At 54.5% G+C, this 107832-nt stretch carries 102 protein-coding genes, 1 pseudogene and 1 other annotated feature; of the genes and pseudogenes, 35 read left to right on the top strand and 68 right to left on the bottom strand.

Features of this window, described 5'->3' with window-relative positions; translation table 11 throughout:
• Nucleotides 1–582: carbohydrate porin (locus PGR09_RS21935; protein WP_430916515.1), on the top strand; the 582-nt coding region annotated here is incomplete at its 5' end.
• Between the two features lie 226 nt (nt 583–808).
• Here PGR09_RS21935 and phnV read toward each other — a convergent pair.
• The 5 genes from phnV to phnR form a co-directional block, all read right to left on the bottom strand.
• Nucleotides 809–1606 (bottom strand): 2-aminoethylphosphonate ABC transport system, membrane component PhnV, encoded by a 798-nt coding sequence (gene phnV, locus PGR09_RS21940; RefSeq protein WP_004145044.1) that lies wholly within the window; start codon nt 1604–1606, stop codon nt 809–811.
• A 2-nt stretch (nt 1607–1608) separates the two neighbouring features.
• A complete protein-coding gene (gene phnU, locus PGR09_RS21945; RefSeq protein ID WP_213293130.1) occupies nt 1609–2469 on the bottom strand; it encodes a 2-aminoethylphosphonate ABC transporter permease subunit in 861 nt (286 codons plus the stop codon).
• Complete coding sequence (phnT, locus tag PGR09_RS21950; protein ID WP_430916516.1) at nt 2469–3581, bottom strand: 2-aminoethylphosphonate ABC transport system ATP-binding subunit PhnT; 1113 nt, start codon at nt 3579–3581, stop codon at nt 2469–2471. Before phnT ends, phnU begins: the two co-directional genes overlap by 1 nt.
• Nucleotides 3582–3586: 5 nt before the next feature.
• Nucleotides 3587–4600 carry a 2-aminoethylphosphonate ABC transporter substrate-binding protein gene (gene phnS / locus PGR09_RS21955; RefSeq protein ID WP_430916517.1) on the bottom strand — a complete coding sequence of 338 codons (1014 nt, stop codon included), beginning with the start codon at nt 4598–4600 and terminating at the stop codon, nt 3587–3589.
• 178 nt (nt 4601–4778) lie between these two features.
• Nucleotides 4779–5498, bottom strand: coding sequence for a phosphonate utilization transcriptional regulator PhnR (gene phnR / locus PGR09_RS21960; RefSeq protein WP_015369072.1), 720 nt, complete (start codon nt 5496–5498; stop codon nt 4779–4781).
• A gap of 141 nt (nt 5499–5639) precedes the next feature.
• On the opposite strand from phnR, the gene phnW reads away from it, so the two are divergent.
• Together phnW and phnX are read left to right on the top strand one after the other, a co-directional pair.
• Entirely contained in the window at nt 5640–6743 is a 1104-nt protein-coding gene (gene phnW, locus PGR09_RS21965) for a 2-aminoethylphosphonate--pyruvate transaminase (RefSeq protein WP_430916518.1), read from the top strand.
• 9 nt (nt 6744–6752) lie between these two features.
• Complete coding sequence (phnX, locus tag PGR09_RS21970; RefSeq protein ID WP_025713848.1) at nt 6753–7562, top strand: phosphonoacetaldehyde hydrolase; 810 nt, start codon at nt 6753–6755, stop codon at nt 7560–7562.
• Between the two features lie 5 nt (nt 7563–7567).
• Here the strand turns inward: phnX and nepI are convergent, their stop codons facing one another.
• Complete coding sequence (gene nepI, locus PGR09_RS21975; RefSeq protein ID WP_275516789.1) at nt 7568–8752, bottom strand: purine ribonucleoside efflux pump NepI; 1185 nt, start codon at nt 8750–8752, stop codon at nt 7568–7570.
• Nucleotides 8753–9012: 260 nt separating this feature from the next.
• Complete coding sequence (locus PGR09_RS21980; RefSeq protein WP_047078176.1) at nt 9013–9465, bottom strand: DUF1198 domain-containing protein; 453 nt, start codon at nt 9463–9465, stop codon at nt 9013–9015.
• 270 nt (nt 9466–9735) lie between these two features.
• On the opposite strand from PGR09_RS21980, the gene PGR09_RS21985 reads away from it, so the two are divergent.
• Nucleotides 9736–10596: a DUF6708 domain-containing protein gene (locus PGR09_RS21985; RefSeq protein WP_430916519.1), complete on the top strand. Its 861-nt coding sequence runs from the start codon at nt 9736–9738 to the stop codon at nt 10594–10596.
• Between the two features lie 21 nt (nt 10597–10617).
• A complete protein-coding gene (locus PGR09_RS21990; RefSeq protein WP_430916520.1) occupies nt 10618–11484 on the top strand; it encodes a DUF6708 domain-containing protein in 867 nt (288 codons plus the stop codon).
• An 80-nt stretch (nt 11485–11564) separates the two neighbouring features.
• On the opposite strand, the gene uhpT is transcribed toward PGR09_RS21990, so the two are convergent.
• The 7 genes from uhpT to ivbL all read right to left on the bottom strand — a co-directional run bounded on the left by uhpT (nt 11565) and on the right by ivbL (nt 18864).
• Complete coding sequence (uhpT, locus tag PGR09_RS21995) at nt 11565–12956, bottom strand: hexose-6-phosphate:phosphate antiporter (protein ID WP_015369067.1); 1392 nt, start codon at nt 12954–12956, stop codon at nt 11565–11567.
• Nucleotides 12957–13101: 145 nt separating this feature from the next.
• Nucleotides 13102–14430: an MFS transporter gene (locus tag PGR09_RS22000; protein WP_045397811.1), complete on the bottom strand. Its 1329-nt coding sequence runs from the start codon at nt 14428–14430 to the stop codon at nt 13102–13104.
• Nucleotides 14431–14441: 11 nt separating this feature from the next.
• Nucleotides 14442–15923 carry a signal transduction histidine-protein kinase/phosphatase UhpB gene (uhpB, locus tag PGR09_RS22005; RefSeq protein WP_161801903.1) on the bottom strand — a complete coding sequence of 494 codons (1482 nt, stop codon included), beginning with the start codon at nt 15921–15923 and terminating at the stop codon, nt 14442–14444.
• Nucleotides 15924–15940: 17 nt separating this feature from the next.
• Nucleotides 15941–16534, bottom strand: coding sequence for a transcriptional regulator UhpA (gene uhpA, locus PGR09_RS22010; RefSeq protein ID WP_015369064.1), 594 nt, complete (start codon nt 16532–16534; stop codon nt 15941–15943).
• Nucleotides 16535–16684: 150 nt separating this feature from the next.
• Entirely contained in the window at nt 16685–16972 is a 288-nt protein-coding gene (ilvN, locus tag PGR09_RS22015; RefSeq protein WP_016162014.1) for an acetolactate synthase small subunit, read from the bottom strand.
• Nucleotides 16973–16975: 3 nt separating this feature from the next.
• Nucleotides 16976–18664 carry an acetolactate synthase large subunit gene (gene ilvB, locus PGR09_RS22020; RefSeq protein WP_047044651.1) on the bottom strand — a complete coding sequence of 563 codons (1689 nt, stop codon included), beginning with the start codon at nt 18662–18664 and terminating at the stop codon, nt 16976–16978.
• Between the two features lie 104 nt (nt 18665–18768).
• Nucleotides 18769–18864: an ilvB operon leader peptide IvbL gene (ivbL, locus tag PGR09_RS22025; RefSeq protein ID WP_316422746.1), complete on the bottom strand. Its 96-nt coding sequence runs from the start codon at nt 18862–18864 to the stop codon at nt 18769–18771.
• Between the two features lie 12 nt (nt 18865–18876).
• On the opposite strand from ivbL, the pseudogene PGR09_RS22030 reads away from it, so the two are divergent.
• The 5 genes and pseudogenes from PGR09_RS22030 to emrD all read left to right on the top strand — a co-directional run bounded on the left by PGR09_RS22030 (nt 18877) and on the right by emrD (nt 22332).
• Nucleotides 18877–19045: pseudogene (locus tag PGR09_RS22030) on the top strand (hypothetical protein).
• A gap of 370 nt (nt 19046–19415) precedes the next feature.
• Entirely contained in the window at nt 19416–19535 is a 120-nt protein-coding gene (gene tisB, locus PGR09_RS22035; protein WP_004145059.1) for a type I toxin-antitoxin system toxin TisB, read from the top strand.
• 89 nt (nt 19536–19624) lie between these two features.
• Nucleotides 19625–20071 (top strand): GNAT family N-acetyltransferase, encoded by a 447-nt coding sequence (locus PGR09_RS22040; protein WP_045397801.1) that lies wholly within the window; start codon nt 19625–19627, stop codon nt 20069–20071.
• A gap of 67 nt (nt 20072–20138) precedes the next feature.
• Nucleotides 20139–20972, top strand: a complete 834-nt coding sequence (locus tag PGR09_RS22045; RefSeq protein WP_063416238.1) for a DMT family transporter — start codon at nt 20139–20141, stop codon at nt 20970–20972.
• Nucleotides 20973–21147: 175 nt separating this feature from the next.
• Entirely contained in the window at nt 21148–22332 is a 1185-nt protein-coding gene (gene emrD, locus PGR09_RS22050; RefSeq protein ID WP_047044642.1) for a multidrug efflux MFS transporter EmrD, read from the top strand.
• A gap of 143 nt (nt 22333–22475) precedes the next feature.
• On the opposite strand, the gene dsdC is transcribed toward emrD, so the two are convergent.
• Nucleotides 22476–23399 (bottom strand): DNA-binding transcriptional regulator DsdC, encoded by a 924-nt coding sequence (gene dsdC, locus PGR09_RS22055; RefSeq protein WP_289577819.1) that lies wholly within the window; start codon nt 23397–23399, stop codon nt 22476–22478.
• 223 nt (nt 23400–23622) lie between these two features.
• Here dsdC and dsdX point away from each other — a divergent pair, with 223 nt between their 5' ends.
• Both dsdX and dsdA read left to right on the top strand, forming a co-directional pair.
• Nucleotides 23623–24960: a D-serine transporter DsdX gene (gene dsdX / locus PGR09_RS22060; protein ID WP_045389052.1), complete on the top strand. Its 1338-nt coding sequence runs from the start codon at nt 23623–23625 to the stop codon at nt 24958–24960.
• Nucleotides 24961–24976: 16 nt separating this feature from the next.
• Entirely contained in the window at nt 24977–26305 is a 1329-nt protein-coding gene (dsdA, locus tag PGR09_RS22065; RefSeq protein ID WP_047044636.1) for a D-serine ammonia-lyase, read from the top strand.
• Here dsdA and PGR09_RS22070 read toward each other — a convergent pair.
• The 5 genes from PGR09_RS22070 to PGR09_RS22090 all read right to left on the bottom strand — a co-directional run bounded on the left by PGR09_RS22070 (nt 26302) and on the right by PGR09_RS22090 (nt 30526).
• Nucleotides 26302–26790, bottom strand: coding sequence for a hypothetical protein (locus PGR09_RS22070; RefSeq protein WP_063447573.1), 489 nt, complete (start codon nt 26788–26790; stop codon nt 26302–26304). The genes dsdA and PGR09_RS22070 overlap by 4 nt on opposite strands.
• A complete protein-coding gene (locus PGR09_RS22075) occupies nt 26787–27149 on the bottom strand; it encodes a DUF202 domain-containing protein (RefSeq protein ID WP_015369054.1) in 363 nt (120 codons plus the stop codon). The genes PGR09_RS22070 and PGR09_RS22075 overlap by 4 nt, the downstream gene beginning before the upstream one ends.
• On the bottom strand, nt 27139–27486 hold the full coding sequence (locus PGR09_RS22080) for a YidH family protein (protein ID WP_015369053.1): 348 nt from the start codon (nt 27484–27486) through the stop codon (nt 27139–27141). The genes PGR09_RS22075 and PGR09_RS22080 overlap by 11 nt, the downstream gene beginning before the upstream one ends.
• Nucleotides 27487–27584: 98 nt before the next feature.
• A complete protein-coding gene (locus PGR09_RS22085; protein WP_020077628.1) occupies nt 27585–28907 on the bottom strand; it encodes a 6-phospho-alpha-glucosidase in 1323 nt (440 codons plus the stop codon).
• Nucleotides 28904–30526 (bottom strand): alpha-glucoside-specific PTS transporter subunit IIBC, encoded by a 1623-nt coding sequence (locus PGR09_RS22090; RefSeq protein ID WP_430916521.1) that lies wholly within the window; start codon nt 30524–30526, stop codon nt 28904–28906. Before PGR09_RS22090 ends, PGR09_RS22085 begins: the two co-directional genes overlap by 4 nt.
• A gap of 297 nt (nt 30527–30823) precedes the next feature.
• Between PGR09_RS22090 and PGR09_RS22095 the strand changes: the two genes are divergently transcribed.
• Entirely contained in the window at nt 30824–31570 is a 747-nt protein-coding gene (locus tag PGR09_RS22095; RefSeq protein WP_015369049.1) for a GntR family transcriptional regulator, read from the top strand.
• On the opposite strand, the gene PGR09_RS22100 is transcribed toward PGR09_RS22095, so the two are convergent.
• The 4 genes from PGR09_RS22100 to ibpA all read right to left on the bottom strand — a co-directional run bounded on the left by PGR09_RS22100 (nt 31538) and on the right by ibpA (nt 35523).
• The gene (locus PGR09_RS22100) at nt 31538–33199 is read right to left on the bottom strand and encodes a putative transporter (RefSeq protein ID WP_047044622.1); all 1662 of its coding nucleotides are present in this window, start codon (nt 33197–33199) and stop codon (nt 31538–31540) included. The two genes, PGR09_RS22095 and PGR09_RS22100, sit on opposite strands and share 33 nt — an antisense overlap.
• 438 nt (nt 33200–33637) lie before the next feature.
• Nucleotides 33638–34330, bottom strand: coding sequence for a hypothetical protein (locus PGR09_RS22105; protein WP_047044619.1), 693 nt, complete (start codon nt 34328–34330; stop codon nt 33638–33640).
• 234 nt (nt 34331–34564) lie between these two features.
• Nucleotides 34565–34993, bottom strand: a complete 429-nt coding sequence (ibpB, locus tag PGR09_RS22110; protein ID WP_015369047.1) for a small heat shock chaperone IbpB — start codon at nt 34991–34993, stop codon at nt 34565–34567.
• 116 nt (nt 34994–35109) lie between these two features.
• Nucleotides 35110–35523: a small heat shock chaperone IbpA gene (ibpA, locus tag PGR09_RS22115; RefSeq protein WP_015703892.1), complete on the bottom strand. Its 414-nt coding sequence runs from the start codon at nt 35521–35523 to the stop codon at nt 35110–35112.
• Nucleotides 35517–35591 (bottom strand) — a sequence feature (ROSE (Repression Of Heat Shock gene Expression) occurs in the 5'-region of heat shock genes and acts as an RNA thermometer to modulate expression.). Its footprint overlaps the gene before it by 7 nt.
• A gap of 233 nt (nt 35592–35824) precedes the next feature.
• On the opposite strand from ibpA, the gene PGR09_RS22120 reads away from it, so the two are divergent.
• Complete coding sequence (locus PGR09_RS22120; protein WP_020077625.1) at nt 35825–36154, top strand: YceK/YidQ family lipoprotein; 330 nt, start codon at nt 35825–35827, stop codon at nt 36152–36154.
• Nucleotide 36155: 1 nt separating this feature from the next.
• Here the strand turns inward: PGR09_RS22120 and PGR09_RS22125 are convergent, their stop codons facing one another.
• The 13 genes from PGR09_RS22125 to dnaA all read right to left on the bottom strand — a co-directional run bounded on the left by PGR09_RS22125 (nt 36156) and on the right by dnaA (nt 52030).
• The gene (locus PGR09_RS22125) at nt 36156–37382 is read right to left on the bottom strand and encodes a DUF3748 domain-containing protein (protein WP_047078167.1); all 1227 of its coding nucleotides are present in this window, start codon (nt 37380–37382) and stop codon (nt 36156–36158) included.
• 51 nt (nt 37383–37433) lie between these two features.
• Nucleotides 37434–38762 (bottom strand): MFS transporter, encoded by a 1329-nt coding sequence (locus PGR09_RS22130; protein ID WP_430916522.1) that lies wholly within the window; start codon nt 38760–38762, stop codon nt 37434–37436.
• A gap of 177 nt (nt 38763–38939) precedes the next feature.
• On the bottom strand, nt 38940–40088 hold the full coding sequence (dgoD, locus tag PGR09_RS22135; protein ID WP_016946147.1) for a galactonate dehydratase: 1149 nt from the start codon (nt 40086–40088) through the stop codon (nt 38940–38942).
• A complete protein-coding gene (locus PGR09_RS22140; RefSeq protein ID WP_004181595.1) occupies nt 40085–40702 on the bottom strand; it encodes a 2-dehydro-3-deoxy-6-phosphogalactonate aldolase in 618 nt (205 codons plus the stop codon). The genes dgoD and PGR09_RS22140 overlap by 4 nt, the downstream gene beginning before the upstream one ends.
• The gene (locus PGR09_RS22145; RefSeq protein ID WP_430916523.1) at nt 40686–41564 is read right to left on the bottom strand and encodes a 2-dehydro-3-deoxygalactonokinase; all 879 of its coding nucleotides are present in this window, start codon (nt 41562–41564) and stop codon (nt 40686–40688) included. Before PGR09_RS22145 ends, PGR09_RS22140 begins: the two co-directional genes overlap by 17 nt.
• The gene (dgoR, locus tag PGR09_RS22150; protein WP_015369039.1) at nt 41561–42250 is read right to left on the bottom strand and encodes a D-galactonate utilization transcriptional regulator DgoR; all 690 of its coding nucleotides are present in this window, start codon (nt 42248–42250) and stop codon (nt 41561–41563) included. Before dgoR ends, PGR09_RS22145 begins: the two co-directional genes overlap by 4 nt.
• Before the next feature lie 233 nt (nt 42251–42483).
• Complete coding sequence (locus tag PGR09_RS22155; RefSeq protein WP_047044608.1) at nt 42484–43623, bottom strand: BamA/TamA family outer membrane protein; 1140 nt, start codon at nt 43621–43623, stop codon at nt 42484–42486.
• Complete coding sequence (locus PGR09_RS22160; protein ID WP_072251479.1) at nt 43620–44633, bottom strand: hypothetical protein; 1014 nt, start codon at nt 44631–44633, stop codon at nt 43620–43622. The genes PGR09_RS22155 and PGR09_RS22160 overlap by 4 nt, the downstream gene beginning before the upstream one ends.
• 152 nt (nt 44634–44785) lie before the next feature.
• Nucleotides 44786–45598, bottom strand: coding sequence for a sugar-phosphatase (yidA, locus tag PGR09_RS22165; RefSeq protein WP_348877232.1), 813 nt, complete (start codon nt 45596–45598; stop codon nt 44786–44788).
• Nucleotides 45599–45800: 202 nt separating this feature from the next.
• The gene (gene gyrB, locus PGR09_RS22170) at nt 45801–48215 is read right to left on the bottom strand and encodes a DNA topoisomerase (ATP-hydrolyzing) subunit B (protein ID WP_032706564.1); all 2415 of its coding nucleotides are present in this window, start codon (nt 48213–48215) and stop codon (nt 45801–45803) included.
• A 28-nt stretch (nt 48216–48243) separates the two neighbouring features.
• Nucleotides 48244–49317: a DNA replication/repair protein RecF gene (gene recF / locus PGR09_RS22175; protein WP_045378107.1), complete on the bottom strand. Its 1074-nt coding sequence runs from the start codon at nt 49315–49317 to the stop codon at nt 48244–48246.
• 207 nt (nt 49318–49524) lie between these two features.
• Nucleotides 49525–50625, bottom strand: a complete 1101-nt coding sequence (dnaN, locus tag PGR09_RS22180) for a DNA polymerase III subunit beta (RefSeq protein ID WP_045378110.1) — start codon at nt 50623–50625, stop codon at nt 49525–49527.
• A gap of 4 nt (nt 50626–50629) precedes the next feature.
• Nucleotides 50630–52030: a chromosomal replication initiator protein DnaA gene (dnaA, locus tag PGR09_RS22185; RefSeq protein ID WP_015703901.1), complete on the bottom strand. Its 1401-nt coding sequence runs from the start codon at nt 52028–52030 to the stop codon at nt 50630–50632.
• 321 nt (nt 52031–52351) lie between these two features.
• Between dnaA and PGR09_RS22190 the strand changes: the two genes are divergently transcribed.
• The 10 genes from PGR09_RS22190 to PGR09_RS22235 all read left to right on the top strand — a co-directional run bounded on the left by PGR09_RS22190 (nt 52352) and on the right by PGR09_RS22235 (nt 60347).
• Nucleotides 52352–52432, top strand: a complete 81-nt coding sequence (locus tag PGR09_RS22190; protein WP_419773121.1) for a hypothetical protein — start codon at nt 52352–52354, stop codon at nt 52430–52432.
• Between the two features lie 217 nt (nt 52433–52649).
• Nucleotides 52650–52790 (top strand): 50S ribosomal protein L34, encoded by a 141-nt coding sequence (gene rpmH / locus PGR09_RS22195; RefSeq protein ID WP_015369029.1) that lies wholly within the window; start codon nt 52650–52652, stop codon nt 52788–52790.
• 15 nt (nt 52791–52805) lie between these two features.
• A complete protein-coding gene (rnpA, locus tag PGR09_RS22200) occupies nt 52806–53165 on the top strand; it encodes a ribonuclease P protein component (protein ID WP_015703902.1) in 360 nt (119 codons plus the stop codon).
• Entirely contained in the window at nt 53129–53386 is a 258-nt protein-coding gene (yidD, locus tag PGR09_RS22205; RefSeq protein WP_015703903.1) for a membrane protein insertion efficiency factor YidD, read from the top strand. The genes rnpA and yidD overlap by 37 nt, the downstream gene beginning before the upstream one ends.
• 2 nt (nt 53387–53388) lie before the next feature.
• Nucleotides 53389–55035, top strand: a complete 1647-nt coding sequence (gene yidC / locus PGR09_RS22210; protein ID WP_047064050.1) for a membrane protein insertase YidC — start codon at nt 53389–53391, stop codon at nt 55033–55035.
• Nucleotides 55036–55175: 140 nt separating this feature from the next.
• Entirely contained in the window at nt 55176–56540 is a 1365-nt protein-coding gene (gene mnmE / locus PGR09_RS22215) for a tRNA uridine-5-carboxymethylaminomethyl(34) synthesis GTPase MnmE (protein WP_042894095.1), read from the top strand.
• 196 nt (nt 56541–56736) lie between these two features.
• Nucleotides 56737–57921 carry an MFS transporter gene (locus PGR09_RS22220; RefSeq protein ID WP_315711975.1) on the top strand — a complete coding sequence of 395 codons (1185 nt, stop codon included), beginning with the start codon at nt 56737–56739 and terminating at the stop codon, nt 57919–57921.
• Nucleotides 57890–58849, top strand: coding sequence for an HTH-type transcriptional regulator YidZ (yidZ, locus tag PGR09_RS22225; protein ID WP_271032425.1), 960 nt, complete (start codon nt 57890–57892; stop codon nt 58847–58849). Before PGR09_RS22220 ends, yidZ begins: the two co-directional genes overlap by 32 nt.
• Nucleotides 58850–59158: 309 nt before the next feature.
• Nucleotides 59159–59743 (top strand): 4'-phosphopantetheinyl transferase family protein, encoded by a 585-nt coding sequence (locus PGR09_RS22230; RefSeq protein WP_161798780.1) that lies wholly within the window; start codon nt 59159–59161, stop codon nt 59741–59743.
• 37 nt (nt 59744–59780) lie between these two features.
• Nucleotides 59781–60347: an NADPH-dependent FMN reductase gene (locus tag PGR09_RS22235; protein ID WP_045378124.1), complete on the top strand. Its 567-nt coding sequence runs from the start codon at nt 59781–59783 to the stop codon at nt 60345–60347.
• A gap of 45 nt (nt 60348–60392) precedes the next feature.
• Here the strand turns inward: PGR09_RS22235 and PGR09_RS22240 are convergent, their stop codons facing one another.
• Nucleotides 60393–61730, bottom strand: coding sequence for an NCS2 family permease (locus PGR09_RS22240; protein ID WP_072206473.1), 1338 nt, complete (start codon nt 61728–61730; stop codon nt 60393–60395).
• A 171-nt stretch (nt 61731–61901) separates the two neighbouring features.
• Here PGR09_RS22240 and yieH point away from each other — a divergent pair, with 171 nt between their 5' ends.
• Entirely contained in the window at nt 61902–62567 is a 666-nt protein-coding gene (yieH, locus tag PGR09_RS22245) for a 6-phosphogluconate phosphatase (protein WP_063402503.1), read from the top strand.
• 69 nt (nt 62568–62636) lie between these two features.
• Here the strand turns inward: yieH and PGR09_RS22250 are convergent, their stop codons facing one another.
• The 13 genes from PGR09_RS22250 to glmU all read right to left on the bottom strand — a co-directional run bounded on the left by PGR09_RS22250 (nt 62637) and on the right by glmU (nt 77903).
• Nucleotides 62637–63356 carry a glucosamine-6-phosphate deaminase gene (locus tag PGR09_RS22250; RefSeq protein ID WP_315711979.1) on the bottom strand — a complete coding sequence of 240 codons (720 nt, stop codon included), beginning with the start codon at nt 63354–63356 and terminating at the stop codon, nt 62637–62639.
• Nucleotides 63357–63405: 49 nt separating this feature from the next.
• Complete coding sequence (locus PGR09_RS22255) at nt 63406–64572, bottom strand: alpha/beta hydrolase-fold protein (RefSeq protein WP_315711981.1); 1167 nt, start codon at nt 64570–64572, stop codon at nt 63406–63408.
• A 42-nt stretch (nt 64573–64614) separates the two neighbouring features.
• The gene (locus PGR09_RS22260; RefSeq protein WP_320483003.1) at nt 64615–66249 is read right to left on the bottom strand and encodes a carbohydrate porin; all 1635 of its coding nucleotides are present in this window, start codon (nt 66247–66249) and stop codon (nt 64615–64617) included.
• A gap of 104 nt (nt 66250–66353) precedes the next feature.
• Nucleotides 66354–66551, bottom strand: coding sequence for a hypothetical protein (locus tag PGR09_RS22265; protein WP_047044587.1), 198 nt, complete (start codon nt 66549–66551; stop codon nt 66354–66356).
• A gap of 174 nt (nt 66552–66725) precedes the next feature.
• Entirely contained in the window at nt 66726–67451 is a 726-nt protein-coding gene (gene phoU, locus PGR09_RS22270) for a phosphate signaling complex protein PhoU (protein WP_004145007.1), read from the bottom strand.
• A 49-nt stretch (nt 67452–67500) separates the two neighbouring features.
• Nucleotides 67501–68274 (bottom strand): phosphate ABC transporter ATP-binding protein PstB, encoded by a 774-nt coding sequence (pstB, locus tag PGR09_RS22275; RefSeq protein WP_015369015.1) that lies wholly within the window; start codon nt 68272–68274, stop codon nt 67501–67503.
• A 46-nt stretch (nt 68275–68320) separates the two neighbouring features.
• A complete protein-coding gene (pstA, locus tag PGR09_RS22280) occupies nt 68321–69211 on the bottom strand; it encodes a phosphate ABC transporter permease PstA (protein ID WP_045395998.1) in 891 nt (296 codons plus the stop codon).
• Nucleotides 69211–70170: a phosphate ABC transporter permease PstC gene (pstC, locus tag PGR09_RS22285; RefSeq protein ID WP_045396000.1), complete on the bottom strand. Its 960-nt coding sequence runs from the start codon at nt 70168–70170 to the stop codon at nt 69211–69213. Before pstC ends, pstA begins: the two co-directional genes overlap by 1 nt.
• Nucleotides 70171–70295: 125 nt before the next feature.
• Nucleotides 70296–71336 (bottom strand): phosphate ABC transporter substrate-binding protein PstS, encoded by a 1041-nt coding sequence (gene pstS, locus PGR09_RS22290; RefSeq protein ID WP_015369012.1) that lies wholly within the window; start codon nt 71334–71336, stop codon nt 70296–70298.
• A gap of 305 nt (nt 71337–71641) precedes the next feature.
• The gene (locus tag PGR09_RS22295; protein ID WP_047078159.1) at nt 71642–73399 is read right to left on the bottom strand and encodes an amidohydrolase; all 1758 of its coding nucleotides are present in this window, start codon (nt 73397–73399) and stop codon (nt 71642–71644) included.
• A 52-nt stretch (nt 73400–73451) separates the two neighbouring features.
• Nucleotides 73452–74351 carry an AraC family transcriptional regulator gene (locus tag PGR09_RS22300; RefSeq protein WP_047078158.1) on the bottom strand — a complete coding sequence of 300 codons (900 nt, stop codon included), beginning with the start codon at nt 74349–74351 and terminating at the stop codon, nt 73452–73454.
• A gap of 166 nt (nt 74352–74517) precedes the next feature.
• On the bottom strand, nt 74518–76347 hold the full coding sequence (gene glmS / locus PGR09_RS22305) for a glutamine--fructose-6-phosphate transaminase (isomerizing) (RefSeq protein WP_015703916.1): 1830 nt from the start codon (nt 76345–76347) through the stop codon (nt 74518–74520).
• A 185-nt stretch (nt 76348–76532) separates the two neighbouring features.
• Complete coding sequence (glmU, locus tag PGR09_RS22310; RefSeq protein ID WP_045396006.1) at nt 76533–77903, bottom strand: bifunctional UDP-N-acetylglucosamine diphosphorylase/glucosamine-1-phosphate N-acetyltransferase GlmU; 1371 nt, start codon at nt 77901–77903, stop codon at nt 76533–76535.
• A 444-nt stretch (nt 77904–78347) separates the two neighbouring features.
• On the opposite strand from glmU, the gene PGR09_RS22315 reads away from it, so the two are divergent.
• Both PGR09_RS22315 and PGR09_RS22320 read left to right on the top strand, forming a co-directional pair.
• Nucleotides 78348–79715, top strand: coding sequence for a DKNYY domain-containing protein (locus PGR09_RS22315; RefSeq protein WP_320483008.1), 1368 nt, complete (start codon nt 78348–78350; stop codon nt 79713–79715).
• 581 nt (nt 79716–80296) lie between these two features.
• Nucleotides 80297–81544 (top strand): TerD family protein, encoded by a 1248-nt coding sequence (locus PGR09_RS22320; RefSeq protein WP_396280078.1) that lies wholly within the window; start codon nt 80297–80299, stop codon nt 81542–81544.
• A gap of 78 nt (nt 81545–81622) precedes the next feature.
• On the opposite strand, the gene PGR09_RS22325 is transcribed toward PGR09_RS22320, so the two are convergent.
• From PGR09_RS22325 to asnC, 13 genes are all read right to left on the bottom strand, one after another.
• Nucleotides 81623–82042 carry a F0F1 ATP synthase subunit epsilon gene (locus tag PGR09_RS22325; protein WP_015703917.1) on the bottom strand — a complete coding sequence of 140 codons (420 nt, stop codon included), beginning with the start codon at nt 82040–82042 and terminating at the stop codon, nt 81623–81625.
• Nucleotides 82043–82062: 20 nt separating this feature from the next.
• Nucleotides 82063–83445, bottom strand: coding sequence for a F0F1 ATP synthase subunit beta (atpD, locus tag PGR09_RS22330; RefSeq protein WP_015369008.1), 1383 nt, complete (start codon nt 83443–83445; stop codon nt 82063–82065).
• A gap of 26 nt (nt 83446–83471) precedes the next feature.
• Nucleotides 83472–84335, bottom strand: coding sequence for a F0F1 ATP synthase subunit gamma (gene atpG / locus PGR09_RS22335; RefSeq protein ID WP_015369007.1), 864 nt, complete (start codon nt 84333–84335; stop codon nt 83472–83474).
• 50 nt (nt 84336–84385) lie between these two features.
• The gene (atpA, locus tag PGR09_RS22340; RefSeq protein WP_015369006.1) at nt 84386–85927 is read right to left on the bottom strand and encodes a F0F1 ATP synthase subunit alpha; all 1542 of its coding nucleotides are present in this window, start codon (nt 85925–85927) and stop codon (nt 84386–84388) included.
• Nucleotides 85928–85939: 12 nt separating this feature from the next.
• Nucleotides 85940–86473 carry a F0F1 ATP synthase subunit delta gene (gene atpH / locus PGR09_RS22345; protein ID WP_015369005.1) on the bottom strand — a complete coding sequence of 178 codons (534 nt, stop codon included), beginning with the start codon at nt 86471–86473 and terminating at the stop codon, nt 85940–85942.
• A 14-nt stretch (nt 86474–86487) separates the two neighbouring features.
• Nucleotides 86488–86958, bottom strand: coding sequence for a F0F1 ATP synthase subunit B (gene atpF, locus PGR09_RS22350; RefSeq protein WP_004107293.1), 471 nt, complete (start codon nt 86956–86958; stop codon nt 86488–86490).
• A gap of 54 nt (nt 86959–87012) precedes the next feature.
• Nucleotides 87013–87252, bottom strand: a complete 240-nt coding sequence (gene atpE / locus PGR09_RS22355) for a F0F1 ATP synthase subunit C (protein WP_000429386.1) — start codon at nt 87250–87252, stop codon at nt 87013–87015.
• A 48-nt stretch (nt 87253–87300) separates the two neighbouring features.
• Nucleotides 87301–88116, bottom strand: coding sequence for a F0F1 ATP synthase subunit A (gene atpB, locus PGR09_RS22360; RefSeq protein ID WP_015369004.1), 816 nt, complete (start codon nt 88114–88116; stop codon nt 87301–87303).
• A gap of 8 nt (nt 88117–88124) precedes the next feature.
• The gene (gene atpI / locus PGR09_RS22365; protein ID WP_370429412.1) at nt 88125–88505 is read right to left on the bottom strand and encodes a F0F1 ATP synthase subunit I; all 381 of its coding nucleotides are present in this window, start codon (nt 88503–88505) and stop codon (nt 88125–88127) included.
• Nucleotides 88506–89121: 616 nt separating this feature from the next.
• On the bottom strand, nt 89122–89745 hold the full coding sequence (gene rsmG / locus PGR09_RS22370) for a 16S rRNA (guanine(527)-N(7))-methyltransferase RsmG (RefSeq protein WP_047044571.1): 624 nt from the start codon (nt 89743–89745) through the stop codon (nt 89122–89124).
• A gap of 113 nt (nt 89746–89858) precedes the next feature.
• Nucleotides 89859–91748 (bottom strand): tRNA uridine-5-carboxymethylaminomethyl(34) synthesis enzyme MnmG, encoded by a 1890-nt coding sequence (mnmG, locus tag PGR09_RS22375; RefSeq protein WP_015369000.1) that lies wholly within the window; start codon nt 91746–91748, stop codon nt 89859–89861.
• A gap of 383 nt (nt 91749–92131) precedes the next feature.
• The gene (mioC, locus tag PGR09_RS22380; RefSeq protein WP_047044568.1) at nt 92132–92572 is read right to left on the bottom strand and encodes an FMN-binding protein MioC; all 441 of its coding nucleotides are present in this window, start codon (nt 92570–92572) and stop codon (nt 92132–92134) included.
• A gap of 98 nt (nt 92573–92670) precedes the next feature.
• Nucleotides 92671–93129, bottom strand: coding sequence for a transcriptional regulator AsnC (gene asnC, locus PGR09_RS22385; RefSeq protein ID WP_015368998.1), 459 nt, complete (start codon nt 93127–93129; stop codon nt 92671–92673).
• A gap of 152 nt (nt 93130–93281) precedes the next feature.
• Here asnC and asnA point away from each other — a divergent pair, with 152 nt between their 5' ends.
• A complete protein-coding gene (gene asnA / locus PGR09_RS22390) occupies nt 93282–94274 on the top strand; it encodes an aspartate--ammonia ligase (protein WP_047044566.1) in 993 nt (330 codons plus the stop codon).
• A 3-nt stretch (nt 94275–94277) separates the two neighbouring features.
• Here asnA and viaA read toward each other — a convergent pair whose 3' ends face one another.
• Together viaA and ravA are read right to left on the bottom strand one after the other, a co-directional pair.
• Nucleotides 94278–95726 (bottom strand): ATPase RavA stimulator ViaA, encoded by a 1449-nt coding sequence (gene viaA / locus PGR09_RS22395; protein WP_430916524.1) that lies wholly within the window; start codon nt 95724–95726, stop codon nt 94278–94280.
• Complete coding sequence (ravA, locus tag PGR09_RS22400; protein ID WP_430916525.1) at nt 95723–97222, bottom strand: ATPase RavA; 1500 nt, start codon at nt 97220–97222, stop codon at nt 95723–95725. Before ravA ends, viaA begins: the two co-directional genes overlap by 4 nt.
• A 217-nt stretch (nt 97223–97439) precedes the next feature.
• Here ravA and kup point away from each other — a divergent pair, with 217 nt between their 5' ends.
• The 7 genes from kup to rbsR all read left to right on the top strand — a co-directional run bounded on the left by kup (nt 97440) and on the right by rbsR (nt 105347).
• Nucleotides 97440–99308: a low affinity potassium transporter Kup gene (gene kup / locus PGR09_RS22405; RefSeq protein WP_045396012.1), complete on the top strand. Its 1869-nt coding sequence runs from the start codon at nt 97440–97442 to the stop codon at nt 99306–99308.
• Nucleotides 99309–99494: 186 nt separating this feature from the next.
• Entirely contained in the window at nt 99495–99914 is a 420-nt protein-coding gene (rbsD, locus tag PGR09_RS22410; protein WP_045396015.1) for a D-ribose pyranase, read from the top strand.
• 10 nt (nt 99915–99924) lie between these two features.
• A complete protein-coding gene (rbsA, locus tag PGR09_RS22415) occupies nt 99925–101430 on the top strand; it encodes a ribose ABC transporter ATP-binding protein RbsA (protein ID WP_015368992.1) in 1506 nt (501 codons plus the stop codon).
• A 5-nt stretch (nt 101431–101435) separates the two neighbouring features.
• Complete coding sequence (gene rbsC, locus PGR09_RS22420; RefSeq protein ID WP_015368991.1) at nt 101436–102401, top strand: ribose ABC transporter permease; 966 nt, start codon at nt 101436–101438, stop codon at nt 102399–102401.
• Between the two features lie 27 nt (nt 102402–102428).
• Complete coding sequence (gene rbsB, locus PGR09_RS22425) at nt 102429–103319, top strand: ribose ABC transporter substrate-binding protein RbsB (RefSeq protein ID WP_430916526.1); 891 nt, start codon at nt 102429–102431, stop codon at nt 103317–103319.
• Nucleotides 103320–103418: 99 nt separating this feature from the next.
• A complete protein-coding gene (gene rbsK / locus PGR09_RS22430; RefSeq protein WP_315712000.1) occupies nt 103419–104351 on the top strand; it encodes a ribokinase in 933 nt (310 codons plus the stop codon).
• 3 nt (nt 104352–104354) lie between these two features.
• Nucleotides 104355–105347 carry a ribose operon transcriptional repressor RbsR gene (gene rbsR, locus PGR09_RS22435; protein ID WP_072251486.1) on the top strand — a complete coding sequence of 331 codons (993 nt, stop codon included), beginning with the start codon at nt 104355–104357 and terminating at the stop codon, nt 105345–105347.
• Here rbsR and mdtD read toward each other — a convergent pair.
• Nucleotides 105344–106741: a multidrug transporter subunit MdtD gene (gene mdtD / locus PGR09_RS22440; RefSeq protein ID WP_045396023.1), complete on the bottom strand. Its 1398-nt coding sequence runs from the start codon at nt 106739–106741 to the stop codon at nt 105344–105346. The genes rbsR and mdtD overlap by 4 nt on opposite strands.
• 13 nt (nt 106742–106754) lie before the next feature.
• Nucleotides 106755–107456, bottom strand: a complete 702-nt coding sequence (locus tag PGR09_RS22445) for a FadR/GntR family transcriptional regulator (protein ID WP_045396024.1) — start codon at nt 107454–107456, stop codon at nt 106755–106757.
• Between the last annotated feature and the right edge of the window lie 376 nt (nt 107457–107832).

Here is a 107832-nt window from a genome sequence, read left to right on the forward strand (position 1 = left end):
GAGGTATATGCCAACTACGGCTTTGACTCAAAAGCGGTGGACAGCGACGCGCGCCTCGATGCCTGGCAGGGCGGGCTGGTACTGAGCCATAGCAATGACAGCGGGGTGAACAAAGTTATTCTGCGCTACTCCGACAACTCGGATAACAGCGTCTACAACAAGACCGATGACCTGACCACGGTCTACGCCAGCTTCGAGGGCAGCCATAAGTTCACCCAGCAGGCGCAGATCGAGTATCTGCTGGCCTTCCACGATTACGACAACGGCAAGGACAATACCGATAACCGTAAAAACTACGGCGCGATCGTCCGGCCAATGTACTTCTGGAACGACGTTCACTCGACGTGGCTGGAAGCGGGCTACCAGCGCGTTGACTACGACCAGGGCGGGGATAACCACGGCTGGAAGCTGACGCTGTCGCAGAACATCGCCATCGACATGGGGCCCGAGTTCCGCCCGATGCTGCGCTTCTATGTTACCGGCGGCCAGGTGGATAACGAGCACACCGCGAAGGTCAACGACACCAGCGACGAGCGGCTGGATTCGTTAAACATCGGCGGCATGTTTGAGGCATGGTTCTGAGGCAATAACCTGTGTCCGCATTTATGCCGGATAGCGGCATAAATGCCTTATCCGGCCTACGGTCCGTGCGGCCTGCCTTTAATTTATTCACCATGCTGGCTGAAACTGCCGCTGTTGGCGGCCTCAAAATCCCCGGTGGCGCTGCCGCTTACCGGGGCTACAGCGCTGAGGCAATCCGATTCCCGGCTGGCGCTACGCTGAGCCGGGCTACAGCTCCGGGTACAAATTATCTCTGGCTTAATCGGCGGGCGATGCGCTCAAGCTTCATCATCAACAGCAGCGTGACGCCCACCAGCACAATGGTCAGCGCCGAGCCATCGGCGATATTACCGCGATCGGTGAGGCTGAAAATGGTCACCGGCAGCGTCGTCCAACCCGGCGGATAAATCATCACCGTCGCCCCCAACTCCCCCATCGACAGCGATAGGCTCAGCGCCAGCGCTGAAATCATCCACGGCGTCATCAGCGGCAGCGTCACATGGCGCAGGCGATACCACGGCGAAGCGCCCAGGCTTGAGGCGACGTTTTCAATATCGGCGGAAATCCGCGCCAGCCCGGTCGTTACGTTGCTGAAGGTAAAGGCGGAGATCAGCACGAAGTGCGCCGCCAGAACGATAAAGAAGGTGCCGTTCATCTGCAGCGGCCCCTGGCTGAACGCCACCAGAATGCCCAGCCCGACGGAAACCGAGGGGATGGCGCTGGGCAGATAAAACGCCAGGCCAAGATATTTCTGTAGCGTCGCGCCATACTGGCGCAGCGCCAGCGCCGCCCACATCCCACACAGCAGCGCCAACAGGCTGGCGCAGAAGCCCACCATCAGGCTCGAAAACAGCGAATCCCACGCCGCGCCGCGAAAGGCGTTAACAAAGTGGGCAAAGGTAAAGCCGGTGGGCAGCAGGCCGTTCCATTGTTTACTCAGGCTGGAGAGTAAAATCACCGCCAGCGGCAGCAGGAAAACGCCGGCAAATAGCGTCACCGCCAGCGCGCCCGCCGCCGCGCGGCCTTTACGCGACCAAATCAACATCGTTAACTCCTTACGCCAGTGCGCGCCGCCGCCAGCCGATAGAGCATAAACAGCCCCAGCGACAGCAGAATATTAATCAGCGCAATCATGCAGGCCACGCTGTAATCCGACTCCAGAATCGCCTTGCTGTAGACCATCATCGGCAGGGTATTAACTCCTTTGGCGCCAATAAACAGCACGATACCGAACTCGTTAGTGGTCAACAGCAGGCACAGGCTGCCGCCCGCCATCAGCGCCGGTAGCGCCGCCGGGAAGATAACCTGGGTAATCACCCGTAGCGGATGGGCGCCGAGAATACTCGCCGCTTCCAGCTGGCTCTTATCTATCTGCCGCAGTCCCGCCATCAGCGGGCGCATCACCAGCGGCGTAAAGACGGTAATCTCCGCCAGAATCACGCCGTTAATCGAATAGAGAAAGTCTACCGGCGGCAGCTCAAAAGCAAACAACGCCATCAGGGTGCCGTTGAGCAGCCCCGCCGAGCCGTAAATAAAGGTGAATGCGAGGGTAATCAGGAAGGTCGGCAGCGCGATAAACGTATCAATGACCCGGCTCACCAGTTGGCTGCCGGGGAACGGAATAAACACCAGAATCAGCGCCAGCACGCTGCCGAGTACCAGGCAGCCAAGGGTAGCGAACACCGCAATCTGTAAGGTATTGAGCAGCGCGCCAATAAAGCGTTTTGAGTCAATCACCTGCCTGAAGGTCTCGAGGCTCAGGTTGCCGCTGGCGTCGCGTAACGCCTGTTCGGCGATCAGCAGTAGCGGATAGAAAAACAGCGTCGCCAGCACCAGCAGCGGCAATGCCAGCCACAGGTAAGGGCGTAGGTTTCGCGCCGGACGCGCGAGCGTTAGGGTTTGCGCCATTATTGCACCTCGATCAGAACCGCATCGCCAGGTTCGAAGTAGAGCGCCAGCTTGTCCCCCGCGCGCGGCAGTGGGTTCACGTGGGTCATCACAATCCGCACCGCTTCGCCGGCGACGTCGCACAGCAGATGCGTCAGATCGCCCTGCCAGTGTATCGAGGTCAGGGTGGCGTTGAGACGATTACTCATCGCTGAACGCGGCGCCAGGCTCATGTGCTGCGGGCGAATGCATAACAGCTTGTTGTTGCCATGCAGGCCGCCCCGGCTGAAGGCGTTAATCAGGCCGCCGCCGCAGCTCACGCTAACCAGCCCCGGCTCGGTGCTGTCCTTCAGCGCCGTCGCCTGCAGGATATTGGCGCGGCCGAGGAATTCGGCGCTAAAGCGGTTCGGCGGATAGTGGTACAGCTCGTGCGTTTCACCGTGGGCAATCAGCGAACCGTCTTTCATGATGCCGATTTTATCCGCCAGGGTCAGCGCTTCGGTCTGATCGTGGGTGACGTAGAGAATGGTCAGTTCCGGCAGTTCGCGATGCAGACGGGCAATCTCTTCCACCATGTTATGACGAATTTGCGCATCCAGCGCCGACAGCGGTTCATCAAGCAACAGTACCCGAGGACGCACGGCAATCGCGCGGGCTATCGCGACGCGCTGCTGCTGGCCGCCGGAAAGCTGATGCGGGTAGCGGGTGGCGTAATCCGCCATACCGACGATTTTTAAGGCTTCAGCCACCCGCTCGGCGATAAGCGCCCTGGGCTGCTTTTGCGCCCGCAGGCCGAAGGCGACGTTATCTTCTACCTTCATATGCGGAAACAGCGCGTAGTTCTGCACCACCATCGCCAGCCCGCGTTGATACGGCGGCAGCTGGGTGACGTCAGTATCGCCGATCACAATCCGACCGCCAGCCGGTTGCACAAAACCGGCGATCGCCCGCAGCACCGTGGTTTTCCCGGAACCGGAAGGGCCTATCAGCGCCAGCACCTCACCGGGTTCAATGGTCAATGACAGCGGTTTTAAGACCACGTTGCCGTGGTATGAAACGCGCAGCGAGTCCAGGGTGATCCCGGAAGTCCCCGCCAGCGACGGGGAAGAAGTGACGGTGGTTTTCATCAACATCAGGCTTACTCGCTATCGGTCACTTGGTGCCAGCGGGCAATGTCAGCCGACAGCGATACCGCGACATCATCCCAGTTCGGCTCCCAGCTCTTCACGCCGTCGAGCGCCGCTTTCGCCGCCTTAAAATTAGCGTCATCCGGCGCCACGTCGCTGCGTACCGGTAGGCCCCAGGAGCGCGCGCTGACGCTGGATTGCGCCGGTTTATCCAGCAGGAAATTGATCAGCTTCTTGCCGTTTTCGCTGTTCGGCCCGTTCTGCACCAGCCCGATGGTGTAGGGCAGCGCCAGCGCGCTGCGCTCGCCTTTGTCATCCGCCGGCCAGAAAATTTTAACGTTCGGGTTACGCGCCATCTGCGACAGGTTCATCTGCAGATCGCCATTGGCGACGTACAGCTCGCCTTTGTTGACCAGCGCCGTCAGCTTGCCGGTCGAGGCCGATGGGCCAACATTATTGGCCTGTAGCTTACCCAGATACGCAAAACCGGCGTCTTTACCGCCGAGGCTGTGGAACGCCTGCAGCATCACCGCGGTACCGTCGCCCGCCTGCCCCGGCGTGGAGTACTGCAACTTGTTCTTGTAGCGGCTATCCAGCAGATCCTGCCAGCTGGCCGGCGCGCTTTTCAGCAACTGGCTGTTATAGATAAAGGTCAGATAGTTGTTCACCAGCGGCGCGTAGCGGTCGTTAGCGCCGGGGATCTGCGCGCTACCTTGCGGGGTAAAGGTTGCCAGCAATTGCTCTTTCGCGGCGCGCTGGATAAACGGCGGCACCGTGACCAGCACATCAGCCTGTGGATTGGTACGCTCCTTCGCCAGACGTTCAACGATCGCGCCGGATCCGCCTTCCACATACTGCACTTTGATGCCCGTCGCTTTGGTGAAGGCGGCGAACTGGCTCTGATACCAGCTGTTATCGCCGTCATGCAGGCCGTCGGCGGAGTAAACCGTGACGACGCCGTCTGCCCAAACCGGAGAGCTGGTCAGCGCGAACAGGGACAGCAGAGCAAGTCGGGGGAGTTTCATCGTATAAGCCTCATCGGATAGTCAATTATTCTGGTGTAGACCAGATTTGCCTTCACGCTACCGGGGGTTTATGACAAAACGATGAAAGAAGTGTGTCGAAAGAGTTAAAACGAGGGGAAGTGCATAGCCCCGGCACGCGCTAGCGCCCCGGGGAGATCAAAAAATTTAACCAATAAAATCAATGGGTATCGACTTCAATCCGCAGGCTGTCATGCCGCCAGTATTCAATATCGTAATCGAGAATACGCCCGTGCTGATCGTAATTCAGCCGGCGCAACAGCAGCGCCGGGCGCCCTTCCATCACCCCCAACGCCTCTGCGGCCTGCGGCGGCATTGAGGTGGGATAAAACGACAAATGCATACTGGTATAGATCAGGTCGTACTGAGTTTGATAAATCTCGGTCAGACTGCCGTTGAGATCGTGGCGCAGCAGCTCAGGCACCCGCGCGGGCAGGCAGTGGTTTTCGCAGTAGCACACCGGCCGGCCGTCGGCATAGCGCAGACGCGTCAGCAGGTAAACCTGATCGAAGGGCTGCAGCGCCAGCGGGGCCATCACGTCCAACGGCACGGCGGTTAAGCGTCCTTCAAGCAGCACCGTTTTCGGTTCGCGCCCCTGCTCGAGACACAGCTTGTGGAAGTTGGTATTTTGCGTCGGATCCAACCACAGACGCTCCGGCGTCACGAACCAGCCGCGGCGGTCGGCGCGGTAAATCACGCCGCTGGCCTCCAGTTGCGCCAGGCTCTCGCGTACCGTAATCCGGGTCGTGTTGAACAGCGCGCACAGTTCGCGCTCGGAAGGCAGCTTATCGCCGCTTTTCAACGCGCCGTTTTGAATACGCGCCTGCAGCTGCGCCTTAATCATCAGGTATTGCGGCATCTCGCCAGAGGGTGATTTCATGTTTACTCACTGCCACTTTTCGTGCGCTCATTATACATAGCCAGATGAATTTTTTGTTGCAGCGCCACATTTCCTTTGACCCTACCCCGGCTTTGTCTCCATGATAAATATAAATCTGGTATAGACCAAATGGTGAGACAAATGACTTCACGGAACTACCTGCTGCTGACCCCCGGCCCGTTAACCACCTCCCGTACGGTGAAAGAGGCGATGTTGTTCGATAGCTGTACCTGGGATGATGATTACAATCTCGGCGTGGTACAGACCATTCGCCAGCAGCTGGTGCAGTTGGCTACCCCGGCCGACGGTTATACAGCGGTGCTGCTGCAGGGTAGCGGCAGCTACGCGGTCGAAGCGGTACTCGGCAGCGTCATAGGCGAACAGGGGAAAGTGCTGATCGTCAGCAATGGCGCCTATGGCGCGCGTATGATTGAGATGGCACAACTGATGGGTATCGCCTGCCACCCTTACGACTGCGGCGAAGTCTCCCGCCCTGATGCGGCGGCGATCGAACAGATCCTGCAGAACGACCCGGCGATCACCCATATCGCGATGGTACATAGCGAAACCACCACCGGCATGCTGAATCCGATCGAAGAAGTGGCCGAACTGGCGAAACGGTACGATAAACGCTATATCGTCGATGCGATGAGCAGCTTTGGCGGCATTCCGTTGGATATCGCCGCGCTGAATATTGATTACCTGATAAGCTCCGCCAACAAATGCATTCAGGGCGTGCCGGGCTTTGCCTTCGTGATTGCCCGCGAAGCGGAGCTGGCCGCCTGCAAAGGCCGTTCACGCTCGCTGTCTCTGGATCTGTACGCCCAGTGGCGCTGCATGGAAGATAATCATGGTAAGTGGCGCTTCACCTCGCCGACGCATACCGTGCTGGCCTTCGCCCAGGCGCTGAAAGAGCTAGCGCAGGAAGGCGGTGTCAGCGCCCGCCATCGGCGTTACCGCAACAACCAGCGCCGGCTGGTCGCCGGAATGCGCGTACTCGGCTTCCGGCCGCTGCTCGACGATAGCCTGCACTCGCCGATTATTACCGCCTTTTATTCACCGGATGCGCCGCAGTACCGCTTTCACACCTTCTACCAGAAGCTGAAAGATCAGGGCTTCGTTATCTATCCGGGCAAAGTATCGCAAAGCGACTGCTTCCGCATCGGCAACATTGGCGAAGTCTACGACGCCGATATCACCGCCCTGCTGGCGGCTATCGACAACGCCATGTACTGGAAACAATAAGGAACCGCCATGAACCGTATTAGCGCACTGATCCTTGACTGGGCAGGCACCACCGTAGACTTCGGCTCTTTCGCCCCGACGCAAATTTTCGTCGAGGCCTTCCGCCAGGCCTTCGATATTGAGATCACCCTTGAAGAGGCCCGCGTGCCAATGGGGCTTGGCAAGTGGCAGCACATTGAGGCGCTGGGCAAACTCCCTGCTGTCGATAGCCGCTGGCAGGCCAAATTTGGCCGCGCGATGACTGCCGCCGATATCGATGCGATCTATGCCGCGTTTATGCCGCTACAAATCGCTAAGGTTGTCGATTTTTCCGCACCGATTGCCGGCGTTGTCGACACCCTCGCCGCGCTGCGCGCCGAGGGTCTGAAGATTGGCTCCTGCTCGGGTTATCCGCGCCCGGTGATGGAAAAGCTGGTACCGGCCGCCGCCGCCCAGGGCTACGCCCCGGACCACTGGGTCGCCACCGATGATCTTGCCGTCGGCGGTCGTCCGGGCCCGTGGATGGCGCTGCAGAACGTGATTACCCTGGGCATAGACGATGTGGCCCACTGCGTGAAGGTCGACGACGCCGCACCGGGCATCAGCGAAGGGTTACATGCCGGAATGTGGAGCGTCGGCCTGGCGGTGTCCGGTAACGAATTCGGCGCTACCTGGGAGGAGTACCAGGCGATGTCGAAAGAGGAAATCGCCACCCGTCGCGAGCGGGCGGCAGGCAAACTGTATGCCGCCGGGGCTCACTATGTGGTTGATACCCTGGCGGATCTGCCGGAAGTGATTGCCGACATCAACGCCCGGCTGGCAAAAGGCGAACGGCCGTAAGCGGGTTAATTCACCTTCACTTTGGTCGTCACCAGCAGGCCGGTAAACAGCATTAATATTCCTGACAACACCAGCGGCGACAGCAGCCCTAAGTGGTCGAGCGCAACACCGCCGACCGCGGCGCCGCAGGTGTTGGCAAGCTGGATCACCGCCACCTGAATCGACCCGGCTTTTTCCGCCTGATCGGAGAGCGAACGGGTGATCCACGTTGACCACCCCACCGGGATCAGCGCAAACGCGAAGCCCCAGATAATCGCCACCGTCGAGGCGACGATTTTGCTTTCTCCCCACAGTACCAGCGCCGCCGCGCAGGCTGTCAGCACCAGCGGCGAAATCGCCAGCGCCGCTTTGACCGAGCGCTTCAGCACTACCGAGGAGAGCGAGGTGCCGATAAAGCTGGCGATACCAAAGCTCAGCAGCACCAGCGTCAGGCCGTCGACGTCAAAACCGGCGAGGGTCATGTAAACCGGGCGAATATAGGTAAAGAAGGCGAACTGTCCGGCAAAGGCCATGAAAATGGCGCACATCCCGGCCATCACCCCCGGACGCTTCAGCAGACCAAACATATTTTGCTGCTGAGCCGCCGATTCACCCGGCAGCGACGGCAGCGCTTTTAGCACCCAGAGCGTACACAGCACGCCCATCACCGCCGCGCCGTTAAAGACGTTGCGCCAGCCGATAAGCCCGCCAAGGAAACTGCCCAACGGGGCGGCGATCACCAGCGCGATTGATACCGCGCCGAAAATAATCGATAGCGCTTTCGGCACCACGCGCATCGGCACCAGACGCATGGTCAGTGATGCCGACATCGCCCAGAAACCGCCGAGCGCCAGGCCCAGACAGGCGCGTCCCAGCAGCAGCAGGGTGAAACTATCGGCAAACGATACCAGCAGGCAGGATAGGGTCAGCAGCAGCGAAAACAGGATAACCACGTAGCGGCGATCGGTTTTGCCGATAACCGCGGTGATAAACAGACTGGAAAACATCGCGACGAATGCCGTCGTCGTTACCGACTGCCCGGCCATCCCTTCGGAGATGCCTAAATCCAGCGCCATCGGCGTTAACAGGCTGACCGGCAAAAACTCGACGGTAATCAGGCAGGCGACGCAGAAAGCAACCGCGAAGACCGCCGACCAGTTTGGCCGCGCGAGATCGCGTGCATGGGGTTTGGTTTCATTTGAATGACTCATGAGGACCTGCGAAGAAAGTGGCGGAAAGCTGCGCAGTGTAACATTTTGTATGTGACGTACTTAACGTTTTCGCAACTCTTCTCGCTTTTCATAACGTAATACAAAAGCGTAGCCTGAGAATACAGGCCTCGTCATTCTGCCGGATGGCGCTTACGCTTATCCGGCCTACAAGTGACGAGTGCGTAAACCGTAGGCCGGATAAGGCGCAGCCGCCATCCGGCACACAAAAGCGATGAACCACAGGCCGGATAACAATGAGATCAGTGCAGCCAGTGCACGCCGTCTTCCGGGAGAAACAGGTCGTTATAGCGCTGCTGTAGGTTATGTAAATCGCTCACATCCGGGTCCAGCTCGCGCAGAAAACCTTGCGCCAGGCGGATCTGCGCGTCGGTAATCGGCGCCGCTAATCGCGCTTTTTGCATCAGGCGATACCAGTAATGCAGGTTTTTTTCGCTGGCGTCGACAATCGCCACCTGCCAGATGAGCAGCACCTGCGCGGCATTCTGCAGATGTGCTTCATTCGGCCGCTCCAGGTAACGCAAATACTCATTACCGGCGGTTTTTCCCAGCTGATCGATCATCGATTCCAACGGAACAGGCGTAATGCCAAGGCGTTCGCTCAGGCGACGAATCGCGCGGCGTGAATCAGAGGTAAGCACCCGAAATCCCACAACAAATACCACTATCAGGGTGGCCAGTCCTATCCAGATCATGCATCCTCTCATCCAATCGCAGCCTCACTATCATAATGGGAATTTGCCTGCTGTCGACTGTCGGACGAACCATAATGTGACTTATCGCGTTACTTTATAGTTTTAACGAATTAATCAATCATACTGACATAAAGAAACAATATATTAAAAACAAATATTCGCATTAATGTAATTAGCTTAATCTATGAATTGCTATTTTTGCACTGTAATAATTAAGCATGTTATCCTTTTATGGATTCACTACCCTTATCAAGCAACGGAATGCATATTATGCAACACACCTATTTAGCAAAACATATAGATGACGATGGCCTTGCCAGACTCAATGCCGAGACGAGAAGTAATACAGATAAACTCACGCACGCGGGTAAACTCTCCTGTGTAAATGATGATTATTGCGAAATAACTCGTAACTACACATCATTTTATGGCATGAATATTCTGTGCATTGCATTGTTCTTACCAATGGTTATGTTGATATTTCTTGGGGTCATTGCGTTTTTATATGAAGCAGCTTTTGATTTTGAATGGTATATTGACTCATTCTGGGCCGACCCAAACAAACAACAAGTGACACTGATTTTACATTTTACAATATTAGTATTATTCGCACTGGCCTTTCCTTTAGCAGCACTGGTAAATTACTCGGTTTTCTCCCCCAGGCATTATCCAATCCGTTTTAATCGCAAAACTGGGAAAGTTTATGTTTATGAGTATATTCTCCATGATTTATTTCATACTCAGCCCTATACATTTTTCTTCCACCATCCTTTCTATAAAAAGACAAAACCTGAATACAAAGAATTTGCCTGGAGCGATATTAAAGGAATTTGTCAGTTTTCGAATAATAACGCGCGACTTAACTGTCATGTATATGAAAACAACAGCATCGTTGACTCCTTTACACTCACTACGGGTGATATGGGAACAGAAACAATGCTGTTGAATAACTATAAACTATGGCTGTGGATCAGTAGCTATATGGATTTCAAAGACGAGATATTAGATATGACCGTCAATCCTAACGTGGGTATTTACGGGCGCAAAGTCGAATGGCCTGAGGTGATGCTTAAGAAATCTACGGCGTCATCATTAGATGAATATGAAAAAATCACCGAAACGGTATCATAGTCAATAGGCAAAGGAATGCATATGCTCCCGATCCAGAACCATTATTTAGCAAAGCAAATTACCGATACGGAACTTAAAAACCTTATCGCAGAGACTCCAGGCGATACAAATAAGTTAACGCATGCGGGGAAATTATCCTATGTTAATGATGACTATTGTGAAATCACTCGCAATCACTCTTCATTTTATGGGATGAACATTCTCTATATCATTATGCTATTACCTTTGGTTATTTTATCATGTTTGGGAATCATTATGTTTTTATACTATATGATTTTCGATTTCAAAAGTTACGCGGCTTTTTTTTGGCAAGAGAAAAGTGAACTCCTGCTAACACTCACTATCCACTTTGGCGTCATTATTATATTGCCCATAGCTTATTTCTCCTCATTTGCAGTAAATTACTGCTTCTTTTCGCCACGACATTACCCAATTCGTTTTAATCGAAAAACAGGAAAGGTTTATATTTGCGAATACGTTTTTTTTGTGCTACTCCAAAGACCGAACCGCAACTATAAAGCCAGAACCCGCTTTCCATTCTATAAACGGACCCGGCCAGAATACAAAGAATTCTCTTGGGATTCTATAAAAGGCTATTATGATTTTTATCAGCAAAGGTCGTGTATTTGCTGCCATGTTTATCAAAATGAAAACATTGCCGACACATTTACGCTTATTTCAGAAAAAACTATTATTGAGTCTGAATGTTTTAATAACTATAAACTCTGGGCTTGGGTTAACCACTATATGGATTTCAAAGACGAGATGTTAGATATGACCGTCAATCCTAACGTGGGTATTTACGGGCGCAAAGTCGAATGGCCGGAGGCGATGCTTAAAAAATCTACCGCGTCATCGTTAGAAGAATATGAAAAAATCGCCGACTAATTTAATGCGTTTGCCGCCCAGAAAACCCTATAAAAAAGCCCGGCGCAATGGCCGGGCAAGGTTACCAAATACCTGGTGAATCAGGCAGTCTGCAAAACTCGATTCTTTTTCTCGCGGCGAATTTTACGCTCTTCGAAGATAGCCACGATGGCCATCAGGCAGATACAGCCGATGGCGGCGGCGTCCAGCGCCGCAAAGGTGCCGGCCCAGCCGGTCAGGCCGAAGACCGGCGTGCCGTCGGCGATCATCCCGAGCCCCAGTTTGGCGAAGCTATCGCCGATCAGATAGGCGAAGGTGCCCTTGATTCCATCGGCGGCGCCGATCGCTTTTTTCGGCACAAAGCCGACGGCGGCGACGCCGATCAACAGTTGCGGACCAAACACCAGGAAGCCCAGCGCAAACAACGAGGCCAGATAGACGTACTGGTTGCTGGCATGTTGGTAAACCCCGAGGGTGGCGATAATCAGCGCCAGCGCGACGCAGGCTACCAGCGCGCGGCGGCCGTTGGCCAAGTCCGACAACCAGCCCCACAGTAGCGTGCCAACCAGCGCGCCGACTTCAAATAGGGTAAAGCCCTGAATCGCCACCTCTTTAGACAGCTTCAGCTCCTGGAAGGCATACACGGTGGACCACTGATCGATACCGATACGCACCACGTAGAGGAAGATGTTGGAGAAACACAGCAGCCAGATCACTTTGTTTTTCAGCACGTACTCAACAAAGATCTGCCACTTGGTCATCGCATTTTCTTCAGTCTCTTTGTCCTCTTCGCTGATCGCTTCGCCAAACAGCTCTTCCGCCGTGCCGAGGCCGTAGGATTCCGGAGAGTCGCTACCGTAGCGCAGGCCAATAAAGCCAACGATCAGCGCAATAATCGACGGGAAGATAAACATGCCTATCACATGGCCGTCGAACAGATAGTTGGCGCCAAACAGCGCCACGCCCGCCGCGCCCGCGCCGCCGAGGTTGTGGGAGATATTCCAGAAGCCGAGGAAGGTGCCGCGTTTGCGTCTGGGCGTCCACTTGGTGATGGTGGAATAGCTGCACGAGCCGCCGGTGCTCTGGAAGAAACCGCTCAGCGCATAGAAGGCGATCATCAGGAACAGGCTGGTTGAGCCCGCCCCCATGCTGGCGCTAAAGCCCAGCATACAGATAGCGGAGAGGATCAGCATAAACGGCAGGAACTGCTTGGTGTTTTTACCGTCGGCATAATAAGAGACCAGCGTCTTGCCCACGCCGTAGGTAATGGAAAAGCCCAGGCCAATCATCCCCAGTTGCGTCATGCTCAACCCGTAGGTGGAGATCATGTCGTTCTGAGCGATGTTAAAGTTCTTGCGGATCAGATACATGGTCAGGTAGCCGATGAAGACCACCAGGTAGGACTGCATGAAAGGTTTGAACCACATTTTGCGCCGCACGTCGAGCGGCAGATCCAGGGTCGGCTTGCGCACCTGATTCAGAAAGGCCAGCATGGGTATCTCCTGAGCTGATTTTTTATGCCTGCGTAATAACCAGGCATTGTAAAAACCAGCGCGCCGTCTGGCCTGAGACGGCGTCCAGGTGAAACCGGGAAAATTTCTTAGTTTTGCCCCGTTCGCGGCGAAAGGGTGAGCTACATCACGCTTCGCTGGCGGTACGCGGCGCCTGCGCGTTTAAAAACGGCAGCAGCAGCAGCGCGGAAATGCCGGCGGCAATCGCAATCACCACGAAGAATCCGGTCCAGTGCCAGATATCCATCACCTGCGCCAGCGGCCAGCCGGAAAGCGAGGCGCCAAGATAAGCGAACAGGCCGACAAACCCGGTCGCCGCCCCGGCGGCTTCTTTATGCGAACATTCCGCCGCCGCCATGCCGATCAGCATCTGCGGGCCGAAAACGAAGAACCCGGTGGTGAAGAAGCAGGCCGCCTGCATGACGTAGCTGGCAAACGGCATCAGCCACAACCCGCCAACCGACAGCAAAATTCCGGCGGCGAAAATCAGGTTCATCGGCCCGCGATTGCCGTTAAACAGCTTATCCGAGCCCCACCCCGCCACCAGCGCGCCGATAAAACCGCCCAGCTCAAACATGGTCACCGCCGAGTTAGCGGTCACCAGATCGACGCCGAGCGTCTCCGACATATACAGATTGCCCCAGTCGTTAATCGCCGCCCGCACCACGTACACCAGCACATAGCACAGCGATAACAGCCAGATATAGGGATTGGCCAGTACGTAGCGGGTCAGGATCTCTTTGCGCGTCAGCCCTGCGCCTTCCTGCTGCTGGGCGATTTCCAGCGCATCGTGACGCCAGTCGCCTACGGCGGGTAACCCCACCGCCTGCGGGCGATCGCGCAGCCGCCAGCACAGATACAGTCCGGCGAGGATCGCCAGACAACCGGCAATCGTCATCCCCGCACGCCAGCCGTAGTGCAGCGCCGCCGCCCCCACGACCATCGGGATCAGCGCGCCGCCGACGTTATGCGCGGTATTCCACAGCGCCCACCAGCCGCCGCGTTCGGTCCGCGAATACCAGGCCGTCAGCAGCCGGGCGCACACCGGCGAGCCCCAGCCCTGGAAGAAGGCATTCAGCGCCCATAGCAGCGCGAAAGCCCACAGCGAGGTGGAAAAACCGAACAGAATATTCACCACCCCGGTGGCGATGAGTCCCAGCCCCATAAAATAGCGGGCGTCGGAGCGGTCGCTGACGATACCGGAGAAAAATTTCGACAGTCCGTAAGTGATGTAAAACAGCGTGGCCAGCAGGCCGATATCGCTGCGGGTCAGCACATTGCTGGCAAGAATTTCAGGTACTGCGGCATTAAAGCTTTTGCGGGTGAAATAAAATAGCGCGTAACCAAGCCAGATAGTGAGCAGAATATGTCGACGCCAGTAACGATAACGCTCGTCCAGCTCGCGTTTATCGCTAATTGGCGCGGCGTCCGGCGGCGCTTTTAAAAAGGCAAACATCGGCGCTCCTTTCAGGCGTAACGCAGCGGTAGATTGACGCACACGCGGGTACCGTGTGTGCAGGAGATAGTTAACGTACCGCCCAGCGCGGTCACGCGTTCACGCATGCCGGTCAGGCCGAACCCCTGCAGATTCGACCCCGGCGGCAGGCCGCAGCCGTCATCCTCCAGCACCAACATCAATCGCCCATCCTGCTGCCAGCCCTGGAGGGTGACGGCGCTGGCGCTGGCGTGCTTGACGATATTATTCAGTCCCTCCTGGCAAACGCGAAACAGCGTCACGCGCTGGTTTTCGCTCAGCCCCGCCTCGTTAATCCGCCATTCGAGATGGCTGACGATACCGCGGTCTTCCAGTTCCATTTCGCGCATCAACGAACGTATCGCCTGTTCAAGCGGCAGATCGTCAAGCTGGCGCGGACGCAGACGACCAAGCAGTCTTCGCACGGAGTCGTAAACCCCCAGCGACAGTTGTTCTATCAACTGACCGCTCTGCCGTACGCTACCGTTGTGTGGCGCCAGACGCTGCACGATCCCCGCCTGGGTGCGAATTGCTGTGATAGTCTGACCAATATCATCGTGGAGCTCGCGCGCCACGTCGCGCCGCACGCTCTCTTCCGTTTCCAGCAGGCGTTCCGCCAGCCGCCGATTACGTGCCAGCTCGTTCTGTAGCGACAGGTTAAGCTCGCGCAATCGCTGGATCCCCGCCCCCAGCAGCAGTCCGGTCAGGCTCTGGGCCAGCAGGGAAAGCAATAAATCAACCGGGTGATCGTGCCAGGTCTGGCTGGCGATCAGCGCGATGGCGTTCATCAGGGTGGCGATCAGCGCCCCCTGCCAGCCGTAGTGCCAGGCGAGAGCGATAATCGGCAGCGCCAGACAAAAAGGGGTAAAGCGGGAGAGTTCGGCGGGCAACCCGAGCTGTAGCCACAGGCTGACGGTAAAGAGCAGCAGGTACCAGATCAGATGCCGGCCGCGCCAGTTAACCGGCTGCGACACCAGCGACGGTCCCAGCGGCCGCCAGACGGTGCTGGTAAGATAGTGCCAGATAACCAGGCACGTCGGCGCCAGCGTCAGGCCGCCGGTCAGCGTCAACAACAGCGCGGTCAATCCTTCGCTCCCTTGTGCCAACCACGGCAGCGATTGCAGCAGCGAGGCGGCGATCAGCGCCCCGCCCTGGCGCAATAATGTCAGCCAGTCGCGCTGATGGCGATAGCGTGAAATCAACGCTACCGGCAGCAGGGTCAGCAGACTTCCGGTCATCAATATTATAGGGTGCGCCAGCGCCACTTCCTGCGCCAGCCAGAAGATAAGCAGCCACTCGGCTCCCAGCAGCACCGGCCAGTAGCCACGCGGGCACTGCAGCATCAGCCCTAAACGCAGGCCAAAGGGAAACAGCAGCACCGCCAGGTCCGCGCGTTCCACCAGATGCAGACTGATGCTCCACAGGCAGAACCAGGCGGCTGAGAAGATAAAGGCGCAGCCGATCACCGACAGCAATCGTGAGACGACGGCCTTCATTGCCAGCTATCGAACATGCGGCGCGCCAGCTCAACGTCGTTACTGACGCCCAGTTTTTCCAGCAGGTTGGCGCGGTGAACGTGAACGGTTTTCGGCGACAAGCCGAGCTCGGCGGCGATCTCTTTCACCGCCATGCCCTGCGCCAGCTTTTCCGCCACCTGGCGTTCACGTTTGGTGAGCGGATCCTGGCGCCCTGCAGCCAGCTTCATGGCGATATCCGGCGTGAGATAGCAACCGCCCGCCGCCACCGTGCGGACCGCGGCGATAAGTTCATCCGGACTGCAGCGTTTCGACAGGAAGCCGCGCGCGCCGGCGTTCAGCGCCTGCTCGATCAGCGCCGGGCTATCGTGCACCGACAGCATGATGGTCGCCATCCCCTTCGGCAATTGGCTTAGCAGCTCCAGTCCGGAAATATCCGGCATTGAGATATCGCAGATACAGACCTGTACACCGCGCCCCGGTAGCCCCGCCAGCGCCTCCCGTCCACAGCCGAATTCAGCGACAACCTGAAAATCAGCTTCCAGCCCCAGCAGCTGAGCAAAACCGGAGCGAACAATCAAATGATCGTCAATAAGGGCGATGGTAGTCATGGTGTTTCCTGGTGCTTGAAAGCGCCGGATGGCGGCGTAAACGCCTTATCCGGCCTACGGATTCACTCCCTGTAGGCCGGATAAGCGCAGCGCCATCCGGCAAAGGCGCTTACCTTAGCGGTAAGCGCGTAGCTGTTCAAGCCTTGAGCGTTATTCGAAGAACACCGCAATTTTGTTAAACATGGTGGGATCGGACTGGTTACGCGCCACGTTGGTGACATCTTCCAGCTTTTCAATCTGGCTAATCATCTGCCCCAGCCGCTGGTCATCATTTACCAGCAGCCAGATGCGGCTGTGCTCGCTGCCCTGGATCGGCAAGCAGAGAATGCCTTCAACGTTAAACGCGCGGCGGGCAAATAGCCCGCAGACGTGGGTCATGACGCCAGGGTGGTTGCGGACGGTGAGTTCCAGAATGACGTTATCGTGTTGCTTTTGCATGGCTTATTCCCCCACCATCTCAGTATTGGCCGCACCCGGCGGTACCATCGGATACACTTTCTGCTGCGCGTCGATACGCACGTGGATCAACGCCGGACCCGGACGGTCGATAATCGCCTGCAGCGCCGCCTGCGGATCTGCTTCGTTATTTAAATCACAGGTTTGCAGACCAAAACCGGCGGCGATCTGCATAAAGTTAATCATCCCCGGATAGGTCGCGGCGAAGACGCCCTGTTGATAGAACAGGCTCTGCTGCTGATGCACCAGCCCCAGCGCTTCGTTGTTCATCAGGATGATTTTTACATCCAGCTGATTTTCGGCAGCGGTGGCCATCTCCTGAATATTCATCATCAGGCTGCCGTCGCCAGAAAAGCAAATAACCTTACGCTGTGGATTGGCCAGCGCCGCGCCGATGGCCGCCGGCAGGCCGAAGCCCATGGTACCGAGACCGCCGGAAGTCAGCCACTGGCGCGGACGGTTGAGCGGATAGGCCTGCGCCGTCCACATCTGATGCTGGCCAACGTCGGTGGTGATGATCGCCTCATCATCAACGCAGGCGGCCACGGCGTTAATCAGGCCGTAATGGGAGAGCGGGTCGCTTTCCTGCGGGATGGCGCAGGGGAATTCTCTTTGTAAATCAGCCACCAGCTGGCGCCACTCATCACGCGGCTGCGCTTCAATCTGCGGAATAAGCTGGGCTAAGACCTCCGCCACATCGCCCTGAATCGCTACGTGCGGTTGCTTAATTTTGCCCAGCTCCGAGCGGTCGATATCGACGTGAATAATCTTCGCGTTCGGGCAGAACTGCTCGGTCTTGCCAATCGCCCGGTCATCAAAACGCGCACCTAAAACAATCAGTAAATCAGCCTCTTGCAGAATAAAGTTAGTGCTGCGCGCGCCGTGCATCCCCAGCATGCCCAGCGACAACGGATGTGCCTTCGGCAGCATACCCAGCGCCATTAAGGTCATGGTGGTCGGCAGGTTGGCTTTTTCCGCCAGTTCCCGAATCGGCTGCGGCGCGTTAATCACGCCGCCGCCCAGATACAGTACCGGGCGTTTCGCCGCGTTGATCATTGCCGCCGCTTCACGCACGCTTTCAGGCGCGAATGCCGGGGCCGGGGCGCGCTCGCCTGGCTCCGGCAGCGTTTCCAGTTCAATCGTCGCCGACTGTACGTCCTTAGGAATATCTATCCACACCGGCCCGGGGCGCCCGGACTGGGCAATACGGAAGGCGTCGCTCATCACCTGCGGCAGCTCGGCGATGTCGCGCACCAGGTAGTTATGCTTGGTGATGGGGATAGAAATGCCGTAGGTATCGACTTCCTGGAAGGCATCGGTGCCAATCATTGAGGCCGGAACCTGGCCGGTGATGCAGACCAGCGGAATAGAATCGAGGCGGGCATCGGCGATGGCGGTAATCAGGTTGGTGGCGCCCGGGCCGCTACAGGCCATGCAGACCGCGGGTTTACCTTCGGTACGCGCCATCCCCTGAGCGATAAAACCCGCCCCCTGCTCGTGGCGCGCCAGAATGTGGCGGATCTGCGTGCTTTGGCTCAAGGCATCGTAGATGGGCAGGATGGAGCCGCCCGGAATGCCGCTGACCATAGTGATACCCTGGCGTTCCAGTAAATGAACAACCAGCTGCGCGCCGGTAAAGCGCATTGTGTTTGATGTGGTGCCCGAACTTGCCATGCTCCAGTCCTTTTATTCTGGGCCGACTTTACCGGGGGGCTCGCCAACAAAAAACCCCGCTCGGTTTGCGCCGGCGGGGTTTGGAATTCGTGTTGTTCCGGACCCTACGGCGCATTGCCGACGACGACCACCACAGACACGACGACCACCGCGGCAGGCGCGGTTTTTAGTAGGGTCGAAATCATCATGGCAGCGTTCATTAGGGACCTGTTGTGTCAAAAAATAAGCTGAATTTATACAAACACAGGTTTTGCGTTTTCACAATGGATTTATTTTCATCCACGAGAATTTGCGCGAAAGATCACAATTCGCGACATCAGCGGCAGAAAACAAAAAACCCCGCAGGAGCGAGGTTTTTATCAGCATTTTTACGGGTGGTAGCCGCAAGCACACTGTATTACGTCAACGACAAAAGTATACGCGATCGCTGCAATTCGCGCAATTTAAGGTCGAAATTTCTCTGTCATAGAGTATGGATGGCGGATGCGAATTTGTCCAAAAAATACTGTTCATACATACAGTATTTATCTATACTGGATGTGTTCACTTTGTGCCATTCGGGGGCCGCAAGTTTGACCGGCGCAACGAAGTCCTGGCTGAAACGGGTGGTGCCGTCAGTGCCTTAACCCCGAGAGAGCACACTGTGTTACGTCAACAATGCGTCGTGTCCGGCCCGTGCGGCCATCACTGCGCAACCCCTGTGAGAACAGGGATAAGCTGGCAACAGGCAGCGGAAAGGTACGTCAGCTTATTGTGCTCCTTAACCACAGGAGACGCGCGTATGGGCGGAATGGATATTATTATTTTAATCCTGAAACTCATGGTTGCTGTGTTGCAACTACTTGATGCAGTCCTGAAACAGTTCCGCTGATTCAGGTTCAAGTCGCACCTGAGGGGGGTGGGCAACCGCCCCCCTGCAGGCGCCCTGCGGGCGTTCCGGGATGACTTGATGGAGGAACCATGCCACCGCTATTAATTGCCGCAACGACGCCGGATGATCCGGGGTTCGTCGCGCTGCGCGCCGAAAGCCTTGAACAGCACTTCAATATGCTGCGTCGGCTGGCGGAAAACTGGCAAAGCGGCAAAAACCGCTTTAACGCCCCTGGTGAAAAGCTGCTGGGCGCGTTCGTCCGTGGCCAGTTAGTTGGGGTCTGCGGTCTGAACGTCGACCCCTTCAGCCAGCAGCCGCGGGCCGGGCGCATTCGCCATCTCTATATTCGCGATAGCCATCGCCGCCAGGGAATTGGCCAGCAGCTGCTGGTCTCGGTCATCACGCATTCCGGCGCCTGGTTCGATTTCCTTAATACCCATGCCCCGGCGCAGGCCTGGCCCTTTTATGAACGCTTTGGTTTCCGCCCGGTATACGATGAGCCTCGGGTTACGCATCGCCTGTTCTGCTCGCTGTAAGCGCGGCTGGTTGGCGCAGCGGGCGCGTGTTACAGTCCGCTGACCTTAACTGCTGAATTTGCCTGCGATGACCATCACCGTATTCTGCATTTTGCTGTTCGCCGCACTGCTGCACGCCAGCTGGAACGCTATCGTCAAAGCCAGCGGCGATAAAATGTACGCGGCGATAAGCGTCAGCGGGTCGGCCTCGCTGATCGCCCTGGTGATGCTCCCCTTCGCGCCACAGCCGACGCTGGCCAGCGCCCCCTATCTGGTGGCGTCATGTGTATTACAGGTGGTGTATACAGTACTGGTGGCGAAGACCTATCAGGTGTCGGATATGAGCCAGACCTATCCGCTAATGCGCGGCACCGCGCCGCTGCTGGTCGCGGCTATCAGCGTGATATTTCTCGGCGATCGCTTATCGCCGCTGGCCTGGTTGGGTATTGGCGTCATCTGTCTGGCGATTCTGGCAATGGCCTTCAACGGCCGCGTCAGTTCCCGCAAAGGCATCATGCTGGCGCTGATCAACGCCTGTTTTATCGCGGGCTATACGCTGGTGGATGGCACCGGGGTTCGGCTGGCGGGTTCGGCGCTCGGCTATACCCTGTGGACCTTTTTTATGAACGGTTGCTGCCTGCTGTGCTGGGCGATGGCGGCACGGCGGCGCGAAGCCAGCCGTTATTTACGCCAGCACTGGAAAAAGGGCATCCTCGGCGGCGTCGGCACCATGGGATCCTACGGCCTGGCGCTATGGGCGATGACTCAGGCGCCGCTGGCGGTGGTCGCCGCGCTGCGTGAAACCTCCATTCTGTTCGGCGCGCTGATCGCATTTATCGTCCTGAAGGAACAAGTGGTAGCGCTGCGCATCGTTGCCGCCTGTGGTATTGCCGCTGGAGCAATCCTGCTGCGTCTCTCATAGATTAAAATGGCAACATTAGTTGCCGATCCTGTTTACAAAACCTGCCTGAATTTTCCCCAATAATCGGTGCTATGTAGTTGTTCTGTCATTTTATTGTGGTAGATTCCTCCATCGTTTAAGGGGTGTGTCAGTCACATATTCTTCATTTCTCATTGCTCACGAAGTATTCATCGACATGAAACGGCATAAGAACTTCAATTTGTTGTTGATGCTGGTACTGCTGGTGGCCGTTGGCCAGATGGCGCAGACCATTTATATTCCGGCTATCGCCGACATGGCGGTATCGCTTAACGTCCGTGAAGGGGCGGTACAAAGCGTAATGGCGGCCTACCTCCTGACGTACGGCATTTCGCAGCTGTTCTACGGCCCGCTCTCTGACCGCGTGGGCCGCCGCCCGGTGATCCTCGTCGGGATGTCTATTTTTATGCTGGCGACGCTGGTTGCCATCACCACCCATAGCCTGCCGGTGTTGATCGCCGCCAGCGCCATGCAGGGGATGGGCACCGGCGTCGGCGGCGTCATGGCGCGCACCCTGCCGCGAGACCTGTATGAAGGCGCGCAGCTACGTCACGCCAACAGTTTGTTAAATATGGGGATACTGGTCAGCCCGCTGATTGCGCCGCTGCTCGGCGGCATCCTCGATACCCTGTGGAACTGGCGCGCCTGCTACGCCTTCTTACTGGTGCTGTGCGCGGGCGTGACCTTCAGCATGGCGAAATGGATGCCGGAAACGCGGCCACAAGGCGCGCCGCGGACGAAACTACTGGCCAGTTACAAAACGCTGTTCGGTACCGGCGCCTTTAACTGTTACCTGCTGATGCTGGTGGGCGGGCTGGCCGGAATTGCGGTGTTCGAAGCCTGTTCCGGCGTGCTGATGGGCGCGGTGCTCGGCCTGAGCAGTATGGCGGTCAGTATTCTGTTTATTCTGCCGATCCCGGCGGCGTTCTTCGGCGCGTGGTTCGCTGGCCGTCCGAATAAACGCTTCTCAACGCTGATGTGGCAGTCGGTTATCTGCTGCCTGCTGGCGGGAGTTATGATGTGGTTGCCTGGGCTGTTCGGCGTTATGACCGTCTGGACACTGCTGGTGCCTGCGGCGCTGTTCTTCTTCGGCGCGGGTATGTTGTTCCCGCTGGCTACCAGCGGCGCGATGGAGCCATTTCCGTTCCTCGCCGGTACCGCTGGCGCGCTGGTTGGCGGCTTGCAGAATATCGGCTCCGGCGTGCTGGCCTGGCTGTCGGCGATGATGCCGCAAACGGGGCAAAGCAGCCTCGGCCTGCTAATGATGTTAATGGGGCTGTTGATTCTGCTGTGCTGGCTGCCGCTGGCCTCGCGCTTTACCAGCCACCAGCAGCCGGTATAAGCGCCGCTGGCGCTCCCCGGATAGCGGCTTACGCCTTATCCGGGCTACCGTTCTGATGAAGGCCCCGGCGGTGGGTTCCGTAGAACCGTAGCCCTGCTAAGCGTAGCGCAAGCAGGGAAATCCCCCGGATAGCGGCTTTTGCCCTATGTCAGGCTGTGCAGCCATTCGATAAAGGCGTCGATTTTCGGCCACTGACGGCCCGGCAGGGTCGTCACATAGTAGTGCTGGTGACACTTCAGCGTCATGTCGCCGAACGGCGCGATAAGCTCCCCGCTCTCTAACCGCTTCTGCACCAGCCGTTTACGCCCCATCGCTACTCCGACGTGATTCATCGCCGCAATCACCGCTAAATCAGAACGATCGAAGCCGATACCCGACGATTGCGGCAATTCAATCGCAAACTGCTGCGCCCAGCTGAACCACTCATCGGTGCCGGAATCATTGCTCCATGCCTGGCGGTCATGGAGTAACGTGCAGTAGCGCAGATTGCCTGGATTGTGGATTAACTGCTGCTGTTGCGCGTATTTCGGCGTACATACCGGCACGATCGCTTCATCCATCAGAAAATGATGGCTGAGCTGTGTTGACGGCGCGTCATCAAAATAGATTGCCAGATCGATACCCGCCCGCTGTAGATTGACGTTATCGTTGCCGGTGAGCACAGTCAGCGAGATGGACGGATAGCGGCGAGTGAAATCGCCCAGCGCCGGTACCAGCCAGCACTGCGCGATCGACGGGCGCGAGTACACCGTCAGCGTGCCGGAGAGCTCCTGATTTTTAATATCCAGAATCTCCTGGTTAAGGCTATCCAGCGAGGATTTCAACGCCCAGAATACCCGCCGCCCCTCGCGGGTCAGCTCCACCTTGCGGTGCGAACGTATAAATAGCTGAATACCCAGCTCTTCTTCCAGCTGGTTGATACGATGGCTAACGGCGCTCGGCGTCAGCGACAGCTCTTCCGCCGCCAGTGCAAAGGACTCATGGCGAGCCGCGACTTCAAAGGTGTACAGCTTTGATAACTGCCAGCCGTTTAGCAGCCGGTTGCCTATCTCTTTCATCACATCCATCACAATTCCTCGCCTTTTCTTTGCCGGTAAGTGTAAAAAAAACGCAGCCGGAGCGCGCCTGAAAGATGAATAAAAGTGACCCAATACACATTTAACGGGCTATTTAAGAACCAAATCACGCTTTTGCATCAATTTGGATCACCTGAAAGGCGATTTATATCGTTTGTCAGCCTATGTCGCTTTTCTGTTCAATAACCACACGTTATTTACGGCGAGGTGGGGTATGGAATCTCAAATCTGGGTGGTAGGCACGCTATTTATCAGTATCGTGTTAATCGTTTTAACGATCGTCAAACTGAAGTTTCATCCGTTTCTGGCGCTCCTGCTGGCGAGCTTTTTCGTCGGCGCGATGATGGGCATGGGGCCGCTGGATATGGTCAACGCCATTGAGAGCGGTATTGGCGGTACGCTTGGCTTCCTGGCGGCGGTGATCGGTCTCGGTACCATCCTCGGGAAGATGATGGAAGTCTCCGGCGCGGCGGAACGCATCGGCCTGGCGCTACAGCGCTGTCGCTGGTTGTCGGCGGACGTAATTATGGTGCTGGTTGGCCTAATCTGCGGTATTACGCTGTTTGTTGAAGTCGGCGTGGTGCTGCTAATCCCGCTGGCGTTCTCCATTGCCAAAAAAACCAATACCTCGCTGCTGAAGCTGGCCATCCCCCTGTGTACCGCGCTGATGGCGGTGCATTGCGTGGTGCCGCCGCATCCGGCCGCGCTGTTCGTGGCGAATAAACTCGGCGCAGATATCGGTACGGTTATCGTCTATGGCCTGCTGGTTGGCCTGATTGCCTCGCTGGTTGGCGGCCCATTGTTCCTCAAGCTGCTCGGCAACCGCCTACCGTTTAAACCGGTGCCGACCGAGTTTTCTAACCTTGAAGTACGCGAAGAATCGACGCTGCCCTCGCTCGGCGCTACGCTATTTACCGTGCTGCTACCGATTGGGCTGATGCTGGTGAAAACCGTCGCTGAATTGAACATGGCTAAAGGCGGCACGCTGTATATGTTGCTGGAATTTATCGGCAACCCGATCACCGCGATGTTTATTGCCGTTTTTGTCGCTTATTACATTCTCGGTATTCGTCGCCAGATGGGGATGGGCGTCCTGCTGACTCATACTGAAAACGGCTTCGGATCGATTGCTAATATTCTGCTGATTATTGGCGCGGGCGGCGCGTTCAACGCGATTTTGAAATCCAGCGGCCTGGCCGATAGCCTGGCGGTGATCCTCTCGAATCTGCATATGCATCCGATTCTGCTGGCCTGGCTGGTGGCGCTGATCCTTCACGCCGCCGTCGGTTCCGCTACCGTGGCCATGATGGGCGCCACCGCTATCGTCGCCCCGATGCTGCCGCTGTATCCCGGCGTAAGCCCGGAGATCATCGCTATTGCCATCGGTTCCGGCGCCATTGGCTGCACGATCGTAACGGATTCCCTGTTCTGGCTGGTGAAACAATACTGTGGCGCAAGCCTCAGCGAAACGTTCAAGTATTATACGACGGCGACATTTATCGCTTCTTTACTTGCACTCGCCGCCACCTTCCTGCTTTCTTTCATCATCTAAGCGAACGAGACGTAATATGAAAAACGCTGACCTGACCCAATTAACCGCGACCTTCCCGCTTGTGCAGGAGCTGATCGCGCTGAAAGAAACCACCTGGTTTAACCCGGCGACGACGACGCTGGCGCAAGGTTTGCCCTATGTCGGCCTGACCGCCGCAGATGTAAAAGACGCTCACGAACGCCTGCAGCGCTTCGCGCCGTATCTGGCGGAAGCCTTTCCGGAAACGGCCGCCACCGGCGGGATTATCGAATCAGAAGTGGTTGCCATTCCGGCAATGAAACGCCGCCTCGAGCAACAATTCAATCAGCCGATTAATGGCGATCTGTTACTGAAAAAAGATAGCCACCTGCCGATTTCGGGTTCCATTAAGGCGCGCGGCGGTATTTATGAAGTGCTGACCCATGCGGAAAAGCTGGCGCTGGAAGCCGGACTGCTCACCATCGCAGATGATTATCGCAAATTGCTGACGCCGGAATTCAAACAGTTCTTCAGCCAGTACAGCATCGCCGTCGGTTCTACCGGCAACCTCGGTATGTCGATTGGCATCATGAGCGCGCGCATCGGTTTTAAGGTCACGGTGCATATGTCGGCGGATGCCCGCGCATGGAAAAAGGCCAAACTGCGCAGCCACGGCGTAACGGTCGTTGAGTATGAAGAAGATTACGGCGTGGCGGTCGAACAGGGGCGCAAGGCGGCGGAATCCGACCCGAACTGTTTCTTCATCGACGATGAAAACTCGCGCACGCTGTTCCTCGGCTATGCCGTGGCCGGCGAACGCCTGAAAGCGCAGTTTGCCCAAGCAGGACGCGTGGTCGATGCCGATCACCCGCTGTTCGTCTATCTGCCATGCGGCGTTGGCGGCGGCCCCGGTGGCGTCGCATTTGGCCTGAAACTGGCGTTTGGTGACCACGTTCACTGTCTGTTCGCCGAACCGACCCATTCGCCCTGTATGCTGCTCGGCATTTACACCGGGCTCCATGACCAGATTGCGGTGCAGGATTTAGGGATTGATAACCTGACCGCCGCCGATGGTCTGGCGGTCGGCCGCGCTTCCGGCTTCGTTGGCCGGGCGATGGAGCGCCTGCTCGACGGCCTGTATACCCTTGACGATCAAACGATGTACGACATGCTGGGCTGGCTGGCAACGGCGGAAAACATTCGCCTTGAGCCGTCCGCGCTGGCCGGGATGGCAGGGCCGCAGCGCGTCTGCGCCAGTAAAGCGTACCATCAGCTACAAGGACTGAGCGACGAACAGCTACGTCAGGCCACCCACCTGGTATGGGCGACCGGCGGCGGTATGGTGCCGGAAGAAGAGATGGCGCAGTATCTGGCGAAGGGACGTTAAATCGCTCGCAGCAGCGGCATCAGTTCGCCCGGTGACCGCTGCTGTTTACGCAGATCGCGCATGACCCGCATACAGGGGGCGCTGGCGACATAGAACTGGCGGTAGCCTTCACAGAGCGGGTCGTCGTCGCCCGCGCACAGCCGCCGCCATGCACAGACAAAACAGGCGCTATTGGCGGCCACCTGCCGCTGTTCGCGCAGCGGTTCGCCGCACCAGATACGCAGGGTTTCCTCAAACAACGTAATCGTTATGCGGCCAATATCTTCCCGCGCCCAGATATGGAAAATGGCGCAAAGGAATTTTCCCCATGCATTGGCATCTTCCGCTCTGAGCTGCGGAATAAAACGAACGGCGCGCACGCCCTGCGCGCGTAGCTCCCGATATAGCTGCTGCGGTTGCTGGCAGTGGTGGCGATAAACTTTGACCTCCTGCACTGCCGGTTCGTTGTGAGCGAGGGAGTGGCATTCTGTCCGACATCCTGTCATGTCACATCCTTAAGAAATAAAATGATCTGCCGTAGATGCGTTACAGCAAACAATAATGACAGCGAAAGCACTGCGAGGGAGATCAAAAATTTGTCACGAACTGCTCCCGGCTGCAAAAAATCGCTCTCGGCAACATCCATTAAATGGCGGCTGCGGGTGTAGCGCCAGAGAACGATCGCCACCACAGCCAGTACGCCAATCGATATCCAGAACGCCAGCCCGGCGCTATGCCAGTTATGTTTGATCGCCAGCGCCATCAGCGCCCCGTAGCCAAGCAGAGTACGGAACCACGCCAGCGAGGTGCGCTCCGGCTGTAAACCGGGATCGTTCTCCCGCCGCGCCCGGCGTTTATCCGCCATACAGCACCAGCAGCATCACCGCCGCCACGACCGCCAGCAGCAGGACGCTAATCACCAGCAGCGTACGGGTATAGGGGAGATCCTGCTTCAGGCGCATCGCCTTTTCGTTACTCAACCAGCGCAGATAGCCATACACCGCCAGCCCGCCGGCAAACAGGCACAGCAGCAGCGCCAGCACTTCGCGAATAAGCGGAGTGGCAAAATCCGGCGCCAGCTGATCGAGCCCGACGCCCGCGGCGAGAAAGCCGAGCGCCGTACGGATCCACGCCAGAAAGGTGCGTTCATTGGCCAGCGAAAAGCGGTAATCCGGCGCTTCGCCAATGCGGGAAATTTTCATCAGCAGTCCTTGTTCGTCACGCAAGCAGGCCACAGCATAGCCTAAATCACGAACAGGAGAGAAGAACCGGCACCCGATGGATGCCGGTAAAACGAGGGTTAATGCAGCTCAGGCCAGTACGCTTTATTGGCGGCAATCAGGTCATCGAGGATCGCTTTCGCCACCGAGGCGCTCGGTACGGTTTTCGATAGCGTAATCGCCTGCCACAGCTTGTGATATGAACGCTGCTCCCACGCATCCACCACCAGTTTTTCCACCGCCACCTGCTGGCTCATCATCCCTTTCTGGAAATGCGGAATATCGCCCACCGTCAACGGCTCCGGTCCGTTATGACCGACCAGACAAGGGATCTCTACCATCGCGTCGGCATCAAAGTTATGGATTGCGCCATTGTTCGGCACAATCAACAACATTCTTTCCTGAGTGTTAAAGGCGATAGCCGTCGCTAAATCGACGATATACGACGCGTGTTCGTCGATCTCCAGATCGCCCGCGGAAGATTTACCGGCGGCAATAATCGCCCGGCAGGCGCTAAAGACGTTTTTCTCCCGATGATCCATTACCTCATTCGCGCGGGTACGTTCCGGGTTGGAGTGCGCGACCACGTAATCCGGGAACAGATAATATTTCAGGTAAGTGTTTGGCATCGTTTGCGGATCCAGCGCCTGTACATCTTTCGCTTTGGCAAACGTATCGTTCCAGCTGGCTTCGGTGTGCGGGTCATTTGATGGCGGTACATAGCCGTATTTCGCCACATACTCGCGCAGTTTCGGCATCAAATCGTTGCCGTCGAGATCTTCAATCGAGGTCCACCAGCCGAAGTGATTAAGGCCGTAGTAACGCACGCGCATCTGTTTGCGGTCTTTCAGCCCGACGATTTGCGCCATCCGCCCTTCAATGCCGATCGGCATATCGCAAATATTGAGAATTTTAGCATTAGGCCGCAGGCGACGGGTGGCTTCAGCCACTATCGCCGCCGGGTTGGAGTAGTTGAGCATCCAGGCGTTTGGCGAATATTTCTCCATATAATCCACCAACTCCAGCACGCCGCCGATAGAGCGCATACCATAGGCAATCCCGCCCGGTCCGCAGGTTTCCTGACCCAACACGCCGTGGCGCAGCGGTATTTTTTCATCTTGCTCGCGCATCGGGTATTTGCCGACGCGGATGTGCGCCATCACGAAGTCGACATCGCTAAAGGCGGCCTGCGGGTCGGTGGTGTAGCTGAACTCAATCTCTGGCGCCTGTTCTTTGAGGATAATTTTACAGGCTTCGGCGATAGTCTCCTGACGCGCGCCGTCGTTGTCATAAAATTTTAGCGCCCGCAGCGGGAAACGATCGCGGTTTGCCAACAGCATTAAAACGATGCCAGGGGTAAAGGTGCTGCCGCCGCCTGCGATAACAACTGAGAATTTTTTCATGATACTGCCTCCGTCATGGTGGTGTGTTCGGTCGATAAAGAATCTTTCATTAAGGTTTCCAGCTGGTCGCGAACCTGCGGGACATGCAGACCAACAATGACCTGAATGCCGTTGCCGCGGCGGACCACGCCGTGAGCGCCGAGCGCTTTAAACACCTCGTCGCTTTGCGTTTTCGCCATATCCACCAGCGCGATACGCAGTCGGGTGGCGCAGTTATTGATGCTTTCAATATTGCCGGCCCCGCCCAGCGCCTGCAGGAAGCCGGCGGCCTGGCCCAGCTTGTTTTCCGCAGCTGCCGCCACGCTGGTTTTACCGCGCGCCTCCTGATAATCCGCTTTGCTGTAAAGCTTGATTTCACTGTCTTCGCGACCCGGCGTTTTCAGGTTCAGGCGTAGGATCAGGGTGCGGAAGATGACGAAGTAGATGCCGGTAAAGCAGAGGCCGATGCCTATCTGGATAAACATCATCGACGCGTGGTGATGGAACATCGGGATCCAGTTTTGCGGCAGGAACTGATCGAGCAGGCCGCCGCCGAAGTTCCCCACGACGCCGCAGATATACATCACCGTCGCCATGGTGGCCGCCAGCAGCGCATGCACGGCAAATAGCAGCGGCGAGATAAACAAGAAGGTAAACTCGAGTGGCTCGGTAATGCCCACCAGCACCGCGGTCAGGGTGGCGGGGATCAGCAAACCGGCGACCTTCACCCGGTTTTGCGGCGCGGCGGTGAAGTAAAGCGCCAGCGCAATACCCACCGAACCAAAGACTTTCGAATTGCCATGCAGCGCAAAACCGCCCTCAGGGAACAGCGCTTTCAACGGTTCAACGCTCTGGCTAAATTCCTGCAGATGCTGCGCCCAGTAGACCTGGATGCCGCCCTCCACTACCGCCGGACCAAAGATAAATGGCCCATAGACAAAGTGATGAAGGCCGGTCGGGATCAAAATGCGCTCAAGAAAGATGTAAACCCACACCCCGAGCGCGCCGGCTGAGCGCAGGAAAGCCTGTAGCGACTCAATCCCCATCTGTACCTTCGGCCAGCCGAGCAGCGTAAGCCAGGCACAAGGGATCATCGCGAGAAAAGCAACGATCACCACGAACGACGATCCCTGAAAAATACCGAGGAACACCGGCAGCGGTTTATCGAAGTAACGATTGTGCAGCGCGGTGACGATGCCGGAGATAACGATGGCCCCGATAATGCTGGTATCCAGGGTTTTAATCCCGGCAATCATCGTCAGGCCGCTTCCCGCCGTGGGATCAAGGGAGAAATCAACGCCGAAGAAGTGGCCCCAGGTCATCCCCATGGCGTTGATGAAGTAGTTCCAGGTAAGAAAACTGACCAGTACCGCCAGGCAGGCCCGGCCCTGGGCCTGCTTCGCCAGGCCAATCGGCAGGCCGACGGCGAAAATCAGCGGCATATTACGAAAGACGGTCCAGCCGCCCTCTTCAATGATGTGAACAATTTGCGCGAACAGGCTATCGGGTGCGGTGAGCGCTTCGCCGACAAACATCGGATTACGCAGCATAATGGCGATACCCACCACAATCCCGGCGAATGGGAACAGCAAAACCGGGGTAAACATGGCGCCGCCAAAGCGTTGTATTTGACTGAGCATTTGAAAATCCTCATGTAACAACTCGTAGGGTAAGTGGCCTTTTTTTATTCTTTACCGGCCTGCTTCGAGCATAGGAATTCGCCCCGTCGGCAACATGCTGCGCCGCTGCGATTCGTGATCGCATTCATGGTTTTAATTCGGTCAATGTTGTCTACTTTTTGCGTAAAACATAGACACGATGAATTGAGGTGACGAAATCAATGTCACTTATAGTTTTTAATTTATTGTTTTTTATAATTTTATAATTCACGTCAGCTGGCTATCGCTGATTCATCAATGACGAATAGAGGTCTACTGGTGATCTACAAATCTATTGCTGACAAACTGCGTTTACGGCTCAACTCTTCCGATTTCAACATTGGCAGCCCGTTACCGGGCGAGAAAAAACTGGCGCAGGAGTTCGGCGTGGCGCGCATGACGATTCGCAAAGCCATTGACCTGCTGGTGGAAAGTGGATTAGTGGTGCGCCGCCACGGCTCCGGCACCTATGTCGCGCGCAAAGATGTACACCATGAGACCAGCAACCTGACCGGGCTGGCGGAAGTTCTGCGCCAGCAGGGTAAAGAAGTGGTGAGTCAGGTGTTGATATTCGAAGTGATGCCCGCGCCGCCGGCTATCGCCAGTCAGCTGCGAATTAAAATTGATGAACGGATCTATTTCTCACGCCGGGTGCGCTACGTCGATGGTAAACCGCTAATGCTGGAGGACAGTTATATGCCGGTTAAACTGTTCCGCCATCTGTCGTTGGGTCATCTGGAGGGGTCGAAGTTCGACTATATCGAGAAAGAGTGCGGTATCACCATCAGCGGCAACTATGAAACCCTCACCCCGGTACTGGCGGATAAACAGCTGGCACGCTCAATGAACGTGCCGGAGCAGACGCCGCTGCTGCGCATTACCTCGCTTTCCTACAGCGATAGCGGCGAGTTTCTTAACTATTCCGTGATGTTCCGCAACGCCAGCGAGTATCAGGTGGATTACCACCTGCGCCGGGTCCAGGCACAGAGCCCGCTAACTCAGCCCCCAGAACAGCACGGCCAGTAGTTGAGGGGTGATTATCCGCAGGAACATCACCAGCGGATAAACCGTGGCGTAGGAGAGCGCCGCCGCGCCGCTGGTGGCGTGCAGGTTGTTGGCGAAGGCCAGCGCCGGCGGGTCGGTCATTGAGCCCGCCAGCATGCCGCAGAGGGTCAGATAGTTCATCTTCGCCAGCATCCGCGCCAGTATGCCCACCGTCAGCAGCGGGATAGCGGTGATGAAAATACCGTAGGCTATCCAGCTGAGCCCCTCGCCGTGGAGCAGGGTGTCGACAAAATCGCCGCCGGATTTCAGCCCCACCACCGCCAGAAACAGCACAATACCGAGTTCGCGCAGCGCCAGGTTGGCGCTCGGCGGCATAAACCAGTACAGCTTACCGATGCTGCCGATACGCCCGAGGATGAGCGCCATAATCAGCGGCCCGCCGGCCAGCCCCAGTTTTAACGCCGCCGGGAAACCGGGAATAAATAGCGGAATGGAACCAAGCAGTACCCCGAGACCAATGCCGATAAACACCGGTAGCATCTGCACCTGCTGCAGCTTTTGCTGCGCGTTGCCGAGTTCATTGGCCACCGCGTCAATGGCCTGAGGCCGTCCAACTAAGTTAAGAATGTCGCCAAACTGCAGGCTGGCATGGCTGCTAGCCACCAGCTCAACCCCAGCGCGATTAAGCCGCGAGATCACGACGTCATAGCGTTGTTTAAAGTGCAGATCGCGGATTTTCTTCCCTAATACCTTCTCGTTAGTGACCACCACGCGTTCCACTTTGAGATCGGTACCGCGCGTTGAGAGCGAAGTCGCCACTTCTTTACCAATCACCAGTTGCGCGTTATGTAAATCTTCCGGCCGCCCGACCAGGTGCAGCAGGTCGCCATGCTGGATAAGCGTAGCCGGCGCCGGCACCATCAATAGCTCATCGCGCTTCAACCGCGAGCAGATAATTTTGTCGCTGTTGAGCATTGGCACGTCCTGAATCGCCATATTATTTAGATTCGGGTTTTCCACCCGCACGTTAATGGTATGCAGATGAGCGTGCCCGTTACCGCTGCTCTCATCAAACTGCTGCGCCTCTTTTTCCACATTGATACGAAAGAACAGCCGCACCAGCCACATGGTCAGCAAAATGCCGCAGATACCAAACGGGTAGGCCATCGCGTAACTCATCCCCATCTGATCGACGACATCAAACGGCAGGCCAAGATCGCGCAGGATTTGCTGCCCGGCGCCAAGCGCGGGGGTGTTAGTGACCGCCCCAGAGAAGATGCCGAGAACGACCGGAAGCGGAATATTGAACAGTTTATGCAGGATCGCAGTCACCAGCCCGCCAAGTACGACGATAAGGATCGCGAACAGATTGAGCTTAAGGCCGGAGACGCGTAACGAGGCAAAAAAGCCCGGACCGACCTGAATACCGATGGTATAAACGAAGAGAATAAGGCCAAATTCCTGGATAAAATGCAGCATCGGGCTGCTCAGCGTAATCCCTGCCTGATCCACGAAGTGGCCCACGATAATGCCGCCAAACAGCACGCCGCCGATACCAAAGCCAACGCCGCGGATTTTGACATTGCCGATCCACAATCCCACCACCGCAACCAGCGCCAACACGCTGACGGTCAATGCTATATCACTCATACTATTTTCCCTGTGAATAACATTATCATTAACAGGGATTATGACTGCTGCCGGGTGGGTTGTATGCCGCATGGCGCACAATAATTGCGGAGTAGCTCCGCTACTCGGGAGCATTTTCTTTTTTGCAGCACTTTTTACTCGACAGGCGCAGTAGGGACGCCGCTGCAAGGTGCGCTTTGCGTAGAAGACTCGAGGGGCCTGCGGATTTTGAATCGATCGTTATTGAAGCTCCTCATCATTAAAATACATCCTACTTAACATAGCGGGCAAAGACATAAATAATAAAAATAACAAATACCCCCACAGGCCAAACAGGACCTTCAGGGAAAAATCTGAAAAACACAACGGCGAATATAACAACCAACAAAGCTGGAACATAAGCTGATATTAACGTTTTAAAAAACCGTTTCAAAAGTGACTTCACAAACCCCATATCATCTACCTAATCATTCGTTTAATAATATCAGCAATATCATCATCAGAGATTTGATGCACTCTAAATGCACCGGCCTTTTCAAATATAGATGAGACAAGAAAATACATCATTTCCAGCCCCTTTGAATATAATGCAAAATAATACCATGGATGAAGCGAGCGCAGTTGATTAGCACTCTCAGCTGCTTTTTGTACAATGCCATATACTCCAGCAATCCCAACAGCTATACCAGCAGCCCGACCGGTTAATGCACTCATGCTAAAGCTTACATTTGTACTTACTGCGACAGCCGATGCCACCCCCAGAGAAAAGCCCTGTTGTGTCAAGGTGCTTGCTGCTATGTGAATATTTACAGTCATGAGGATTTTTTTTATTTTTTCTAATTGCTGTGTCGTTTTGGACTTAAAAATCTCATCAAAATAAACCTTAACCATTTCAAAAACCACACTATCCCCTTCAATAACACGACCAAGACCTATTGTAAATCTTATATCCTCTTGCTTTTGTTGCTTGCAGACATCCTGATATTCACTGGTAAAGCATGAGGAATAATACAACGCTCTTTTAGCTCCTGAACCTATCATTTCAATCTGATTTGACACCCCCACTCTGACACTGGACAGAGCCCTATCAAATTTCAAAGCTAAGATTCTATTATTTTTAAAATATCCCTGAACTTCATTCCGGTAGTACATATCGCTCCTTGCTTCATTTATCATAATAGCTGTTAACAGCATCACTGGAACGGGTGGCCGCTCCCCTCACTTCAAGTGACTGCCGTTCATTCATAACATATCCCTTGTTTTAGTAAGCCTATATGGCAAGCATTCGTTTTTAAACTGAAACATCTGTTGCAGCAAGGTGATTTAATGCGCTTTCACGCACAAAAAAGCCCCGAGTTATCGGGGCTTGAAAGCGATGTGGCTTAATTAACTATTCAGCGCCGGGCGCTCGCTAATCGCGATACGCTGCGGGGCGGCGACTTCCGGCTCGTGGCGGGTTAAGTCGATATGTAACAAGCCGTTGGTGAAGGTGGCGCCAGAGACTTCCATATTATCCGCGAGGGTGAAACTCAGGCTGAAGGCCTGATTCACCAGCCCCTGATGCAGCCATTTGGTCTCTTTTTCAGCCGCCTGCGGCGTGCCTTTAACGGTCAGACGCGTACCTTCCAGCTGAATATCCAAATCTTCCTGACGGAACCCAGCTACCGCGAGGGTAATGCGGTAATGGTTATCGTCGCTTTTTTCGATGTTATAGGGCGGGAAGGTTTGGCTTTCACCGGCGGTTTGCAGGGCGTTAGCCAGTTTGTCAAAACCGATCCATTGACGCAGCAGTGGGGATAAATCGTAGTTACGCATAGTGTTTTCTCCTTCTGAGAAGCGAGTAGGTACCTGCGAATTCAGCGAATTCGCATCTGCTCCCTGACGGCGAGCAAGTTGTTTATTCAGGCCGCCGCGCGGCCTGAAGCGGTCAATTAGTTAATTTCGATACGGCGCGGTTTGTTCGCTTCCGGAATCACGCGTTCCAGATCGATATACAGCAGACCGTTGACCAGGTTCGCGCCGCGAATATGAATGTTATCGGCGAGCTGGAATTTACGCTCGAAGTTGCGCTCCGCGATACCCTGGTACAGATAGGTGCGCTCTTTCTGCTCGGCGGCATGGGAGCCTTTCACCACCAGAAGATTGTCTTGCGCGGTTATCTCTAATTCGCTTTCCGCAAAACCGGCGACGGCAATCGCGATGCGGTAATTGTTTTCATCTACTAATTCAACGTTATACGGAGGGTAGCCGCCGTTGCCCTGGCTTTGATTATTTTCTAACAGGTTGAACAGACGGTCGAAACCAATAGCAGAACGATAAAGCGGGGAGAGATCGAAATTACGCATAGTAAATAGCTCCTGAAATCAGCGAGAATTCAATGGCTTTCCATCATGGACAAGCCGTTATGACCCGGAATACCCCTCAGGCGTATCCTCATTGGGTGACACTACTAAAATGGGTGTGCCCCGACGCTTTTCAAGCCCTTTTCGGCCAAATTTTTTTGCAGTTTGCTGGCGAATGCTTAGACTGGTTGCAAAGCACAAAAGGCAAAGTGCGATACTCGCCACAGTGCAGTGCAATAACGCTAGGCATTCACGGGACGGCTCGTTATAACCGAAGTAACCCCGATAAAATGACGGAAGAGTGATGAAAAGCGGATTGTTAAAGCTGGTCCTGTTCAGCGGGATGATTAGTGTGGGCGGTTGCTCCAGCGTAATGTCGCATACCGGCGGCAAGGAAGGAACCTACCCAGGCACGCGCTCCAGCGCCCATACGCTGGGCGACGACGACACCAACTGGGGCGTGAAATCGCTGGTGGCCCTCGATATGCCGTTCACCGCGGTCATGGACACGCTGCTGCTGCCGTGGGATATGTTCCGTACCGACAGCTCGGTAAAATCGCGCGTCGAGAAAAGCGAGCAGGAGACGCTGGCGACCAACTCCGTGATCCCGCCAGCGCCAATGCCTTCGCGCTAAGCTAGCGCTGCGTTTCGGTTATCCACAACTGGCGATAACCGTCGACGTCTTCCATCCACGCCAGGTATTTGCCATCCGGCGAAAATACGACGGCATCCGCGGACGGCGGATTTTCGCGATCGGTCGTCAAATAACTTACCGCGCCGCTGCGGGCATCGCAGAGCGCGATTTTGTTTTCCACCACGCATCCCAGCCACGCGCCCGATGGATGCCAGTTAAACGCCGACTGAATCCCCGTAGCAGTATGTGTTAACTGACGCGGCTCGCCGCCCGCAGGCGGGATAAGCCACAGCTGTACAATGCCTGCATCATCACGCATCAGAAAGGCGATCTCGGTGGCCTGCGGATTGGCGCGTACCCAATGGCGCGGCACATTCACCAGCCCCGGATAGCGGCGCTGGTGGGTAAAGGTCAAACGACGCTGGCTGACGCCTGCCGGCGGCGCGGGCATCGTCGTTGCACTTCCGGCCAGCGGCGCATCGCCCTGCCGCTTCCACCCTGCCTCATCCCGGGGCAGCGTCACAATAAACAGTTCAGGCACTTTGTCGCCGTTTTCCGCCAGCGTATCGCCGATGAACGCTAGTGCATGATTGCCGACCCACCCCTCTTCATAAGCGCGATTGATCTCATCGCTGCCGGGTCCTGGGTTCGCCGTGGTACGGCTTACCAGCACGCACCAGTGGCTGCCGGCATATTCGCGTGGATGGGCGCCCTGCGGGCTCACCGGGCCATAGGGCGCGGCTACGCCAACGTTGCGCAGATCCAGCGCCGGATCGTATTCGTGAAGTACGTGGTCGTTATAGGTGAAGCTAACGAACTGGCCGTCAGGGCTGAAGACATGAACATGGCTGCCGCCGCGCAGCGCGCCGGGAGTATAAGGCGCGGTAATATCCAGCGCATCCAGATTGCGGGTTTCACCCTGCCAGTTAACCACCCCGCGACGGTGATGAAAATCGTAATGCCAGTTGGCGTCCGGGTGTTCCGGGCCGTGAATAAAAACGTATTTATCTTGCGTCGGGTGTACGGTGACCACGCCAACGCAGGCGCCGTCAGCGGCGCGATACAGCGTTTCAACGGCGCCGCTATGGATATTCACCCGTTCAATGGTCTCGCCGGTGAAAGAGGCCCCCGACGGGCGCACGTCGAAAACCAGCCACTGGCTGTCCGGGGTCCAGGTATTGATATTGGTAAGCTGATGATGACGGGGAGCAAAAGTGACTTGTTTCATGACGATACCCTGATGCGAGACTTACGCATCAGGGTAGCGTATCGCCAAAATTTAGCCTACACGTTTCACATCGCCGACCAGCAGGATATAAGACAGCGCGCCTATCAGCGCCACCACGGAGATATAAACCAGCGCCGGGCCAAAGCCGTAATCCTGCGCCAGATAGCCAATCACCAGCGGGACGGTGATGCCGCCCAGTCCGCCAACAAAGTTAAAGACCCCGCCGGTCAGGCGCATCGGCGCAAGGGAGGAGACCAGCGACCAGGTGATAGATGCAAAACCGTTGCCGAAGAATGCCAGCGCCATCAACGCCATGATCCAAACGGGGTCGTTGGTATAGTTCGCCCCCATGATGCAGGTGGAGATCAGCAGCCCGCAGATAATCGGCGTTTTGCGCGCCACGCCCAGCGAGTAGCCTTTTTTCACCAGCTTATCCGCCAACCAGCCGGAGAGCAGGACGCCAAAAAACGCGGCGAGGAAGGGCACCGTGGTCATAAAGCCGGCCTTCAGCGCGGTAATGCCTTTTTCCTGGGTTAAGTAGTTCGGGAACCAGGTCAGGAAGAACCACAGCGTCGAGGTAACCGCAAACTGCCCAAGGTAAACGCCAACCAGCTTACGGTGAAAGACCAGCTTCCAGTCCGCTTTCGATAACGGTTGCCGCGCCTCTTTCTTCAGCGGCGCATCGCCATCCACCAGGCCGCCGCCGTCGCGGATATAGTCGAGTTCGGCTTTGCTGATGCTTTTAGTCAGACGCGGCGGTTGATAAACCTTAAACCAGATTAACGACCAGATAATGCCGATACCGCCGGTAACGATAAATACCCAATGCCAGCTTAATAGCTCCTGGATCCAGATCAGTAGCGGCGTGAGGAAGGCCAGGCCCACAAATTGCCCCGAGGTATAAAACCCGACGGCGGAGGCGCGTTCGTGCTCCGGGAACCAACTGGTCACCATGCGGTTATTGGTCGGGAAGGCTGGCGCTTCGAAGATGCCGGTAATGGCGCGTAAACCAATCAGCGACATTAAGCCGGTGGCGAAACCTTGTAGCAACGTCGCCACCGACCAGCCAAATATAGCGATAAAGTAGGTGAGTCTGGATCCCACGCGGTCAAGGAACCAACCGCCAGGGATCTGACAGAGGGTATACAGCCAGGCAAAGGCGGAAAATACGTAGCCCATTTCCGCTTTGCTAATACCAAACTCCTCCTGAATATGCGCCGAGGCGACGGCGAGGTTGGCGCGGTCAACATAACAAATAACCACGGTAATAAAGATCATGATGAGCGTCAGATAACGGCGACGCCCGGTTTTTACAGCGGTAACTGAAATATCCATCGCAATCTGTCTCCAGATTTTGGGCATAGCGAAGCCGCTCACCATGCCCGGTAATTTACAGAGGGTGTTTTTGTTTTTTATTAATAACTATGTTGCGATGCGCTAAATAATTCGTGCTGGGGAAAGGCGGCAAATTTTCGCATCCCTGGGAGCATACAATAGTATGTGACCAGGGTAAGAAAATGCAGCCAACGCATCACCAGTGCGAAGTATGACGCGCATTTACCATTCGGCGACAGAGCCATCCTCATACCGCCACAACGGATTTCGCCAGTCCGGCGCATTTTTACTCAACTCAATCACGCGGGCCTCATCAATTTCTACGCCCAGCCCCGGCTTCATCAGAGGTTTAAAGAAGCCGCCTTCCATATTGAAATCTTCTTTATTTTTCACAAAATCAAGCAGTTCCGCACCTTTGTTGTAGTGGATCCCCATGCTCTGCTCCTGGAAGACCGCGTTATGTGAAACGAAATCGACGTGCAGACAAGCGGCCAGCGCGATCGGCCCCAGCGGGCAGTGCGGCGCCAGCCCAACGTCATAGGCTTCCGCCATTCCGGCAATTTTATAGCATTCGGTAATACCGCCTGCGTGCGACAAATCGGGCTGTAAAATAGCCACCCCGCCCGCTTCCAGTACTCGTTTAAATTCAAAGCGCGAGAACATACGTTCGCCGGCGGCAATTGGAATATGCGTTTGCGCCGCCAGCCGTGGATAATATTCCGCCTGCTCGGCTAATACCGGTTCTTCAATAAATAATGGGCGATATGGCTCCAGCTCTTTAATTAATACCTTAGCCATCGGCGCGCTAACGCGGCCATGAAAATCGAGACCAAACTCAATTTCATTGCCAAACGCTTCGCGGATTTGCGCCACGGTATTCACCGCCGCATCAACCGCGCGGGAATTATCGATGAGCCCCATCTCTTCGCAGCCGTTTAATTTAAAGGTGTCGAAACCAATGCCGCGCAGTTTCTTAATCCCGTCAATCACTTCGGCGGGGCGGTCGCCGCCCACCCAGCTGTAGGCTTTAATTTTGTCGCGCACCAGCCCGCCCATCAGTTGCCAGACCGGGGCATTCAGGACCTTACCTTTAATATCCCATAATGCCTGGTCAATACCGGCGATGGCGCTCATCATAATCGGGCCGCCGCGGTAAAAGCCGCCGCGGTACATCACCTGCCACAGGTCATTAATCCGCGCCGGATCCTGGCCAATCAGATAGTCGCCAAATTCATGAACGGCCGCCTCTACCGTGCGGGCGCGCCCTTCAATCACCGGTTCGCCCCAGCCGACGATGCCTTCATCGGTTTCAATTTTCAGGAACATCCAGCGTGGGGGTAAACGGTACGTGGTGATGTTGGTTATTTTCATTTCACTGCCTCTCGATACGCTTTTACGAATGCGGCTGCCTGCTGCGCGGTACGTTCAACCGGCTGGCCGGCGCGATAGAGATCGCTACCCAGCCCTGCCCCCACACAGCCGGCATTAATCCACTGCGCCAGGTTTTCCGGCGTCACGCCGCCGACGGCAAAGACCGGAACCTCCGGCGGTAGCACGGCTTTCAACGCTTTGATGTAATCCGGGCCAAAAGCCGATGACGGGAAAATTTTCAGCGCCTGCGCGCCAGCATCCAAGGCACTGAAGGCTTCGCTGGCGGTGGCGCAGCCTGGGCACACGGTCATGCCGTAACCCACCGCCCGCCGGATCACTTCCGGTTGAATGTTTGGCGTCACAATCAGCCGACAGCCCATGGCCGCCAGCCTGTCGACCTGCTCCGGTTGCAGCACGGTGCCCGCACCGATAAGCGCCTGCTCGCCGTAAGCGTCGACGACCTGCGGAATACTCTTCTCCCACTGCGGCGAGTTCAACGGGATTTCGACCGCGTCGAAACCGGCGTCGATAACGGCGCCAACGTGAGCCAGCGCCTCGTCTGGCGTAATACCGCGCAGGATAGCGATAAGCGGAAGGTTAGTTTGCCACTGCATAAGCGATGCTCCTTATTCCTGTCTGAAATGCCGTATCGCCCGCAATCGCGGTGACTTCGCGGCCAATGGCGGCAAATGCCTGCTGATAGCGGGACGTTAACGATGACCCGGCGACAAGGCTAATAGCCTGCTGCCCGGCGAACGTGTCGCTGAGGGTGGCAACTTCAGCGCCAATCAGCAGGCCGGAAAGAAATTCGCTAACCTGCTCGCGAGGCAGCGCGCCCAGCACATGCGAAGCGCGAACTTCAAACAGCTGCGGCAGGACGGCGGGGTTGTTGATACCGCGCTGCAGACCGGCCGCGAATGCGTCGGTGGACGTCTCCTGTGGCGGTAAGCCGGCGCCCACCAGCGAATGCTGAAGCAACAGATGATGCAACTCACCGGTCAAAACGGTACGAAAATCGTGAATTTGCAGGCGATCGGTCAGTACCCACTTGCAGTGGGTTCCCGGCATCACGTAGACAGACGAAGGCGCTAAGGCGCGTGCGCCCAGCAGTTGCGTTTCTTCCCCACGCATGACGTTATGGTTATCGTCACGGGAAACGCAAAGACCGGGAATTATCCAGATATTGTCGCCAACTGCAGTTAACTGCTGGCCAATGTCCGAGAAAGCGGCAGGAAGCGGCAAATAGGGGGCGATTTTCCAGCCCACGTTGCTGCCAACCATACCTGCCATCACCACCGGTGTGGCGCCATCGCGCCAGTGTTGGGTAATTTCCGCTAACACCGCAGCGGGAGAGCGACCGTTCAGGCGCGTTACGCCTGCTTCAGATTGCCTGCTTTCCAGGCATTCTTCGCCCTGATAAAGCCAGGCGCGTAAATTCGTCGATCCCCAATCTATTGCGATGTAGCGAGCCGTCATGTGATTTCCTTGAGCCTTCGTGTCGAGCTGGCGATCATCGTCAACGCCGCCTGCTCCGCCGCGTCGCTATCCTGATGCCGAATGGCGTCAAATAGCGCTTTATGTTCCTGGAGGGTTTTCGGCATGTTGCCTTCATCGCCCATCCAGGTCCGTTCAAATACCGCCCGCTGCAGCGAACTGATCGCCACGCTAAGCTGCTGCAAAACCGGGTTATGTACTGACTGCAGCACCGCTTCGTGGTAACGAATATCGGCCTCGTTAAAGGCATCCCGGTTTTGGTTGTTGGCGATCATGTCATTGAGCGCCGACTCGATTTCCGCTAGATCGCTTGAGGTGGCGCGTTCCGCCGCCCAGCGTGCAATGGCGGGCTCTACCAGATTACGCACTTCACTCATCGCGCTGATAAGACGCGGGTCATAATCATTTTCCAGTACCCACTGCAGAACCTCAGTATCGAGGTAGTTCCACTGGTTTCTGGGAGCGACAAACGCGCCGCGATAACGCTTCATTTCGATCAGCCGCTTCGCCATTAGCGAGCGAAACACTTCGCGGATGATGTTGCGCGAAGTTTCAAACTCTTCACACAGTTCCGCTTCGGCCGGTAGCGCCGAACCCGGTACGTACTTACCGCTGACAATCTGTTTGCCCAGCGTGATCACGATGCGATCGGTTTTATTGAGAGTCATGGAGAGTCCTTATGCTCTATGTGTACTGCTCTACTTTACCGTCGCTGTCGAATTTCGCCTCACTTTTGTACTACTAGCGTGATGTCAGGCGTCGTCGTCATGAGCTCAATGTAGTACAACATGATTGTGTTGTACTACAATTTAGATCACAAAAAGAACAACCCATAAAAATAAAAATGCCTGTGACCACGACAGATGGCGCCGTCAAAGCAGGAAAGGAGGGTAAATAAGAGTTAGAACGCTTCGCCGACCTGGAAGTAAAAGCCGCTGCTGCCCTTACCGATACCGTAGTCGAGGCGAATATTAACGCGAGGTTTGAATTCAAAGCGGTAGCCGACGCCCGCCGAAGGTAGCCAGCGTCCATCATTCAGTGAATCAATGGATGGCCCCATGGTGCCCGCGCCGACCCAGGCAACAACGCCGTGTCGCCACGTCAACTGACGACGGTATTCAAGCTGAGAGCTGACCACGTTTTTATCGCGGTAGCGCCCCTGGTAATAGCCGCGCATACGTTCATCGCTGCCGAGTAGCGGCATCATGCTCCACGGCACATCGCCCTGGGTGAAGGTGCCATCCGCTTCCCAGGCCAGCACGCTTTTATCGCTCAGGGCCTGATAGCGGCTGTAGTGCAGGCGAAACTCATCAAACCGCGTGTCGCTGCCGAGTCCCGGCGCATAGTGGGTATAGCGAAAATCGGCATACTGGCCCTTGCGTGGGTTGGGGACAAAATCGCGATCGTCCCAGTTGATATCAATACTGGCGCCGGAGCTGAATACCGACGGCCCCTGTGGGGTGTTTTCTATTTTCGGCAGATCGTCATGGTCCATCTCATCGGCATTTTGCGCCGCCAGCGACCACCCCGCTCCCAGATAAACATTATCGATGAGCTGCCGGTAGACCATCGGGCGCAGGGTCAGCACCTGGGCGGTATATTTTTCTTTCTCATTGTCTTTGTCGCCGGCGTGAAAACCTTGTCCCCAGTAGTATGTCGGCGTGTTGGCCATCGAGCCTTCAACAAATACCCGCCACAAATCGTTGTCGAAAAAAGCATAGTTTTTAACGCTGAGGCCAAATGCGCCGGTAGAGCTAACGTAGCCGCTAAGCGTCAGCGTGGAGTTCTGGCTGATGGTGTCACTTGGGTCCGGGCGATACATGCCAACGACCGCCGTACCCAGCCCAAGCCCCAGCTCCGGCGTATAAAATGGCCCCGGCATGACGCCCCAGTCGATGCCTTTGCTGGCGTCAAACTTGTCGCTGGCGCCAAGGCTCTGCAACCAGCCGTCGATTTTTTCGCGGCTGAGCGCCTGCGCCTGCGCCTGCCCAATAACAAGGCATGTTAGCAACAGCAGGATAGGGTTAAACGGTCGGCTCAAAAGCGATACTCGCCGGCGATAAAGAAGCTGTTACGTTCGGCAAAACCAAACTCCGTAGTGATATTAAAGTTCCGGGTCATCTCATACTGCGCGCCCACCAGCACGTTCCACGGCGACTGCAGATGCTGTTTCACATCAAAGCGACCGTTGCCGTTCTTGTTGGCAAGATTGACCATGTTTTGCAGCATCGTCGACGGCATCGACAGATCGTTCAGGCTGCCCTTAAATTCCTGCTGCACATCCTGATACATACTGCCTACCCAGACATTCAGCTTCCCGTTCGGCAGATGCAGCGCATCTACCGACGGCGTATTGAAACGATAGCCCAAACGCGGCGAAAAGGTAAAAGCATCAATGCTGCCGTCGAGAATATCAAAACGCGTCTGCGTATAGTTGGCATCTAATACCGTGAACCAGTTGCCGACGCCGCCCACCAGCGTGGTACCGACGCCGTAGGTAGTGCCTTTAAAATCAAGACGAAAATCAAGATCCTGCATACCTGGCATAGGTACTACTTTACCATTCGGCCCTTTCAGACCGACGGCGATTTGCGAGATAGAATGGCCTTTAGTATGTCCAACCAGGCCATAGACGTTCATAAACGGCAGCAGCCAGGCATCCAGCTTAAGGGTCTCGGTTTTACTGCTTTCCCGCGTATTACCGACGCCAATCTGGAAGGCGTTATCCAGTGAAAAATTACCTAACGATAAGCCGGTAAAATTAATGCTATCGACATTAATATTTTGCCGCATATCCATATAGTTAACGCCGACGCCAAACGGCAGCGGCAGGACGTAGCCGTGTTTTCTGGCTTCATCACCTAAAAAGGGCAATACCGATGTCGATTCCGGCGCCGCGGCCTGACTATTGTCAGGCGCGGGCAGATCCGCCGGTTCGCTATCGTGCCAGGCGTATACGGGTTCAAGTTGGGTTGTTGGTTCTGCGGCCGCGCAGACCTGAAGAGAGGAGAAAGGCAGCGCAACCAACATCAAAAAGTGATTTTTATTCATAGGAAATATGATGTTAGTTATTAACGTATTGTTAAAAGGGGGCGGGTAGCTTATAGAATCCCGGATACTGATTAAGGGATTTAAATGCGGATTAACATCTATTCATGAAAAAAGAGAAGACAGGCCCGGAGAATTCCGGGCCCGAAATGCGCTTAGGCTAAAACGTATTTTTCAATGGCGAAGGCAACGCCATCTTCAAGGTTCGATTTGGTGACGAAATTCGCCGCTTCTTTAGCGGTCGGGATAGCGTTATCCATCGCCACGCCGACGCCGGCAAATTCAATCATCGCGATATCATTTTCCTGATCGCCAATCGCCATAATTTCTTCCGGCTTGATGCCCAGCGTATCGGCCAGCGACTTCACGCCGGTGCCTTTATTGACGCGTTTATCGAGGATTTCGAGGAAGTACGGCGCACTTTTCAGCACGGTATACTTCTCTTTCACTTCCGCCGGAATACGGGCGATAGCCCGATCGAGAACGGCAGGCTCATCGATCATCATCACTTTCAGCAGCTGAATATTACGGTCCATCTTTTCTGCTTCGCAGAATACCAGCGGAATGGTCGCCACGTAGGATTCATGCACCGTGTAGTAGCTGATATCGCGGTTCGCGGTATAGAGCGTATTACGATCGAGCGCGTGGAAGTGCGAGCCAACTTCGCGAGAGAGTTGCTCAAGGAAGCGATAATCATCGTAGCTTAACGCCGTTTGCGCCACGGTGCTGCCGTCACTGGCTTTCTGAACCAGCGCGCCGTTATAGGTGATGCAGTAGTCGCCCGGCTGTTCCATGTGCAACTCTTTCAGGTAGCTATGGACACCAGCGTACGGGCGGCCGGTCGTCAGCACCACGTTAACGCCGCGGGCGCGTGCTGCCGCGATGGCGGTTTTCACCGCCGGAGAAATGGTATGGTCCGGCAGCAACAGCGTGCCGTCCATATCAATTGCAATCAGTTTAATAGCCATGGGATCCCCGGGTAAGATGAGTCTTCACTCATGCTAACGCGATTCCGCTCAAAAAACAGCTCTCGCAGCGGGAGAAAACGAGGATGGATTGCGCAGGCGGATTCCCCTTTTGCCGCAAAAGAAAAACCCGGCAGCGCAACGCGTACCGGGTTTAGCAAAACCGTAGCCCCGGTAGACATCATGTCACCGGGGAAATACAGGCTTAGATATCGATGTTCGCCGCTTTCAGGGCGTTCTCTTCGATAAAGGCGCGACGCGGTTCAACGGCATCGCCCATCAGGGTGGTGAACAGCTGGTCGGCGGCAATCGCATCCTTCACGGTGACGCGAAGCATGCGGCGGCTGTCTGGATCCATGGTGGTTTCCCACAGCTGATCCGGGTTCATCTCGCCCAGACCTTTATAACGCTGGATAGAGAGGCCGCGACGCGACTCTTTAACCAGCCAGTCGAGCGCCTGTTCGAAGCTGGCTACCGGCTGGCGGCGCTCGCCGCGTTCGATAAACGCGTCGTCTTCGATAAGCCCGCGCAGCTTCTCGCCGAGGGTGCAGATGCGGCGGTATTCCGCGCCGGTGATGAACTCGTTATCCAACGGGTAGTCGGTATCGACGCCGTGGGTACGCACGCGCACGATCGGCTCGAACTGCTGCAGTTCGCTGTTTTCACGAATATCAAACTTCCACTGGCTGCCGTGCTGCTCTTTTTCGTTCAGCTCGCTGATCAGCTGGTTAATCCAGCGGGTGACGGTCTGCTCGTTGCTCAGATCGGCTTCGGCCAGCGTCGGCTGATAGATAAGCTCTTTGAGCATCGCTTTCGGGAAACGGCGCTCCATGCGGCCAATCATTTTCTGCGTCGCGTTGTACTCGGCCACCAGTTTTTCCAGAGACTCGCCGGCTAAGGCCGGTGCGCTGGCGTTGGTGTGCAGGGTCGCGCCGTCGAGCGCGATGGAGATCTGGTACTGATCCATCGCTTCGTCGTCTTTAATGTACTGTTCCTGCTTGCCTTTCTTCACTTTGTACAGCGGCGGCTGAGCAATGTAAACGTGACCGCGCTCCACGATTTCCGGCATCTGACGATAGAAGAAGGTCAACAGCAGGGTACGAATGTGCGAGCCGTCGACGTCCGCATCGGTCATGATGATGATGCTGTGATAACGCAGCTTATCCGGGTTGTACTCATCGCGACCGATGCCGCAGCCCAGCGCGGTAATCAGCGTGGCCACTTCCTGAGAAGAGAGCATTTTATCGAAGCGGGCTTTCTCAACGTTGAGGATTTTACCCTTCAGCGGCAGGATAGCCTGGTTCTTACGGTTACGGCCCTGTTTCGCAGAGCCGCCCGCGGAGTCCCCTTCCACGAGGTACAGTTCAGACAGCGCCGGGTCGCGTTCCTGACAATCCGCCAGTTTGCCCGGCAGGCCTGCCAGGTCAAGCGCGCCTTTACGACGGGTCATTTCACGGGCGCGACGCGCGGCTTCACGCGCACGCGCGGCGTCGATAATTTTGCCGACCACGATTTTCGCATCGGACGGGTTTTCCAGCAGGTATTCGCTCAGCAGTTCGTTCATCTGCTGTTCAACCGCCGATTTCACCTCGGAGGAGACCAGCTTGTCTTTGGTCTGTGAGGAGAACTTCGGATCCGGCACCTTCACGGAAACCACGGCAATCAGGCCTTCACGCGCATCGTCGCCGGTGGCGCTGACTTTCGCTTTTTTGCTGTAGCCTTCTTTATCCATGTAGGCGTTCAGGGTACGGGTCATCGCCGCGCGGAAGCCCGCCAGGTGAGTACCGCCGTCGCGCTGCGGAATGTTGTTGGTAAAGCAGTAGATATTTTCCTGGAAACCGTCGTTCCACTGCAGCGCCACTTCAACGCCGATACCGTCTTTTTCGGTGGAGAAATAGAAGATATTGGGGTGGATCGGCGTTTTGTTCTTGTTGAGATACTCAACAAACGCCTTGATGCCGCCTTCGTAGTGGAAATGGTCTTCTTTACCGTCGCGCTTATCACGCAGGCGGATAGAGACCCCGGAGTTCAGGAACGACAGCTCGCGCAGACGTTTCGCCAGGATTTCGTATTCGAATTCAGTGACGTTGGTGAAGGTTTCCAGGCTTGGCCAGAAACGCACCATGGTACCGGTGCTTTCGGTTTCGCCGGTTACCGCCAGCGGCGCCTGCGGCACGCCGTGCTCATAAATTTGTTTGTGGACTTTGTTATCGCGTTGGATAACCAGCTCCAGCTTCTGCGACAGGGCGTTAACCACCGAGACGCCTACGCCGTGCAGACCGCCGGACACTTTATAGGAGTTATCATCGAATTTACCGCCGGCGTGCAGGACGGTCATGATAACTTCCGCCGCGGAGACGCCCTCTTCCGGGTGAATGCCGGTTGGGATGCCGCGACCGTCATCCTGTACGGAGACGGAGTTATCGCTGTGGATAGTAACAACGATGTCTTTACAGTAACCTGCGAGCGCTTCGTCGATAGCGTTATCCACAACCTCGAATACCATGTGGTGCAGACCGGTGCCGTCATCCGTGTCGCCGATATACATACCCGGGCGCTTACGCACCGCATCCAGCCCTTTCAGGACTTTGATACTGGAGGAGTCATAAGAATTCGACATCAACGTTTCTCGCTCATTTAATCTTGGGTTAATCCGTTATTTTACCCTTTTCCACGGTGAACATCTTCGAATTTTTGTCCGACATGTCCATTACGTGTTCAGCGCTGATTGCGCTGACGAAAACCTGCGATTGCGTGGCTTTTAAGCGGCTGGCAAGCAGCCCGCGCCGGGCATCGTCAAGCTCCGAGGCAAAATCATCTATCAGGTACAGGCAGCGCCGCCCGCTTTCGCGGGTCAGGAACTCGCCCTGCGCCAGTCGTAGGGCGCACATCAGCAGCTTAAGCTGCCCGCGCGACAAGGTATCTTCCACCGGCGCCCCATCGGCGCGAATGCGAAAATCCGCTTTATGCGGACCGTGGGCGGTGTAGGTTAACATTCTGTCGCGTTCGAAATTCCGCTCCAGCACCTCGGCGTAGTCCGTTTCTTTTTCCCAGCCGCGCTGGAAAGAGAAGGTGAGGGTGAATTCCGGTAAAAATTGCTGACAGGTATCCGCCATGTCTTCGACAATAGCGGCGCTGTATTCGGCACGCCAGCGGCTGATTTGTTCCGCCAACGGGATTAATTCCAGGTCCCACGGCCGCAGTTGCGCATATCGGCTCACCTGGCGCAGCGCGGCGTTGCGCTGTTTCAGCAGGCGCTTCAGGTTGCTCCAGGCGGTGAAGAATCCGGCTTCGTTATGAAAGCATCCCCAATCAATGAACGCTCTTCTGTATTTGGGGCCGCCGTTGAGTAAAGTAAACCCCTCCGGCGTGATCAGCTGCATCGGCATCAGGTGCGCCAGTTCCGCCACCTTGTGGCCATCGGTGCCGTCGATACGCACCTTGCTGTCGCCCTGCTTGTCTTTGGTCAGGCCAATGGCGGTTTCGCGCTCTTCGCCCTGTAAACGCCCGTGCAGGACAAACGAATCCTGCTCGTGGCGAATCACCCGGCCAATTTGCAAACTACGAAACGCCCGACCATGGCCGAGCGTATAGATAGCTTCCAGTACGCTGGTTTTGCCGCTGCCGTTTGCGCCAACCAGGAAGTTAAAGCTGGGGGATAAAGCGAGATCCGCATTTTCAATATTGCGGAAATCTTTGATCAGGAGTCGGGATAGCGACATATCAACTCGTCATCATTCAAGGGGCGTGGGTGTCGCAGCCAGTTCGTCTACCGCCAGCGCGCAGAAAGCGGAGCGTACACGAAGTACGCGAGCATTTGCTCGCTCCGCTCGTCCTTCGGACCGTCTTACAGACGTCCAAAACGCATAGCGTTTTGTCGAGCACTGCCGGAAGGCGAAATGGCAAGTAAACCAGCCCCTTTGCAGATTCTACAATCTCATAGGCATAACAACATAGGCGGCGGATTGTGAAGCCGCATCCTCAATCTGCACGCTCGATACGGAATCCGTCAGCAGAATGCGCACATTCTCGCATTTCAGCGCATTGAGCACATCCAGCACATAGCTAACGTTGAAGCCAATCTCCATCTCCGTTCCGGCGTAGGTCACGTCAAGGATCTCTTCCGCCTCTTCCTGTTCCGGGTTGTTAGCGGTGATTTTCAGCTGGTTCTCGCTGACGTACAGCCGCACGCCGCGGAATTTCTCGTTCGAGAGGATTGCCGCGCGGGCGAAAGCCTGCTTGAGAATGTCGCAGCCGGCATCAAGGTGTTTATCCGGGTTTTTCGGCAATACGCGGCGATAGTCCGGGAAACGGCCATCAACCAGCTTCGAGGTGAAGATAAAATCGCCGACGTGAGCGCGGATATTGTTGCTGCCGATCTGCACGCGCAGCGGCGTATCGCCGCCGTCAAGCATACGCATCAGCTCAATCACCCCTTTACGCGGCACGATCACCGAATGATTCGGCAGCGACTCTTCCAGCGGCATTGAACAAACCGCCAGACGGTGGCCGTCGGTGGCGACAGTGCGCAGTTCGCTACCTTCGGTTTCAAACAGCATGCCGTTTAAGTAGTAACGAACGTCCTGGTGCGCCATCGAAAACTGGGTGGCTTCAATCAGGCGCTTCATCGTCGCCTGCGGCAGGGTAAATTCCACTTCGCTCTGCCAGTCGTCGAGATTCGGGAAATCGGCGGCAGGCAGGGTCGACAGCGAGAAGCGGCTGCGGCCTGAGCGCACCAGCATACGGTCGCCCTCAAGCTGCACGGCGATCTCCGCGCCTTCTGGCAGGCCGCGGCAGATATCAAAGAATTTACGCGCCGGAACGGTGGTGGCGCCCGCTTCGTGCGGCTGAATCAGCGACACGCGCGCGACCATTTCCATTTCCAGATCGGTACCGGTTAGCGACAGCGTGCCGTCCGCGACCTGAAGCAGCAGGTTACCGAGAATCGGCAGCGTCGGACGACCACCTAACGGACCGCTCACCTGTTGCAGCGGTTTTAATAAATGTTCACGTTCTACGGTAAATTTCATAGCGTCACGAGGATAATGTTCTGATTAAATTGGAAAAATCTTCTTTAATGTCGTGGCTTTCTTCACGCAACTGCTCAATCTTACGGCAGGCGTGCAGCACGGTGGTATGGTCGCGGCCGCCAAACGCATCGCCGATTTCCGGCAGGCTGTGGTTGGTCAGCTCTTTGGCCAGCGCCATCGCCATCTGGCGTGGGCGCGCCACCGAACGGGAGCGGCGTTTGGACAGCAGGTCCGCTACCTTAATCTTGTAATACTCCGCCACCGTCTTTTGAATATTGTCGATGGTGACTAATTTTTCCTGCAGCGCCAGTAAATCGCGCAGCGCTTCGCGCACGAAATCAATGGTGATAGCCCGGCCGGTAAAGTTGGCGTTAGCAATGACGCGGTTCAGCGCCCCTTCCAGCTCACGCACATTCGAACGCAGACGCTTGGCGATAAAGAATGCGACTTCGCCCGGCAGGCGGATGTCGTTCTCATCGGCTTTTTTCATCAGGATCGCAACGCGGGTTTCCAGCTCAGGCGGCTCGATCGCCACCGTCAGGCCCCAGCCAAAGCGCGATTTCAGACGATCCTCAACGCCGTTGATCTCTTTTGGATAACGATCCGAAGTGAGGATGATCTGCTGATTACCTTCCAGCAGGGCATTAAAGGTGTGGAAGAACTCTTCCTGCGAACGCTCTTTATTGGCGAAGAACTGAATATCATCGATCAGCAGGGCGTCAACGGAGCGGTAATAGCGTTTAAATTCTTCGATGGCGTTGTTCTGCAGGGCTTTTACCATGTCCTGCACGAAACGCTCGGAGTGCATATAGACCACTTTAGCATTTGGCTTACGCGCCACAATGCCGTTGCCGACGGCGTGCAACAGGTGGGTTTTACCCAGACCGGTGCCGCCATACAGGAACAGCGGGTTATACGCGCCGCCAGGGTTATCGGCCACCTGACGCGCCGCCGCGCGTGCCAGCTGGTTAGATTTACCTTCGACGAAGTTATCAAACGTATGCTTGACGTTGACGTTGGAACGGTAGGTGGGCTCTGCCGGCGCCGGAACGTTATCCCAGCCCTGACGGGCGACAGCCGGCGCGACGCGCGCGGTTTGCACCTGAGCGGCCGGGATCGCCGTGGCGACGTTGGCCGTACCCTGGTGGGACGGCGCCGCAGGCTTCGCGCCCACTTCAAAGCGCAGCTGTGGGGCGTCCGCACCACAAAAGTCATTGAGGAGCCCATTGATATTATTAAGGTATTTGTCCCTTACCCAATCGAGCACAAAACGGTTTGGCGCATACAGTGCCAGCGTGTTATCGCTCAGTTCCGCCTGCAATGGGCGGATCCACATGCTGAATTCTGTGGCTGGTAACTCATCCTGCAATCGGGCAAGACACTGCTGCCAAAGCGAAAGTGACACGGCGGACTCCACTCGAACATAAAATCGATATAAAAGAAAAACTGAAACAATCGTGATTGTTGGCACACGTCGCAAGACCCTGCATAAGCCGAAAAAGCCCCTGCGCAAAAGGGGTGACGTGCGAACCGCTATTTGCGGTTTTACCCGGGACGGATCCGTGGATCGCGATCGGGACCGGGGATCATAGCCTAAACTGAGAAAGAGATCTTGTGTTTCTCAACAGATTCTTCCCGATTTATCCACAGGAGGATCGAAACCGGGTAAGTGTAATCGATCCTGGCGAGAGTGCGGCACGATTTCGCCCGCATATTGGAAAAATTAATGAGCTATGCCGGTTTTGAACAGAATCGATCTAACAAAGATCCTTTACGATCCTTGCGCTTTACCCGCCAGGCCGTATAATCCCCCACCCGGCGCGTAACGCCCGTTTTCGCAACTCGTCTCAGCTTATTTTTTGTGCGGCAAGGTGCGAGAAATAAGGAAAGAGAATTGACTCCGGAGTGTACAATTATTACAATCCGGCCTCTTTAATCACCCACGCTGAGGCGTAAGTCGTTCGAAGTTCGTTCGGGTCTACGCAAAAGTCAGTGAATTTATTCAAGTTTAGGTAGAAATCGCCATGAAACGCACTTTTCAACCGTCTGTACTGAAGCGCAACCGTTCTCACGGCTTCCGTGCTCGTATGGCTAATAAAAATGGTCGTCAGGTTCTGGCACGTCGTCGTGCTAAAGGCCGCGCTCGTCTGACCGTTTCCAAGTAATAAAGCTAACCCTGCGTGGTTAAGCTAGCATTTCCCAGGGAGTTACGTTTGTTAACTCCCAGTCATTTCACTTTCGTCTTCCAGCAGCCACAACGGGCTGGCACGCCGCAAATCACCATCCTCGGCCGCCTGAATTCGCTGGGGCATCCCCGCATCGGTCTTACCGTCGCCAAGAAAAACGTTAAGCGCGCGCATGAACGCAATCGGATTAAACGTCTGACGCGTGAAAGCTTCCGTTTACGTCAACATGAACTCCCGCCAATGGATTTCGTGGTGGTGGCAAAGAAAGGGGTTGCCGACCTCGATAACCGTGCTCTCTCGGAAGCGTTGGAAAAATTATGGCGCCGCCATTGTCGCCTGGCTCGCGGGTCCTGATAGGCCTTATCAGGGTCTATCAGCGCCTGATTAGTCCGCTACTCGGGCCGCACTGTCGTTTCACGCCAACCTGTTCTCAATACGGAATTGAGGCATTGCGCAGGTTTGGAGTGATAAAAGGCAGTTGGTTGACGGTGAAACGCGTATTAAAATGCCACCCTTTACACCCTGGTGGTGACGACCCCGTCCCGCCTGGACCATTTGATACCAGAGAACACTAACGATGGATTCGCAACGCAATCTTCTTATCATCGCTTTGTTGTTCGTGTCTTTCATGATCTGGCAAGCCTGGGAGCAGGACAAAAATCCGCAAACCCAGCAGCAGACCACGCAGACTACGACCACAGCAGCGGGTAGCGCCGCAGACCAGGGCGTACCGGCCAGTGGCCAGGGGAAACTGATTACGGTTAAAACTGATGTGCTTGATCTGACCATCAACACCAGCGGTGGTGATGTTGAGCAAGCGCTGCTTCCGGCTTACCCGAAAGCGCTGAAATCTACTGAACCGTTCCAGTTACTGGAAACCACGCCACAGTTTATCTATCAGGCACAGAGCGGCTTAACCGGTCGTGACGGCCCGGATAACCCGGCTAACGGCCCGCGTCCGCTGTATAACGCTGATAAAGATGCGTATGTACTGGCTGACGGCCAGAACGAAATCGTTATTCCGCTGACTTACACCGACAAAGCGGGCAACGTCTTCACCAAAACTTTCACCCTGAAACGCGGTGATTATGCGGTGAACGTTGGCTACAACGTGAAAAACGTCGGCGAAAAACCGCTGGAGATCTCCTCCTTCGGTCAGCTGAAGCAAACGGCAGCGCTGCCATCAAGCCGCGATACGCAAACCGGCGGTCTGTCTACCATGCACACCTTCCGTGGCGCGGCGTACTCCACTGCTGATTCGAAATACGAAAAATATAAATTCGATACTATCGTCGACAACGAAAACCTGAACGTCAGCACCAAAGACGGTTGGGTGGCGATGTTGCAGCAGTACTTCACCACCGCGTGGGTTCCGCATAACAGCGGCACCAACAACTTCTATACCGCTAACCTCGGTAATGGCGTTGTCGCTATCGGCTATAAATCACAGCCGGTACTGGTGCAGCCTGGTCAAACCGACAAGCTGGAAAGCGTGCTGTGGGTCGGCCCGGCTCTGCAGGATAAAATGGCTGCCGTCGCGCCGCACCTGGATCTGACCGTCGACTACGGCTGGCTGTGGTTCATCTCCCAACCGCTGTTTAAGCTGCTGAAATTCATCCACGGCTTCCTCGGCAACTGGGGCTTCTCGATTATCGTCATCACCTTTATCGTTCGTGGCATCATGTACCCGCTGACTAAAGCGCAGTACACCTCCATGGCGAAGATGCGTATGCTGCAGCCGAAGATTCAGGCAATGCGCGAGCGTCTGGGCGACGATAAACAACGTCAAAGCCAGGAAATGATGGCGCTGTATAAAGCAGAAAAAGTTAACCCGCTGGGTGGCTGCTTCCCGCTGATTATTCAGATGCCTATCTTCCTTGCGCTGTACTACATGCTGAGCGCCTCGGTTGAACTGCGTCATGCGCCGTTTATCCTGTGGATCCACGACCTGTCCGCGCAAGACCCGTACTACATCCTGCCGATCATCATGGGCGCGACCATGTTCTTCATCCAGAAGATGTCGCCGACCACCGTGACCGACCCGATGCAGCAGAAGATCATGACCTTTATGCCGGTCATCTTCACGGTGTTCTTCCTGTGGTTCCCGTCTGGTCTGGTGGTGTACTACATCGTCAGCAACCTGGTAACCATTATTCAGCAGCAGCTGATTTACCGTGGTCTGGAGAAGCGTGGCCTACATAGCCGCGAGAAGAAAAAATCCTGATTCGGTGTAGGCCGGATAAGGCGAAGCCGCCATCCGGCAATGCGCGCCGGGTTGCCTGATGGCGCTAACGCTTATCAGGCCTACAATCAAAAGGCGGTCGAATGACCGCCTTTTTTTATTGCGATTTGAAGAGACATATCATGAGCCATAACGACACTATCGTCGCCCAGGCAACCCCACCGGGACGCGGGGGTGTGGGCATCCTGCGTATCTCCGGCCTTAAGGCGCGCGACGTCGCGCAGGCGGTACTCGGCAAGCTGCCGAAGCCGCGCTATGCCGACTATCTGCCGTTCAAAGACGCCGACGGTACGCCGCTGGATCAGGGGATTGCGCTGTGGTTCCCGGGACCCAATTCCTTTACCGGCGAAGATGTCCTAGAACTGCAGGGCCACGGCGGCCCGGTCATTCTGGATCTGCTGCTCAAACGTATTCTGACGTTGCCCGGCGTTCGCATCGCCAATCCGGGCGAGTTTTCCGAGCGCGCGTTCCTCAACGACAAGCTCGACCTGGCGCAGGCAGAGGCCATCGCCGACCTTATCGACGCCAGCTCAGAGCAGGCGGCCCGTTCGGCGTTGAACTCCTTGCAAGGGGCCTTCTCCGCGCGTGTGAACCATCTTGTGGAAGCGCTCACTCACCTGCGCATCTACGTGGAAGCGGCGATTGATTTCCCGGATGAAGAAATTGATTTCCTCTCCGACGGTAAAATTGAAGCCCAACTGAACGACGTGATCGCCGATCTCGATGCCGTACGCGCCGAAGCCCGTCAGGGCAGCCTGTTGCGCGAAGGGATGAAAGTGGTGATCGCTGGACGGCCTAACGCCGGTAAATCCAGCCTGCTAAACGCCCTGGCCGGCCGTGAAGCGGCGATCGTCACCGATATCGCCGGCACCACCCGCGACGTGCTGCGCGAGCATATTCATATCGACGGTATGCCGCTGCATATCATCGATACCGCAGGCCTGCGTGACGCCAGCGATGAAGTGGAGCGCATCGGTATTGAACGCGCCTGGCAGGAAATTGAACAGGCGGATCGGGTGCTGTTTATGGTCGACGGCACCACCACCAGCGCCGTTGACCCGGCGGAGATCTGGCCGGACTTTATCGAGCGCCTGCCCGCTAAACTGCCGATTACCGTGGTGCGTAATAAAGCCGACGTCACCGGCGAAGCGCTGGGGCTCAGCGAAGTAAATGGCCACTCACTAATCCGCCTGTCGGCGCGTACCGGTGAAGGGGTCGAGGTGCTGCGCAACCACCTTAAGCAGAGCATGGGCTTCGATACCAACATGGAAGGCGGCTTCCTCGCCCGTCGTCGCCACCTGCAGGCGCTGGAAACGGCAGCGAACCATCTGCAGCAGGGCAAAGCCCAACTGCTGGGCGCCTGGGCCGGGGAACTGCTGGCGGAAGAGCTGCGTCTGTCGCAACAGGCATTAAGCGAAATCACAGGCGAATTTACCTCTGACGACCTGCTGGGCCGCATCTTCTCCAGTTTCTGCATCGGTAAGTAAGCGTTACTGGTAAGCATCTACTAACCCGCCATAACATTCTGTTATGGCGGGTTTTTTATTTAATGTCCCTAATCACATCAACTCTGTGAAGCAATCACCTGTTTTTCCTTTCAGGAAAAGAGTGTTGTCCAAATGGCAACTCGTACTCCCTGGCCCTAGCCACTATGCTGTACGCCATTCTTATTGCGAGGGTCCTATGGCACGCTTTCTTATCTGCAGTTTCGCTTTGGTACTGCTCTATCCATCCGGCATTGATATGTATCTGGTCGGCCTACCGCGCATCGCTCAGGATCTTGGCGCCAGCGAGGCGCAGCTGCATATCGCCTTCTCGGTCTATTTAGCCGGTATGGCTACCGCGATGCTTTTTGCCGGGCGCGCGGCGGATAAATCCGGGCGTAAACCGGTCGCGATTTTTGGCGCCATCACCTTCATACTGGCCTCGCTACTGTGCTCGCAGGCGCATAACAGCACGCATTTCCTGATCGGCCGCTTTATCCAGGGGATCGGCGCGGGAAGCTGCTACGTCGTCGCTTTTGCCGTTCTGCGCGATACGCTGGACGAGCGCCGCCGCGCCAAGGTACTGTCGCTGCTTAATGGCATTACCTGCATCATTCCCGTTCTCGCGCCGGTACTTGGCCATCTGATCATGTTGAAATATCCGTGGCAGAGCCTGTTCTACACCATGACAGGCATGGGGGTGATGGTAGGGTTATTGTCGGTGGTTATGCTGCGCGAGACGCGCCCGACAACGCATCCGCAGGCAGGCGCACAGCATAATGCCACTGCTGAATCGCTGCTAAACCGGTTTTTCCTCAGCCGCATAGTCATTACGACTCTTAGCGTCACCGCAATTCTGACCTACGTGAACGTCTCTCCGGTGCTGATGATGGAAGAGATGGGTTTCGACCGCGGAACTTATTCAATAGCGATGGCGATGATGGCGATGGTCAGCATGGCCGTGTCGTTCTCCACGCCGTTCGCCCTGACGCTGTTTAAACCACGCACCCTGATGCTGACCTCGCAGACGTTGTTCCTTGTCGCTGGCGTGGTATTGAGCCTCGCCGTCAGCCAGCCCCTCACCATGCTGGGATTAGGCATGATCTGCGCGGGTTTCTCGGTCGGCTTTGGCGTCGCGATGAGCCAGGCGCTAGGGCCTTTCACGCTGCGCGCGGGCGTCGCCAGTTCCGCTCTCGGTATCGCTCAGGTCTGTGGTTCTTCGCTGTGGATTTGGCTGGCGGCTATCATCGGGCTGAGCGCCATGAATATGCTGATCGGGATACTCATTGCCTGTAGCATAGTCAGTATTGTTCTGATACTGGTCGTCTCGCCGGCGCGCGCGACGCAAGATAATGAAGAAATCCCTGTCGAGTCTCGATCTTAATCTCCTGCTGTGCCTGCAGCTTCTGACCCAGGAGCGCAGCGTCACCCGCACGGCGAAACGGATGAACGTTTCGCCGTCGGCGGTGAGTAAATCATTGGCCAAGCTACGCGCCTGGTTTGACGATCCGCTATTTGTTAAAACCCCACTAGGGCTGGCGCCAACGCCGTTAATGAGCAGCATGGAGCAGGATCTCGCCGACTGGATGCAGATGGGCAATCAGATCCTCGATAAACCGCATCACACCATGCCAAGCGGCCTGAAGTTTGAGCTGGCGGCAGAATCGCCGCTGCTGATGATCCTGTTCAACACCCTCTCCCAGCAAATTTATCAACGTTATCCACAGGCGCTGATCCGCTTACGCAACTGGGATTACGACTCGCTGGATGCGATCATTCGCGGCGAGGTCGATATCGGTTTTTGCGGCCGGGAAACCCATCCCCGTTCGCGCGAACAGCTGAGCCTGCTGCCGTGGTATATCGATTTTGATATCCTGTTTAGCGACCTGCCGCAGGTGTGGCTGCGCGCCGATCATCCGGCGCTTAATGAAGAGTGGAATCTGGAAACATTCCTGCGCTATCCGCACATCAACATCTGCTGGGAACAGAGCGATACCTGGGCGCTGGATGATGTGTTACATGATCTGGGCTACAAGCGCACCGTCGCGCTAACCTTACCCGGCTTTGAACAGTCATTGTTTATGGCGGCGCAGCCGAATCACACCATGATAGCCACCGCGCCGCGCTATTGTCAGCACTATAATCAGCAACACCATCTGCCGCTGGTATCGCGCCCGCTGCCGCTGGAGCCGCAGCTACTGGAAAAAATGCGCGTGCCGTTCACCCTGCTGTGGCATAAGCGTAATAGCTATAATCCAAAGATCGTATGGCTCAGAGAGACCCTTAAACAGCTCTATTCCAATACGCTGTAGGGAATTTGCCCATCATCCTCACGTTGTTGCGCAAGAAATTGTAAAAGTCAGACATTATCCCTTCTCAAGGAAGAATTTCCGCATTAAAACCTGCTCATTGTGAGCGATAATATCATTCACAATTTTTATCTCTGACCATTAATCACGGAGCGACGAATGGCAACGCATTTTGCAAGAGGGATACTCAACACCAGGGAGCCGCTATCGACGCGTTTGTCGGCGGCATGTCATCAATCCGCACGTAACCTACCCGAATACCGACAGAGCCGCTATCGCGCCTCGCGTTCGCTGCTCGCTGAACTGCTTTTCATGCTTTATGGTATCGGCGAGCTGCCGGAAATCATCAGCGAACCCAATGGACGGCCCGTATTTCGCGATCCCCACCTTCCCCGCTTTTCCATCTCTTATGCCGGGAATATCGTCGGCGTAGCGCTAACGACCGAAGGTGACTGCGGTCTCGATATGGAACTGCAGCACGCCTCGCGTGGCGTCCATCCGCTACATGCCGCCGATCGCTATGTCTTCAATAGCAATGAGAATTTATGGATTAACATCCAGCACGATCCGGATGAAGCCCGCGCCCAACTGGTCGCGCTGCGCCGCAGCGTGCTGAAGCTCACCGGTGAAGCCCCGGTACGAGTACAACTGCTGCCGGGGTCTGGTCGCCTGCGTACCGCTGGCACCCAATCGATTGAAGCCATCTGTGATGCCGAAACGCTGCTGGTGTGGTCAATTGCCGTCACCCCGAATATCGGGCCGCTGAAGGTCTGGGAATTCGATAGTAAAGAGGGCTGGCGCTGCCTGCCTGATGCGCAAACGCGCGCCAAAGAGACTGACGCGCGCCTGATGCGCTTTACCAGCTTACCGGTAGAAAAAGTATTCTCCCTCAACTGACCGGTTTAGCCGGCCATCATGATGCAAAGGAGCACTCATGTCTGATACGTTGAAAGTTGTTACGTTACTCGGAAGTCTGCGCAAAGGTTCTTTTAATGCCATGGTTGCGCGTACGCTGCCAGGCATTGCGCCTGCGGGCATGGAAATCTCCGCGCTGCCGTCGATCGGCGATATCCCGCTGTACGATGCCGATATCCAACAGGAAGAGGGGTTCCCGCAGAGCGTGCAGGAGATCGCGAAACAAATCCGCGAAGCGGACGGCGTGGTGATCGTTACCCCGGAATATAACTACTCGGTACCCGGCGGCCTGAAGAACGCCATCGACTGGCTCTCACGTCTACCGGAGCAGCCGCTGGCCGGTAAGCCGGTGCTGATCCAGACCAGCTCAATGGGCGCTATCGGCGGGGCTCGCTGCCAGTATCATCTGCGCCAGATTCTGGTCTTCCTCGATGCGATGGTCATGAACAAGCCGGAATTTATGGGCGGCGTGATTCAGAACAAAGTCGATCCGCAGGCGGGTGAAGTGGTCGATCAGAGCACGCTGGACCATCTGCGCGGCCAGCTGACCGCCTTTGGCGATTATATTCAGCGGGTAAAAGCATAAAAAAAGCCCGGCAGCGATGCCGGGCCATTTCATCATGCGTGCGGATCAATGCGCATCGATAAAGACAATTTTCAGCACGAACAGCAGCGAAACGATAATCACGCACGGGCTGAGTTCACGCAGACGGCCAGTGCCAATCTTCATCACGCAGTAGGAAATAAAGCCCAGGGCGATACCTTCGGTGATCGAGAAGCTGAACGGCATCATCACCGCGGTGATAAACGCCGGTACCGCTTCCGTCAGGTCATCCCACTTCACGCGCGCCAGGCTTGAGGTCATCAGCACGCCAACGTAAATCAGCGCCCCGGCGGCGGCATAGGCCGGAACCATCCCCGCCAGCGGCGACAGGAAGATGACCAGCAGGAACAGAATACCCACGACAACGGCGGTCAGGCCGGTACGCCCGCCAACGGAAACGCCGGAGGAGGATTCGATATAGGCCGTAACCGAAGAGGTGCCAATAAAGGAGCCGGCGACGGACGACACGCTATCGACGAACAGCGCCTGCTTCATGCGCGGGAATTTACCCTGCGCATCCGCCAGCCCGGCTTTATCGGTAACGCCAATCAGGGTGCCGGAGGAGTCGAACAGGTTAACCAGCATGAACGAGAAGATCACGCCCGCCAGGCCAAGGTTCAACGAACCGGCCAGATCGACCTGCCCCACAACCGAGGTTACGCTCGGCGGCGCGGAGACGATGCCGGTATAGTGCACATCGCCGAGCATCCAGCCCAACAGGGTGGTGACCACGATGGAGACCAGCACGGCAGCATGAATATTACGCGACGCCAGGATAGCGATAATAAAGAATCCGAGCACGCCCAGCAGCACGCTGTGGGAGGTCAGGTTACCGATGCTGACCAGCGTGTCCTGGTTCGCCACGATAACGCCAGCGTTCTTCAGGCCCATCATGCCGATAAACAACCCGATACCGCTGGTAATGCCCACGCGCAGGCTCACCGGGATATTGGCAATCATCCAGTAGCGTACGCGGAAGAGGGTCAGCAGCAGCAGGCCAACGGCGCCCCAGAAAATCGCGCCCATCCCCACCTGCCACGGCAGGCCCATCGCCTGAACCACCACGAAGGCAAAGAAGGCATTCAGACCCATCGCTGGCGCCAGCGCCACCGGCAGATTCGCGAACAGACCCATCAGGATGCTGCCGAAGGCCGCGATCAGACAGGTGGTCACAAAGACAGCGCTGGTATCCATACCCGCCACGCCAAGAATTTGTGGGTTCACGAAGACGATGTAGACCATCGTCAGGAACGTGGTGAAACCGGCGATCGCTTCAGTGCGCACCGTGGTGCCGTGCTCGCGCAGTTTAAATACGCGCTCCAGCAGACCCTGGCCAGAAGACTGGCTGGTTTGTTGTTGACTCATTATCGGTTTCCGAACGTAAAAGGAGGGAAAATTCGAGGCTATCCTATACCAAATTACGGCACCAGGCGCGGTTGTATGGTAATTTTTTTCATTTATTTTGCTTATACGGCAACGATTGCGTCGCGGCATTGAGCATTACGAAAACGTTAAACTTGTTAAACTGGAAAGAGTATGACCCAACCACAAGCAGTATTTTTCGATTGTGACGGCACGCTGGTCGACAGCGAGGTGATTTGCTCACGCGCCTATGTTCACATGTTTCAGGAATTCGGTATTACGCTGGATTTAGCCGAAATTTTTAAGCGCTTCAAGGGCGTTAAGCTGTACGAGATTATCGACACCATCAACGCTGAATATGGCGTTAACCTGCAGAAAGAGACCCTGGAGCCGGTGTATCGCGCCGAAGTCGCCCGTCTGTTCGATAGCGAGCTGGAGGTCATCCCCGGCGCCGCTGCGCTGCTGGACGCGGTAAAGATCCCGATGTGCGTGGTGTCGAATGGCCCGGTCAGTAAAATGCAGCATTCGCTCGGTAGAACGCAGATGCTGCACCACTTCCCCGACCGGCTGTACAGCGGTTACGACATTCAGCGCTGGAAACCCGACCCGGCGCTGATGTTCCATGCGGCAGAGGCCATGCAGGTACAAGTCAAAAACTGTATTCTGGTTGATGATTCCAGCGCAGGAGCCCAATCGGGGATCGCCGCAGGTATGGAAGTCTTTTACTTCTGCGCCGACCCGCACAACCAACCGATCGATCATCCAAAGGTAACGACCTTCACCGATTTAGCTGAGCTGCCGGCATTGTGGAGAGCGCGTGGCTGGGATATTACTCGTTAAGACCCGGCGTCGCTACGCTCGGCCGGGCTACGGTTGATCACAACGGTAGCCCCGCTGGCCAGCGGCTTTTTAGTGCTGCAATTCCGCCGCTGCCGCTTTATCCGCAATAATCACCAACGAAGGGTGCAATTTGAGCACCGATGCCGGCACCTGTTCGCTGACCGGGCCTTCCACCACCTGCTTTAGCGCTTGCGCTTTCGCCGCGCCGCTGACAATCAACAGCAGGTTTTTTGCCGCCATCACGCTTTTCGGCCCCATGGTGACATAGCTATCCGGCACCACGTTGAAATCGCCCCCCATTTCACCGTTCGCAACAATGCCAACCAGATCCCCATGAATCGGTACTTCAACCGTCTCATCATGAAAGCGCGTGGTGTTCGGCAGGTTGCCGCAAAAATGGCCGTCGGCGCCCAGCCCCAGCACAATCAGGTCAAGACCGCCGACCTCTTCCAGGCGGCGATCGTGTTGAGCCGCATTCTCCAGCGTCAATTTGTGAATGTTCTCTTCTTTGATTTGCGCTGGGGTAAAAAACAGCTGGCGCAGGTTGGAAATCGTCACCCCTTCACGCTGCTGGCCGCGAAAAGGAATCTCATCAAAGTTGTAATAGTGAACCCGATCATAGAATGATTTCCCTTTGATGGCTGCCACCAAATGCTCATACATACGCTTCGGCGTACTCCCCGCCGTCACCGCCAGATTCATTCGTCGCGGCATCGTGATATAGCCTAAAAGATGATGGCAGGCGACCAGGCTCATCTCTTCATAATCTTCCGTCACAATCAATTTCATCTCATCTTCCTTTACTGGTTGAGACAGGGGGCGCCATGCCCCCTGACGGTTATTTAAAGAGCTTTTGCACAAACTCGGCATAGGCCGGACGCCAGACGTCCATTTCATGATTCAGGCCGGGATAAGAGTGGTAATCAAATTTGATCTTCTGCTTTTCCAGTTCGCTTTTCAGGCCTGCAATATCTTTGCCAGTGACGGAGTCTTTTTCGCCAACCACCAGCGTAAAGTTACGCAGTTGCTTATTGATGGCGTCAGGGTTATTCAACTGCGCCTCCACGCCAGCGTCGGGAACCGTAGTTGTCGTAACCCCGCTTAAGGTGGCAAGCCACCCGAAGCTCTCAAGATGGTTCATCCCGGACACCAGCGCCTGGTAACCGCCCTGCGACAGCCCCGCCAGCGCCCGGCCGTCGGCATCTTTACGCACGTTAAATCGGGAATCGATCAGCGGAATGATGTCGTGCATCAGTTCGTTGTCTGCGGCTTTCGCATTGAGTGGATAGAAGTTTTTACGCCGCTCCTGCGGCGGGAAGTTTTCCGCGATCGCTTGAGGAATATCGGTTTCGGTATCCGGCACCACCACCAGCATCGGCTTGATTTTGCCCTCCGCCAGCAGATTATCCATCATTTGCGGGATGCGTCCCTGGTCGATGGCCGACAGACCGCTATCGCCAAAACCGTGGTAGAAATAGAGCACCGGCAAAGGCTCGCCGCTGCCGTTATAGCCCGGTGGCGTCCAGACGTAGACGCGACGCTCTGACTTAAGCGCCGTCGAATGGTAGGTGACGGTACGCAGATCGCCGTGCGGGACCGCCCGATCGTCAAGAATGCTGCCGGGCACCAGGATCAGGCTGGTATTCACCTGGCGTTGCGGTTTCTGGTAGCGGCTGCCGGTATCGACGGAACGAAAACCGTCCACATCAAAGTAGTACTCATAAAGATTGGCGGCCAGGCGATCGCTTTTCCACGTCCATACGCCCTGGGTGTCTTTGGTCATGTCATGAGAGACAAAGGTATCCGGCGTCGACCCCGTGACGACGGAAACGCGCCTGGCATCGGGGGCAAATAATCGGAAAGTCACGCTGTTATCCGTATTCACCTGAGTAATATATTGGCTGACAGGAATAGCGGCATCAGGCATCGTCGGCAGCGGTGCGGCGTGCGCAGTAAATGTGGCGCCAGCCAGCGCCAGGGCGAAGTAAATTGCATGTCGTTTCATTTTGATTCCTTTTTACGTTTTTATTAGCAGGCGCTTGCGGCCTTACCACCAAATTTCAGCCTGCGCGCCGACCGCGAACTGGTCGTTCTTGCCATCTTCAAAAACCGCGGTGGTATTGTTAGCAGCCTTATCCAGATCGATATCTTCGGCTTTAATATAAGTCGCATAAAAACGGATTTCCGGGCGCGAGGTCAGCATACTGGTATTAACTTTGAAGGTATGGAATAAGGTGGTCTTATAACCGGATTCGTTATATTTCTTGCCCGTCACATCTTTGTTCTGCTGTTTGAAGTAGCCCAATTCAACGCCGGTCTGATTATATTTATTCCAGATATATGCCGGACGGACCACGGCGCGAATAGATTCAAAGTCTGAATGGGCGCCGGTTTCATAGCTATAGATGTCATTACCAAATGAGTAGACGATTGCATTCGCCATAATGACATCATCACGCAGATAGGTTTCCCCCTGCGAGGTTAAGCGCACGGCGGTGCCGTTGGTATGATCGCCATAATAACGCCCATTATTGGTGGTATATGGGCTCGAACCGGCATAGCGCGAGAAGCTGCTGGCGATGGAGTTGTTCGCCAGTAATAATGAGAACTCGTTAAAGCCGCCGTTATCAAATTTCTGCGTTAATGAGGTGCCCACCATCCAGGTATCTTTCCATTGGTAGTAACCTTCATTCCCCTCTTTATATTTCTCTGATGAGCTTTGATTGGCGGCGACATAGCGCCCGCTCACCATCAGCGAGGCTTTATCCCACAGCGGAATATCTTTGTAACGCACATCCAGGGTATTGGTATTAATTTGCTGCTTATTAGTCAAAGAGCGGTCATAGTCATCGATGTCTTCGCGCACCAGCGCGATATCAAATTTACCGGCGCCCACCTTCCAGTTTTCAAGCCCCACGCCAGCCGCCGCATCGGTTCTTTGCGTTTTCCAGTCCAGCATCTGGATCTCGATTTTCGGCGCGCCGTGCTTACCGACCCAGAAATCCGCTTCCGGGGCAAACGGCAGAAAGCCTTTGGTGTTGACGTACATATCCGAGAACTGAAGGTAGTTTTCGCCGCCGGCATTGTCGCCAAACCAGCCGGTAGAATACTGCTGACCCACATTGCCATCGAGCATCACGATGGCATCCACACGTTTGTCACCCTCCTGAAAAACGCGCTGTTTAAGCTGTAAATCAAACCAGCCGGAATACTCGTTACCCAAACGGCCAAGCGAGCCGATGGCCCACGATTTTGGCGAACCGTGCGAGGCGGTCCCCCAGCCAGAACGGTAATAGCCGTTATAGCTAAAGCCGATTTCATCTTTTACAAACTTGCTAAAATCTTTCAGCGTCATGGCGCTATAGGTTGGCTCACCGCCCTGCGCCGGCTGTTCATTTTTGACCAGTACCGCATCCGGCTTAGCGGCCGCTTGGGTCGCCGTGGGCGCTTTCGCACTCTGGCTCTTCTGGCTATTTTCCGGTTGCGACCAGGCGGCCCAGACCTGGTTCCTTTTTTTCTCCTGATCCTGATATTTCTTGAGTTCTTTTTGCGTGTCCTGAAGCGCTTTTTCCAGAAGCTCCAGCCGTTGTTCAACCGTAAGTTGCCCGGCAATAAGATTTGTTGAATAAGAAAGCGGCGCCAGCAAAACCATCGCCGAAGCGATCATATTTCTTCTAATCATAATAATCCCTTATATAAGCATTGGCGTAAATGAAACACGTAACAAATAAATAGCGTTATGTTTTTAATAAACTGCATTAATACCATTCCACGTAACTGCAGCTTTTATTTTCCTGCCGAATAAGTGGCAAAAAAAAACCTGAAGGAGACCATCTGCATTAACAGATAATCCTCTTCAGGTTTTGCCCGCTCATTGCGGTAACAACCCTTATCACCAAACCATTCAGCGTCTAAAACAAAAAAACCTGACATCGCCGCCTGGGGCAATATCAGGTTTTGCCTGCTGTCGCAGTAACAATCCATTTGACCTTCTGAGCAGCAACGCCCGGTCAGTGGGAAAGATTGTTACGCGATAAAATTTAAAACTCAAATAGCCAGAGTATTAATTGTGACGATAATCGCAGCAATATGTCAGCGATGCAGACAATCATTGTTGATTCTGATTATTCCCTTTACCAGAATCAACCATCATGATCTTTACTCTTTCGGATCTTTACCCGCGAGCAGTTTATCCAGTTCGTCGCCGCCTACGTGACGGAAATCCTGGCCTTTGACGAAGTAGAAAATATATTCGCAAATATTCTGACAGCGATCGCCGATACGCTCGATGGAACGCGCGCAGAACAGCGCGGTCAGGACGCTCGGAATGGTGCGTGAGTCTTCCATCATGTAGGTCATCAGCTGACGCACGATGCCTTCATATTCCTGGTCGACTTTCTTATCTTCACGATAGATGCGTACCGCCTCATCAAGATCCATACGCGCAAAGGCATCCAGCACGTCATGCAGCATCTGTACGGTATGGCGGCCCAGCGACTCAAGGCTCACCAGCAGCGGCTGGTGCTGCTGAGAAAACTTCTCCAGCGCGGTACGGCAGATTTTATCCGCCACGTCGCCAATACGTTCCAGCTCGGCGATAGTCTTGATGATCGCCATCACCAGGCGCAGGTCGCTGGCGGTCGGCTGACGTTTAGCGATGATGCGCACGCAGGCCTCGTCGATCGCCACTTCCATCATATTGACCTGCTTGTCGCCGTCGATTACGCGCTTCGCCAGATCGCTGTCCTGATTGTGCATCGCGGTGATCGCATCAGAAAGCTGCTGCTCCACCAGCCCACCCATGGTCATCACCTGGGTGCGAATGTACTCCAGCTCTGCGTTGAACTGGCCGGAAATATGTTTATTAAGATTTAAGTTATCCATGATGTCTCCTGATTGCCCATCGGGTTAGCACCTGAAAGCAGAAGGGCAATCAACCGTAGCGGCCAGTAATATAATCTTCAGTTTGCTTCTTAGCGGGCTTGGTAAACAGATCGTCCGTGTTGCTGAATTCAATCAGCTCGCCAAGATACATAAATGCCGTATGGTCGGAACAACGCGCAGCCTGCTGCATGTTGTGGGTAACGATAACGACGGTGTAATCCTGCTTCAGCTCGGTGATAAGTTCCTCGATGCGCCCGGTGGAGATCGGGTCCAGCGCTGAGCAAGGTTCATCGAGCAACAGCACTTCCGGGCGAATCGCGATACCGCGGGCGATACACAGACGCTGCTGCTGACCACCGGAGAGAGAATACCCGCTCTGGTGCAGTTTATCTTTGGTTTCATTCCATAATGCGGCTTTGGTCAACGCCCACTGCACGCGCTCGTCCATATCGGCTCGCGACAGCTTCTCAAACAGGCGCACGCCGAAGGCGATGTTGTCGTAGATGGACATCGGAAACGGCGTCGGCTTCTGGAATACCATCCCCACTTTCGCGCGCAGCAGCGCGATATCCTGGGTATTGGTGAGAATATTGTCGCCATCCAGCAGAATTTCGCCTTCCGCACGCTGCTCCGGGTACAGCTCAAACATCTTGTTGAACGTACGCAGCAGAGTGGATTTACCGCATCCTGACGGGCCGATAAACGCCGTCACCTGGTTCTTAGCGATATCCAGGTTGATGTTCTTCAGGGCATGGAATTTGCCGTAGTAGAAGTTCAGGTCACGAACTGAAATTTTACCCGGATTCGCGTTTACCATACTCATCTCAATCTCTTCCTCATTCGGCGCCGCTTAGGCCGCGCCGCAAAAATTAACCGTGTTTCTTCTTCGCGAAGACAACGCGCGCCAGAATATTCAGCAGCAAGACGCACAGGGTGATAATCAATACCCCGGCCCATGCCAGTTGCTGCCATTCCGCGAACGGACTCATGGCAAATTTAAAAATGGTCACCGGCAGGTTGGCGATCGGCTGCATCATATCGGTGCTCCAGAACTGGTTGGAGAGCGCGGTGAACAGCAGCGGCGCCGTCTCCCCGGCGATACGGGCAATGGCCAGCAGGATACCGGTCATAATGCCGGATACCGACGCCTTAAGGGTGATCGCGGAAATCATCTTCCATTTCGGCGTCCCCAGCGCATAGGCTGCTTCACGCAGGCTATCCGGCACCAGCTTTAGCATGTTTTCAGTGGTACGAATCACGATGGGCACCTGCAGCAGCGCCAGCGCGATAACGCCCGCCCAGCCGGAGAAATGCTGCATCTGCGCCACCACGATGGTGTAGACAAACAGACCCACGACGATAGACGGCGCGGAAAGCAGAATATCGTTGATAAAGCGGATGATTTCCGCCAGTACCGACTTACGGCCATATTCCGCCAGATAGATACCGGCCATGATACCCAGCGGCGTACCAAAGACGGTCGCCCACAGGATCAGCAGGCCGCTGCCCGCCAGGGCGTTCGCCAGACCGCCGCCCGCGGTATTCGGCGGTGGCGTCATTTCGGTGAACAGCGCCAGGCTCATGCCGTCGATGCCACGCGTGATGGTCGACATCAGGATCCAGATAAGCCAGAAGAGGCCGAATGCCATGGTCGCCATCGACAGGGTCAGGGCGATGCGGTTCTTCAGGCGGCGCTTAGCCTGCATCTTGCGACGGGATTCCGCCAGTTCGGCGGTGGTTTGCAATTCGATCGTTGCCATTAGCGTGCCCCCTCGTTCTTAGCGAGACGCATAATCATGAACTTCGACGCGGCCAGAACGATAAAGGTGATAACGAACAGGATCAGGCCCAGTTCCATCAGCGCCGCTACGTGCAGGCCGCTTTCCGCTTCCGCGAATTCATTGGCCAGCGCCGAGGTAATACTGTTGCCCGGCATATACAGCGAAGCGCTGTCGAGCTGATAGGTGTTACCGATAATAAAGGTGACGGCCATGGTTTCGCCCAGCGCGCGGCCCAGGCCGAGCATGACGCCGCCAATCACCCCGTTTTTGGTGAACGGCAGCACAATGCGCCAAATCACCTCCCACGTGGTGCAGCCGATCCCATATGCGGACTCTTTCATCATCACCGGCGTCTGCTCGAAGACATCACGCATTACCGCGGCGATATAAGGAATGATCATGATGGCCAGAATGACGCCGGCCGCCAGGATGCCGATACCGAACGCCGGGCCGGCAAACAGCGCGCCGACAAAGGGGATCGTCGAAAGGACGTTGCCGACTGGTTCCTGGAAGTAAGTCGCAAACAGCGGGGCAAAAATAAACAGGCCCCACATGCCGTATACGATACTCGGGATTGCCGCCAGCAGCTCAATAGCGATACCCAGCGGGCGTTTTAGCCAGGCCGGGGAGAGTTCAGTCAGGAACAGCGCGATGCCGAAGCTCACCGGAACGGCGATCAACAACGCGATAATTGAGGTAACCAGAGTCCCGTAAATCGGTACCAGCGCACCGAAGATCTCATTCGGCGCATCCCACTCTTTGGTCCACAAAAAGGAAAAGCCAAATTTCTGAATACTTGGCCATGAAGAGATGATGAGGGAAACGATGATGCCACCCAGCATCAATAGCACAATCAGCGCAGCCAGTTTTACCAGCGCGCTGAAGATCATGTCACCCTTTTTCCCCGGAGGGTTGAATGCCGGCTTGCTTGCAGCCATAGGTTACTCTTTAAGTTCGGGCCCAAAAAGCCAGCATTTTACTGAGCTTACGGGCAAAGGTAATGCTATACCCGAAATAATTCGAGCTGCAGGAAGCTAGCCGGCAGCTCGACATTCCGCGGGTATTAGTACAGCGCTTTACCGCTGCTGTCTTTCACGTTGGTTTTCCATGCGGCGCGAACCTGCTCAACCACGCTGTCCGGCAGGCTGGCGTAATCCAGCGCATTCGCTTCTTTGCCGCCGTTTTTATATGCCCAGTCGAAGAACTTCAGCACTTCCGCGGTATTCTCCGGCTTATTGGAGGCCTTGTGGACGAGGATGAAAGTGGTTGAGGTGATCGGCCATGCATTTTCACCTTTCTGGTTAGTCAGGTCCTGAGCGAAGGACTTGCTCCAGTCGATACCTTTCGCCGCATTAGCGAAGTTATCTTCCGTCGGGCTGACCGGCTTGCCGTCAGCGGACAGCAGTTTGGTGTAAGCCAGGTTATTCTGCTTAGCGTAAGCATACTCGACGTAGCCGATCGCGCCCGGCAGACGCTGAACGAAGGCCGCGATACCGTCGTTGCCTTTACCGCCCAGACCGGTCGGCCAGTTTACGGTAGAGCCTGCGCCAATTTTAGATTTCCACTCTTCGTTCACTTTCGCCAGATAGCTGGTGAAGACGAAGGAAGTACCGGAACCATCCGCGCGGCGAACCACAGCGATGTTCTGAGCCGGCAGCTTCAGGCCAGGGTTGAGTTTAGCGATCGCTTCGTCATCCCATTTTTTGATTTTGCCCAGGTAGATGTCGCCGAGGGTTTTACCATCCAGCACCAGCTCGCCGGATTTAACGCCCGGCAGGTTAACCGCCAGCACCACGCCGCCGATCACGGTCGGGAACTGGAACAGGCCTTCCTGCGCCAGTTTGTCATCAGCCAGAGGAGCATCAGAAGCACCGAAATCCACGGTGTTGGCAATAATCTGTTTAACGCCGCCAGAGGAACCAATACCCTGGTAGTTAACTTTATTGCCCGTTTCTTTCTGATAGGTATCAGCCCATTTGGCATACACCGGAGCAGGGAAAGTTGCACCTGCGCCAGTCAGGCTTGCTGCTGCGAAAGCAGAGAAAGCGCTCATCGATAAGGTCGCGGCGACAACTGTTGCGACGGTGGTACGCATAACGTTCATAATGTCTCCTGCTGGGATTCGTAAACCGTTGTTTCGAAGCTATGGTGAGCAAAATAGGACAAACAGGTGACAGTAAAATGTACGAATTATGACAGTTTTATGACACGCAGAAATGCGTTCGACGAAAGGAAATTAAAGTCAATATTTTCAATGAATTGGATTTAATTGTGACATCAGGTTTACGGCAAGATTTTACCTGTATGACAGTGAAAATAAGGTTCGAAAATGACAGTCTGTCATAAAGCAGGGAAGCGGATTTTACTTCATCTCTTAAAAGGCTGCCGGGAGGCAGCCCTGAAATGACGTCACTCCGCTTGATAAACCTGACGGCCCTCAAACATCGTCCAGACGACCTTCGCGTCACGCATCTCCTCAATACTCACTTTTTCAAGATTGCGATCGAAAAGTGCAAAATCGGCGCTTTTGCCTACGGCCAGCGAACCTATTTCATCTCCCCGGCCAATCACCTTCGCCGCATTCAAAGTATAGGCCTGAAGCATCGCCTCCCGACTAATTTTCTCACTATCCGGCGGTAGCTCGCCCAACTCCCCCCTGCGCGTGACGGCCGTGTAAATAGCCAATAGCGGGTTCGCGCTGGACACCGGTAAATCACTGGCGCCGGCAATCAATGCATGGTGACGGTACAGATCGCCTGCCGGATAAAGATGAGTTAGCAGAGGTGCAGGTACCTTGCCCTCCAGTAAGGTTGTCGTGGCGCCATCGCCATCCTTACCGGCCCATAATAGCTGCATCGAGGCCGCAACATTAAGCTGCTGAAAACGTGGGTAGCTCTGCGGGCTGACCACTTCCAGATGGGTGATGCTATGTAGCGTCTCGCTATTACCGTTGGCTTTTCGGGCACAAGCTACGGCATCCAGCGATTCTTCAACAGCGCGATCGCCGATCGCATGAAAATGCGCGATCAGATGCTCGGCATCCGTACGGGTAATCAGCTGACAGAACCTGGTTTTATTTAACGATTCGCTGCCGCGATAGCCTGGACGATTCAAATAAGGCAGGCTCAGTTTCGCCGTTTGTGAAGGGTATTCAATGACACCGTCCTGAAAGATCTTAATCCCCGCCAGCCTGAAATCAGGGCTTTGAGAGAATTTATCGCGCAGCGCTAACACATCGTCAATAATTGAAGGCCCGGCATTAATATTCACCAACGCCAGGCCGCTAACATGGGCGGTTAGCTTATTGGCCTTAGCTAACGCCGAGTATGCAGGAAGCAAGCCTACATCGTTGCGATTAGGGCTGGCGTCAAACATCGGTGACAATGGGCGAATATTGCTGAGCGGATCCATCCAGGCAGTAATGCCGAACTGGTTCATGGCATCCGCTCCCGCAATAATGGCGCGGGATAATGTCTCGTCATCAACGGCAGGGATGGCATTCATCACGAAATCCCACGCGCCTTCAGTGACAAAACCGCTGATTTTACCGTCAGCTGTCAATCCCGTTCCCGCTTTAAAAGCGCTATCCGCATGTCGGAGTTTTTCCGTTGTTAAACCCGCTTTACGTAGCATTGCCTGATTAGCCCAGCCGGTATGGGCGTCAGCGCCACCCAACACCACCGGCGTATTTTTATATTCCGGCGCATTGAATACGCTATCCAGCAGACTAATTCGATCCCAGTAATCCAACGGCACATTACTGTAATACTGCACACCATGCAGATCGCGCTGCGGATTATCTTTATTTTTAGCGACGAAAGCACGCACTGCTGCGGCATCCTGCAAGCCGCCGGGGAATTCCAGCGTTAGCGTCTGAAAACCGGCATTAGCGACGTGGGCATGGGTATCAATCAATCCGGGCATCAGATACCGACCTTTTAGATCGATTTGCCGGGCATGTTCGCCAACTAGTTTAAGGACGTCCTGGTATTTACCAACGGCAACGATTTTTTCCCCTTCAATACCAATAGCTTCAGGATGCGGATTTGACGCATCAGCGCTATAAATGTCCCCACCATATATAATTGTTTTATTATCTTGCTGGGAATAAACTGAAAAAGGAGACATCGCCAGTGCACACACCAGATAAAGCATTGAGCGTTTCATTAATAACTCCGTTGCGTTTGCCAATAAAGACCAAATCAATAGTTATAAAATGTTATTCAGCTGGTGTGTTTTTCAAAGGAATACCAATATCGAAAACATAATAATCGCGAGAGACATCCGTTTCTGGATAATATTTTTCATAGCACGGGCTATCGCCTTTTAAATAACCCTGAGCATTAACCCAAGCAAATGCGATATCCCAGGCGGTATCCAAATTTTCCCCATAAACAGCAAACTTACAAATGGCATACCGCCCACTCGCTCGCGTCTGTACGGCAATTTCTCGCCCGGTTTTTACACTGCCAGCGAGTTCTACGCACACATCGGTGCGGCAGCGTAACTCCGGTGTAACTTCTGGCGAATCCCAATAGAGGCAAATCATTCCTCCGGGCTGCAATGGCGTATCAGGAAACAGGGCTAACAGGTCTGCGTGCGTTTGTTGGCACGTCTCTTTCCCATACAGGCCGAATCGCCGCATATATGCCAGACGCACTGCCGGTAAATATTCCACGCCAGCTGCGATAAAACCAGCATCATCCCATGTGCTCAACATCGCGTCGGATTGAGAATAGTCGCTTTCTACAATACTGACGTTTCCAGGTTTGCTTTTCTCTTGTCTCGCAAAACGACGACGAAACTCACCGGGGGTGAGTGAAAAATGCTGACGAAAAGCTTTAGCAAAATTTTGCGAACTGGAAAATCCGATCTGCAAAGCAAGACCGGTGATATCGCCATATGGAGATTCAATCAAATGCATGGCCGCCTTTTCCATTCGCAGACGGCGAGTAAAAGCAGCCACCGTTTCCCCAACCTGAGCTTTAAAGATTCGGTGAAAATGAAAACTTGATACCGCTACTTCACTCGCAATTTCATCCAGCGTTGGATTAACACAAAGATGATCATTGATATAGTCTATTGCTTTAAAAACTTTCTTTCTGTAATCCTGCGGCATCGCTAATTATCTTTACATATGAACCATCTTTATAATTTACGAAGAGAAATTCAATTCTGGAAAAAATAAATAAACATAGTGTGAGCTGGATATAAAAAATCCGATAGTGTTTCATTAACACTACCGGATTTACAGATTTCACTGCCTGATTCAGTCGTATCGACCGTTACTCTACGGTCACCGATTTCGCCAGGTTACGCGGCTGGTCAACGTCGGTGCCTTTGATCAGCGCAACGTGATAAGCCAGCAGCTGCAGCGGCACGGTGTAGAAGATCGGCGCAATCACCTCTTCGACATGCGGCATCTCAATGATGTGCATGTTGTCGCTGCCGCTGAAACCGGCGTCTCCATCGGCGAAGACGTACAGTTCACCGCCGCGGGCGCGAACTTCTTCAATATTGGATTTCAGTTTTTCCAACAGTTCGTTGTTCGGCGCCACCACGATAACCGGCATTTCGGCATCAATCAGCGCCAGCGGGCCGTGTTTCAGCTCGCCCGCCGCATAGGCTTCAGCATGAATGTAGGAGATCTCTTTCAGCTTCAGCGCCCCTTCCAGCGCGATCGGGTACTGATCGCCGCGGCCAAGGAACAGCGCGTGATGCTTATCGGAGAAACGTTCCGCCAGCTGTTCGATGCGCTTATCCTGCGATAGCATCTGCTCGATACGGTTCGGCAGCGCCTGCAGGCCATGCACGATATCCTGCTCGATAGCCGCATCCTGGCCCTTGAGACGCGCCAGTTTCGCCACCAGCATCAACAGCACGGTCAGCTGAGTGGTAAAGGCTTTGGTCGATGCCACGCCGATTTCGGTACCGGCTTTGGTCATCAACGCCAGGTCAGACTCGCGCACCAGCGAGGAGCCCGGAACGTTGCAGATAGCCAACGACCCCAGATAGCCAAGCTCTTTAGAGAGACGCAGCGCCGCCAGGGTATCCGCCGTCTCACCGGACTGGGAGAGGGTGATCATCAGGCTGTTGCGACGCACCGCGGATTTGCGGTAGCGGAATTCGGAAGCAATTTCGACATCGCACGGCACACCAGCTAACGCTTCGAACCAGTAACGGGAGACCATCCCGGAGTTATACGAGGTTCCGCAGGCAACAATCTGGATATGCTCAACCTGCGACAGCAGCGCGTTGGCATTCGGCCCCAGTTCGCTGAGATCGACCTCGCCATGGCTGATACGCCCGGTCAGGGTGTTCTTAATCGCGTTCGGCTGTTCGTAAATCTCTTTCTGCATATAGTGGCGATAAATCCCCTTATCACCGGCGTCATACTGCAGATTAGATTCGATCTCCTGGCGATTCACTTCCGCGCCGGATTTATCGAAAATAACCACCGTACGACGGGTAACTTCGGCAATATCGCCCTCTTCGAGGAAGATAAAGCGGCGGGTCACCGGCAGCAGCGCCAGCTGGTCAGAAGCGATAAAGTTTTCGCCCATGCCCAGGCCAATGACCAGCGGGCTACCGGAGCGTGCCGCCAGCAGCGTCCCCGGATCGCGGGTATCCATGATCACCGTACCATAGGCGCCGCGCAGCTGCGGAATTGCGCGCAGTACGGCTTCACGCAAGGTGCCGCCCTGTTCCAGCTCCCAGTGCACCAGATGCGCGATAACTTCGGTATCGGTTTCGGAGACGAAGACATAGCCACGAGACTGCAGCAGGGCGCGCAGCGGCTCATGGTTCTCGATGATCCCGTTATGGACCACCGCAATATGTTCAGAAACATGCGGATGCGCATTGCTCTCAGACGGCTCGCCGTGCGTCGCCCAGCGGGTATGGGCAATCCCGGTACCGCCATGTAACGGTTGCTCTTCTACCGCCTGAGCCAGCATCTGAACTTTACCAAGACGACGAACGCGGGTCATATGACCTTCGTTATCGACCACTGCCAGACCGGCAGAGTCATAGCCCCGGTATTCCAGACGACGTAAACCTTCGAGAAGGATTTCAGCAATATCACGCTGCGCGACTGCGCCAACAATTCCACACATAGTTAAATTTCCTGATAATGGCGATATGCCATGCGTTGTCGCTGACCTGTATTTGCCCTTTACGGGCGCCCCGAGCCTTGTAGAGAGTGGGGTTATTTTTATGGTACTGCCTGCGGACGGGGACCTATATTGATCCTCTCATCCTGGTTCGCCGGGCGAACTCTCACCCGGCGACAATCTAATCACTACTTTTTCTTTACCGGACGCTGCCAGCCCTGTTTGTGGACCTGCGGCACGCGACTTAACACTAGTTCGTTGTCAGCAATATTACGCGTGACGGTGGTGCCCGCGGCAATCGTCACGCCGTTACCGACGCTGACCGGCGCGACCAGTTGCGTATCAGAACCGACAAACACGTCATCGCCGATGATCGTTTTATGCTTATTTGCGCCATCATAGTTACAGGTGATGGTACCTGCGCCGATATTAACGTTGTCGCCAATTTCAGCGTCGCCGAGGTAGGAGAGGTGTCCTGCCTTCGAACCTTTGCCCAGACGGGCTTTCTTCATTTCGACAAAGTTGCCAACGTGAGCGCCTTCCAGCAGTTCAGCCCCCGGACGCAGACGCGCAAACGGGCCGATGGTGCAGGCAGCCTGCAGTTGCGCATCTTCAACCACGCTATACGGGCTGATTTCGCAGTCATCGCCGATGACGCTGTCTTTGATGACGCAGCCGGCGCCGATCTTCACGCGATCGCCCAGCACAACATGACCTTGCAGAATAACGTTAGTATCAATTTCGACATCGCGCCCGTGTTTCAGCACGCCGCGCAGATCGAAACGCGCCGGATCGCGCAGCATCACGCCCGCCAGCAGCAGTTTTTCTGCCTGCTCTGACTGATATACTCGTTCCAGACGCGAAAGTTGCAGACGGTTGTTCACCCCTTCAACTTCGCTCAGACGCTGTGGATGCACCGCAACGATCTCATGACCTTCCTGATGAGCCATCGCGATAATATCGGTGATGTAGTATTCGCCCTGGGCGTTATTGTTAGTGAGCTTCGCCAACCAGCGTTTCAGGTCCGCGCCGTTAGCAACCAGAATCCCGGTATTGATCTCCTGAATCTGGCGCTGTGCTTCGCTGGCGTCTTTATGCTCAACGATGCCTGTTACCTGGCCATTTTCACGCGTGATGCGCCCATAACCGGTTGGATCATCCAGCTTCACCGTCAACAGGCCGATACCGCCCTGCGGTTTTGCGGCGCGCAGGCGCTGTAGCGTTTCAACCGAAATCAGCGGCACATCGCCATAGAGCATCAAGATATCTTCATCATCATTGAAGAACGGCGCCGCCTGCTGCATCGCATGGCCGGTACCGAGCTGCTCTGCTTGCAGCACCCAGTTGAGGTTATCTTCATGCAGCGTTTGACGCAGCAGATCGCCGCCGTGGCCGTACACCAGGTGTACCGCGGCAGCGCCTAAATCTTTAGCCGCATCAATGACGTGCTGAACCATTGGCTTCCCGGCCAGAGTATGCAGCACCTTAGGAAGATCGGAATACATGCGGGTCCCTTTGCCTGCGGCAAGGATAACCACGCTCATCGCACTGTTTGACATACGCATCCTGACAGCTGTTAGAACGAAAAGTAAAAGCCTTTCACGTTGAAATTGCTACATATTTTTCATCATGAAACGAGACGCGGAGAAAACGTCCAGGCTCAATGCTATACACCATTTTAGGGCGCTATTTTTCACCATCGCAAATCAGTTTAACGCTGAAAAACGATGATAGGGAGAGAAATAGTCGCCTATCTCACTGCTTTTGCTGTTTTTTTTATACATAAATAAAGCATGAGTAAATGGATACCATCTTATGATTAATATGCATTTTATCATTTATGTAAATGGATGGGCGAGTCTGTTTAGCCAGTGAAGCAGTGATGGTTTCATTTCAATAGTCTCTATGGGCATTTTGGTTTACGCTGAGCTAGCTCATTTTTATTTCACTATGCCGTTAGCCAGGAACAGGCTGCTGTTAATCCGCACAGGAAGCGTAATACAATGCATAAATTAAAATTCGGAATTATCCTTACTTTATTGTTATTTATTAATACTTCAGCATGCTATGCGAAATTTCATTCATGCACGGAATATTGGCACGACGATGGCAAAGTTGAAAAAATGTCATGCGGCAGCAATTACAAACCAATACCAGATAGCCCTTATGTATTAAAAAACAACAAAGCCTGGTATACTAATTACAATAGCAGGACATATAATCGGCACTCTGGTTGTGCTGGTGTCACCTGCATGGCACCTGACTTAAATATCCTTCCAGAAATTGAACGTGAAAAAAAACACTATTATTCACTCAATATTAATATCAATCGTATAAATGTAATAAAAGAAAGCGTTAATTATTGTGGACGTAGTAGAATTAATTACATCGCAGATGATAAAAATGTGTATTACAGAGGAACAAAAATAAAAAACGCCGACCCTCAATCATTCAAAGCATACGAAATGAAAGAGCATGACATATACTCTCTCGGATGTTATCTGGCATGGGATAAGAACAATATTTATTACTTAGAAAAACCTCTGGATGTGCCAGTTACCGGTGAAGTCAATCTGATCAATGAATCATTAATTAGCACCGGAAAGCAAATTTATAAAATAGAAAATCAACAAGGTAATTTAATTTTAACGCCTCGTAACGACATCTCTGCCAATCTCTATGCGCTGCCAAGTGGTCGGGGTTTATCCACAGATAACCAGCACCTTTTTTACTATGGAAAGGCTATTGAAACGCTAGCAGGTATCCCACCGACGCTCGTAACACCTGTGTGCCCGGTTCCTGGCTTTCCCCATCTGGAATGCTACCTTCCTGATAATAGTATTTATAATACGATGAAGAATGATGGTTACACTGTTATTCGTACAAAAAATAATATATGGGTGCAAATAAACAAACACTATCATAAAGACATATATAAAATAGGCATCACTCCACAGGACAAGATTTACTTTCTTGTTAAAGCAAAATATAGCGGAAGCGCGTACCTCATTATCAACAACACTTTATATAATCTTGAAAATCATAATAGAAGAGATAAATATGATAGACGTGGCCCCGTCGTTTTTTCGGATTTTCTGATGAGTTATGGTTATTCAAAATTTATTGATAGCCATGGGGTGATTTATGATGAAGCGAATCAAAGCATCGATAATCGTAAGACATTGTTTAAATGTGGTGAAAAAAACAAGAAAAGATTACATTGGGATAAAGATAAAAACACAACCCCAGGAACATTCGTTCTAAGCGATAAGGAATACCGTTACTTTATAGTTAAGGGTGAATTAGCCAAAGTTCAGGATAAAAAAACAAAGCAGTTCATCGACGATAACAAAGGTGATTGTTCAAAATGACCAGGCCTTTGTTCTACTGAAATGAAGAACGGAATTGAGGGGACAAATTCTCCCAGGGCACTCACCGCAGTGACGAACCATACCCTGACAAAAATGCCGATCGCCCTAAGTGACCAGCATCCCCCTCATGCGACCTCTTGTCCGCGGATTCACATCACATATGTTGGCGTTTGAATGAGCGATAGTGTGTGAAAACAGGGTGGTAGCGCAGCGATTAGAAGCTCAGGGCGCTAAATTTGGCGATGATTTTGTGGAACAGTTTCATGATGATTTCCAGATTGCAGGTGCGGGTTATAGTTTTTTGTGATACACATCACAAAACAGAGTCTACGCCTCATCATTTAACTAATCAATAACAAAGAAGGAGGGCCTCGCACTTTTTATGCTACGAACAGGAACCTGAAGGTCTCTCTATATTTAATTCTGATATTTAATTAGCCGAACCCACTTATTAAAAATAATAGCTAATTAAATAAATCCAGAAAATATATAACCTAGCTCAATAATAAAATCAAAAGCCAAGAGAAAATAAAAAGTGTAGACTCAAAAAATCATGCCACAATAATTAAGGACAATTAACCATGCATAAATACCTCACACCTGGCGAAAACTCGTCTTTAAACGCGCCAACTGGATTGGTCACCGTTTCCCATCGGACTGGCAATGGGCTGGATATCAACCTTACCGCTTTTCTACTGACTGCATCAGGAAAGACGGAAGATGATAGCGGCATGGTGTTTTTTAACGCTCAAAAGCATAGCTCTGGTTGTGCTATGTTTATACCACCTGAACTACAAAATAATGTGATTTCCCATAGCATTCATTTTGATTTATCAAAGCTACCAGCTGGCATTACGAAAATAGCCATCACATTGACTCAAGACGGAAGTGCTGGGGGGTTTTCTACTGTTAACGATCTGCAGGCACAAATAAAAGCGGGCGAACAAATACTGGAACTAGCTCCCGGTTCATTTAATCAGGAGACCGGGATTATCGTGCTGGAATTATATGTGCATAACGGTCAATTTAAAGCCCGATCCGTATGGCAGGGATTTTCCTCAGGCCTCGTCGGGCTTTGTAATATGTATGGTGTCGAGGTAGAAAGTGAACCGGCGCCTGCAACTGCTGACTTACAAAAACCTAATATAAACAATGCGGTAGTTTCGCTCAAAAAACCAGAAGATAAACACCGCGTTTCGCTTATAAAGGGAAGCGATGCGCCCCCAAAAATTACGATTAGCGCCACATGGGTAGATAACGGCGATGGTCGCGATAATGATGACCTGGATTTACGAGTAGGAATTCTGTGGCCTGACGGTAATATGTCCCTCATTCAGGCGCCGGATAAATCAGGTGCGTTTAATAAAAAACCCTGGGTTTACCATACGGGCGACGTCGTTAGCGCAAGTCTTTCTGCGCCTGGCGTTGAAAAGGTAGAAATTAACCCTGAAATATCCCGACTGGCGGGTGGGAAAATTGCGCTGGTATGTAGTGTCTATTCCGCCGTCAGTAACGGTGTGGTAGCCGTAGCGTCATTAAAACCGAAAATGCGCATGGAGTATGGTGACAAGATTGTAGAATGCTCTTTTGATTTCACGAAAAAGAAAGGTTTCTTCAGTAGCTGTATTTATACCTACGTTATTGGCCTGATTGAAATAGATCAGGATACTATCGAATTATATCCATCAGGTGTGACATCTAAACCGATGAGTGAATCCACTCCTTGGTTAACCCGCCGACAAGACAACAGCCTGGAACTCACGATGAATGGCCCTGCCGTATTTAAAGGCAGACCTAACAACCGTAGCGGAAGTAAACAATACATCTGATTCTAAACTCAGGGTAGGTCATTAAGCATAAAAAAAGCCAGTCTGTTGCCAGACTGGCTTTTAGCTTTCAAGCCGGTGTTACATCGCTTTTTTGGTCAATTCGATAACGCGCAGTTTAGCGATCGCTTTGGCCAGTTCCGCGGACGCCTGAGCGTAATCCACGTCGCCGTGAGAGCTCTTGATGTGCTCTTCCGCTTTACGTTTCGCTTCCAGGGCTCGTGCTTCGTCGAGGTCCTGACCACGAATTGCCGTATCGGCCAGAACGATCACGTTGCCCGGTTGCACTTCAAGAATGCCGCCGGACAGATAGATAAACTCTTCGTGACCGAACTGTTTAACGATGCGAATCATACCAGGCTTAATGGCGGTGAGCAGCGGCGCATGACCCGGGAAAATACCCAGTTCACCTTCGCTACCCGTTACCTGGATTTTCTCGACCAGGCCAGAGAACATTTGTTTCTCTGCGCTGACGACATCCAGGTGGTAAGTCATTGCCATATCACCCTCCGATTAAGGCGTTAAAGTTTTTTGGCTTTTTCCACGGCTTCTTCGATGGAACCGACCATGTAGAACGCCTGCTCCGGCAGGTGATCGTATTCGCCTTCCATGATGCCTTTAAAGCCACGGATGGTGTCTTTCAGCGAAACGTATTTACCCGGAGAACCGGTAAATACTTCTGCTACGAAGAACGGCTGGGACAGGAAGCGCTGGATCTTACGAGCGCGAGCTACCACCAGTTTATCTTCTTCAGACAGTTCATCCATACCCAGGATGGCGATGATGTCTTTCAGTTCCTGATAACGCTGCAGCAGGGACTGTACGCCACGCGCGGTGTCGTAGTGTTCCTGACCAACAACCAGCGGATCCAGCTGACGGCTGGTGGAATCCAGCGGGTCAACGGCCGGGTAGATACCCAGAGACGCGATCTGACGGCTCAGTACCACGGTTGCGTCAAGGTGCGCAAAGGTGGTTGCTGGGGACGGGTCAGTCAAGTCATCCGCAGGTACGTATACCGCCTGAACGGAGGTGATAGAACCGGTTTTGGTGGAGGTGATACGTTCCTGCAGAACGCCCATCTCTTCCGCCAGAGTCGGCTGATAACCTACCGCTGAAGGCATACGACCCAGCAGTGCAGATACTTCAGTACCGGCCAGGGTGTAACGATAGATGTTATCGACGAACAGCAGAACGTCACGACCTTCGTCACGGAATTTCTCAGCCATGGTCAGGCCGGTCAGCGCAACGCGCAGACGGTTTCCCGGCGGCTCGTTCATCTGGCCGTAAACCAGGGATACTTTATCCAGAACGTTAGAGTCGGTCATTTCGTGGTAGAAGTCGTTACCCTCACGAGTACGCTCACCGACGCCCGCAAACACGGAGTAACCGGAGTGCTCGATCGCGATGTTACGGATCAGCTCCATCATGTTTACGGTTTTACCTACACCCGCACCACCGAACAGACCAACTTTACCGCCCTTAGCGAACGGACACATCAGGTCGATAACTTTGATGCCGGTTTCCAGCAGTTCCTGAGAGCTGGACAGCTCTTCATAGGAAGGCGCCGCGCGGTGGATAGCCCAACGCTCTTCTTCGCCGATGTCGCCTTTCATGTCGATCGGCTGACCCAGGACGTTCATGATACGGCCCAGAGTCGCTTTACCTACCGGGACTTCGATCGGATGCTCGAGGTCTTTAACTTCCAGACCACGACGCAGACCGTCGGAAGAACCCATGGCGATAGCACGAACTACGCCACCGCCGAGCTGCTGCTGAACTTCCAGCACCAGGCTCTCATTACCATTCTGTACCTCAAGGGCATCGTACACGCGTGGTACGGCATCCTGAGGGAACTCGACGTCGACCACGGCGCCGATTACCTGGACAATCTTTCCAGTAGCCATCTTAAATCCTCTACGAAATAACCTGGTTAAACCGCGGCGGCCCCCGAGACGATCTCGGTGAGTTCCTGAGTAATGCTGGCCTGACGAGCTTTGTTGTATACCAACTGCAGCTCTTTAATCAGGCTGCCGCCATTATCGGTCGCGGCTTTCATCGCCACCATACGGGCGGCCTGCTCGCTGGCCAGGTTTTCTACCACGCCCTGATAAACCTGAGATTCCACATAACGACGCAGGAGGGTATCCAGCAGCGCTTTCGGATCGGGCTCATACAGGTAATCCCAGGACTTACGTTTCAGATCATCATCTTCTGAAGCCGGTAATGGCAGCAGCTGAGTGATGGTCGGAGCCTGAGACATGGTGTTAATAAATTTGTTGCTGACAACGTAAAGCTTGTCCAGACGGCCTTCATCGTAGGCCTGCAACATCACTTTTACCGGGCCGATCAGTTCGGACAGGGACGGGTTATCACCCATACCGGTCACCTGGGCCACAATATTGCCGCCCACGGAGTTAAAGAAAGACACGCCTTTAGAGCCGATCATTGCGAGGTCGCACTGAACGCCTTTATCGGACCATGCTTTCATATCCGCCAGCAGTTTTTTGAACAGGTTAATGTTCAAGCCACCGCACAGACCACGGTCGGTCGACACCACCAGGTAGCCCACGCGTTTAACGTCGCGTTCTTCCAGGTACGGGTGCTTATATTCCAGATTACCGTTCGCAAGGTGACCAATCACTTTGCGCATAGTATCTGCATATGGACGGCTGGCCGCCATGCGATCCTGCGTTTTACGCATTTTGGAGGCGGCGACCATCTCCATCGCTTTGGTGATCTTTTGCGTGTTCTGGACGCTTGCGATCTTACTACGTATCTCTTTTGCGCCGGCCATGAGCTTCTCCTCAATGCCTTGCGGCCTGCCCTAAGGCAAGCCGCCAGACTTTACCAGGACTGGGTTGCTTTGAAGGAGTCGAGGATGCCTTTCAGCTTGCCTTCGATCTCGTCGTTATAGCCACCGGTCTGGTTAATCTCTTGCATCAGCGGAGCGTGGTCACGGTCAACGTAAGCCAGCAGAGCGGCTTCGAAGCTACCGATTTTCGCCAGTTCCACATCTTCGAGGTAACCGCGTTCAGCAGCGAACAGTACCAGGCCCTGCTGTGCTACAGACATAGGTGCATACTGTTTCTGTTTCAGCAGTTCGGTCACTTTCTGACCGTGGCTCAGCTGCTTACGAGTCGCTTCGTCCAGATCGGATGCGAACTGAGAGAACGCAGCCAGTTCACGATACTGCGCCAGCGCGGTACGGATACCACCGGACAGTTTCTTGATGATCTTGGTCTGAGCAGCACCACCAACACGGGATACGGAGATACCCGGGTTAACCGCCGGACGAATACCGGAGTTGAACAGGTTGGTTTCCAGGAAGATCTGACCATCGGTAATGGAAATTACGTTGGTCGGAACGAATGCGGAAACGTCACCCGCTTGCGTCTCGATAATCGGCAGCGCAGTCAGGGAGCCGGTTTTACCTTTAACTTCACCATTGGTGAATTTCTCAACGTATTCCGCGTTAACGCGGGATGCGCGCTCCAGCAGACGGGAGTGGAGGTAGAACACGTCGCCCGGGAATGCTTCACGTCCTGGCGGACGACGGAGCAGCAGGGAAACCTGACGGTAAGCAACAGCCTGTTTAGACAGGTCATCGTAAACGATCAGCGCATCTTCACCGCGGTCGCGGAAGTATTCGCCCATTGCGCAACCGGCATACGGCGCCAGGTATTGCAGCGCAGCAGATTCAGAAGCGGTCGCCACAACAACAATAGTGTTGGACAGCGCGCCGTGCTCTTCCAGTTTACGCACCACGTTAGAGATGGTGGACGCTTTCTGGCCGATAGCTACGTATACGCATTTGATGCCGGAATCACGCTGGTTGATGATCGCATCGATTGCCATCGCGGTTTTACCGGTCTGACGGTCACCGATGATCAGCTCACGCTGGCCACGGCCGATTGGAATCATGGCATCAACAGATTTGTAACCGGTCTGCACCGGCTGGTCTACGGATTGACGATCGATAACGCCCGGAGCGATAACTTCGATTGGCGAGAAGCCATCGTGCTCAACAGGACCTTTACCGTCAATCGGCGCACCCAGGGTGTTCACCACGCGGCCTAACAGACCACGACCGACCGGAACTTCCAGAATACGGCCTGTACACTTAACCTTCATGCCTTCGGCGAGGTCAGCATACGGACCCATCACAACCGCACCAACGGAGTCGCGCTCCAGGTTCAGTGCGATAGCGTAACGGTTACCCGGCAGGGAAATCATTTCACCCTGCATACAATCGGCCAGGCCGTGGATGCGGATAACACCGTCACTTACAGAAACAATAGTACCTTCGTTGTGAGCTTCACTCACAACATTGAACTGAGCAATGCGCTGCTTGATCAGTTCGCTGATTTCGGTGGAATTCAGTTGCATGCTCCAGTCCCCTTAAGACTGCAAGACGTCTGCCAGGCGATCAAGACGGCCGCGTACGCTACCATCAATGACCATATCACCCGAGCGGATGATAACTCCTGCCATAACAGACTTATCGATTTTGCAATTCAGCTTAACTTTGCGTGACAGACGCTTTTCCATCGCGCCGGAGATCTTCGCAAGCTGTTCTTCACTCAGTTGGTTGGCAGAAATAACATCTACCTCTGCGATGGCCTCGCTGGCCGCACGCAGGTGAATGAACTGCTCAAGAACATCCGGGAGCACCTTCAGACGACCATTTTCAGCCATCACCCGAATCAGGTTCTGACCATTTTCGTCGAGTTGCTCGCCGCAGATAGCGATAAACGCATCTGAGAGCGTTTCCGGCGCCAGGGCACCGGAGAGAAGCTCTGCCATTTGTTCGTTTTTAGTCACTTCAGCGGCAAACGCCAGCATATCCTGCCAGCGCTCAACACTTTTGTGTTCGACGGCAAAGTCAAAAGCTGCTTTGGCGTAGGGGCGAGCTACCGTTACAAATTCAGACATCAGCCCCTCCCTCCTTACAGTTCAGCGACAAGTTTATCCACGATGTCGCTGTTAGCAGCTTCATCCACGGAACGTTCGATGATCTTCTCGGCGCCAGCAACAGCCAGGATAGCAACCTGCTTACGCAGTTCTTCGCGAGCACGTTTACGTTCGGCATCGATTTCAGCCTGCGCCTGTGCGACGATTTTAGTGCGTTCCTGTTCTGCTTCAGCTTTAGCTTCGTCCAGAATCTGAGAGCGACGCTTGTTCGCTTGCTCGATGATTACCTGGGCTTCCGCTTTCGCTTTTTTCAGCTGGTCGGTCGCGTTGGCCTGTGCAAGGTCCAAATCTTTCTTAGCGCGTTCTGCAGAAGCTAAACCGTCAGAAATTTCTTTCTGGCGCTTTTCGATGGCAGCCATTAACGGCGGCCATACGTACTTCATGCAGAACCATACGAAGATAACAAACGCGATGGCCTGGCCGAGGATTGTTGCGTTCATGTTCACAGCACAATACCTCTTAAATTAACTCTGTGGCTTAGGTTTCTTTCGAACAACTTACTACGCGACAGCAAACATCACGTACAGACCCAGACCTACAGCGATCATCGGGATAGCATCCACCAGACCCATAACGATAAAGAACTGAGTACGCAGCAGAGGAATCAGATCCGGTTGACGCGCTGCGCCTTCCAGGAATTTACCCCCGAGGATGCCGATACCGATCGCAGCACCGATTGCCGCCAGACCCATCATCACAGCGGCAGCCATGTACAGCAGATCCATATTCAGGTTTTCCATGACAGTCTCCAGTTTGTTTCAGTTAAAACGTAGTAGTGTTGGTAAAAATCAATGCTCTTCGGATGCCATCGACAGATAGACAATCGTCAGAACCATGAAGATGAAGGCTTGCAGCGTAATAATCAGGATGTGGAAAATGGCCCAAGGCACATTCAGAATCCACTGTGACCACCACGGCAACAGACCAGCAATCAGAATGAAAATCAGCTCACCGGCATACATGTTGCCGAACAGTCGCAGACCGAGAGAAACCGGTTTGGACAGCAGGCTTACCCCTTCAAGGATTAAGTTGACAGGAATGAACGCCCAGTGATTGAACGGCTGCATGGTCAGTTCTTTAACGAACCCACCAACGCCTTTCATTTTGATGCTGTAGAAAATAATCAGGATGAACACGCCAAGCGCCATCGACAGGGTGATGTTCACGTCCGCAGACGGAACCACGCGCAGTGCAGGCAGGCCGAAAATGTGTTCGCCGATATAAGGAATCAGGTCGATTGGCAGCAGGTCCATCAGGTTCATCAGGAATACCCAGACGAACACAGTAAGCGCCAGCGGCGCGATGACCTTGCTCTTGCCATGGTACATGTCTTTGACGCTGCCATGGACGAAGCCGATGATCATTTCGATGAAGGTTTGGAATTTCCCTGGTACGCCGCTGGTCGCTCTCTTAGCAACGCTACGGAACATGGCAAGGAACAGCAGACCGAGAACCACCGAGAAAAACATGGAGTCAATATTGAGCGTCCAGAAGGTGGCTGGGGGGTTGTGCGGATCCACCAGCGAGAATGTACGTAGGTCCAACTGAAGGTTGTTCAGATGGTGTCCTATGTAATCCTGCGGCGTCATATTTTCTGAAGCCATGATGCCTTTTACCCTTTGTTGTTAATTACAGCTGGAGCCAGAATTTGTACCACCAGCACCAAAACCCACGTCACTATCAGCGGCAAAAATACCACTTCAAAAACCGCCAGCGCCATCGCCAGTAGGGCGAAGGTCAGCAACACCTTGAATGCTTCACCGAAAGCGAAGATCCAGGCCACTCGGCCTTGTGCTGGTGTATGCGCCTGATGGCGCCAGGCAAAAATCATAAACAACGCGTTTGGCAAAACGACCGCCAAACCTCCGCATATGGCGGAGATGCCCCAGAAGGGGTCTTTGAGGCTGAACAGCAGTCCGCTTGCTATTACTGCCAGTAACTGAATAAACAGAAGCTTTCGAGCAACGTTTCGACTCACGAGCGACATAGACATCACGTTTTTACTCCTGCTCCCTTCGAGGTATGCCGCGTGTCGTATAAAACGTTCTTTAAGACCAAGAGTCAAGCGTCAAAAAGCGGACAAATTATACGGTGACAACACGTGATTTCAAACATTAAGTAGCAAAATAGTGAATAAATGTTTAATTATTTTCTGAGCGGCAATTTTTCATGCATTTCGTCAATCAGTGAGGGATCAACCAGAAGTGCAAATAATGAGAAAACGCGGCCATTAAAGCGTGCATTAGATCACATAATAAACATTTTCGGTGCAATCGAATTAAATCTGTACAGAATCAGTAAGTTTTCATCTTTTTGATATTCAAGATAAAAAGTGAGGTCTTTTTGCAAAACAACCCCACATACAATAAAAACCTTTTATTGACATTTATAATAAAAATTTAACATCAATATGAACTGACAGTTCATCGATTTTTAGCACCCTGATATTTTCAAAGTTGACTATTCTGCCAGTAAACCACCACGCTAAAGTTAAACGCTAGAAAAGCCATAGTAAAAACAAGGTTAAAAGTGGCCAGATAATACCCGCAGGTAACTTTGATTTTTGTAACATGCGCAGGCCACATTTTTTCCACATTTTTTGATAAAAATTATAAGGTGTTTGGCTTAATGACCACCAAATGTCTCTCCCCTTCCAGCTGGGGGACATGCAGTTCAATCACGTCACAAACCTGGTAACCTTCTGGCAGGTTTGCCATTTCACTTTCCTGCGCCTGTCCTTTCAACGCGTAGAAATGTCCGTGTGGCGCCGGCAGGTGGTGGCACCAGCTCACCATATCGTTCAGCGAGGCAAAAGCACGGCTAATGACGCCATCAAACGGCGGCTCTGCGGGAAATTCTTCCACACGGCTCTGCACTGGGGTGATGTTATCCAGTTTTAGCTCATGCTGGACCTGGCGCAGGAAGCGTACACGCTTGCCAAGGCTATCCAGTAATGTGAAATGAGATTCCGGGCGCACGATAGCCAGCGGAATCCCCGGCAGGCCTGGGCCTGTTCCCACATCGATAAAGCGGGAGCCCTGTAGATACGGCGCAACGATAATGCTATCGAGGATATGGCGAACCAGCATCTCGTTAGGATCGCGAACAGAGGTCAGGTTATAGGCTTTGTTCCACTTATCCAGCATCCCGACATACGCCACCAGCTGATTTTTCTGGTGATCGGTGAGCGAAATACCCGCTTCGTCCAGCAGACGAGAAAGTTTGTTGAGCACGGTGAGTACCTTCTAAAAATAATGAGCCCGGAGGCGCTAACGCTTACCGGGCTGTGAATTATAAAGGCGATCGCTGATTTTGCATCCGCCAAATTAACGCGCTCTGACGGCTATCAGGCGCTGCGGCGCAGCATCCCCTGCTTTTTCAGCCACACCAGCAAAATAGAAATTGCCGCCGGAGTAATCCCGGAAATACGCGATGCCTGACCGATAGATGATGGTTTATGGTCGTTTAGCTTGGCAATAACCTCGTTGGACAAGCCGGATACCTGACGGTAATCGAGCGTTGCCGGCAGCAAAGTATTCTCGTTGCGTTGCTGTTTTTCGATCTCGTCCTGCTGACGAGCGATATAGCCTTCGTACTTAACCTGAATCTCAACCTGCTCGGCCGCCTGTTGATCCTGCAGGCCCGGCGCGAACGGAGAAAGCTGAACCAGCTGTTCGTAGGTCATTTCCGGGCGACGCAGCAGATCTTCGCCGCTGGCTTCACGCGATAACGGCGCGGTCAGATGAGCGTTCACTTCGGCTGCGCTTTCCGCCAGCGGGTTAACCCAGCTGGTTTTCAGGCGTTGGCGTTCACGCTCAATGCTTTCCAGTTTCTCGTTGAAACGCGCCCAGCGCTCATCGTCCACCAGCCCCAGCTCTCGTCCCTGTTCGGTCAGGCGCAGATCGGCGTTGTCTTCACGCAGCATCAGGCGATATTCAGCACGGGAGGTAAACATACGGTACGGTTCTTTGGTGCCGAGGGTGCACAGATCGTCCACCAGAACGCCAAGATAGGCCTGATCGCGACGCGGCGCCCAGCCTTCTTTTTCCGCTGAGAAGCGGGCGGCATTAAGACCGGCAAGCAGACCCTGCGCGGCGGCTTCTTCATAGCCGGTAGTGCCGTTGATCTGGCCGGCGAAGAACAGACCCTGAATGTATTTGCTTTCCAGCGTCGGCTTCAGGTCACGCGGGTCAAAGAAATCGTATTCAATGGCGTAGCCAGGGCGAACGATCTTCGCGTTTTCCATCCCCTGCATTGAGCGGACGATTTGCATTTGCACATCAAACGGCAGGCTGGTGGAGATACCGTTTGGATAAATTTCGTTTGAAGTCAGCCCTTCCGGTTCAAGGAAGATCTGATGCTGGTTGCGATCGGCAAAGCGCATGACCTTGTCTTCGATCGACGGGCAGTAACGTGGGCCGATACCTTCAATCACCCCGGCGTACATTGGGCTGCGATCGAGGTTGCTGCGGATCACATCATGGGTTTTCTCGTTGGTGTGAGTGATATAGCACGGTACCTGGCGCGGATGTTGATCCGCGGATCCCATAAACGAGAAGACCGGCATCGGGTTATCGCCGTGCTGTTGCGCCAGCACGCTAAAATCGATGGTGCGCGCGTCAATTCGCGGCGGAGTACCGGTTTTCAGGCGGCTTACGCGCAGCGGCAGTTCACGCAGACGGCGAGACAGCGGGATTGACGGCGGATCGCCGGCACGGCCGCCGCTGTAGTTGTCCAGACCGATGTGGATTTTGCCATCCAGGAAGGTGCCGACGGTCAGCACCACCGACTTAGCCCGGAACTTGAGGCCCATTTGGGTCACGGCGCCGACGACGCGATCGTTTTCGACAATCAGATCTTCTACTGCCTGCTGGAAGATCATCAGGTTTGGCTGGTTCTCCAGCGCGGTGCGTACCGCCTGACGATACAACACCCGGTCGGCCTGGGCGCGAGTCGCACGGACAGCCGGGCCTTTGCTACCGTTTAGTATCCTAAACTGAATGCCTGCCTGATCGATCGCCTTCGCCATCAGACCACCGAGCGCATCCACTTCTTTTACCAGGTGTCCCTTCCCAATACCGCCAATCGCCGGGTTGCAGCTCATCTGCCCCAGCGTATCGATATTGTGTGTCAAAAGCAGGGTTTGTTGGCCCATTCGCGCTGCTGCCATCGCGGCCTCAGTGCCTGCATGACCCCCGCCAATGATGATGACGTCAAAAGGATCCTGATAAAACATGGTGATCTGCCTCGCATAACGCGGTTTGAAAATGGATTGAAGCCCGGGCCGTGGATTCTACTCAACTTTGCTCTTTCGAGAAAGGGGCCGGGATCCTGAGTATTAAAAAGAAGATCTTTTATTTAGAGATCTGTTCTATTGTGATCTCTTATTAGGATCGACTCTCTTTGTGGATAAGTCGGATCCACTATTTAAGATCAAACGCTTAAGAAGGATCACAATCTGTGAATGATCGGTGATCCTGTTCCGTATAAGCTGGGATCAGAATGAAGGGTTATGCACAGCTCAAAAAGCAGACTCCGGTTATTCTTTGGATAACTACCGGTTGATCCAAGCTTTTGAGCAGGGTTATCCACAGAAGAAGCTGCGGATCTTTACAAAACTCAGAGTAAATTTTTCCAGGATCCCACCCAAACCTCGGCTGGATCTTCAGGAATCTCGTGTTCGAGGACATTAATTTTCAGCGTTTCGCCGATCTGTTTTGCCCCGTTGGCCTTTAATGCCGCTTCCAGTTTGTCGATTGCGCCGCAAAAAGTGTCATATTCGCGGCTACCGATACCCACCGCGCCAAAGCGAACGGCAGAAAGATCGGCCTGCTTCTCCAGCAACGCTTCATAGAAAGGGACCAGGTTGTCCGGAATATCGCCGGCGCCATGGGTAGAAGAGATAACTAACCAGATCCCTTCAGCCTGCAGATCGTCAACCAGCGGACCGTGCTGGATATCAGTGCTGTAGCCCGCTTCTTCCAGCTTTTCCGCCAGATGTTCTGCTACATATTCCGCACTGCCCAGGGTGCTGCCGCTGATAAGTGTAATGTCTGCCATGATCGCCGATCGCTCGCTCAACTATTCTGAGTGGCGTATTGTACGCTGTGAGCGAGCTGGGATCTACCTGTGGAAAAATGTGGGATTAAAAAAAACGATCAGGGCTTGATGGTGCGCATGATCGGGTTCTGCAGCACGATCAGGGTTTCAGTGGACTGAATTTCATCGATTGTTTGGATCTTGTTGATAAGTACCTGCTGCAGGGCATCGATAGATTTACACATTACCTTAATAAAGATGCTGTAGTGGCCGGTGGTGTAGTAAGCCTCGGTCACCTCTTCCAGGCTCTCCAGCCGGGCGAGAGCGGAAGGATAGTCTTTGGCGCTCTTAAGAATAATGCCGATGAAACAGCCGACGTCATAACCGAGCTGTTTCGGGCTGACGTCGATTCTTGCCCCCGTAATAATGCCCGCCTGTTTCATTTTCTCTACGCGTACGTGAATCGTACCTGGGCTAACGCCGAACTGTTTGGCCAGTTCGGCGTAGGCGGTGCGCGCATTCGCCATTAAGGCATCAAGAATGCCGCGGTCCAGATTGTCGATCTGATAATTTTCCATTGTTTTTTCTTATGATGTTTGATGATTCTTACTATTTTAGCTTGTTAATTTAATGAATCAAAACTCAAGACGTCTTTTTATTGATTGATTATTGAATTCAGTGCCATTTCTGTTGCTTAATCAATATCAACAGGACGCAGGAGTGATAAAAAATGAAAACCGCATACATCGCAAAACAACGCCAGATTAGTTTCGTTAAATCCCATTTTTCCCGTCAGCTGGAAGAGAAGCTTGGCCTGATTGAAGTGCAGGCGCCGATCTTAAGCCGCGTAGGAGATGGGACGCAGGACAACTTGTCCGGCTGCGAGAAAGCGGTTCAGGTAAAAGTGAAAACACTGCCAGACGCCCAATTCGAAGTGGTTCATTCACTGGCGAAGTGGAAGCGTCAAACCCTGGGACAACACGACTTCAGCGCGGGCGAAGGGCTATACACGCACATGAAGGCCCTTCGCCCCGATGAAGACCGCCTCACCCCAATTCATTCCGTTTATGTTGACCAGTGGGACTGGGAACGCGTCATGGGCGACGGCGAACGCCATACCGGCACGCTGAAAGCGACGGTTGAGGCGATTTACGCTGGGATCAAAGCCACCGAGCTGGCGGTAAGTCAGGAATTTGGTCTGACGCCATTCCTGCCGGAACAGATCCACTTTATTCACAGTCAGGAACTGTTGAGCCGTTATCCGGATCTGGATGCTAAAGGCCGCGAGCGGGCGATCGCTAAAGAGCTTGGCGCCGTCTTCTTAATCGGTATCGGCGGTAAATTGTCTGACGGTAAGCGCCACGATGTTCGCGCGCCGGATTATGATGACTGGAGCTCGCCATCGGCGGAAGGTTTTGCCGGCCTGAACGGCGATATCCTGGTGTGGAACCCGGTGCTGGAAGACGCTTTTGAGCTTTCCTCTATGGGGATCCGCGTTGACGCCGAGGCGCTGAAGCGCCAGTTGGCGGTGACCGGCGATGAAGACCGTCTGCAGCTTGAATGGCACCAGGCGCTGCTGCGCGGCGAGATGCCGCAGACCATTGGCGGCGGTATTGGCCAGTCGCGTTTAACCATGCTGTTGCTGCAGCTTGACCATATCGGCCAGGTACAGTGCGGCGTATGGCCCGCGCAGGTGCGGGAAAGCGTCGCCGCTCTGCTGTAAAGATTAACGCCGCCAGCGACGCAGCAGGCGGCTACGCAATCCGGTATCAAAGCGCCAGATATGATCGAAGATGCGCATGATGCCGGGTTTGCCGTGTACCGACATCGCCACCGCGTGAAAACGATGCTGATGTTTGTGCTGCAGCTCCCCCACCTTGTTGACCACCTCATCCGGCAACCGCTGGGCGATAAAATCGGAAATCACCACCGCATCGGCATCGACCCACTGCGGGCTTTGCAAACGTTCAACGATCGCGCGAAAACAGCTGGCCAGATCGGTGCCGCCGCGAAAGCGCTGGCTTAAAAAACGGATCGCCTGCTCCAGCCCCTGCGGGCCGGTTAGCTCGTAGTGCACCACTTCGCTGGAGAACAGCATGATGTAGCAGCGGCGGTTATCCGCCAGCGCGACGCGCATCAGCGCCAGACAAAAGGCTTTGGCGCATTGTTCGTTAAAACCGCCCATCGAACCTGAGGTATCTACGCAGACAATAAATGGCCCGCGCGGCTGCTCATCAAAATCCTGCCGGGTTACCGGGCGTTCGGTGATTTTCTCCCGCCAGGAGTCGCCGTGCAGGCGATAAGTTAATAGCTGTTTTTCCACCAGCTTACGGTAGAACTCGAACTCCAGTTCGGTGATGCCGAGCGTTGCCAGCTCTGGCGGCAACAGACGTAGAATATCGTCGTTTTGCTGCAGGCCATCGACCTGCTCTGGTACCGTTGCCGGTTCACGAACCATCGCGCGGAAGGCCTCCATCGGCGCATCCTTCTTCGGCACCAGTTTGGCTTCCCGCGATCTGCCCAACTGCTCAGCCAGCTGCATCAGTTCCGGCTGTTGGCTGAGAAAATCGCCATAGCGCACGATCAGCTGGTAATCGCCGCGTTTAAGCTCGCCGGCGCTCATATCCCACAGGCGGCCGGCGGCGTTGTCGTTTTCCACCAGCACCGGCTCTAGCTGCCCGCTGAGCGTCATTCGTTCCTGCACCTCGCTGAGCAGCTGATCGCGCTCATCGTCTAATAAGTGCTGGTTGAGGGTGGTGGTCTGTACCACCAGACTTAAGCGCCAGCGTTGTAAGAACAGAGTATGTAGCGCTGGGGTGAAGGTTGCGTTATCGTCCACCAGCTGCTGCGCCTGGGCGGCAAAGGGCGACTGGAGCTTATGCAGCTTGCCGAGGATCTGCGGCAGCTGCACGATAAATTGCGAAGTTGAAAGCAGCTGGGCCTGCTGATAGATCTGCACTTCGGCGTCCAGCTCGGGAGGGATCTGCGTCTCTTTGAGCCGGGCGCGAACCGCTTCTCGCCAGCGCGGAATATCGGCGGCGATGATATTTTTCAGCCGCGGAAATTTTTCAAAGAACACCGCCAGTTGAGGCGAGGCCAGCAGCGCCAGCAGCATCTCCTCGATCATCCCTTCTTCGCTGACCGCCAGCATGACATTCAGCATGTCGAGCGTCATGGCTGGCGCGCCTGTTTAATTTGCGCGCCGACGTCCTGCAGGCTGGCTTCGATACGCCCCAGCCAGTCGCCGGGAATAAACAGGCATTTTTGCTGTTCGCTAAAGCGGTTATGTTGCTGGTGCCACTCGTCATCCAGCGCTTCCAGCTGCTGGCGGATCTCGGCAGGCATATTTTCCTGAGATTCGCTGCCGGGCAGCGACAGGCGCGAGCCTTGCAGGCTGACGTCGCGCACCACCAGGTGTTGGCTGGCATCGACATCCATCGTTAATGGCTGGGCAAAACCGATACCGTTGAGCTTGCCGCGGATCTCGCCGCCTTTCTCCAGCCAGTTGATCAGCGCCTGGCGTTCAAAGGCGATATGGATAACTTCGAGATCGTGCAGTTTCAGCGGTTGCTGGAGAAGCAGCGTCAACGTCTCGCCCTCAACACCGTCTGGCAGTTCGTAATGCGGCTTACGGCTGAACATACCGCCAACGCGCGTGACTTTAAGCGCGGTTTTATCGCTGTGCTGCTGCTGGATTTGAATACGGCGTTGGATGATGGCGCCTAGTTTAGTCAGCATCGCCTGCTGACCCCAGGCATGGCTGGTCATCAGTGACTCCAACTGCTGCGACATCAGATTCATGCTTTCGATGTTATGCCACAGGCAATCTTTCAGCAGGATCAGGTCGATAGGCGCGATGGCGTCGCGGCCGCTAAAGAAGGCGCTGGCCTGCAGCAGACGGATGGCTTTTTTCCAGCGGCGATCGGAAACGTAAGGCGCATTAGGCAAGGCATCTAATTGTTGGCGCAGCTGGAAAACCAGCTCGAAGACGTTGTCCGGCAACTTCACGGTACCAATTTCATGCTGCCACTGGGTAAATTCATCGTTGCTGATTTGCAGGTTTTCAGGAACCGGATTGCTGTTTTCATCCTGCTGGCTGACCAGCATCGAGCGGAAGTTAGTTTTATCCTGTACTTTATCCAGCCACAGGCGGATCAGCATGCGGTCATATAAGGCTTCGAGGCTGTTGTCCGCTTCGGGCAGTTCGTTCGACGCCGCGACCAGCAGGCGCATCGGGATTTTCTCTTCATGGGCGCCGTTGCGGAAGTGGCGTTCGTTGATGGCCGTCAGCAGGGTATTAAGGATAGCCGGGCCGGCTTTCCAGATTTCATCCAGGAAGACGATTTCCGCCTCTGGCAGATAGCCTGCCGTTAAACGCTCATAGCGCCCTTCATCTTTGAGCGCCTGAATCGACAGCGGGCCGAAAACTTCTTCCGGCGTGGAGAAGCGGGTCATCAGATATTCAAAAGCGCGCGCCTGCCTGAAAGCGAACTTAAGGCGGCGGGCGATCAGGCTTTTCGCGATGCCGGGCGGCCCCAGCAGGAACACGCTCTCGCCGCTAAGCGCGGCCAACAGGCACAGGCGTATTGCGTGGCTGCGTTCAAAGAGTCCTTTTTCCAGGGCGGCGCTAAGTCGGGAAATTCTTTCTGCCAGTAAATGTGATTGAGCCATAATAGAGTTGCGTGCTTTGTCGTGTGTCGTTATTGCGTCGAGTATAGATGTTTGATTAGGGGTGGTAATAGCCTGAAGAATCGATTTATTTTCTTTGAGCTAAGTTAATATGGTGTCAGTTAGGGGTACGATTCAGCAAATAATCGTGCATACTGTGCGCTTTTTGTGGGCCAAGGGACTAGGCACACATTTGTTTTATAAACGAAAAGACTAGTCTATGAGCACTGATAATAAACAATCGCTGCCGGCAATAACGCTGGCGGCAATCGGCGTGGTTTACGGCGATATCGGTACCAGTCCACTGTATACTCTTCGCGAATGTCTGTCAGGCCAGTTTGGCTTTGGCGTTGAACGCGATGCAGTTTTTGGCTTTCTGTCGCTGATTTTCTGGCTGTTGATCTTCACCGTATCAATAAAATACATCACCTTCGTGATGCGGGCGGATAACGCCGGCGAGGGCGGGATCTTAACGCTGATGTCGCTGGCGGGGCGCAACACCTCGGCAAAGATGACCTCCGTATTGGTGATCCTCGGCCTGATTGGCGGTAGCTTCTTCTATGGTGAAGTAGTGATAACCCCGGCAATATCGGTAATGTCGGCGATAGAGGGGTTGGAAATTATCGCCCCACAGCTGGATACCTGGATTGTCCCCATCTCCATTATTGTGCTGACCCTGCTTTTTGCTATTCAAAAACACGGAACCGGGATGGTCGGCAAGCTGTTCGCGCCAATTATGCTTATCTGGTTCCTGTTGCTGGCGGTGCTTGGCGCGCGCAGTATCCTCGATAACCCGGAAGTTCTGCAGGCGCTGAACCCTTACTGGGCAGTGAACTTCTTCCTGCAGTACAAAACGGTCTCCTTTATTGCGCTCGGCGCGGTGGTGCTGTCGATTACCGGTGTGGAAGCGCTGTATGCCGATATGGGTCACTTCGGCAAACTACCGATTCGCGTAGCGTGGTTCTCGGTAGTACTGCCATCACTGGTGCTCAACTATTTTGGCCAGGGCGCGCTGCTGTTGAAGCACCCGGAAGCCATTAAAAACCCGTTCTTCCTGTTGGCGCCGGAATGGGCGCTGATCCCGATGCTGATTATCGCGACCCTGGCGACGGTTATCGCCTCGCAGGCGGTGATTTCCGGGGTCTTCTCGCTGACTCGTCAGGCCGTGCGTCTGGGCTATCTGTCGCCAATGCGCATTATCCATACTTCGGAAATGGAGTCCGGGCAGATTTACATCCCGTTCATTAACTGGCTGCTGTACGTTTCTGTGGTCATCGTCATTGTCAGCTTCGAGCACTCTTCTAATCTGGCGGCGGCGTACGGTATTGCGGTAACGGGCACCATGGTGTTGACCTCCATTCTGTCGGCGACCGTGGCGCGCAAAAACTGGCACTGGAATAAGCTGTTTGTCGGCCTGATGCTGGTAGCCTTCCTGTGTATCGATATTCCGCTGTTCTCGGCGAACCTCGATAAAATCGTCTCCGGCGGTTGGTTGCCGTTATCACTGGGTCTGGTGATGTTTACGGTGATGACCACATGGAAGAGCGAGCGTTTCCGCCTGTTGCGCCGGATGCATGAGCATGGCAACTCGCTGGAAGCGATGATCTCCTCGCTGGAGAAATCACCGCCGGTTCGCGTGCCGGGTACCGCGGTCTATATGTCTCGCGCCCTGAACGTGATCCCTTTTGCGCTGCTGCATAACCTGAAACACAACAAGGTGCTGCATGAACGCGTGATCCTGCTGACCCTGCGCACCGAAGATGCTCCGTATGTGCATAACGTTCGCCGCGTGCAGATTGAGCAACTGTCGCCGTCGTTCTGGCGCGTTGTAGCAAGCTATGGCTGGCGTGAAACGCCGAACGTCGAAGAGGTGTTCCATCGCTGCGGCCTGGAAGGGCTGAGCTGCCGAATGATGGAAACGTCGTTCTTTATGTCCCACGAGTCGCTGATTATCGGCAAACGGCCATGGTATCTGCGCCTGCGCGGCAAACTGTATCTGCTGCTGCAGCGTAACGCTCTGCGCGCGCCGGATCAGTTTGAAATCCCGCCGAACCGGGTTATTGAGCTCGGTACGCAGGTAGAAATCTGATGTCAAAAAGCCCTTCAATAACGAAGGGCTTTTTTGTCTCTCACATCTCGATGCAATTTCCTGCCCACGCCTTGCGAAACGTTTCGATGGCGATCACATTTATCTCTTTTGATGATGGTTTTTTGCTCCTGCATTTACAATACTAATGTTAGCGAAACGTTTCGCTAGTGGAGCAAAAGAGAAAAAATGAAAAAAGGCACCGTACTTAACGCTGATATTTCTTCCGTTATCTCCCGCCTCGGCCATACCGATATGCTGGTTGTTTGCGACGCCGGGTTGCCGGTTCCCCGCAGCAGCGCGCGAATCGATATGGCGCTTACTCAGGGCGTACCTTCATTTATGCAGGTTCTGGAGGTCGTAACGACGGAAATGCAGGTTGAGGCGGCGGTCATCGCGGAAGAGATTAAAACCCATAATCCGCAACTCCACGCGACGTTGCTCAATCATCTTGAGCAGCTGCAGCAGCACCAGGGAAATACGATTGAAATTCGTTACACCAGTCATGAGCAGTTCAAAAAACAAACCGCAGATAGTCAGGCGGTAATTCGCAGCGGGGAGTGTTCCCCGTATGCGAATATTATTCTCTGTGCCGGCGTCACTTTCTGAGGTCGCCGCCATGGAAGCTTTATTACAGCTGAAAGGGATCGATAAAGCGTTCCCTGGCGTCAAAGCGCTCTCCGGCGCGGCGCTGAATGTCTATGCTGGCCGGGTAATGGCGCTGGTAGGGGAAAATGGCGCCGGTAAATCGACAATGATGAAGGTACTCACCGGTATCTATACCCGTGATGCCGGTTCTTTGCTGTGGTTAGGTAAAGAAACGACCTTTAACGGCCCAAAATCCTCACAGGAAGCCGGTATCGGCATCATTCACCAGGAACTCAACCTGATCCCGCAATTAACGATTGCCGAGAACATCTTCCTTGGCCGCGAGTTCGTTAACCGCTTTGGCAAAATCGACTGGAAAAAGATGTATGCCGAAGCGGACAAGCTGCTGGCGAAGCTGAATTTACGTTTTAACAGCCAGAAGCTGGTGGGCGATCTGTCGATTGGCGATCAGCAAATGGTGGAAATCGCCAAAGTGCTGAGCTTCGAATCGAAGGTCATCATTATGGATGAGCCCACCGATGCCCTGACCGATACCGAGACCGAATCGCTGTTCCGCGTCATCCGCGAATTGAAATCGCAGGGGCGCGGCATTGTCTATATTTCCCACCGCATGAAAGAGATCTTCGAAATCTGCGATGACGTCACCGTATTTCGCGACGGGCAATTTATTGCCGAGCGTGAAGTGGCTTCGCTGGATGAAGACCGACTGATCGAGATGATGGTTGGCCGTAAGCTGGAAGATCAATATCCGCATCTCGATAAGGCACCCGGCGCGGTACGTCTGAAGGTCGATAATCTCTGCGGATCCGGGGTGGAAAACGTGACGTTTACCCTGCGTCAGGGCGAAATCCTCGGCGTTGCCGGGCTGATGGGCGCCGGGCGCACTGAACTGATGAAGGTGCTGTACGGCGCGCTGCCGCGCAGCAGCGGTTCCGTGACGCTGGACGGCCATGAAGTCGTCACCCGTTCGCCGCAGGATGGCCTGGCGAACGGCATTGTTTATATCTCCGAAGACCGTAAGCGTGATGGCCTGGTGCTCGGGATGTCGGTCAAAGAAAACATGTCATTAACCGCGCTGCGCTACTTCAGCAGGGCGGGCGGTAGCCTTAAGCATAAAGATGAACAGCAGGCGGTCAGCGATTTCATTCGGCTTTTTAATGTGAAGACGCCTTCAATGGAGCAGGCAATTGGCCTGCTTTCTGGGGGGAACCAGCAAAAAGTCGCTATCGCTCGCGGGCTGATGACCCGGCCGAAAGTGCTGATCCTCGACGAACCAACCCGTGGCGTCGACGTCGGGGCGAAGAAAGAGATCTACCAGCTGATTAACCAGTTTAAAGCCGATGGCCTGAGCATCATCCTTGTCTCTTCTGAGATGCCGGAAGTGCTGGGCATGAGCGATCGCATCATTGTGATGCATGAAGGGCATCTCGGCGGTGAATTCACACGCGAGCAGGCCACCCAGGAAGTATTGATGGCTGCCGCTGTGGGCAAGCTTAACCGTGTGAATCAGGAGTAAAAAAGATGACTACCCAGGCTGTTACTGGTCGCCGATATTTCACTAAAGCGTGGCTGATGGAGCAAAAATCGCTGATCGCCCTGCTGGTGCTGATCGCGATCGTTTCGACCATGAGCCCTAACTTTTTTACCGTTAATAACCTGTTCAACATTCTGCAGCAGACTTCCGTTAACGCCATCATGGCGGTCGGGATGACGCTGGTCATTCTGACATCGGGGATCGACCTGTCCGTCGGTTCTCTGCTGGCATTGACCGGCGCCGTCGCGGCGTCTATCGTCGGTATCGAAGTGAATGCGCTGGTGGCCGTTGCCGCCGCGCTGGCGCTCGGTGCGGCTATTGGCGCGGTGACCGGGGTAATTGTCGCGAAAGGTCGCGTGCAGGCGTTTATCGCCACCCTGGTGATGATGCTGCTGCTGCGCGGCGTGACGATGGTTTATACCAACGGTAGCCCGATCAACACCGGCTTTAGCGATAACGCCGATCTGTTTGGCTGGTTCGGTATCGGACGCCCGCTGGGGATCCCGACGCCGGTATGGATTATGGCGATTGTCTTCCTGGCGGCCTGGTACATGCTGCACCATACTCGCCTGGGCCGTTATATTTATGCCCTGGGCGGTAACGAAGCGGCGACGCGGCTTTCCGGCATCAGCGTGAATAGAGTGAAAATCATCGTCTATGCGCTGTGCGGAATGTTGGCTTCACTGGCCGGGATCATCGAAGTGGCGCGTCTTTCCTCTGCGCAGCCGACGGCGGGGACGGGCTATGAATTAGACGCGATCGCAGCGGTCGTACTTGGCGGCACCAGCCTGGCAGGTGGTAAAGGTCGTATCGTCGGCACGCTGATTGGCGCGTTGATTCTTGGCTTCCTGAACAATGGTCTGAACCTTTTAGGCGTTTCTTCCTATTACCAGATGATCGTCAAAGCGGTGGTGATTTTGCTGGCGGTACTGGTAGATAACAAAAAGCAGTAACTGAGAACTCTACAGGACATCTTAACTATGAATATGAAAAAACTGGCGACCCTGGTCTCTGCTGTTGCTCTAAGCGCGACCGTTAGCGCAAACGCGATGGCGAAAGATACCATCGCACTGGTTATCTCTACCCTGAATAACCCCTTCTTCGTTTCTCTGAAAGACGGCGCGCAGAAAGAAGCCGATAAGCTGGGCTACAACCTGGTGGTGCTGGATTCCCAGAATAACCCGGCGAAAGAGCTGGCGAACGTACAGGACTTAACGGTTCGCGGCGCCAAACTGCTGCTGATTAACCCAACCGACTCCGATGCTGTCGGCAATGCGGTGAAGATGGCGAACCTGGCTAAAATCCCGGTTATTACCCTGGACCGCCAGGCTTCAAAAGGCGATGTGGTGAGTCATATTGCTTCCGATAACGTGCTGGGCGGTAAAATGGCCGGCGACTATATCGCGAAGAAAGTCGGGGAAAATGCGAAAGTCATTGAGCTGCAAGGCATTGCCGGTACCTCTGCGGCGCGCGAGCGCGGCGAAGGTTTCAAACAGGCCGTGGCGGCGCATAAGTTCAACGTACTGGCCAGCCAACCCGCTGACTTCGACCGTACCAAAGGTCTGAACGTGATGCAGAACCTGCTGACGGCGCATCCGGACGTGCAGGCGGTGTTTGCGCAGAACGACGAAATGGCGCTGGGCGCGCTGCGTGCGCTGCAGACTGCTGGAAAATCTGATGTGATGGTGGTTGGATTTGACGGCACTCCGGATGGCGAAAAAGCAGTAAATAGTGGCAAACTGGCAGCGACCATCGCCCAGTTGCCGGAGCAGATCGGCGTTAAAGGCGTCGAAACCGCTGATAAAGTGCTGAAGGGCGAAAAAGTGGATGCCAGCTATCCGGTTGAGCTGAAACTGGTCATTAAGCAGTAAAATGCGATTCGGGCCGCCAACGGTCCGAGGGACAACATAAAAAAGAAAAGCAGGGCATGCGCCACCGGAGTCCGGTGGCGCGCTTTCCCGGGAACAAAGATGATGAAAACCGCAGGTAAACTTGTCGTCCTTGGCAGCATCAATGCCGATCACATTCTTAACCTTGAATCCTTCCCTACTCCAGGTGAAACCGTTACCGGAAACCACTATCAAGTGGCTTTCGGCGGTAAAGGCGCCAATCAGGCTGTCGCTGCCGGGCGTAGCGGCGCGGATATTGCCTTCATTGCTTGTACTGGCGATGACGATATCGGCGAACGCGTTCGCCGCCAGCTGGCGAGCGATAACATCGACGTGGCGCCGGTGCGTGCCGTTGCTGGCGAATCAACCGGCGTGGCGTTGATCTTCGTTAACGCGGAAGGCGAGAATGTCATCGGTATTCATGCCGGCGCAAATGCTGCGCTTTCTGTTTCTCAGGTTGAGGCGGAAAAAGAACGAATTGCCAGCGCGCAGGCATTGTTAATGCAGCTGGAGTCGCCGCTGGAGAGCGTGATGGCCGCTGCGAAAATCGCTCATCAGCATCAGACTACCGTGGTGCTTAACCCTGCCCCGGCGCGCGAACTTTCAGATGAACTATTGGCGCTGGTGGATGTCATTACGCCGAATGAAACCGAAGCGGAAAAGCTGACCGGTATTCGCGTTGAAAGCGACGACGATGCCGCGAAAGCCGCCGGTGCGCTTCATGCGAAAGGGATTGGTACGGTGATGATTACTCTCGGCAGCCGCGGCGTGTGGTTAAGCTGCGAGGGCGAAAGCCGCCGGGTCCCCGGATTTAAAGTTCAGGCCATCGATACGATCGCCGCTGGCGACACTTTTAATGGCGCATTTGTCACCGCGCTGCTGGAAGGCCGTGAAGTGGCAGACGCCATCCGTTTTGCCCATGCCGCCGCCGCGATTGCTGTCACCCGTAAGGGAGCGCAACCGTCTGTGCCGTGGCGCAAAGAGATCGACGAATTCTTGCGTCAACAGGGGTAATGCTTGGCTACCATGAAGGATGTGGCCCGCGTCGCGGGCGTTTCCACCTCGACCGTTTCTCACGTCATTAATAAAGACCGCTTTGTCAGCGAGGCGATTACCGCCAAAGTTGATGCGGCGATCAAAAGTCTTAACTACGCACCTTCGGCGCTGGCGCGTAGCCTCAAGTTAAATCAGACGCGAACCATCGGCATGTTGATCACCGCCAGTACTAACCCGTTTTATTCGGAGCTGGTGCGCGGCGTGGAACGCAGCTGTTTCGAGCGCGGCTACAGCCTGGTTTTATGTAATACCGAAGGCGATGAGCAGCGGATGAATCGCAATCTGGAAACGCTGATGCAAAAACGCGTCGATGGTCTGCTGCTGCTGTGCACCGAAACGCATCAACCTTCCCAGGAGATCATGCAGCGTTATCCGTCGGTGCCGACGGTGATGATGGACTGGGCGCCGTTCGACGGCGACAGCGATCTCATTCAGGATAATTCGTTGCTCGGTGGCGATATGGCGACCCAGTATCTGATCGATCGCGGTCATACCCGTATTGCCTGCATTGCCGGGCCGCTGGATAAGACGCCGTCGCGACTGCGCCTGGAAGGCTACCATGCGGCGATGGCGCGCGCCGGGCTGGATGTCGCCGAAGGTTATGTCATTACCAGCGATTTTGAATTTGGCGGCGGTTTTACCGCGATGCAGCAACTGCTGGCGTTAACGCCACGGCCGCAGGCGGTATTTGTCGGTAATGATGCGATGGCGGTCGGCGCGTATCAGGCGCTGTATCAGGCCGGGTTGCGTATTCCGCAGGATATGGCGCTGGTGGGGTATGACGATATTGAACTGGCGCGCTATATGACCCCGCCGCTCACCACTATTCATCAACCCAAAGATGAACTGGGAGAGCTGGCTATCGATGTGCTGATTCACCGCATGGCGGATCCCGGGCAAAAACAGCAGCGCGTGCAGCTTACCCCCGAACTGGTGGTTCGCGGTTCAGCTTAGTGCTTGTGCCGCTCCGTTATCAGGTTGCGGCCATCTTTAGCTCTGAGCAGCATAAACATCAGCGCTGATACCACGGTGATCGCACCCATCGTGATAAAGGTATAGTGGAATTGTTCGATGGTGCTGGCGTTATCAAATCCTTCATAAAAACGCAGGACTGCCGCGCTGATGGCCACGCCAAGGCTAATGGACAGCTGCTGGGTTACCGCGAGTAGGCTGTTGCCGCTACTGGCATTGTCATCGGTTAAATCAGCAAGCGTAATGGTGTTCATCGAGGTGAACTGCGTGGACATCGCCATCCCCAGCACAAATAGCGGCAGTAGTAGCAGCCACAGCGGCATTCCTGGCGACTGCAACGCAAACTGCGCGATCATCAAACCAATAAAGATAGTGACCCCCACCAACGTTTTGCGATAACCAAACCAGCGTAGTATCTGTGTGACGGTCGACTTGGCGATAATCGAGCCAATGGCCGTCGGCGCAATCATGCAGCCGGCGATAATGGCCGGGTAGCCGAAACCGACCTGTAGCATCAGAGGCATCAGGAACGGTACGCAGCCGGTTCCTAACCGTGTGGCCAGGTTGCCGGCGATCCCGACAGAGAAGGTATGGGTCTTAAATAAGGAGAGTGAAATCAGCGGCGTGGGATGGCGACGAGCATGGCGAATATAGGCCAGCATGAGCACGACGCTCAGGGCGATGACGGACAGCGCCATCCAGCTGGCAACGATTTTCTCGCCAAAGAGTTCAATACCGCTGGAGAACAGCACCAGACTTAACCCAAAAAGAACAAAGCCGCTGGTATCGAAACGACGGCGGGGCGTGGTGAAGTCCGGCATATATTTGCGGGCGTAGAGAATGCCGATGATACCAATCGGGATGTTAATCAAGAAAATCCAGTGCCAGCTGGCCCAGGTGACTAACACGCCGCCGAGTACAGGACCGAGAATGGGGCCGACCAGGCCAGGCATGGTAACGAAGTTGAGTACCGGCAGCAGTTCGCTACGCGGATAGGCGCGTAACAGCGCCAGACGCGCAACCGGCATCATCATTGCGCCGCCGATCCCCTGGATGACGCGGAAGACAACCAGTTCGGGTAGCGAAGTGGAAAGCGCGCAGGCAAGGGAACCTAAGGTAAACAGGCTGACGGCAATGATAAAGACTTTGCGGGTGCCGAAGCGGTCGGCCAACCAACCGCTCACCGGGATCAGCATCGCTACCGTCAGGGTGTAGCTGATAATGGCGGATTGCATCGCCAGCGGGGAGTGACCAAGGCTATGCGCAATAGCGGGAAGCGCGGTATTAAGAATAGTGGCGTCCAGCGCCTGCATAAAGAAAGCCATGGCCGCAATCCACGGCAGTCCGGCCATACTCCGCCCTTTCTTCCCGGTCATGCCTTTTCCTTCTTTATTTACCTGTGTGGTTTGGGGTATTCAACAATGTCTGGCAGGCAAGCTGCGCGCGCGGACCATCGCTTTCCTGAATGGCGTCAACAATAGCCTGGTGCAGGTCCAGTTTAACGACTTCATTTTGCGTAATCGAGGTGAAATAGGTCTGATAGACCGAATGGAATAACGACGCGAAAGAGGTGAGAAACGGGTTGCCGCTCATCGCATAAATATGTTCATGCCAGGCCATATCGACTTCAATCCAGCGTTCGCGGATAAAATGTCTTTTCAGCTCGATCATTTCTTCCATTAACGTATTGAGCTGCGCTTTCTGCTCGGAGGTACCGGCAATCGCCGCCAGAAAACAGGCCTGAGGCTCCAGGCTGCTACGCATCACCAGGAAATGGCTAACCACTTCTTCGAAATTATCTTCCGTCAGCCACCAGGCGAGTAGTTCTTTATCCAGAAAGTTCCAGCTGCTGCGCGCCAGAACGCGAGTACCGATACGCGGACGCGGAAGCAGCATGCCTTTAGCCGCCAGCGTTTTTACCGCTTCTCGTACTGCCGTCCGGCTGACGCCAAACTGTTCGCCCAGCTCCATTTCACCGGGAAGGATGCTCTCTGGCGGATATTCGCCAGTGAGGATTTTTTGGGCGATCTTCTCCGCGATGACCCAGGAGATGTTTTTTTGTGCCGCCAGCTGCTGTGCGCTTATAGACATGAATGCCGTTCCTTTCTCTTTTCTACTTCATCAGTATGCCACCTGACGGCTTATTTCGGTGGTTAAAACAGCAAAAGGGCCATTTTTTACGATTTCAACATCCGCTTTGGCGAAAAAAGAGACGGTTGAAAAGTTTTTTGAAAACAGGGCTTGTCAACGTCTCAGAACTCCCTATAATGCGCCTCCACTGACACGGAACAACGGCAAGCAAGCCGCCGGGTCAGCAGGGTTTCAGCAGTAAAATACGACGCTGAAAACCGACAGAGAAAAGTGAAAATAAACGCTTGACTCTGAATGAGGAAAACGTAATATACGGGACCTCGCAACGGTGAGCTGAAAGCCGCGTTGCAACTGCTCTTTAACAATTTATCAGACA

The sequence above is a fragment of the Klebsiella sp. 141251 genome (genome assembly GCF_050600725.1).
In the GTDB taxonomy this organism is placed as follows: Bacteria; Pseudomonadota; Gammaproteobacteria; order Enterobacterales; family Enterobacteriaceae; genus Klebsiella; species Klebsiella aerogenes.

Excerpts from the sequence above, each read along its gene's own strand:
- asnA (WP_047044566.1), top strand. The coding sequence starts at position 93,282 with ATGAAAACCGCATACATCGCAAAACAACGCCAGATTAGTTTCGTTAAA.
- nepI (WP_275516789.1), bottom strand. The coding sequence starts at position 8,752 with ATGAGTCATTCAAATGAAACCAAACCCCATGCACGCGATCTCGCGCGG.
- phnS (WP_430916517.1), bottom strand. The coding sequence starts at position 4,600 with ATGAAACTCCCCCGACTTGCTCTGCTGTCCCTGTTCGCGCTGACCAGC.
- atpB (WP_015369004.1), bottom strand. The coding sequence starts at position 88,116 with ATGGCTTCAGAAAATATGACGCCGCAGGATTACATAGGACACCATCTG.
- pstC (WP_045396000.1), bottom strand. The coding sequence starts at position 70,170 with ATGGCTGCAAGCAAGCCGGCATTCAACCCTCCGGGGAAAAAGGGTGAC.
- PGR09_RS22260 (WP_320483003.1), bottom strand. The coding sequence starts at position 66,249 with ATGATTAGAAGAAATATGATCGCTTCGGCGATGGTTTTGCTGGCGCCG.
- PGR09_RS22235 (WP_045378124.1), top strand. The coding sequence starts at position 59,781 with ATGTCTGATACGTTGAAAGTTGTTACGTTACTCGGAAGTCTGCGCAAA.
- PGR09_RS21990 (WP_430916520.1), top strand. The coding sequence starts at position 10,618 with ATGCTCCCGATCCAGAACCATTATTTAGCAAAGCAAATTACCGATACG.
- dsdA (WP_047044636.1), top strand. The coding sequence starts at position 24,977 with ATGAAAAACGCTGACCTGACCCAATTAACCGCGACCTTCCCGCTTGTG.
- PGR09_RS22080 (WP_015369053.1), bottom strand. The coding sequence starts at position 27,486 with ATGAAAATTTCCCGCATTGGCGAAGCGCCGGATTACCGCTTTTCGCTG.
- PGR09_RS22240 (WP_072206473.1), bottom strand. The coding sequence starts at position 61,730 with ATGAGTCAACAACAAACCAGCCAGTCTTCTGGCCAGGGTCTGCTGGAG.
- PGR09_RS22325 (WP_015703917.1), bottom strand. The coding sequence starts at position 82,042 with ATGGCAATGACTTACCACCTGGATGTCGTCAGCGCAGAGAAACAAATG.
- pstS (WP_015369012.1), bottom strand. The coding sequence starts at position 71,336 with ATGAACGTTATGCGTACCACCGTCGCAACAGTTGTCGCCGCGACCTTA.
- atpH (WP_015369005.1), bottom strand. The coding sequence starts at position 86,473 with ATGTCTGAATTTGTAACGGTAGCTCGCCCCTACGCCAAAGCAGCTTTT.
- PGR09_RS22130 (WP_430916522.1), bottom strand. The coding sequence starts at position 38,762 with ATGGTGAGCGGCTTCGCTATGCCCAAAATCTGGAGACAGATTGCGATG.
- phnR (WP_015369072.1), bottom strand. The coding sequence starts at position 5,498 with ATGAAATCACCCTCTGGCGAGATGCCGCAATACCTGATGATTAAGGCG.
- pstA (WP_045395998.1), bottom strand. The coding sequence starts at position 69,211 with ATGGCAACGATCGAATTGCAAACCACCGCCGAACTGGCGGAATCCCGT.
- atpA (WP_015369006.1), bottom strand. The coding sequence starts at position 85,927 with ATGCAACTGAATTCCACCGAAATCAGCGAACTGATCAAGCAGCGCATT.
- yidA (WP_348877232.1), bottom strand. The coding sequence starts at position 45,598 with ATGGCTATTAAACTGATTGCAATTGATATGGACGGCACGCTGTTGCTG.
- PGR09_RS22090 (WP_430916521.1), bottom strand. The coding sequence starts at position 30,526 with ATGCTCAGTCAAATACAACGCTTTGGCGGCGCCATGTTTACCCCGGTT.
- yidD (WP_015703903.1), top strand. The coding sequence starts at position 53,129 with ATGGCGCCGCCATTGTCGCCTGGCTCGCGGGTCCTGATAGGCCTTATC.
- PGR09_RS22000 (WP_045397811.1), bottom strand. The coding sequence starts at position 14,430 with ATGTTTGCCTTTTTAAAAGCGCCGCCGGACGCCGCGCCAATTAGCGAT.
- PGR09_RS22250 (WP_315711979.1), bottom strand. The coding sequence starts at position 63,356 with ATGAAATTGATTGTGACGGAAGATTATGAAGAGATGAGCCTGGTCGCC.
- emrD (WP_047044642.1), top strand. The coding sequence starts at position 21,148 with ATGAAACGGCATAAGAACTTCAATTTGTTGTTGATGCTGGTACTGCTG.
- rbsD (WP_045396015.1), top strand. The coding sequence starts at position 99,495 with ATGAAAAAAGGCACCGTACTTAACGCTGATATTTCTTCCGTTATCTCC.
- gyrB (WP_032706564.1), bottom strand. The coding sequence starts at position 48,215 with ATGTCGAATTCTTATGACTCCTCCAGTATCAAAGTCCTGAAAGGGCTG.
- dgoD (WP_016946147.1), bottom strand. The coding sequence starts at position 40,088 with ATGAAAATAACCAACATCACCACGTACCGTTTACCCCCACGCTGGATG.
- ilvN (WP_016162014.1), bottom strand. The coding sequence starts at position 16,972 with ATGCAAAAGCAACACGATAACGTCATTCTGGAACTCACCGTCCGCAAC.
- PGR09_RS22160 (WP_072251479.1), bottom strand. The coding sequence starts at position 44,633 with ATGAATAAAAATCACTTTTTGATGTTGGTTGCGCTGCCTTTCTCCTCT.
- PGR09_RS22320 (WP_396280078.1), top strand. The coding sequence starts at position 80,297 with ATGCATAAATACCTCACACCTGGCGAAAACTCGTCTTTAAACGCGCCA.
- yidC (WP_047064050.1), top strand. The coding sequence starts at position 53,389 with ATGGATTCGCAACGCAATCTTCTTATCATCGCTTTGTTGTTCGTGTCT.
- ravA (WP_430916525.1), bottom strand. The coding sequence starts at position 97,222 with ATGGCTCAATCACATTTACTGGCAGAAAGAATTTCCCGACTTAGCGCC.
- PGR09_RS22230 (WP_161798780.1), top strand. The coding sequence starts at position 59,159 with ATGCTTTATGGTATCGGCGAGCTGCCGGAAATCATCAGCGAACCCAAT.
- ilvB (WP_047044651.1), bottom strand. The coding sequence starts at position 18,664 with ATGGCAAGTTCGGGCACCACATCAAACACAATGCGCTTTACCGGCGCG.
- rpmH (WP_015369029.1), top strand. The coding sequence starts at position 52,650 with ATGAAACGCACTTTTCAACCGTCTGTACTGAAGCGCAACCGTTCTCAC.
- PGR09_RS22145 (WP_430916523.1), bottom strand. The coding sequence starts at position 41,564 with ATGACGGCTCGCTACATCGCAATAGATTGGGGATCGACGAATTTACGC.
- ivbL (WP_316422746.1), bottom strand. The coding sequence starts at position 18,864 with ATGAACGCTGCCATGATGATTTCGACCCTACTAAAAACCGCGCCTGCC.
- phoU (WP_004145007.1), bottom strand. The coding sequence starts at position 67,451 with ATGGATAACTTAAATCTTAATAAACATATTTCCGGCCAGTTCAACGCA.
- PGR09_RS22315 (WP_320483008.1), top strand. The coding sequence starts at position 78,348 with ATGCATAAATTAAAATTCGGAATTATCCTTACTTTATTGTTATTTATT.
- PGR09_RS22070 (WP_063447573.1), bottom strand. The coding sequence starts at position 26,790 with ATGACAGGATGTCGGACAGAATGCCACTCCCTCGCTCACAACGAACCG.
- asnC (WP_015368998.1), bottom strand. The coding sequence starts at position 93,129 with ATGGAAAATTATCAGATCGACAATCTGGACCGCGGCATTCTTGATGCC.
- PGR09_RS22295 (WP_047078159.1), bottom strand. The coding sequence starts at position 73,399 with ATGAAACGCTCAATGCTTTATCTGGTGTGTGCACTGGCGATGTCTCCT.
- rbsC (WP_015368991.1), top strand. The coding sequence starts at position 101,436 with ATGACTACCCAGGCTGTTACTGGTCGCCGATATTTCACTAAAGCGTGG.
- atpD (WP_015369008.1), bottom strand. The coding sequence starts at position 83,445 with ATGGCTACTGGAAAGATTGTCCAGGTAATCGGCGCCGTGGTCGACGTC.
- yidZ (WP_271032425.1), top strand. The coding sequence starts at position 57,890 with ATGAAGAAATCCCTGTCGAGTCTCGATCTTAATCTCCTGCTGTGCCTG.
- rbsA (WP_015368992.1), top strand. The coding sequence starts at position 99,925 with ATGGAAGCTTTATTACAGCTGAAAGGGATCGATAAAGCGTTCCCTGGC.
- dnaN (WP_045378110.1), bottom strand. The coding sequence starts at position 50,625 with ATGAAATTTACCGTAGAACGTGAACATTTATTAAAACCGCTGCAACAG.
- dgoR (WP_015369039.1), bottom strand. The coding sequence starts at position 42,250 with ATGACTCTCAATAAAACCGATCGCATCGTGATCACGCTGGGCAAACAG.
- rbsB (WP_430916526.1), top strand. The coding sequence starts at position 102,429 with ATGAATATGAAAAAACTGGCGACCCTGGTCTCTGCTGTTGCTCTAAGC.
- mdtD (WP_045396023.1), bottom strand. The coding sequence starts at position 106,741 with ATGACCGGGAAGAAAGGGCGGAGTATGGCCGGACTGCCGTGGATTGCG.
- ibpA (WP_015703892.1), bottom strand. The coding sequence starts at position 35,523 with ATGCGTAATTTCGATCTCTCCCCGCTTTATCGTTCTGCTATTGGTTTC.
- pstB (WP_015369015.1), bottom strand. The coding sequence starts at position 68,274 with ATGAGTATGGTAAACGCGAATCCGGGTAAAATTTCAGTTCGTGACCTG.
- glmU (WP_045396006.1), bottom strand. The coding sequence starts at position 77,903 with ATGTCAAACAGTGCGATGAGCGTGGTTATCCTTGCCGCAGGCAAAGGG.
- mnmG (WP_015369000.1), bottom strand. The coding sequence starts at position 91,748 with ATGTTTTATCAGGATCCTTTTGACGTCATCATCATTGGCGGGGGTCAT.
- PGR09_RS21980 (WP_047078176.1), bottom strand. The coding sequence starts at position 9,465 with ATGATCTGGATAGGACTGGCCACCCTGATAGTGGTATTTGTTGTGGGA.
- atpE (WP_000429386.1), bottom strand. The coding sequence starts at position 87,252 with ATGGAAAACCTGAATATGGATCTGCTGTACATGGCTGCCGCTGTGATG.
- PGR09_RS22265 (WP_047044587.1), bottom strand. The coding sequence starts at position 66,551 with ATGGATTGTTACTGCGACAGCAGGCAAAACCTGATATTGCCCCAGGCG.
- PGR09_RS22125 (WP_047078167.1), bottom strand. The coding sequence starts at position 37,382 with ATGAAACAAGTCACTTTTGCTCCCCGTCATCATCAGCTTACCAATATC.
- mioC (WP_047044568.1), bottom strand. The coding sequence starts at position 92,572 with ATGGCAGACATTACACTTATCAGCGGCAGCACCCTGGGCAGTGCGGAA.
- phnX (WP_025713848.1), top strand. The coding sequence starts at position 6,753 with ATGAACCGTATTAGCGCACTGATCCTTGACTGGGCAGGCACCACCGTA.
- recF (WP_045378107.1), bottom strand. The coding sequence starts at position 49,317 with ATGTCGCTATCCCGACTCCTGATCAAAGATTTCCGCAATATTGAAAAT.
- PGR09_RS21985 (WP_430916519.1), top strand. The coding sequence starts at position 9,736 with ATGCAACACACCTATTTAGCAAAACATATAGATGACGATGGCCTTGCC.
- PGR09_RS22045 (WP_063416238.1), top strand. The coding sequence starts at position 20,139 with ATGACCATCACCGTATTCTGCATTTTGCTGTTCGCCGCACTGCTGCAC.
- PGR09_RS22255 (WP_315711981.1), bottom strand. The coding sequence starts at position 64,572 with ATGAAACGACATGCAATTTACTTCGCCCTGGCGCTGGCTGGCGCCACA.
- PGR09_RS22075 (WP_015369054.1), bottom strand. The coding sequence starts at position 27,149 with ATGGCGGATAAACGCCGGGCGCGGCGGGAGAACGATCCCGGTTTACAG.
- PGR09_RS22040 (WP_045397801.1), top strand. The coding sequence starts at position 19,625 with ATGCCACCGCTATTAATTGCCGCAACGACGCCGGATGATCCGGGGTTC.
- atpI (WP_370429412.1), bottom strand. The coding sequence starts at position 88,505 with ATGTCTATGTCGCTCGTGAGTCGAAACGTTGCTCGAAAGCTTCTGTTT.
- PGR09_RS22100 (WP_047044622.1), bottom strand. The coding sequence starts at position 33,199 with ATGAGTGATATAGCATTGACCGTCAGCGTGTTGGCGCTGGTTGCGGTG.
- uhpA (WP_015369064.1), bottom strand. The coding sequence starts at position 16,534 with ATGACTACCATCGCCCTTATTGACGATCATTTGATTGTTCGCTCCGGT.
- glmS (WP_015703916.1), bottom strand. The coding sequence starts at position 76,347 with ATGTGTGGAATTGTTGGCGCAGTCGCGCAGCGTGATATTGCTGAAATC.
- PGR09_RS22300 (WP_047078158.1), bottom strand. The coding sequence starts at position 74,351 with ATGCCGCAGGATTACAGAAAGAAAGTTTTTAAAGCAATAGACTATATC.
- phnW (WP_430916518.1), top strand. The coding sequence starts at position 5,640 with ATGACTTCACGGAACTACCTGCTGCTGACCCCCGGCCCGTTAACCACC.
- yieH (WP_063402503.1), top strand. The coding sequence starts at position 61,902 with ATGACCCAACCACAAGCAGTATTTTTCGATTGTGACGGCACGCTGGTC.
- viaA (WP_430916524.1), bottom strand. The coding sequence starts at position 95,726 with ATGACGCTCGACATGCTGAATGTCATGCTGGCGGTCAGCGAAGAAGGG.
- uhpT (WP_015369067.1), bottom strand. The coding sequence starts at position 12,956 with ATGCTGGCCTTTCTGAATCAGGTGCGCAAGCCGACCCTGGATCTGCCG.
- phnV (WP_004145044.1), bottom strand. The coding sequence starts at position 1,606 with ATGTTGATTTGGTCGCGTAAAGGCCGCGCGGCGGCGGGCGCGCTGGCG.
- PGR09_RS22105 (WP_047044619.1), bottom strand. The coding sequence starts at position 34,330 with ATGTACTACCGGAATGAAGTTCAGGGATATTTTAAAAATAATAGAATC.
- atpG (WP_015369007.1), bottom strand. The coding sequence starts at position 84,335 with ATGGCCGGCGCAAAAGAGATACGTAGTAAGATCGCAAGCGTCCAGAAC.
- PGR09_RS22445 (WP_045396024.1), bottom strand. The coding sequence starts at position 107,456 with ATGTCTATAAGCGCACAGCAGCTGGCGGCACAAAAAAACATCTCCTGG.
- ibpB (WP_015369047.1), bottom strand. The coding sequence starts at position 34,993 with ATGCGTAACTACGATTTATCCCCACTGCTGCGTCAATGGATCGGTTTT.
- kup (WP_045396012.1), top strand. The coding sequence starts at position 97,440 with ATGAGCACTGATAATAAACAATCGCTGCCGGCAATAACGCTGGCGGCA.
- phnT (WP_430916516.1), bottom strand. The coding sequence starts at position 3,581 with ATGTTGATGAAAACCACCGTCACTTCTTCCCCGTCGCTGGCGGGGACT.
- PGR09_RS22085 (WP_020077628.1), bottom strand. The coding sequence starts at position 28,907 with ATGAAAAAATTCTCAGTTGTTATCGCAGGCGGCGGCAGCACCTTTACC.
- phnU (WP_213293130.1), bottom strand. The coding sequence starts at position 2,469 with ATGGCGCAAACCCTAACGCTCGCGCGTCCGGCGCGAAACCTACGCCCT.
- PGR09_RS22220 (WP_315711975.1), top strand. The coding sequence starts at position 56,737 with ATGGCACGCTTTCTTATCTGCAGTTTCGCTTTGGTACTGCTCTATCCA.
- dsdX (WP_045389052.1), top strand. The coding sequence starts at position 23,623 with ATGGAATCTCAAATCTGGGTGGTAGGCACGCTATTTATCAGTATCGTG.
- PGR09_RS22190 (WP_419773121.1), top strand. The coding sequence starts at position 52,352 with ATGAGCTATGCCGGTTTTGAACAGAATCGATCTAACAAAGATCCTTTA.
- PGR09_RS22120 (WP_020077625.1), top strand. The coding sequence starts at position 35,825 with ATGAAAAGCGGATTGTTAAAGCTGGTCCTGTTCAGCGGGATGATTAGT.
- dsdC (WP_289577819.1), bottom strand. The coding sequence starts at position 23,399 with ATGGATGTGATGAAAGAGATAGGCAACCGGCTGCTAAACGGCTGGCAG.
- mnmE (WP_042894095.1), top strand. The coding sequence starts at position 55,176 with ATGAGCCATAACGACACTATCGTCGCCCAGGCAACCCCACCGGGACGC.
- PGR09_RS22140 (WP_004181595.1), bottom strand. The coding sequence starts at position 40,702 with ATGCAGTGGCAAACTAACCTTCCGCTTATCGCTATCCTGCGCGGTATT.
- rbsK (WP_315712000.1), top strand. The coding sequence starts at position 103,419 with ATGATGAAAACCGCAGGTAAACTTGTCGTCCTTGGCAGCATCAATGCC.